Here is a 115343-nt window from a genome sequence, read left to right on the forward strand (position 1 = left end):
CCGGCGTCGTGGATTCGCCGCGCCGCCACTTCGATGGCACGCTGCACGTCCGGATGCAGCGGATTGCCGATGTGGCCCATCGACGCGCTGAGATCGGACGGTCCGACGAAGATGCCGTCGACGCCGTCGACCGCGGCGATCTCCGGGATGCGGTCGATCGCGCCGAGCGTTTCCGCCTGCACGAGAACACAGACCTGCTGGTCCGCTTCCTTCAAATACGAGGTGGCGCGGCCAAAGCGGGCAGCGCGGCCGCCGGTCGTGATGCCGCGGATGCCGGCCGGCGGATAGCGGCAGGCCGCGACCGCGCGCCGCGCCTCCTCGGCGTTCTGCACGAAGGGAATGAGCAGGGTCTGCGCGCCGATGTCGAGCAGCCGCTTGATCAGGACCGCGTCGTTCCAGGCCGGGCGCACCACCACCTGCGCGGTGCCGACCGCGAAGGCCTGGAGCTGGGCCAGCACGTCAGGCGGCTCGTTCGGCGCATGTTCGGTGTCGAGCAGCACCCAGTCGAACCCGGCATCGCCGATGATCTCGGCCGCGATATTGCTGCCGAGGCTGCACCACAGGCCGATCTGCAATTCGCCGGCCAGCAGGCGGCGCTTGAATGTATTCTGCGGGGTCTGCATTCCTCATCCCTTTAGGTGAACTGCACGGCCACGGCGCCCAGCGGCCCGAAGTCGGCGTGCAACGTATCACCTTTATCGGCCCAGACCGGCCTTGTGAATGAGCCGGACAGCATGATGTGGCCCGGTTCGAGCACGGTGCCGAAACGTCCGACCTTGTTGGCAAGCCAGGCGATGCCCATCGCGGGGTGGCCGAGCACACCGGCGGCAAGCCCGGTCTCCTCGATCTCGGAGTTGCGATAAAAGATCGCACCGACCCAGCGCAGGTCGACCTCGGTCGGCTTCACCGGGCGGCCGCCGAGGATGATGCCGGCGGCAGCCCCGTTGTCGGCGACCGTATCCATGATCTTGCGCGGGTTCTGCACCCGCGCGTCGATGATCTCGATCGCGGGCACGACATATTCGGTCGCGCGCAGCACGTCGAGCAGCCCGACGCCGGGCCCCTTCAACGGGCTTCCCAGCACGAAGGCGAGCTCCGGCTCGACGCGCGGCACGCAGTAATTGGCATGCGGCACCTTCGCACCATCAGCCAGCATCATGTCATCGAGCAGATGGCCGTAGTCGGGTTCGTCGATCTGCGAGGACGCCTGCATCGCCTTCGATGTCAGGCCGACCTTGTGACCGATCAGGCGGCGCCCCTGCGCGATCTTGCGCCGGGTCACCTCGCTCTGGATCGCATAGGAATCCTCGACCTCGATATTCGCAAAGGTTTTTGAAAGCTGCAGCGCCGGTTTGCGCGTCCGCTCGGCCTCCATCAGGATATCGGCGGCCTGGGCGCGTTCTTTCTCGGTCAGCATGGGAGTCCTCTTCCTTGATCAGAGCTTGATGCAAACGTTGCGGAGCTCGGTGTAGAACTCCATGGAGTGGACGCCGCCCTCGCGCCCGATGCCGGACTGCTTGGAGCCGCCGAACGGCGTTCTGAGGTCGCGCAGGAACCAGGAATTCACCCAGGTGATGCCGACCTCGATTTGCGCGGCGACGCGGTGCGCCCGCGTCAGATTCTCGGTCCAGATCGAGGTCGCCAGTCCATAGCGGCTGTCGTTGGCGCGCGTGACCGCCTCCTCCTCGCTGTCGAACGGCGCGATATGACAGCAGGGGCCAAAGATCTCGTCGCGGACGACCGACGAGGTTTCCGGCAGTCCGGTCCAGATCGTCGGCTCGATGAAGGAGCCTTCGGCGAACGGCGCATCCAGTTTCGGCGCGCCGCCGCCGATCACGACATTGGCGCCCGCTGCTTTCGCCTTGTCGTAGAACGACAGCACCTTGCGGCGGTGCTCCTGGCTGATCAGCGGCCCCATGGTGGTGGCCTTGTCAAAGGGATCGCCGAGCTTCAGCTTCGCGGCCGCCGCTTTGAGCCTTTCGACAAAGGCATCGAAGATCGGCCGCTCGACATAGACTCGCTCCGTGCCGAGGCAGACCTGGCCGCAATTGGCGAACACCGAGCGCATCGTGCCTTCGATCGCCTTGTCGAGGTTGCAGTCGGCGAACACGACCGCAGCGTTCTTGCCGCCCAATTCGAATGACACCGGGCGCACATGCTCGGCCGCCGCTTTCATGATCGCAGTCCCGGTCGCGGTCTCGCCGGTGAAGGTGATGCCGTCGACGCCGGGATGCCGGGTCAGGAATTCACCGGTGCTGCCGGGCCCAAAACCATGGACGACGTTGTAGACGCCTTGCGGGATGCCGGCCTCGTTCATCACCTCGCCGAGCAGCGTCGCGGTGGTCGGCGTTTCCTCCGACGGCTTCACGACGACGGCGTTGCCGCAGGCGAGCGCCGGCGCAACCTTCCAGGTCATCAGGAGCAGCGGCAGATTCCACGGACAGACCACGGCAATGACGCCGCGCGGCACGCGGATCGCGTAGTTGAGTGCACCCGCGCCATCAGGCGTCGCCATCCGGAACGTCTCGGTCGAGAGCGTCAGGATCTGATCGGCAAAGACGTTGAAATTGGCCGCCCCCCTGGGGATGTCGATATGCGAGGCGAGCGAGGCCGGCTTGCCGGTGTCGCGGACCTCGGCGGCGAGGAATTCGTCGAACCGGCGCATGATGCCGTCGGCGACCTTGCGCAGCAGGACCGCCCGCTCCTGCTCGCTGGTCCGTCCCCACGGTCCTTTCAGCGCGCGGCGCGCGGCAGCCACCGCCGCGTCGACCGCGGACGCATCCGCCTCGCGAACGAGATTGACCAGATCGCCATTGACCGGATTGCGGTTCTCGAAGGTGCGCGTGCCTGCGTCGACAAAGCGCCCGTCGATGAAGTTGGAGAGCAGCGGATGGGCGGTTCCTACCCCGGATATGGCTTGGTTCATGGCTTCCCGGCCTTCAATTCCTGGTGGGATTTCTATAGCCAAATCACGTCATAAAATCTATTGATTTCATAAATCCCATCTGTTTAATAAAGCAAAGATAAGTCGCCGGGCCGGTTTTGCGGCCATGGCCCCCTCGGCCGGCCATGGTCTGTGCATGATCCATCCCGACACCATTCTCCACAACGGCCGCATCCATACCGTCGACGCAAAGGACCGGGTTGCCGAAGCCGTGGCGATCCGCGGCGACACGATTCTGGCCGTCGGCTCATCCAAGGACATGCTCGATCTCGCAGGGCCAGGCACGCGCAAGGTCGATCTCGATGGTCGCGCCGCGGTGCCGGGCTTCTTTGACGGCCATCCGCACATGGATGGCGTCGGCATCCGCTTCCTGAAGCCCTCGTTCGACGGCGCGAAGTCGATCGACGACGTGCTGGCAGTGCTCGAGCGCGAGGTCGCACAGCGCAAGCGCGGGGAATGGATCGTCTGCAATCCGATCGCAAGCGAGCCCGAGGCCTTCGCCTTTCCGGCCGCACTGCGCGAAGGCCGCTGGCCCGATCGCACCGATCTCGACAAGGTCGCGCCGGACAACCCCGTTTATATCGAGCCGCCCGGGCTGATCGCGCCGGGCTTTGCCATCGCCAATTCCGCCGCGATCCGGCTCGCCGGCATCACGGCCGCAACCGAGGTGCCGGCCGGTGTCGAGATCGATCTCGATGACAAGGGCCAGCCGACCGGCATCTTCCGCGACTTCAATTTTCCCAAGGTGATGCCCGACACCTACGGCACCATCCGCGGCAAGCGTGCGCTGTTCCCGATGATCCCCGCGATGGATCAGGCATACATGAACCGCGCCGTCGAAGCCGGCATGCACGCCTTCAACCGCGCCGGCGTCACCGCGATCTATGAAGGCCACGGCATTCCGAAGCCGCAGCAGATCGCCTATGTCGATCTCTGGCAGCGCCGCAAATTGTCAGTGCGCACCTACTTCGTGGTTGCCTTTCCGCAGCCGTTCTTTCTCGATACCGGGAAGGGACAGAGGCTGATCGACGAGACCGCGCTTTATGCCGCGGGCGAAGGTTTCGGCGACGATTTATTGCGCTTCGGCGGGCTCGGCTATTCCTTCGACAGCGCGACCGCGATCGGCGCCTGCCTGATGCGCGAGCCCTATGTCGGCGCCCGCGGCTATGCCTGGACTGGCGTGCAGCATACCCCTGATGAAGCCTTTCTCGACGGCCTGTTCCGCGCGGCGCGCGCCAACCTTCGCGTCCAGGTGCAGTGCGCCGGCGGCGGCGCGATCGACAAGGTGCTGGCGATGTTCGAGACCATCGACCGCGAAATCCCGATTCTCGGCAAGCGCTGGGCGATCGAGCATTGCCAGTTTCCGACCGCCGAGAACATGGCGACCTGCCGCCGCCTCGGCGTGGTCGCAACCACGACCACCAACTTCCTGTGGAACTACGACAGCGTCTATCTGCGCAGCTTCGGCGAGAGGATGGCGGCCGATGCCGTGCCGTTGCGCGACTGGATCGATGGCGGCGTGATGATCTCGCAATCGACCGACGGCCGGCCTTATGACCCGATTTTCACCTTGTGGCAGAGCCTGGCGCGCAAGGGCGGCGTCACCGGCCACACCTTCGGCCTGCCCCGCCAGAAAATCACCCGAAATGAGGCGCTGCGGATGGCAACCTATAACGCCGCCTATGCCGCATTCTGGGAGCACCGCACAGGTTCGATCGAGCCCGGCAAGCTCGCCGACATCGCGATCCTGTCGCAGGACATCATGGTGATCGACGAGGACCGCATCCCCGAGACGAAAGTGCTGACGACCCTGCTCGGCGGCAAGCCTGTCCACGACAGCGGTTTGTTTTGAGGCCGCAACGAGACAAAGCAGATCATGATCGACTGGAGCATCTGGACTTTTCAGTTTGCGGAAGGACGTCTGCCGCTCGACTTCGTGCGCGGCACGCCGGTCGCGAGCAATCAGGGCACCACGGCCGTTCCCATGATCTTCTCGCTGCTGCAATCGTCAGGCGGCGAGCGCATCCTGGTCGACACCGGCTTTGCCTCGGGCGCGTCGATGACCGGCCCTGGCTTCAAGGATTTCGTGCGCAGCGACGAAATCCTTGTCCGTCACGGCCTCGCCGCAAGCGAGATCGACACACTGCTGCTGACGCATCTGCATTTCGACCATGCCGGCAATCTCGACGCCTTTCCCAATGCGCGCATCTTCGTGCAGCGCCATGAATATGAGAGCTGGAAACAGGTGCTGGCCCGTTACGGCTCCGGTGGAGTCACCAAGGACCGCTGGGTCTTCTCCTCGCTCGACGCGGACAACTTTCGCGCGCTGGACGCGGCGATCGCGCAGGGGCGCGTGACCTTCCTCGACGGCGACCATCGGCTTGCCGACGGCATCATTTGCCGCCTCGCGCGCGACACCCATAGTTTCGGCATCCAGTGGCTCGAGGTCGAGACGTCGGCCGGCGCCTTCGCGCTCGCAGGCGACGTCTGCTACTCCTATTTCTGCGCCGAACGGATGTGGCCGCCGGGCTACCTGCAGGGCAACCCCTGGACCATGATCGAGGCCATTGAGCGCATCAAGCAGGTGGCCGGCGACGACCTCGCGCGGCTCCTGCCCGGCCACGACATGGAGATCTTCGCGCGCCATCGCTCCGGCGTCTCGCAGGGCGTGAAGGTCGCCGAGCTGCATCTGGCGTCTGGCCACAGGAGTCTCATCCGATGAGGCAAGGAAACGACGTGCTCACAGCCGATCGGCTGGTCTACGACTACATCCTTCCCGCCAAGACCGGCTGCCTCGCCTTCGTCGCGCCGGGCGAGATCCTGCGCATCACCGACCTCGCGGGACTGCAGGTGGTCGACATGGCCGTGTTCAACCGCGCCAATCCGCGCGACAAGCTCTCGACCTCCTATTCGCGCACGCGCTACAAGCCCGCACCGGGACAAAAGTTCGTGCCACGCGACAAGCTCGTGCCCGGCGACATCCTGTTGTCGACGATCTGCACGCCCTTGATGAAGATCACCGCCGACAGCGCGATGCGCGTCGGCGTGCACGACGTGCACCACCGGATGTGCAACCGCGAGCTTTACGAATACTACGGCCATCCCGGCCGCCGCGGCTGCCACGAGGTGATCGCCGATCTGATGGCCCCGTTCGCCCTGTTGCCCGAAGACATCCCCGACACGATGGACCTGTTCATGAACTACTACCACGACTGCGGGAGAGGTCATTGGGTGATCGAGCCGGGCGTGACGAAGCCCGGCGACTTCATCGAGTTCGAGGCGATCTGCGACTGCATCGTCGCACTGTCGAATTGCCCGATGGACGTGATCGCGCCGGTCAACGGATCGACCTGCAGCCCGGTTCATGTCCAGGTCGCGGAGCGCTGAGCCATGAAGCGGACCGCCTTGAAACATACGGCATCGTTCGTCGGCGCGCCGGTGCTGACGCGCTCCGAACGGGCGAGCGACCGCCTGCTGGTCTGGGTCTGGAGCCCCGGCAACGAAACCGGCGGCGCCGGCCTGATCGATGCCTACGTCTCCGAAGGCTGGAATGTGCTGGAGGCCGGCTGCGGCACCGCGTCGGGCAGCGCGCATGCGGCTGCCGATATCGTCGAGGCGGTCAGGCAGTGCGGATCGGCTTCGCCCGCCGACTGGGGGCCGACGATCTTCATCGCCGATCAGGATACGGCGGCGAGCGTCTGCAAGGCAGTCCTGCTCGCCTGCCGCGAGGGACTAAAGGCTGCGCGCTGTGGCCTCGTGACCGTCGACGCTTTCGCCGACGACGCCGTTCGACCGATCTTGGAACAACTGGCCGCGCTCGATGGTCTCGCCGCGATCTGGGCGGTGCATCGCGAACGCCGCGAGATCAGGCAGCAGGCGCTGGCGCATCATGCGAGCCTGCAGGCGCGCGGACGCGAGACGCATTTTCTGGTGCTGCCGGATACTGCGCGCTCGCCCGTCCAGCGGCTCGCCGACCCCCGCGATCCCCTGGGATGCGAAACGCGCTGGCTGCTCGATCCCGTGCACAGCCGCTCGGTGTGAGCGGCGCGGGAAGGCTCGCTAATCCCTGATCGCCTCCCACTTGCCACCCTTGGCGACCAGCACGGTCGGCAGCAGCTGGGCATCGCCGTCGGCATTGAACGACATCGGGCCGGCAATGCCAGGCACGTTCTTCACCTGCGCAAGGCAATCCTTGATCCGCTCGCGGTCGGCGGCGAGATCGTCCGGCTTGTTGGTCACGCCGGATTTCTCGATGCAGGTTCGCGCCAGCATGATGGTGTCGTACATCAGCGCCGCGGTGTTGCCCGGCGCCACCTTGGCCCGCTTCTCGTATTCGGTCGCCCAGGCGTGCACCTTCGGATCGGGATCGTCGGGCCAGAACGGGTTGACCACCGTGGTGCCGTCGGCCGCCGAGCCCGCGATATCGAGGAAGCGCGGCTCCGACATGCCGAGCGCGCCGACGATCGGCTGCTTCATGCCCTGCTTGCGGATCTCGCGCACGATGTTGCCGCCTTCGTTATAGAGGCCGGCAATCAGCACGCCGTCGGGATTGAGGCCCTTGGCCTTGGTGACCTGCGCCGAATAGTCGATGTCGCCGGTCTGGTAGGAGATGTTGTCGAGCACCTGCACGTTCTTCTGCTTCAGCTCGGCGGGAAACACCACGCTGCCGTCGACTTTGGTGAAGGCGTCCTTGACGTCGGTGAGAACGACGACCGACTTGACCGGGTTGCGTTTGAGCCAGACGTCGAGCAGATAGCCGTTCATCTGGTCCGACGACAGCGCGTTGCGGAACGCCCACGGCCGGTTCTTCGCGGCGATGCCGGGCTTGGCCGACGACGCGGTGATGATCGGCGTCTTGTTCTGTACCGCGATCGGAAACGCGACCTCGCATTCCGCGCTGAAGAACGGGCCGATGATCGCCAGCACCTTGTCGTTGAAGATCAGCTTGCGGGTGAGGTTGATCGCCTCAGCGTTCTCCCCGCGCGTGTCGTAGACGATGGTCTCGATCTTCTCGCCCTTGGCAGCCTTCTGCAAATCCTCCAGCGCCATCTGCATGGCGACTTCCTGGTGCTGGCCGTAGGAGGCGCCCTTGCCGGACAGCGGCATCAGGATGCCGATCTTGTAGTCGGCCCAGGCGGGCAGCGCGGCGACGCACCCGAGCGTTACCGCTGTCGACAGCGCGGCGCCCTGCAACGCGGCGCGCACGAACGATGCTGCGAACGTGCGCATCGAACCTCCTCCATATCAAATGTCCTAAAGTATATTATTCTTCGAATAATTTATTACAACATGATTTTTTGATTACGCGTGCACGGCGACATTCGGGCACACCCGAACGCGCCGGCGGAAACCGCCGGCAGATAATCTCGCGTTCGGGAGGATGAGCTTGCGTCAGGCGACGCGGGCGCGCGTCCGCTTTGCGCCCGACTTCTCCTTGGCGCGCGCGGCGGGCTTTTCCTTCTTCGCCGGCGGCGCGGCCTTGCCGCCTTCCGCCTTTTCCATCATGCCGCCGATCACGCGCGCGGCGTGCTCGAAATGCTGCTTCAGCACCTTGCAGGCATCGAGGTCGCGCGCCAGCGCGAGCTCCTTGATCTGCTTGTGCTCCTCGGCGATCGTCGGATCGATATCGGTATAGACGACGAAGCGGCGGCGATAGCGCTCGAGCTGGTCGTAGAGGATATCGCAGAAGTGCAGCAGCCACGGCGAGCCGCAGCCGGATTCGAGCGCCTGGTGAAAGGCGCGGTTGCGCCGTTCCCATTCGTCGTGGAACGTGTCAGCCTCGCGGTGCGCCTGATTTTCCAGCTTGTTGAGCTGATAGTAGGTCGTGACGACCGCGTTCTCCCACTCGTCGCCGCCGTTGCGGATCGAGCGCTCGAGCGACAGCACAGAAAAATTGATGCGGAGGTCGGCGATGTCGAGCAGCTCCGCGCGGGTCGCCGGGGCGACGAAGAAGCCGCGCTGTCCCTCGGCCACTGCCAGCCCTTCCAGCGCCACCCGCGACAGCGCCTCGCGCACCGGGCTGAGGCCGATATTGTAGCGCTCGCGCAGCGCGTCCGGCTGCAGCTTGTCGTTGGGGGCGAACTCGCCGCGAATGATGTCGTCGTGGATACGCTGATAGGCCTCGTCGGCCAGCGTCTTCGGCGCGTCGATCTGGCGGCGGGGAGCCGGTCCCCAGAGAAGGTGCGTCTTGGTCATCATCTGTTCTCGGCACGAAAGCCTTGGTTCAACTCTAATATAGCAGCCACCGATTCTTGTCGCCTTCAATTTAGCCGGAAGGCCTTGAAATACACCACCTTTTCGGTCCCTCGGCCGACCCTTCTCACGACGCCTTCGCCCGCGCGGCGGCCGACCAGACTGTCGTGATCGCGCGGCGATCGAGCACGTCGCCGAACAGAAACTGGACATTTTTCACGGTGGCCTCGTGCAGCGGCAGGGTGTGGGAGGCGACGCAATCGCTGGCGAGCACCGCGTAGAAGCCGCGGCAGACCGCGTCGCGCAGGCTGCTCTCGACGCAGACATTGGTCTGTACGCCGGCAAAGACCAGCGTGCGGATACCGCGCTCGCGCAGCAGTCGCTCGACCTCGGTACCGACGAAGGCGCTGTAGCAGCTCTTCTCGATCACGGCCTCGCCGGCGGCCGCGATCACGCCATGGAATTCGCTGCCCCAGCTCCCCGTGCCGCAGCAGATTTCCGCGCTCTTCTCGCGCTGCTTGGCGAGCATCCCTTCCGGCAGGCGATCCGGATCGTAATTGGCCTTGATCCAGAACACCGGCACGCTGCTATCGCGCGCGGCGACGACAAGCTCCATGATCGGCGCCACCACCGCGCGGCAGGCCGAGACATCCTTGCCAACGACGCGCTCGACGTAGCCGCCCTCGGCGCAGAAATCGTTCTGCATGTCGATCACCATCACCGCCGTATGGGCCGGATCGAGCCGCTGCTCGACCGTATCGAGTATTGCCTTCGTCATCGTCGCCTCCGCCGCTTTCGGTCTTATCCAAACAATCCGGTATCGTGGACCACGTCGCCGCCGAGCAGCGTGGCCAGCACCCGCGCTTCACGAATACCGTCCTCCGGCATCGTCATGATGTCGTCCGAGAGCACGACGAGATCGGCAAGCTTGCCGGCTCCGAGCGAGCCGATGCGATGCTCCCAGAACGCCGCGCGCGCGGCGTTATACGTGTAGAGCCGCAGCGCCTCGTTGCGGGTCAGCTTCTGCCCGGGCAGGCCGAACGCGTGACCTGTGACGCCGTCGCGCCGCGCCAGCATCTGCCAGAACGAGAAGATCGGATCGTACGGGCGTCCGTCGGTCGATTGCGCCACCAGCACGCCGGCATCGAGCCAGGTGCGGAACGGGATCGCATCCGCCGCCATCTTCTCGCCGAAGCTGCGCAGATAGACCGAGCCGTAATTCCAGAGGAAGTTGGTGGTGCTGGTCGGGATGATTCCAAGCTCGCGGCACAGCGCCATGTTCTCCGCGCTCGGAAACTGGCAATGCTCGATGACGAAGCGCCGATCGCGGATCGGCGTCTCGTGATCGATCTCGCTGAACATGCCGAGCACCTTGTCGATCGCACCACCGCCCGCGCATTGCACCTGCAGCCGCAAGCCTGCGCGCGCGGCGCGAAACAGGATGTCGCGAAAGTTCTCGTCGCTGGTGAGCTGGATGCCGGTCCAGGGATAGCCGCGCGCGCCGAGATAAGGCTGACGCATCAGCGAGGCGCCGATCGCGGTTGCGCTGTCGAAGGAGAAGCCGAGGCCGCCGAATTTCAGGAGATCGTCGCCAAAGCCATCGCCGCCGGCATAGAGCGCGGTCTCAGCGATCAGGCGGTCGCGCGCCGCGGCATCGTTATAGATCGCAACCGGATAGGAGATCACGAAATAGGTGCGAACCGTCAGCTTCCTGCGCGCCCACAGATCAAGATAGACGCGCTGCGGTCCCTTGGGGATGCCGTGGCCTTCATAGATCGCGGTGACGCCGGCACGGTTGAAGGCGGCCATCGCGGTCTCGATGCCGCGATAGACGGTCTCCTCGCTGATCGCCGGGATCATCGGAAAGAAGGCGCGCCCCGGGTGGAAGCCGCCGAATGTGTCGGGCATCACCTTCGGGAAATTGTAGTCGAGGAAGACGCCGGTCAGCTCGCCATCGGCATCCCTGCCGATGACGACGCCTTCGGGCGCGGTCGCACCGCGGTCGAGTCCCGCCGCACGCAGCGCCGCCGAATTGGCGATCGCCGCACCCGGCGCCAGCATCAATTGCGGCTGGATATAGACAGGGTTGTCGGGCGAGACCTTGTCGAGATCGTGCCGCGTCGGCCAGCCGCCCTCGCCGAACACCTTCGGATACGAAAACGCCTCGGGCTCGCCGGCAAGCGGATTGAACACGATCCATTCGCCCGCCTTGCGCCTGGCGACCTCGGCCTTGATGACACCGAGAACCTCATCGATCGATTTCGGGTTGTCGAAGGACGGCAGCACCATGCGCAGGCCGACATCGTCGAGATGCGGATGGGCGTCGACGAAGCCGGGCACCACCGCGCGACCTCGGAGGTCGGTCACGCGGGTGCTTCGCCCGCACATCTCGAGAATATCGCGCGAGCGGCCAACCGCCAGAATTTCGTCGCCGCGGATCGCAAGCGCCTCGGCGACGCTGTCGGCGGCATCAACCGTGTAGATGCGGCCATTGTGAAGCACGAGATTCGGGTCGAGGGCGCTCATGGCGCGGCCCTCACCTTGTCGGCGATCGCAGCCGCCACGAGCGCGGCGTGATCAGCCATGACCTGCTCGCCGAAGCCGCGGTCAGAGGCCGCGGGATCGCCGAGATAGCCTTGCGGCGTCTTGCGCAGCGCATGCTCGCCGCCCTTGCGCCATTCGGCGATGTCATCGAGCACGAAATCGGTCGACTTCAAGCCTGGCAGCAATTCGTCCTTCACCAGACCCGGATAGACGGCCCACATCGAGGAGGTCTCGTATTTGCCCGCGTGCACGTCGAAATATTTTCCGGGACGCTCGACCTCGCCGTCGGTCGGCAGGACGTGGGGATCGCCGGCCTCGATCCCGATCCGCTTGAAGAAGGACGGCGCGCCGACGAAATACGCCTGCACGCCGGACTCCTCCGCACCGCGCTTGATGCCGGCATGGACGGTGCGGTTGTGGAGCGCATCGCCGTGGCCCGAGACGCAGAACAATCTTGCAAAGCTGTCCTTCTTCAGGCTCTTGATCAGATCGACCATCAGCTCGACCATGATCTCGGGCCGGACCACGAAGCTGCCGGGAAACAGGCCGCTGACATGGTTCACGCCCCAGTAGAACGGCGGCATGATCACGCTGTTCACGCCTTTCTCGGCGAGCAGCCTGCGCACGCGCCGCAGCAATTCGCTGGGCATGTAGACGTCGGTCGCGAGCGGCAAATGCGGGCCGTGCTGCTCGATCACGCCCAACCCCCAGAGCACGACAGCACGCCTGGCCGCCGCATCTGCAAGCTCCGGAAACGTCATGTCGGCCATGGTTTCGCGGAAGATCGAATAGCCGGCCGAATGCTTGTCGGTGCTCATCGTTCATACTCCAAGATAAGCCTCGCGGACGCGGGGATCGTTCGCCAGGTCCTTGCCCGCGAGCGCAACGACCCCATTTTCCAGCACGTAGGCGCGATCGGCGAGTTGCAGCGCCTGGTTGGCGTTCTGCTCGACCAGGAGCACCGTCACCTTGTCCACCGATTTCAGCGCGTGAATCAGCTCGAAGATTTTTGCGGTCACGAGCGGCGCGAGCCCCAGCGAAGGCTCGTCCAGCATCAAAAGGCGCGGCCGCGACATCAGGGCGCGCGCGATCACCAGCATCTGCTGCTCGCCGCCCGAGAGCGTGCCGGCGCGCTGCTTCAGCCGATCGCGCAGCACCGGGAAGCGGGTCAGCATCTGGTCAAGATCCTCGGCGATCGCCGCGTGGTCGCCCCTCGCATAGGCGCCAAGAACGAGGTTCTCTCGGACCGTCATGTGCTTGAGCGTCGAGCGCCCCTCAAGCACCAGAGCAAGCCCCCGTCGCATCACCTCGGCCGCCGGGCGACCCGCGAGCTCGGCGCCATCGAAGACGATGCTGCCGCGCCGGACCGGCAACAGGCCGGCGATGGCCTTCAGCAGCGTGCTCTTGCCGGCGCCGTTGGGACCGATCAGCGCAACGATCTCGCCGTGCCCGATCTCGACCGAAACGCCCTTCACGGCATTGATCTTGCCGTAGCTGACATGAATATCGGAAGCGGCCAGCATCATGCGGCGGCCTCCGTGCCGAGATAGGCGGTCAGCACGTCAGGATCACGCCTGACCTCTTCGGGCGACCCCTCGGCGATCTTGCGACCATAGTTCATGACGGTGATGACGTCGGAGATCGCCATGACCAGGCTCATGTGATGCTCGGTGATCAGGATCGTCGTGCCTTCCCGGCAGAGCGACCTGAACAACTCGGCGGCCTCGTGCACCTCGACCGGGTTCATGCCAGCGACCGGCTCATCGAGCAGCAGAAGCTTCGGATCGGCCGCGAGCGCGCGCGCGATTTCGAGCCGCCGCTGGTCGGCGAGCGCGAGCTCGCCGGCGAGCATGTGGCGCTGCTTCGACAGCCCGACACGATCCAAGAGTTCTTCGGCGCGCTTGCGGGTGGCCGTCTCGGTACGCGTCGCGACGCCGGGTATTCGCGCGAGCGCTGCCAAAAAACCGCCATGGGTGCGGCAGAACCGACCGACCTCGACATTTTCGAGCGCGGTCATGGTCGAAAACAGCCGCACGCCCTGGAATGTCCTGATCACGCCGAGTCGTGCGATGCGATCCGGCCGCGACCCCGAGACGTCCGCGCCCTCGATCAGGACCTCGCCCTCGCTCGGCGGCAAGACCCCCGTGATCAGGTTGAACAGCGTGGTCTTGCCGGCACCGTTGGGACCGATCACGGCGTGAATGGTGCCGCGCCTGATCGCAAGGTCGACGTTCGCGACGGCCGCATAGCCGCCGAAGCGCCGGCTCAGGTTGCGCGTTTGCAGCAGGGGGCCGGCCGTCATCGGCGCACCCCGAGCAGGCCCCAGGGCCTGACGATCATGATCGCGATCAGGAGCGCACCGAACACGGTCATGCGCCACTCCTGCGCATTGCCGAGCCGCAGCAGTTCGGGAAGGACGGTCACCACCACCGCGCCCAGGGCCGCGCCGGCGAAATTGCCCATGCCGCCCAGCACCACCATGATGAAGATTTCCGCCGAGCGCTGAAACGCGAACTGGGCCGGATCGATGAACGTGGCGTAGTGGGCGAACAGGCCGCCGCCGATGCCGGCGACGAAGGCGCCGAGCCCAAACACCGCAACCTTGATGCGCGTCAGGTTGATGCCGATCACTTCGGCCGCAAGCTCGTCCTCGCGCACCGCTTCGATGGCGCGGCCGATGCGCGAGCCACGAAGCTGAAAGCACAGCAGCAGGGTGAGTGCCACGACGATCGCGACCACCGGCAGCGTCGTATAGGTCGGGATGCCGCCGAGGCCTGATGCAGCGCCGGTCGGCTCGAAATTCAGGAAGAAGACGCGCACGATCTCGCCAAAACCCAGCGTCATGATGACGAGATAGACGCCCTTGATGCGCAGCGAGGGGATGCCGACAAGAAGCCCGACGATGCCTGCCACGAGACCGCCACTCACCAGCGCGCCGGCGAACGGCCAGTGCAATTCGGTCGTCAGATAGGCCGAGGCATAGGCGCCGATCGCCATGAAGCCGCCCTGCCCCAGCGACAGCAATCCCGCCGAGACCGGCAGATAAAGGCTGAGCGCCAGGATGATGTTGATCCCGGTGAAGATGAGGACCGACTCGATATAGGGGTCGAGCACCATATGGGGGGCCTACGCCTCGACGTGGTCGGTTGAGCCGAAGATGCCGCGCGGACGCAACAGCAGCACGGCGATGATGACGAAGAAAGCGAAGGCGTCGCGATAGGAGGAAGCGAGATAGGCGACGCTGATGACCTCGACGACACCGATCACGAGTCCGCCCAGCATCGCGCCATAGACGTTGCCGAGGCCGCCGAGCAGCATCGCGGCGAGTCCCTTGATGCCCATGTCGACGCCCATATAGGGTGAGATCGAATTGAACGACATGCCGACCAGCACGCCGGCGACGCCAGCGAGCGCCGACGCGATCGCGAAGGTGAGGACGATGATCCGCTCGCTGCGGATGCCGAGCGTGTGCGAGATCGTCATGCTCTCGGCAGTCGCCCGCATCGCCATGCCGACGCGGGACATCGTCACGAACAGGTGGAGCGCCAGCATCAGGCCGAGCGAGACTGCGAGAATCACGAGTTGAACCGAGGTGAGCGTGATGCCGCCGAGATGCCAGATGTGGCTCTCCATCTGCACGGGGAAACCGACCTGCTCGCCGCCGAAGAAGCGCGTGGCCAGTTCCTGCAGCACGATGCCCGCACCGATCGTGCTGATCATGGGCGCGAGGAAATGGCCCTTGCGGGCCTTGATCGGCTTGATCGCAAGGAGATAGACGAGGACGCCGACCAGCGCCGCTGAAACAGCCGCCGCCGCAATCGCCGCCGTGACGCCGCCACCGGCCAACAGCACGACCTGAAGACCGACGAAGGCCCCGATCATGAAGACCTCGCCGTGCGCGAGATGCACCAGGTGCAGAACGCCGAACACCAGCGTGTAACCGATCGCGATCAGGGAATAGGTGCTGCCGAGCATCACCCCGTTCACAATCTGCTGGATCAAGACCATGGACAAGGACCTCGCCGCCGCTTCGCGCCACTTCGTAGGAATTTATGCAATTAAGACGATTGCATAATCTTGGTCAATGTATATAAAACGAACCTGGAAATACCTCAGGAGGCCGCATGGCACAGATCGTTTTCGCCGCGGGTGCGCCCCATGCGCCGGCGATCGTCGGCTTGTTCGACAAGGCGCCGGACGATTCCAGGAAGGTCGTCACCGACACCTACGCCGCGATCACAAAGGAATTGCGCGCGGCGAAGCCGGATGTCCTGATCGTGTTCGCCAACGATCACCTCGCCAACAGCCGCATCACCTTCTATCCCGACTTCCTGATCGGCACGGCGCCCGAGCATAGCGGGCCGCATGAATGGTTCCAGGAATGGATCGGCTGCCGCAACTATACCGCAAAGGGCAATCCCGCCGTCGCCAAAGCGCTGTTCCAGGGCATGACGCGCCGCGGCGTGAAGATGTCGGTGCGCGACGAGAACCTGAAATTCGACGACAACATCTCCGTGCCGGTCACCATGACCAACCTGGACCAGACCGACATCACGCTGGTGCCGGTGCTGCAGAACTGCACGGTGCCGCCTTTTCCGAACGCCGAGCGCTGCTTCGAGGTCGGCCACGCCTTGCGCGATTTCATCGAGAAGGACCTCCCCGCCGAGATGCGGGTCGCCCTGTTCGGATCCGGCGGCTTGAGCCACGAGCCCGGCGGGGTGAAATACTACAAGATCGACGAGGAGTTTGACCGCCGCTTCCTCGAGCTCTGCGCCGCGGGCAACCACAAGGCGCTGTTGAAGGAGATCACCGTCGACCGCATGGAAGAGGCCGGCACCGGCGGCACGGCCGAGGTGCTCTCCTGGTTTCCCGTCATGGCCGCGATCGGCGAGCGGCGCGGCCGCTCATTCGGTTATACCGGCTGGCCGAGCTTCCGCTGCGGCGTCGGCGGCGTGATCTGGGACCTCGACACCAAGCACTGAGGACGCCATGGCCTGGGAAAAATTCAATCCGAACCTCGCCGCGCACGATCTCGTGCAGGACATGAAGTGGGATCCCGAACTGCGCAGGCAGTTCAAGGAGAACGAGGCCGCCGTGCTCGACCGCTACCCGCTGCTGCCCGAAGAACGCAAGGCGATCGAGGAGCGCGACTTCCGCACGCTGTACGATCTCGGCATGCATCCCTATCTCGGCGGACAGTTATCACGCTTCATCTGGGGCAACGACGCCGGCAAGGGCGCGGTCGAAGCCTCGAACAAACTGGTTGCTTCCCTGCAAGGGCACAGCCGCGACATTCCCAAAAGCTGACGTCGCAGCTCGTCCCGGGCCAATGAAAGCCTGCACTGAAATCAGACGATTTCAACTTCCACCTTAAATTTCCGGCCCGGACCATTTCAGCCCATGCATGCGCACCGCATTGACGTTCACCATCATATTCTGCCCCCGGGCTATGTGAGGACGGTCGGCGACGACCGCATCGGGCCGCTGATCGTGGCCGGCAAGACGCCGGACTGGACGCCGCAACGGTCGATCGAAGCGATGGACCGCAACGGCATCGAGAAGTCGATCACCTCGATCTCGGCGCCCGGCCTGTGGTTCGGCGACGTCGAGACCACACGACGCCTGACGCGCGAATGCAACGACTATGCCGCCAAGATGCGGCAGGACCATCCCGGCCGCTTCGGCCTGTTCGCGAGCCTGCCGCTGCCCGACGTCGAGGGCAGCCTGCGCGAGATCGCCTATGCGCTCGACGAGCTGAAGGCCGACGGCATCGGCCTGCTGACCAATTATGATGGAAAATATCCCGGCGACACCTTGTTTGCGCCTGTGTTCGACGAACTCAACCGCCGCAAGGCGGTCGTCTATTTTCACCCGACCGAGGCGCCCTGCTGCGCGATGCACGGCATCGGTGTTCCCGCCGCCACGCTCGAATTTCCGTTCGACACGACCAAGGCTGTCACCAGCCTCTTGTTCGGCGGCACGTTCGCGCGCTGCCGCGACATCCGCTTCATCTTCTCCCATGCCGGCGGCACGATCCCGTTCCTGGCCGAGCGGATCGCACGCCTCGAGGTGCGTCCCGAATTCCGCGCCGCCGTGCCCGATGGCGTCATGTTCGAGCTGAAGCGGCTGTTCTTCGACACGGCCCTGTCAGCCAACGCGCTGGCGTTCAGCGCGCTGCTCAAGCTGGTCGCGCCCGAACAGGTGCTGTTCGGCAGCGACTACCCCTTTGCGCCGGAAACCACCATGACCGCGACGGTCAAGGGCCTGGCCGAGCTCGGCCTGCCCACCGACGTGCTGCGCGCCATCGAACGCACCAACGCGCTGCGGCTGCTCGCGCGATAGCGGCCGATGACGCCGCGATGCCATGCCTTGAGAGGATGACCGACATCTTCGATACTTGAAACCGCCTTAGCTGGAGACGCCTCATGCGACGTTCGGTTCTTGCCTTGCTGTTGTCACTGTCGTCGGTCCTTCCAGCCATGGCGCAGGACAAGCCGGTCAACCTGAAAATCTCGCTGTGGATCCCGGCGTCGCTGCCGCTGGTGCCGGCCTACACGGCATGGGGGCAGTCGATGCAGAAGGCCTCCGGCGGCACCATCACCTCGACGGTGTTTCCCTCCGAGCAGCTCGGCAAGGCGTTCGATCATTACGACATGGCGCGCGACGGCATCGTCGACGTCGCCTATGTCAATCCCGGCTATCAGCCTGGCCGGTTTCCGATCATCGCACTCGGCCAGATCCCCTTCACCTTCCGCGACGGACACAGCGGCACGCAGGCGATCGATGCGTTCTACCGCAAATATGCCGAGAAGGAGATGAAGGACGTGCATTTCTGCTTCGCCTTCATTCACGATCCCGGCACGCTGCATTCGCGCGTCAAGATCACCACGCCGTCCGACCTGAAGGGCGTCAAGGTGCGGCCGGCGCAGAGCACCGTCGGCCAGATGGTCACGCTGCTCGGCGGCACCAACGTGCAGGCCTCCGCGCCGGAATCGCGCGACGCCATCGAGCGCGGCGTGGCGGACGCGATCTTCTTTCCCTGGAATTCGATGTTCAATTTCGGGATCGACAAGGTGGTCAAATATCATCTCGACGTTCCGCTCTATACCAGCGTGTTCGTCACCGTGATGAACAAGGCGAAATATGACGCGATGTCGCCGGCGCAGAAAAAGGTGGTCGACGACCACTGCACCACCGAATGGGCCGAGAAGGTCGCGGGCCCCTGGACCGATTTCGAGGCGGCCGGGCACGAGCGCATGCGCCAGCAGCCGGGTCACGAATTCGTCGAGCTTTCGGAGGCGCAGATTGCGGAATGGCGCGCATCGGTCGCGCCGCTGTTTGATCGATGGGCGGCGTCGGTGAAAGAGGCCGGCGCCGATCCCGCCCAGGTCGCGGCCGAGCTGAAGGTCGCGATCGGAAAATACGAGGCCGCGAAATAGACCGGCCGTTCAGCCGCCCGATCGCGGCGGCACGAACTGTACGCCGAAGGCGCCCGCGGCGTGCGTGATGCGCGCGACATGGGGCGCGGCAAAATGCGTCGGAAACAGCAGCGCGCCGTGCTCGGCGCAGTGCTCGAGCGCCTGCCTGCGCGTCGCACGGGCCTGCTCCGGAATTTCGCAGAAGCGCGTATTCCAGTCGGGCTCATGCACCTGGATCGGATGGTGGCAGACGTCGCCGCAGAACAGCGCCCTGCCCTCGCCGTCAGCCAGATGCAGCACGACATGGCCGGGCGTGTGACCCGGCGCCGGCTCGACCAGCAGACGGTCGTCGATCGCATGCTCGCCGTCGAGCAGCACCGACTGACCGCTTGCGATCACCGGCAGCACGCTGTCGTCATACATTTCAGCGCGGGCCGGATTCTTCGCGCGACGGTCGCCGATTTCAGGGTCCCAATGCTGCTGCTCGATCCGGGAAAACAGATAGCGTGCCCGGGGGAAGGTCGGAACCCAGCGCCCGTTCTCCAGCCGCGTATTCCAGCCGACGTGATCGGCATGCAAATGAGTGCACAGCACGATGTCGATATCCTCGGGCGCGGCCCCGGCTGCGCGCAGCCGCTCGAGAAATGGCACGTTGAGCTGATGAAAGCGCGGCAGCCACGGCCGGTTCTTGTGATTGCCGGCGCAGCTGTCGAGCAGGATGGTGTGGCTGTTGGTGCGGATCAGCCAGGAATGGTTGCTGGTGATCAGCTTGTCGGTCGCGGGATCGTAATGAACCGGCACCAGCCAGGGCAGATGCGGCGCGAACTTCTCGCGCTTCAGGTCCGGCAGGAACGCGCCGGCCGGCAGGTCGTTCGGCCCCACCTGCTCCTCGATGCGGGTCACCGACGTATTGCCGATCATCCAGGTCTGCATGCCCACGCCATCACCCCTGTGAAAGCCGCGCGCGCAGCGCATCGCTTCGATCGAGCAGCCCATAGGCCGTGGACACCAGCGGCAGGAACCAGGCGTTACCCCGATAAAGCGGCAGGCCCGGGAAGATCGGCTGGTCGAACACGCATGTCGGGCCACTGCGTTCGATCATCTTCCGCGCGAGCTGGTAGCCGAGATAGTTCATCATGGCGACGCCGTTGCCGTTGCACCCCATGACGTAGTACAGCCCGTCGCTCTCGCCGAGATGCGGCAGCCCATCGAAGGTGAAACCGACCTTGCAGCCCCAAGCGTGCCGGATGCGGAATCCGTCGAGCTGCGGAAAGCTTGCGACCATCCGCCGGTACAGCACGGCAGCTGCCTGCTCAGGCGAAACATCGAAAGGGGACGCGCGGCTGCCATAGAGAAAGCGATTGCCGTCGGGCGTGCGCCGGAAATAGGCCAGCAGGCGCCGGCCATCGGCGCCGGTGCGGCGGTTCGGCAGCAGCGCGTTCGCGACCTCTTCCGGCAGAGGCTCGGTGACGATGATGTGGCTCGCCACCGGCACGATGCGGCTCGCAAGCCCCGCCGCCGACAGCCGCGCGGCCTGCGCATTCACGGCGACCACGACGGAATCGGCCTGGATCGCGCCGCGCGCGGTGGTCAGCATGAAGCCGCCGGCACGCCGCTCGATGCCTGTCACGAGCGTGTCGCTGAATAATTGCGCGCCGCTCGAGCGGCAAAGCGCGACAAGCGCCTTGAGCAGCTTCGCTGGATTGAGCTGGCCCGAGCGCTTGACCACCATCGCGCCGAAGAAGCGGTCGGAGCCGATTTCGCTCCGCTGCTCCGATCGCGGCACCATGTGGGCGTCGGCGTCGAACAGCCGGTTCAAGGCATCGAGCCGGCGGGAGAGGATTTCATAGTGGCGCGGGCTCGGCGCACAGGAGAGCCGGCCACGGCGATGATAGTCGCAATCGATCGCGTTCTCGGCGATGAATTTTTCCATGTAGGAAACGGATTCGGCCGCGCCGCGCGCAAGCTCGGGCACGGGCGGCGCCTTGCCGCCCGACCAGTGATGCCAGCTTGCCGCCTTGTTGAGATCGAGCCCGAAACTGATGCCGCCGCTGTTGCGCGCGCTGGCGTTGAATCCGAAGCTGTCGGCCTCCAGCACCACGACGCGGCTGCCGCTGCGCGCCAGCTCGCGTGCCGTCGACAGGCCGGCGAAGCCGCCGCCGACAACGACCACATCGCAACGATGCGGCAGGGGACCCTCGCCGGCCGGGAACGGCGGATCATCGTCCCACCACAGCGGCTGGCTCTTGAATTCGTGATCGGGCAGCCGCCCCGTCGGTCGCATCACGGCATCACTCCCCGGCCCCGCGCTCAGTCGTGCTTCGCCGCGATCACCTCGACTTCAAGGCGAAGCGTCGGATGCGCGAGCTGGGCGACGCTAAGCAGCGTCATCGCCGGCCGCGCGTTGCCGAGATAGGGCGCCCGCGCCTTGGCATAGGCCGGCTGCTCCGCCACATCGACGAGATAGCTGATGATCTTCACGACATGGCTCATGTCCATGTCGGCTTCGCGCAACAGGATGTTGATGTTCTCGAAGATGCGCACGGCCTGCGCCGCGATGCCGTCTTCCATCGTTCCGTCCTGCCGCACGCCGACGAGGCCGCAGGTGAAGAGATAGCGCGCGCCGGGACGCACCTCGATCGCGTTGCTCCAGGGTCCGGGCGGCGTTCGCAGCAAAGGCGAGGTGATCGGACGATGCATGATGTCAGGCATGGGGCTGTTCCTGCTCTTTTGTTGGCGATATGCCGCGCTCTCATTTGGCCGCGTCGATCGCCTTGGCCGCCTCTTCCGCGTAGGATGCATCGACGAGCTTTTCGACCGGCACGCTCTGCTTCATGCGGCCGGCCGCAACCCACCATTCGACGTCGGCCTTCATGCCGGCGACGTTCAGCCGGCCGTTGCGATCGAGTCCCGGAAATACCATGTCGCGATACACCTCCGGATTCCTGACGGAGGTGTTCTTGGTCAGGATCGAAACCAGTTCGTCCCGCGACGCCTTGCCTTCGAGCGCATCATTGTAGAAGCGCACCGCCTTCAGGTAGGCGATCATGAACCGCTTGGCGACATCTGGCCGCTTCATGATGCCGGGCCCATACATCAGCGCGCCATACTGCTGGTTGGGATAGACGGTGTCGACGCGCTTCCAGGCGACCGCGATCCCCTTGTTCACCACCTGGCTAACCAGCGGCTCGATCAGGACGCCGATGTCGACCTTGCCGGTGCCGAGGGCTGCGGCAATGTCGGCGAACTGCATGTTGACCTGGTTGATCTCGCTTTCCTTGAGGCCGCCGGATTCCAGCAGCTTGTGGATCGTGACCTCGCTGGGCGCGCCGGCGCCGTAGCCGGTGACGGCAAGCAGATGGCCGCGCATGTCGGCGGGCTGTTTGATCTTGTCGGCGAGTTCCTTGCGCACGACGAAGGCGAAATAGCCGTGGCCGGCAAGCGAAGAACCCTTGTCGGCGACGATCTTGAGCTCGATGCCCTGCCGCACCGCGTTATAGAGCCCCGCGCCCGGCGCGCCGCCGGATGCGTCGAGATCGCCATTGGCGAGCTGCGAGGTCATCTCGGTGCCGGTGTTGACCTGCACGATCTCGACGCTCAAGCCCTGCTCGGCGAAATAGCCCTTGTCCTTTGCGATATAGAGACCGGCGTCGGAGATCGAGGCATAGGCGCCGACGCGCACCTTGTCCTGCGCCTGCGCAGCGGGCGCCGAAAACGCGAACAGCAGCAGCCAGACGCAGGCCGCATATGCGGATTTCACAATATGCGAACGGCAGCTTCTCATATCTTGTCTGGATTTTCGAAATTATCCGTATTTTATGTCATCATGCCTGCCCCCCGCCGGCTTGTCAAACAAGCCGGAGCGACGTTGCGCATCCGCGCGTTCGAAAAAAATGGCGTTGCGGTCGCGCCGCGCGGCCGTTGCTATTCGCCAAGCGCCGCGATGACAGCCTTGGCGGTCTCCCCGCCGGAAAAATTCTGCTGCCCGGTCACCAGATTGCCGTCGCGCACGGCGAAGGCCCGCCACATGCCGGCCTGGACATAGTTGGCGCCGATCGCCTTCATCTCGTTCTCGATGCGCCAGGGCATCACATGCTTGTCCCGCGACAGCATGTTCATGTCCCAGACCGCGGTGTCGGCGAACTCCTCCTCGACATTCGCAAAGCCGGTCACCGTCTTGCCCTTGGCAAGGTACTCGCCGCTGGACAGCCTGACGTAGCGGAGAATGGCGACGCCGTGGCACAGGGCGCAGGTCAGCTTTCCGCTTTCGTAGAATTCAACGAACTTGCGCTGCAAATCCTTGGCGTCCTGGTAGGTGAACATCGGGGCCTGACCGCCGGCCACGATGAGGGCGTCAAAACTGTTGACGTCGATATCGGCAACCTTCCTGGTGTCGTCGACCAGCGCTGCAAGCCGCGGGGTCGCGATAAAGCCCATGCTGATCAGGTCGCTCGCCGAATAGCCCGATGAATCGCGCGGATCGCTCATCGCGTCGGCTTCGCACCTGCCGCCCTGCTCCGAGAATATCTCGATCTCGTAACCCTTCTCGGCAAACATGAAATAGGGATGCGTCAGCTCACTCCACCAGAAGCCCACGGGCCAGCCGCTCGTGCTTGAGGTCGCGGGATTGGAGATGACGATGGCGATACGCTTGGGCCGCCTGGCATTGACGGGATTCGGATCCAGCAGACTCATGTTCGAACTTGCTCCGACCAATTGATTGCGTTGATCGGCGCCCTACTTATAGTTCCGGCGATATCGCAGCTAATGAAATTTATTCAGCTCTCATATGAACAAGATCGATATCAGAAGAATAGACGTCACGCTCCTCCTGGTGTTTCAGGAGCTGATGCGCGCGCGCAAGATGACGGTCGTGGCCGAACGGCTGAAACTGACGCAATCCTCGATCAGTCACGCCTTGAAGCGGCTGCGCGAGATCTTCGACGACGACCTGTTCGTGCGGCTGCCGCACGGGCTGCAGCCGACCGCGCGGGCGGAAGAGCTGGAAGCAACCGTCGGTGCGATCCTGGACGCCCTGCGCGAAGCGGTTTCAGGCGCGAAGGATCTCGACCCGCTGCGCGCACGCGCCACCATCCGCATCGCGATGCCGGACCATCATTGCGCGCTGATCTCCGCCGCCCTGTTTGACGAGATCAGGACGTCCGCCCCCGGGATTCAGGTATCGATCCGGCCGATGGTGCGCCGCGCCGCGCTGGACGCGCTGCTCGGCAACGACATCGACCTGGCGTTCGGCTATTTCTGGCGGATTCCCGAAGGGCTGGAATCGTGCGTCCTGTTCACGGACAGCCACCGCGTGATCTCGCGCAAGGGGCATCCTGTCATCGGAGGACGCAAGCTGACGCTCGAGAGCTACCTCAAGCCGGCGCATATCCTGGTGTCGCTCGGCGGCGGGCTCGAAGGCATCGTGGACCGCGCGCTGGCCCGGCGCGGCCTGGCGCGAAATCTTGTCGCGTCGATCCCTTATTTCCTGCCGGCGATCGCAACGGTTGCGACGACCGACCTGATCTCGACCATTCCCGCACGACATGCCCAGGTATTCTCGAAGCGGTTCGACCTGAATGTCCATGAGGTCCCCGTCGAGATACCGCCCTATCGCGCCGTCCTCGTCTGGCACAAGCGGCACGCTCACAACCAGTTGATCAACTGGTTCATCGAAAAGCTGCAGCACGTGCTCGATCTTCCCGAATGCGGGGGCGACCGGCCGACCAATACGATTGCGAAGCGTTCGGGGCGCTGAAGGTCAGGGCCGAGATGGCCGCGGCTGCCATGGAAGGAGACGGAACGATGAAGATCGCATTTGTCGGTTATGGAAATGTCGGCGCGCCGCTCGCCGATCATCTGCAAAAGCTTGGACATGACGTCACGCTTGCCGTGAACGACGCCGGCTCGGCGTCACTGCGGAAGCTTCTCGCCACCAACCCGCATCTCGGATCGGCCGATCCGAAGCACGCGGTTGAGGGCGCCGACGTGGTTTTCCTCGCCACGCCCTTTCAGGCCAATGAAACCGCGCTGAAGAATGTCGCCGGTGAACTGACGGGCAAGATCCTGGTCGATTGCACCAATCCCGTCGGCCCGGGACTGACGCATGGGCTGAACAATGCGCAATCCGGCACCGAGATGATCCAGAGGCTCGTGCCGGGCGCGAAGGTCGTGAAGGCGTTCACGATCTACGGCTTTGAGAATTTCGAGGACAACAATTACGCCGGCTACAACGTCGAGCCGGTGATGCTGTTTTTGCGGCAATGATGCCGGCGCGAAGTCGACCGTGGCCGGCTTGATCGAGCAGCTCGGCTGGCGTCCGTACGATGTCGGCGGCCTCGAGCAGGCGCTGCATCTGGAGCACATGACCATGCTCTGGGTGCGCATGGTCCGCGTCAACGGCCATTCGCCGGACTTCGTGTGGGCCGTGCTCGAGCGTTGACATCGATGCGCCACTTAGCGAGGCCGAGCCGCGCTGATCTAGAGCAGACCGGTCGATAGCCACGGAAACAGCGCGACGATAATCACCGCGAGCAGCAGGACGCCGAGATAGGGCCAGATGCGGCGGCTCGCATCATCCGCCGCCACCCCGCCGATCGCACAGGCTGAATAGAATCCGATGCCGAATGGTGGCGCAAACAGCCCGAGGCCCATCGACAGGATGGCCACGACGGCATAGTGCACGTCGTGGATTCCGAGCGCGCGCGCTGCCGGAAACAGCAGCGGGCCGAACAGCACCACCGCGGGAATTCCTTCCAGCACAGCGCCCAGAATCGCGAACGCCACGATCGAGACGGCGAGGAAGCCATAGCGCCCGCCGGGAACGGCCGCCATCGCTTCCGCAAGCTGCTGCGAGAAGCCGGATTGCGTCAGCGCCCAGGCCATCGCGGTTGCCATGCCGATAATGAGCAGGATGGCACCAGACAGCGATGCGGTCGCGACCAACATCGGAAATACCCGGCGGACGTCGAAGCTGCGGTAGACGAGATAGCCGACCACGAGTGTGTAGACGACGCCGACCGAGGATACCTCGGTTGCGGTCGCAACGCCCTCGACAACGGTGGCACGGATAATGAAGGGTAGCGCCAGTGCTGGCAGCGCGGCGAAGAACAGCTTGACGATCGCAGCCCGCGGCGCCCGCGCGCCGACCGGCGCCTCGGTGCGTGAGCGGATATAGACCATGATCACCAGGGCGAGCGTGGCTACCGCTGCCGGAAGCAGTCCGCCCGTGAACAAGGCAGCAATGGAAATGCCGGTGACCGACCCCATCGTCAGGAGGACGAAGCTCGGCGGAATGGTCTCCGACATCGCCCCGGTCGCTGACAAGAGCGCAACCAGTTCGCCCGGGCGCGATCCTCGCCGTTTCATCTCCGGAAACAGCACCGGCGCCACCGCCGCCATGTCGGCAGTCTTCGAGCCGGAGATCCCCGACACCAGGAACATGCCGCCGATCAGCACATAGGACAGCCCGCCCCTGATATGGCCCAGAACCGAAACCATGAAATCGATCAGCGCCCGCGCCAGCCCCATCATCTCGGTCAACAGGCCAAGCACCACGAACAGCGGGATCGACAAAAGGATGAGCTCGGACACGCCCTCATCCATCCGGCTGACGATGATGGTCATCGGCGCCGTCGTCGCGATCGACAGATAGGCCAGCGTCGCAAGACCAAAGCTGAATGCGATCGGCGTCCCGATCGCGACGCAGACGGTGACGAGCCCGGCGAAGAACACGATCAGGTTTAAGTTGCCGATCGCAAGCAAAAGCGGGCGCGCCGCAACGAGCGCACCCGCGACAAGGAAGATGACGACTACCGCAGCCAGGACCTGGCGCGCGGACGAGTTCTGAAACAGCCGCAGGACCGCGACCGCCAGCATCAGGACGACACCGACCGCGATCGCCGCGACCCGGAACGTGTCATGAATCCGCAGTGCCGACGTCAGGATCGCCCACTGGTCGGCGAGATACTCGCTGGTCGGCGAGATGATGGCGACCAGGAACACGATGATGTTGATGAATGCGACGGTCTCGAGCCAGCTACGCCAGCGCGGCGACACGAGGCTGAGCACGGTCGTCAGCCGCATGTGCTCGCCGCGCCGCAGCGCGATCACCGCGCCGAACATCGTGAGCCAGATGAAGAGGATGACGGCAAGCTCGTCCGACCATATCAGCGGCCTGTTGAAGACGTAGCGCGCCACGACGCTCGCAAACATCACGACGATTTCGGCCACGACGAGGATGGCCGCCGGGATCTCGGTGATCCATCCCAAGATTCGCTCGGCCCATTGCAGTGAGACGGCCATCCGCGCCGTGCCGCTCGGCGCGGCCATGGCGACATCCGACGACGCCGACCCTGACGCCCGCAGCGGCTGGACCGACATCAGGCGAGTTTCCCGGTGTATTTCTCGAGCACCTGCCAGGCCTCGTCGCCGAACTTCTCCCGCCACTCCTTATAAAAGCCGGAGGCGCGCAGCTTCGCCCGGAACGGCTCGACGTCAGGTCTGTTGAACACCATGCCCTTGCTGCTGAGGATCGCCTGCAGCGACTTGTCGAGCTTCTCGCTGTCCTCGCGCTGCAACAGCGCGGCTTCGTTCCAGTTGCGGCTGATGATCTCCTGCGCCTCCTTCGGCAGGCGGTTCCAGCTCTTGCCGCTCGCCAGCATCCAGAACCCGTCCCACATGTGACCAGTCAGCGAGCAGTATTTCTGCACTTCGTAGAACTTGAAGACCTCGATCAGGACCAGCGCGTTCTCCTGGCCGTCCGCCAGGCGGGTCTGCAGGGCAGAATAGACCTCCTTGATCGGCAGGCTGGTTGGCGCGGCGCCGAGCGAGCGGAACAGCGATACCTGGATAGGACTGACCGGCACGCGGATCTTGAATCCGGTGAGATCGTCCGGCGTGTTGATCGGCTTCGTTCCAGTCGTGATCTGGCGGAAGCCATTGTCCCAGATCCTCTCGAAGCAATGCAGATTGGCCTTGGCAAAGGCCGCCCGGACCAGCGCACCAAGATCGCCGTCCATCGCCTTCCACACCGACGGATAGTCCGGGAAAGCGAAGCCGACCCCGTTGATCGAGCCCGTCGGCACCAGATTCTCCGTCAGCGCGCCGGTTTCCGTCATGAAGTCGATCGCACCGCTACGGAGCTGCGAAATCATGTCGGTGTCGCTGCCGAGCTGGTTGTTCGGAAAGATCTGGATCTCGACGCTGCCGTTGGTCTGTTGCCTGATCTTCTCCACCGCCTCCTTGGCGCGGAGGTTGATCGGGTTCGTCACCGGCTGCTGGTTGGCGTATTTGAGGACGAATTCCGCGCCTCGCGCGCGCGAGCTCAGGATGTTGATCGCAAACAGCGACCCCGCTCCCGTCGCGGCAAGTTTCCTGACAAAGCGGCGGCGCGTCAGAGCTGCCATGAACATCCCTCCCCTTGTGCCGCGCTATTTTTCGGCCTCGCGGCGGCGGCTGCCGCTTCGGCCTCGGTCAAAGCCAGCCGGTGCTCCGCATGCGCGGCGCAACCGATGGCGTCGAACCGAGAACCTACTGATCTATCGATCAGTAGTCAATCCACCCAAGCCATATTGCAGATATGGATTGTTTTGCTATGATTGTTCAATCGAACAATAAGGTTTCACAGAGCCAGAAGCCGTGATGATTTGCATGACGTATGCGCGGCAATGTGGCGCACGCCCAAGGAAAAGAGGCATTCGGTGAGGATATTCGTCACAGGCGCTACGGGGTATATCGGCGGCTCGCTCGCGGCGCGGCTTGTCGCCAGCGGCCATCAGGTTTTCGGTCTCGTCAGACAGGAAGACAAGGCGACGCAACTGCGCGCGCGGGGCATCGAACCGGTTCTGGGCTCGCTCGCCGACCTCACAACGATTACGGACGCCGCGCGACAAGTCGATGCCGTCGTCAACACCGCGAATTCCGACGACTGGTTTGTGGCCAACGCCATCGTCGAGGCCCTGGCGGGCTCCGGCAAGCGGTTCATTCATACCAGCGGCTCCAGCGTGGTCGCCGATCGTGCGGCGGGAGAACGTAGCGATTGCGTCTTCAGTGAGGATACGCCGTTCGAGCCCTTGCCCGAGCGCATGCTTCGCGTCGCGGTCGACCGCACCGTGCTGCTCGCGGCGCAACGCAACGTGGCCAGCGTCGTGATCCGCCCTACGCTGATCTATGGGCGCGGCCACGGCCTCAATCCGCACAGCATGCAGATCCCGCATTTGATCGAGCTCGCGCAAAAATTTCGCATCGCGCACCATGTCGGCCGTGGGCTTAACATCTGGTCTCACGTCCATATCGACGATGTCGTCACGCTGTACATGCTCGCGCTTGCAAAAGCGCCGCCGGGCTCGCTGTTCTACGCCGAGAATGGCGAATCGTCCTGGAAGGACATGGCATCTGCGATCGGCAGGACGCTCGGTTTCGGCGCAACAACAAAGGATTGGCCGGTCGAGGACGCCCTGCGCGCCTGGGGTTCGAGCGCCATCACCAGCTACGGCTCCAACAGCCGCGTCAGCGCCGCGAAAGCGCGCATGATGCTGGGATGGAAACCTGCGGGGCCCGCCTTGACCGAGGAGATCGAGCACGGCTGCTATGCCGGGGATTTTGCCCACGGATGAGCGGACGGCAGCGCCGCCCCACCGACGCGTGCGGCGCGCGTCAATACATCACCATTCCGCCGTCGATCACGATCGTCGCACCGTTGATGAAGCCGGCCCGCGGCGACAACAGCCACGCGACGGCTTCCGCCGCTTCCTCCGGTGTTCCGGCGCGGCCGAGCGGAATCGCGTCTTCGATCTTTTGCCGCCGTTCGGCAAAATGCGGCTGCAGCATCGGCGTGAGCGTCGGTCCCGGCGCGACACAATTGACCCGGATGCCTTGCGGCGCGAGTGCACGCGCCGCCGTCTTGCTCAAAGCCAGCACCGCGCCCTTGGTGGCCGCATAGGCAGCCGTTCCCACCGTGCCTCCGCCGCGCAGGCCAGCGATGCTCGACAGGGTGCAGATCGCGGCGCCGCGCGGCATCGATCTCGTGGCCTCGCGGATAGCGAGAAACGTCCCGACCACGTTGACATCATGCAGGCGGCGAAAGCTGTCCGTTTTCGTTTCGAGGAACGGCGTGGTGTCGAGCAGCGCGGCGCAGGTGGCGAGCGCATCGATCTGGCCGAACTGCGCGGCGATCTCGGCGAACGCGGCAACGACCTCGCTTTCGCTTGATATGTTGGCGCCGACGGCGAGATGCTGCGGCCCGTGAGCCCGGGCGACGCGGCTCGCCGCATCGCGATCGACATCGATAATCGCCACCCGCCAGCCTTCGCGCGCCAGCGCTGCTGCGGTCGCAGCACCAATGCCGCTGCCCCCGCCTGTGACAACCGCCCGAGCCTGTTGCACCACTACACTCGCCCCTTCGCGGACGCGTCGACGGCCAATTCGGTGTGCTCGACGGCAGGCGTTCCCTCCAGGCAATGGCCGACGAGCTGCCGCCATTGCTTGAAATCCTCGGACCCACGGAAATCGACCGTATGATTTTCCAGCGTCTGCCATTTGACGAGCAGCAGGTAGCCGTTTTTGCGCTCGATCGAGCGCTGCAGCTCGATGCCGTGGCAGCCCCTGGCGCGCAGGAACAGCGGCACGGCCTTCCCGACGTTCGATTCGAATTCTCCGGTCATGCCGGCCTTCACGTTGATACGTGCAACTTCGAGGATCATTATCCCAACCTTGCTTCTCTCACGAACGAAATCAGATCACGGGGCGGCCGCCATCCACCATGATCTCTGTACCGGTGATATAGGAGGCCTCGTCCGAGGCAAGCCAGAGAACGGGATAGGCGATTTCCTTTGGATCGGCCCAGCGCCGCATCAGGCAGAACTCGATCGGCTGCGCCTTCAGCTTGGCCTCTGACGTCGCGAACCGGCGCGTGTGAAACGGCGTGACGATGTAGCCCGGGCAAATCGAATTGACCCGGATGCCGTGGGCGACCTCCTCGAAGGCGAGCGTTCGGGTGAAGGAGAGCAGCGCTGCCTTGGTGCAGTCGTACTGGCCCATGCCGGCGCGGCCATTGACGCCGTAGGTCGAAGAGATGTTGACGATGCTGGCCCCGCCGGCCCGTCGCATGTTCGGTAGCGCCGCCTTGGCGAAATAGGCGGCACCGAGCAGGTTCACGCCGATGATGCGCTGCCAGGATTCCGGCGTGGCGGCGTCGAGAGCCAGATATTCGCGGACGCCAGCATTGTTGACCAGCACGTGCAGTGCGCCCCAGGCGCTGACGACCTTTTTGACTGTGGCTATCGCCTCGGCCTCGCTGGAGACATCCGCCGTCAGGGCTAGGAGATCTGCATCCGGCACGTCATCATGTATCGCTCTCGCCGCCGCCTCGCAGGCCTCGCCGTCATGGTCGACAAGCGCGACGCGAGCGCCCTGTTCGGCAAACAGGCGCGCGGTGGCGGAGCCGATCCCGCCTGCCCCGCCAGTGATGATCGCCGATTTTCCGGCCAGCCTCCCGGTCATGTCTCCCCCCTTTTTCGATCGTCGGCGCAGTTCGGCTAAGGCTAAGCGTTGTTGACCGACCGTATCGCAGCCGGCAGCGCGATCGGGAGGTTCTCGCTTTCGAGAAATTCGACGGTCGAGAACACGAGCTCGGTATCGCCGATATTCTCGAGGTCGTGGACCTTGAACTCGCCGGCGGCGTAGTGCGAATGCCGGGTCTCGCCCGGGAAATAGGACACTTCGGCGACCGAGCCGTCGTCGCGGTACGAGCGCGCCTTACCGGCCGTAACGGCGGTCCAGAAATAGTCGAGCACATGGCGGTGGAAGCCGAGCCGCGCCCCCGGCGGCAGGCGAATCTCCCACACCCGCACACGATCAGTCTCGGACAACAGCCGCGTTCCAACGCAGCCGCTCAGTTGTCTGGTCGCGAAATCAGCCGCAATCGCGACCGGCCAGCCAAAAAACTCCTTTTTTATCAATGGATTTTGAGAATTCATGGTATATCCCCGTGTTCGAAAGTTATCACGCAATGCTATTGATCAACTGATCAATGTCAAGAAGCGGGTCGCGCTATGCCGCCGGAAGGTTGCGAAAGCGGGGCATGGCTTCGGATTGGTTGCCCCGCAAAGGTCCATCCTCTATAGAATCGCCTGTCACGGAGGCCGGCCTGCCCAAGAAATCTCCCAAGCGCTCAGCGCCGCTCGTCAAGAAGGGCACCAAACGCACGCAGCGTCCGCGGGCGCGGCGGTACTCGCCCGAAGAACGACGCCAGCAGATCATCGACGGCGCGGTGAGCTTCTTCTCCGAGGTCGGCTTCGACGGCGGCACGCGGTCACTGGCGAAGCGCCTCGGCATTACGCAATCGCTGATCTATTACTTCTTCCCGAAAAAGAGCGATCTGCTGCACGAGGTCTACAAGACCGTGTTCCTCAACCACTGGCGCGACGAGTGGGAAGACCAGATCAGCGACCGCAGCAAGCCGCTGCGCCAGCGCCTAGTCGATTTCTACATGCACTATTCGGAGACGCTGTTCACGCCACAGTGGATCCGCATCTGCCTGTTTGCTGCGCTGCGCGGCTGCGAGATCGATCGCTGGTGGATGAACTTCTTCGAGGAGAAACTCGTCCGCAAGATCTGCATCGAGATCCGGCATGAGGCCGGTCTTGTCCGGCCGGACGAAATCCCGATCACCGCGGCGGAAACCGAGACGTACTGGAACTTCCACGGCGGGATCTTCAACTACGGTGTTCGGCGCGAGGTGCACCAAGTGACGCCGCAGATCGACCTGCAGTCGTTCATCGAGCTTTCGGTCGACAGCCTGCTGAAAGGCTTTCCGATGACCGTGCAATCCGTGCTGTTCGTCCGCGACGGCAACGCATGAACGCACCACTGATCGATCAAACGACGCGTCCGATCAGATCGGGCTCTTCTGGTCGAACTGCGGCTTGCGCTTGTCGAGATGCGCCTGCAGGCCCTCGCGCACCTCATTGCCGGTGAAGCCGAGGAACTCCAGCGCGAGCGACGTATCGAAGATCGGCCCTGCCATGCGCATCCAGTTGTTCATGGCATATTTGGTCCAGCGGATGGCGGTCGGAGCGGCGGTCGCCAGCCTCTCGGCGACTTCGAGCGAGCGCTGCTCCAGCTCGGCATCCTCGACCGACATCGACACCAGGCCAAGCTCGTCGGCCTGCGCGCCCGTCAGCGGCTCGCAGAGCATCAGGAGATATTTCGCCTTGGCCATGCCACACAAAAGCGGCCAGACGATCGCGGCGTGATCGCCGGCGGCGACCCCGAGCCGTGTGTGGCCGTCGACGATCTTCGCCGTCTTGCCTGCGATCGAGATGTCGGCAAGCAGCGCCACCGCCAGGCCCGCGCCGGCCGCAGGTCCGCGGATCGCGCTGACGATCGGCTTTGCGCTGTTGATCATGTTGTAGACGAGATCGCGCGCGCCCTTCCAGTGCTCGGCCCGCTTCTCGAAATCGTTGATGTTCTCCTTGATGATCTCGAAATCGCCGCCGGCGGAGAACGCCTTGCCGACACCCGTGATCAGCGACACCGAGACATCAGGATCGTCGTCGACGTCCTTCCAGACGCGGACCAGTTCGTGATGCATCGCATTGTCGGTCGCGTTGTAGCGATCGGGGCGGTTCATCTCGATCTTGAGCACGCCCGGCGCGGGCCTGGAGAAGAGAAGGCGGGTATAGCCCGCATAGCGATCCGTCACGGTTTGCTCCCTGTTGCCGTTCGAGGCGAAACTAGCTCCTTCGAGCTTCCAGTCAAGATACTTTCCCATCAAGAAAGTTACTTGCAGGGAAATTCAAAAGGTCGGGGGCGTGCAGACCCACAGCACCCTGGTCATGACCTTGCCGGGGTTGCGATAGCCGTGGCTCAAATCCGACTTGAAGAAGAAGCAGTCGCCTTCGGCAACATGGTAGGTTTCGCCGGCGACATGCAGCTCCAGCTCGCCGGTCAGAACGTAGCCGATCTCCTCGCCGTCGTGGATGATCTCGCCGTCGGTATGCCCGCCCGGCGACACGCAGTGGATATTGGCCTCGATCAGCGCCCCCTTGGCGGTCGCGATCAGCCGTTCCAGCGCGATGCCAGGCCCCTGCAGCAGGGGATCGGTCCGGATCACCGGCCTGTTGTCCGATCGCATGATCAGCACCGGCGCATCCGTCAGGGGATCGGCGAAAAGCGCCGCGATGTTGATGTCCAGCGTGCCGACGATCTGGTGCAGCATCGAGAGCGACGGACGCACCTTGTCGTTCTCGAGCTTGGACAGGAAACTCTCGGAGCATCCCAGCCGGTCGGCAAGCTCGCGAAGCTTCAGATGCTTCGCGAGCCGCGCATGCTTCAACCGCAGGCCGATCTTGATCTCGTCCGCGGCACTGCCGCTATCGGCAGCGATCTTTCGCAATTCCTGGCCCTTGCCGGTCCTGCGCCGTGTCTTTGCTACCGCCATCGAGGAATCATCCTTTCATTACGGCAATGCCTTGTCACAACCATTGGTCGAACAGCAACAGATAACGCAAATGGCGACCATCGGCGCAAGCGGGCGATGGACCCGATGTCGGGAGCCCCGTCCTCATACCTTGCGCGCCCTTCCTTCCCAGTACGGATTGCGGAGCTGGGCCTTCAGCACCTTGCCCGACGCATTTCGCGGCAGGTTGTCGACGAAGTCGACCGATTTCGGCACCTTGAAGCCGCCGAGATGGTTCCGGCAATGCTCGAGCAGCTCGTCGGCGGACGGATTCGATCCCGCCCTGCGCACGACGATCGCCTTCACCGCCTCGCCCCAGCGCTCGTCGGGCACGCCGATCACGGCGACATCGAGCACCGACGGATGACCGGACAGCGCGCCCTCGACCTCCGCGGAGGCGATGTTCTCGCCGCCCGAGATGATCATGTCCTTCTTGCGGTCGACGATGTAGAAGCGGCCTTCACCATCCCTGCGCGCCACGTCGCCGGTATGTAGCTGTCCTTCGACGAGCGTCGCGGCGGTGGCGGCTTCCTTCTTCCAGTAGCCCTGCATCAGGCTCGGGCCGCGCACGCACAGCTCGCCGAGCTCGCCGTCCGGCACCGCGCGGCCTGCGTCATCGACGATTCTGATGTCGTAGCCAAGCATCGCGCGGCCGCACGAGCGCAGCAATTGCGGCGCGCCGCTGGCGCCGGCGCGGTGGTCCTGCGCGTCGAGCACGGAGACCAGCACGCCGGCCTCGGTCTGGCCATAGGTCTGCAGGAACGCGGCGTTGGTCAGCTCCAGGGCCTGCGCCAGGCGGTCCTCGGGGATCGAGGAGCCGCCATACATCACCCGCGTCAGCCGGCTGAGGTCGGTCTTGCGGATCGCCGGCGCCTCCAGCATCGCAACCAGCATCGAGGGCACAAGGCCCACCGCGGTTGCGCCCTCGTCGGTCAGCAGGCGCAGCACCAGATCCGGATCGAAGCGGGGGCAGACCACAATGGTCGATCCCATCGCGAGATGACAAAGCTGATAGATCTGTCCGCCGGCATGAAACTGCGGAATGACCTGGAGCTTGACGTCTTCGGGGCGGGCGTTCAGCGCGATCGAGCTCAAGAGCGTTCCGAGCGAGAACGCCTCATGCGAGAGCATCGCGCCTTTCGGCCGGCCGGTCGTGCCGCTCGTATACATGATGGTGAAGAGATCGGCGGACGATGCCATTGTGGACGGAGCGCTGGCTTTGGCGCGCGACAGCATGTCGTCATAGGCGACCGCAGCACCACCCGCCGCCCCGCCGCCGATCCGTATCCACGTCCGCACCGCCGGCAGGCGATCCCTGATCGCGTCCACCGCGGACACCATGTCATGGGTGTAGACGACGGCAGCGGCTTCCGAGTCGGCAATGATGAATTCAAGCTCTTCGGCGGCAAGCCGGAAATTGAGCGGTACCCAGACCGCGCCGGCCGCGGCGATGCCGAACACGACCTCGACATATTCAGCCGTGTTGGTGGCAAGCACCGCGACCCGCTCGCCGCGCTGCACGCCGAGGCCGGCGAGCGCATTGGCAACCTTGCGCGAGCGCTCGGCGAGCTGTGCGAAGCTCAGCCTGACCGCACCGCAGGCGACCGCGAGCTTGTCGGCCCGCGCCCGCGCATTGTGCCAGATGATGTCGTCGATCCTCATGTCGCACCAGGGATATCGCCGCAGTCGTGGACCACGTGCCCACCGACCATGGTCATCAGCGCGCGCGCCTTGCCGATCTCCGCTTCCGGACATGCCGCGAGGTCCCTGTCCACCACGACGACGTCGCCGTAGCAGCCGACCGCGAGCGATCCGATCTCGGGCCATTCCATCACCGACGCAGCTCCGGTCGTCCACATCGACAGCGCCTCGGCGCGGTCGATCTTCTGGTTGGGCCCGAGGTTGCGATGGCCCGAGCAACCGAATTCATGGGTCAGCGCCAGCTCAATCTGCTCGAAGGAGTTTTTCGGGCCCCAGTCGCTGCCGCCCGCGATATCGAAGCCGGAGTCGAAGAACAGCCGCAGCGGCTGCAATTCGTCGAGCTTGACGTGCTTCATGCGCTGTCGGAACAGGTCGCCCTTGCCCCAGCAGAACGACATCGAGGTCGTCAGCGCCATGTTGAGCTTCGCGTAGCGCTTGATCTGCTGCGGTTCGATGAAGACAGCATGGACCAGCACCCAGCGCAGCGAGCGAATATCGAATTCCCGCGCCACGCGCTCCAGCATCGCGAGATTTTCCTCGTTCGCCTGCGCGCCCATGCACATCGTGTTCAGCCGGATCCTGCGCTCGGCGCAGAACCGCATGACGATTTCCGCCTTTTCCGGCGTGATGTGATAGAACCCCTTGGTCTTTTCGCCGTAAGGCCCCTCGTATTCCTCCTTCATCATCATGCCGCCGGGGAAGCAGGTGCCGTCCCACATGATGGTCACGCCGTTGAAGCGGAAGCGATCGTGGCTCAGCTCGATCGACGAGGCGGCGTTTTCCAGCCTGCGCATGAAATCGGGCATCGGCCGTGGCTTGCTCCAGGGCATGCCGTAGGCTTCCGCCTCCTGCGAGGCGAGCACGCGAAGCTCCAGCTCGCCCTTGTCGCGCAGCGACCGGTAGGCGTCGATCAAGCTGCGGTCCATCATGTGATTTTCATAGACCGCGGTGACGCCGACCTTGTGATAGGCCGCGATCGCATCCCTGGTGCCGGGCTCGAGATGCTCGTATTTGAGGAATGGGATCTTGAGCCACAGATCGTTCGCGAAGGTGTCGTTGTTGTAGTAGTTGGTGACGGAGCCGCGCAGCCGGCCGGTCGGCACGCCTTCCGCATCCTTCTCGATCCAGACGTTGGCCACCCGCTCCGGCGTCTCGCGCGTGATGCCGAGCTTTTCAAGCGCGAGCGAATTGAAGGCGATCGCGTTGGGCAGCCGAGGCGCCCAGGCCTGGATCACGACCGGATGGACCGATGTCGCCTGGTCGAGCACCTGACGGGTCGGCAGGTCCCCTTCGGCCAGATCCTTGAAGCTTCGCTTGATGAAGTAGTGCGCATCGCCGACCGGCGTGGTCATGATCCACTCGCCTTCGGGCGTGGTCGCGGCGCGCGCCGCGATCCGGCGGCAAATATCGGCATGATCGACCGCATCGGCGATGTCCACCAGCGGCCGCTGCAGCGAGCCATAATGCAGGAGGTGCGGATGGGTATCGATCAGGCCCGGCATGATGGTCGCATCACCAACATCGATCCGGCGCGTGCCGGTGGGAATGTTGGCCAGCACGTCCTTCTTCCGGCCCAGCGCAGCGACGCGGCCGCCGGAGATGAGCACGGCGTCGGCGCCGTCGCGTCCGTCGAAAGCATGGACGCGGGCGCCGAACAGGACCACCGGCTGGTGCGGATGAGTAGCCATTACGCTTCCCCTACAACATTCTGCGAGAGATGATCGCCCTTGCGACCGAGATAGGAGGCAATCACGGTCGGGTCCGACCTGACCTGGTCATAGGAGCCCTCGGCGATTTTCTTGCCAAAGTTCAGAACCGCGATGCGCGAGGCGAGCGAGGCGACGAACTTCATCTTGTGCTCGATGACGAGGATCGACAGGCCGCGCTCCGCGATCTTGCGGATGTCGTCGCCGATCTCCTCGGTCTCGCGCGGGTTCATGCCGGCGGTAGGCTCGTCCAGCAGGAGCAGATCGGGACCGGACACCAGCGCGCGCGCAAATTCGACACGGCGGCGATCGGCGTAGGACAGTTCACCCGCGAGCCGGTTCGGCGTTGCCGCGAGATCGCGCGCCACGAATTCCAGCGCATCGATGGCGCGCTGGCGCGCACTTTCGTCGTGCCGCTTCACCTGCGGCAGCCCGCACAGCACGCTCCACCAGCCGGTGCGCGCCACCAGATGACAGCCGACCAGCACGTTCTCGAGGATGGACTGGCCGGGCGACAGGCGGATGTTCTGGAAGGTGCGCGCGATGCCGGCCGCGAAGATCTCCCACGGCCTGAGCTTGAGAAGGTCGACATCCCTCTGCTTCCACCGGGCGCTGCCACCGTCGGCGGCGACGATGCCGGTGATCGCGTTGAACAGCGTCGTCTTGCCGGAACCGTTCGGACCGATCACGCCGACGGTCTCGCCGGCGCCGACCTTGAGGTCGACGCCGGCGAGCGCCTGTACCCCGCCGAAGGACTTCGTGAGATTGCTGATCTCCAGCTCGCCTGAGGTCATTGCTCGTCTCACGCCTTGTCGAAAATGCGCCGCGGATCGGGAAACAGCCCCTTCGGCCGATAGATCAAGAGCACCACCAGCATCGCGCCATAGATCATCAACCGGTAGTCGCCGAGGGCCCTCAGCTTCTCCGGCATGATCATGAGGATGGCGCTGCCGACAAGGATGCCGCCGATATTCCCCATGCCGCCGAGGATCACGATCGCGAGCACCTCGATCGACTGCAGCAGCGTGAAATCATCCGGCGATATGAAGCCGATCAGGTGCGCAAACAGGCTGCCGGCTGGACCTGCGAATGCGCTGCCGAACGCGATCGTCAGCACCCGGAAAACGGGCACGTTGACGCCGAAGCACGAGACACCGACGGCATCCTGGCGGACCGCGCCCCAGGTCCGCCCGATCCAGGAATGCCTGAAGCGCAGCGCCACGAACACCAGCACCGCCAGGACTGCGAGGCACAGATAGTAGCCGTTGGCCTGCGGCGGCAGCACGAGGCCGCCGATGTTCAATGGCGACTTGGCGCTGTGGCCGAACACGGTGATCGCCGGGATGTTGGTGATCCCGTCGGATCCGCGGGTGAGGCCGCGCAGGTTGACGACGAGCTGGTAGACGATCAGCCCGAAGCCGAGCGTGACCAGCGCGAAATAGTCGCCGGTGGTCCGCAGCGAACACAGTCCCAGCAGCGCTCCCGTCACCCAGCACAAGGCGGTGGCGCCGAGCATCGCAAGCCAGAACGGCACGCCCTGGATGGTGAGCAGCGTGCTTGCGTAGGCGGCGAGCGCGAACAGGCCGGCAAAGCCGAGATTGACCACGCCGATCTCGCCAAGCTGGATGTTGAGCCCCAGCGCCATCATGGCGAAGATCATCGTCAGCGAGAGGACAAAGAACCAGTAGCCGTCCGAGCCGAGCACGAAGGGCACGAGCGCGGCGCCGAGCAGGGACGCGAGCCAGGGGGACGGGCCCGCCGCGCCCCGTCCGAGCAGGCCGGTGGCGATCCGACGCGTGGCAGGGACAAACAGGAAGATCGCCAGCGCGGCGATGACGAACCCAAGCTCGGTCGCCGAGAGCAGGCGAATGGAAGCGGCCGCAAGCGGGCACGCCACAAGCAGCAGGAGGCTTTTCGCCCATGGCTGCAATCCCGGCACGGCTGGATGGACGATCGCTGGCGTCATCGTCAGACCCTGTCTCCGCTGGCGCGGCCCAGCAGGCCCACCGGCCGGACGATCAGCACGGCGATCAGGACGGCGAAAACCGCGACGTCCTTGTAGGCCGAGCCATCCGGCAGATAGCCGCTCGCCATCGACTCGATCAACCCGATCAGGAGCGCGCCCAGCACGGCGCCATAGATATTACCAAGCCCGCCGACCACGGCGGCGGTGAACCCTTTCACCGTGAGCAGCACGCCCATGTCGGACTGCACGACATTATAGTAGACCGCATTGAGCAATCCGGCGATGCCGGCGAGCGTGGCACCGATCACGAACATCGCCAGCGTGACCTTGAGCACCGGCACCCCCAGCGACAGCGCGACCTCGCGGTTGTTCAGGATGCTCCGCGTCGCCCGCCCGAGCCGCGTCCTTTCGACAATGAACGAGAGCACGACCACGAGGATCGCCGTGGTGACGACCAGCACGATCTGCTTGAGATCGATGAATACGGAGCCGAGATCATAGGAGCGCGGCGGGACGAAGGACGGAAACGGCTGGGGGTTGCGGCCGTTCGGATAGAAGTTGAGGATCGCCTCCCGGATCACGAAGCCAGCGCCGACCGAAGACAGCAGCCCGATGATCGGCGGCGCGCCGGCGACCGGCCGCAGCGCCACGAGATAGAAGACGACTCCGACGATCACGGCGGCGAGCACGCCGGCCGCGATCGCCGCGACCGAGAGCATCAGGCCGGGCGTCTCGGTGCCCGCCGTACCCAGCACGCCCTGGAACACCGCGAGCGCGGCAAACACACCCACGGCGGCGATGTCGCCGTGGGCGAGATTGACGACCCCGATGATGCCGAAGAACAGGCTGATGCCGATGGCGATCAAGGCATAGATCGCCGACAGCGCCAGTGCGTTCACCAGATACTGGAGGAACAGCTCCATCTTACCTTCCCGATGCCATCACTTGCGCAGCGGCACCCAGTCGCGGTTCTTCAGCACCGCCATGTCGACATATTTCGGCTGCAGTTCGCCACTGGCGTCGAACTTGCCCTTGCCGAAGATGGTCTCGAAATCGTGCGGCTCCCGCACGCCCTTCACGATCGCCTTGCGGTCGGCCCCATATCGCTTCAGCAGGTCAACCATCACCTGTCCGGCGGCGTAGCCGAACGGACCATAGGCTTCGGCCGGCTCCTTGAAATTGGCTTCAGCGTAGCGCTTGGCGAAACCTTCGCCGCCGGGGAGATCCTTCAGAAACGGCAGCGAGGTGACGACGATCGCGCCCTCGCCGGCTTCACCCGCCGCTTCGATGAAGGTCGAGGTCTGCCAGCCGGCATGCCCGATCAGCGGCATCTGCATCCCGAGCTGCCGCATCTGGCGCGCGACCAGCGCGGCCTCCGTGGTCAGGCCCGAGAGATAGACGGCATCCGGCCGCAGCGAGCGCACCTTGGTCAGGAGCGCGGTGAAGTCGCGGTCGCCGACATTGTAGCCTTCTTCCGCGACCACCTTGCCGCCGAGCTTCTGATATTCGGGAATGAAGCCGGCCGATCCGGCCTCGCCAAAGGCGTCGCGCGATTTCACGATCGCGATCGTCATGATCTTGAGGTCTGCCGTCAGGCTTTTGGCGAGGTGCGGCAGCAGATACGCAAAGGGCGTATTGACGCGCGCGATCTCGGCCACGCCCTGGCGCGTGAGGTCATCGACGGAAGCGCCGGACACCAGGTTAAGCAGCCCGCATTGCTGGAAATAGGGAATCGTCGCGAGCGCGACCGGGCTGTTCCAGTGTGCGGAGGCGGCCACAACGTCCGGATCGTTGCACAGCTTCTGGACGGCGGCGACGCCGGTCGAAGGCTTGGAATCATCGGTCTCCGAAACCAGCTCGAGCTTGAATGGCAGCGCATTGCTCGCATTGGCCTCGCGGATCGCAAGCTCCAGCGAATTGCGCGTGCCGATCCCCATCGCGGTATTGGGTCCGGTCAGCGGCCCGACATAGGCGATCTTCACGGTCTTCTTTTCCTGCGCGCCGATCATGCCGGCGCCGCCAAGGAGCGTGATCGCCACGAGCGCCACACCAGCCGTCAATCTTCCAGATATTTTCATGTCACCCTCCCAGATAAGCCGTTTCCAAATCCGCTTCGGCGAGGCGCCGCCCGTCATCGGAGACGAGCACGCCGGCATTGATGCTGCCGGTCAACTCCATCCGCCCCTTTCCCAGCACGTAAAACCGCGCGCAGTTCTCGATCGCCATGTGCACGTTCTGCTCGACCAGCAGAAGCGCGATGCCTTGCCGGACGAAACCTGCGACGATCTCGAAAACCTGTTCGACCACGACCGGCGCGAGCCCCATGGAAGGCTCGTCCATCAGCACGATCTTGGGGCGCGCCATCAGCGCGCGGCCGATCGCGACCATCTGCTGTTCGCCGCCCGAAAGCGTGCCGGCAAGCTGGTGCTGCCGTTCGGCAAGGCGCGGGAACTGCGCGAACACCTGCTCGATGTCGTGCGCAAGCTCCGATTGCCTGCGCAGATAACCGCCCATCAGGAGATTCTCGCGGACAGTCATGGCGGACAGCATGCCACGGCCCTCGAACACCACCGCGATACCGGCGTTGGCGCGAAACTCCGGCGGCTTGCTGTCGAGCGGAACGTCCTCGAACGATATGCGCCCGCCGCTTGGCTGCACGAGCCCGGCAAGCGTGCGGATCAGCGTTGTCTTGCCGGCGCCGTTGCTGCCGAGCAGGCAAACCGCCTCGCCCCGGCCCACGGTCAGGCTCACGTCGGAAAGCGCCTCCACGGGACCGTAGCGGACGCTCAGACCATCCACGCGCAACACGTCGTTTCCCCCTCAACGGGCGAAGACTTGACGGTCGCCTGACTTCTTGTCAAGTGACTTGATTTATAGGCATAAAGTTCAAGGACGGGAAACCGGCGCGCCGAGACCCTTTTTCTGAACGGCTTGGCTCAAGCACGCGGCGCGTTGCGCCTGAGAATATAGGTGTCCATGATCCAGCCGTGGCTGGCGCGCGCCTCTTGCCGCGCGGCCACGATCGCTGGCCCCACCTCGGCAAGTGGACCGGCCATGATGAGCTGATCAGGCATCCCGAGACAAGCGCCCCACCAGATGTGCACGCCTTTCGAATCGAGCGACTGGAACGCCGCACCGCCATCCAGCATCACCACGACCGTATCGATGCCGACCGGCCAGCCGGCGTCGCGCAAGCGGCGGCCCGTGGTGACCAGAAACGGCTCGGCAATTTCGTTCAGCGGGATGCGGTGCGCGGCGCAGAGCGCCTGGATCGCCGTGACGCCGGGAACCACCTCGATCGTCGGCGCCGGCTGCAACCGCCGTGCGATCCGCAAGCTCGAATCATAGAGCGAGGGATCGCCCCAGATCAGAAGCGCAACCTTGCCGCGGTCGCCGAGATGCCGCGCGATCTCGCCCGACCAGGCCTGGGCTACCGCATCATGCCAATCGTCGACGCCCTTGCGATAATCCTCGCCTTCCGCATCGCGCACCGGCAGGTCGAACTCGGCGAGACGCGCACGCTGATTGTCGAGAACCTGTTCGCAGATGGTGCGGCGCAAGTCGGCAAGATCGGCCTTCGCCGCGCCCTTGCGCGGAATCAGGATCAGGTCGGCGGCATTGATCGCCCTGACGGCCGCGAGCGTCAGCTGCCCGGGATCGCCGCAGCCGATTCCTATCAAAGAGAGTGTCAGCATCGCGCAGCCTTACGGGGACGGCCGCATGACGCAGCCGTCCCGCGCATCCTAGACGGCATTGTGCAGACGATAGGTGACGAGGCCGCGCGCCGTCACGCTGCGCAGCGACTTCGCGAACGCCAGCACCGCGAGATCGGCGAGCGGCTCGATGACGATGACCAGCGCATAGGAGACCGCAAAGGATGCGATCGCTGCCAGGTTCTGGGCGCCAAAGCCTGCGCCATAAAGCGCCCAGAACGCGACCCAGGCGACGATGCCGGACTGATAGGCCGTCGAGAGCGCCAGCGCCTGGCGGTACTGCAAATCGACATAGGCTGACTTCGCGGGAATGATGCGCGCGGCAAGCGCATTGATCGCAAACAGCGGCACCAGCAGCGTCGTGACGTTCATGCCGTACTGCGGCAGGTCGACCGGCACGAAGAACAATCCCTGCAGCAGAAGGCCGAGCGCAAGCCCGAACGCGGCCGGCGCCGCGCCGAACAGCAGGAACAGCGTTGAGCCGAGGATGAAGTGCACCTCGGAGACGCCGACCCGGAAATGCGGCAGCACCTCGAAGAACGAGAACACCAGCGCGGTGGTGATCACCGTCCGCAGCGCGAACGAGGCGATGCCCTGCTCGCGCACCGCCGTTGCCGCGAGCTTGACCGCATAACCGCCGGCGGCCGCAGCCGTCGCATAGCTCAGCACGATCTTGGTGCCGTCAACGATACCCGGTTCGATATGCATGGTTCATTCTCCTGCTGTGAGACGGGTTCCTGTCATTCGCCGTGAGCCACCGCGCCATAGAGGATCACGGCGGTTGCAGCGACTTCGTCCCTGCCGAGTTGCTCGGCGAGCGCTGCGATCGTGGTACGGACAAGGCGCTGGTCGTGATGGCCGATGGATTCGGCAAGCAGCGCCGGCGTGTCGGGCGCCATGCCGCACGCGGTCAGCCTGGCCGCAAGCGCCGGAAAGGTCCGCTTGCCCATATAGACCACGGTGGTCGCCTCGGGATCCGCAAGCGCGGTCCAGTTGAGATTGGCGGGCAACTCCCCGGTCACATCGGCGCCGGTGACGAACTGGACACGGCGCGAGGTATGACGGCGCGTGAGCGGAATTTTGGAGGCCGCGGCAGCCGCGCAGGCGGTGGTGACACCGGGGATGATCTCGTAAGCAATGCCGGCCGCGCGCAGCGCCTCGAGCTCCTCCTCGAGCCGACCGAAGATCCCGGCATCGCCCGACTTCAGCCGCACCACCTTTGCACCCGCCGCCGCGTAGTCGATCAGGAGCCGGCTGACATGCTCCTGCTTGGGCGAAAGGCGGCCGGCCCGCTTGCCGACCGAAACGAGATTGGCGCCGGCCTTCGCGTGATCGAGGATCGCGCCCGAGGCAAGATCGTCATAGAGCACGACATCGGCAGCACCAAGCCGCGCCGCCGCTTTCAGCGTCAGCAGTTCCGGATCGCCGGGGCCGGCCGAGACAAAGGAGACGAAGCCGCTCATTTGTCCTCCGCGATGATGTGGAAGAAGGTGCCGCTGGCGCGGCCGCGGCGCGAGCCGGTTTCCGTAACGACCGCGCCCGTCGCGTCACGCACGACGGCGAGCGGCTCGTCGGGCTGGGCGAGAATCGTCGCATAGTGAAACTCGTGACCGCGCAGGCGGCTACCCGCGACCTGTCCGGGCATCGGCACGGCCAGTTCGGCCAGCCGATAGCCGAGATGCATGCGCCGCGTGGCAAAGGAGGTTTCGAGACCGAGCAACCCCGTCATTTGATGTCGCGCACCTGTTTGATCGATCAGGCCTTCGCCCAGCACCATATAGCCGCCGCACTCGCCATGCACCGGCCGCGTTTGCGCAAACGCGTTCAATCCCTGTCGGAACCGATGGTTTCCGGCGAGCCGTCCTGCATGCAGTTCCGGGTAGCCGCCGGGCAGCCAGCAGACGTCGGCGTTTTGGGATGGCGCTTCATCTGAAAGCGGCGAGAAGGTCGTGATCTCGGCTCCGGCCGCGCGCCAGCCTTCCAGCATGTGTGGATAGATAAAGGAGAAAGCGGCATCGCGCGCCAGCGCGATCCGCTGCCCGGGCGGCGTGGCGACGGCAGCCGCGGCGCGACGATGCGGCCCGGAGGCGTATTCCGCCGCCTGCAACAATCCGTCGAGATCGATCCGCTCGGCAACCAGCCGCGCCGCCTCGCCAATCAATTCGCTGAGCGCCGTGTGTTCTTCCGCCTGCACCAGGCCAAGGTGTCGCTCCGGCAGCTTGATCGGCGCATGCCGCGGCAGCACGCCGAACACTTCAATGCCGACACTCGCCATCGCGCCGCGCACCAGGTCTTCGTGGCGCGGGCTGGCAACGCGATTGAGCACCACGCCGGCCATGCGCACGCCGGGGCGGAAGTCGCGCAGCCCCGCCGCCACGGCCGCCGCCGTCTGCGCCTGGCCGGACGGATCGAGCACGAGTAGTACCGGCCAGCCCATCATCTCGGCAACGTCGGCGGTGGCGCCGCTGCCCGAGGCTCCTTTCCTGGCGACGCCATCGAACAGACCCATCGAACCTTCGGCCAGAACCAGATCCGCATCCGCGCCGCGCGCGGTCAGTGCCTCGATCGTCGCGCGATCCATCGCCCAGCTATCGAGGTTGACCGACGTCTTGCCCGTCGCCACTGCGTGGAATGCGGGATCGATGTAGTCAGGGCCGCTCTTGAAACACTGCACGGCAAGCCCGCGATCGCTATAGGCGCGCGCCAACGCCAGCATCAGCGTGGTCTTGCCGGTGCCCGACGCGGGTGCCGAGATCAGCAGCGCGCGGCTCATGACGGGGTCTCCGGAAAGCGCGGCGCCGCGCCGACGGGGCGATAGCGGCGGTCATAATCTGCCGCATAGAGGCGGCTCTCACCAAAATCCTCCGAGCCGAGCGTGCGGCCGACGAGAATGAGCGCGGTACGCTCGAGCTCGGGACCAATCGCTGCATCGAGCGTGGCGAGCGTCGCGCGCACGATGCGCTGGTCAGGCCAGCTCGCGCGCCAGACGATCGCGACCGGGCAGTCCGCGCCGTAATGCGGGATCAACTCCGCGACCACCTTGTCGAGCAAGTGGATCGAGAGATGGATCGCAAGCACGGCGCCGGTCGCGGCAAAGGCAGCCAGCCGCTCGCCCTCCGGCATGGCGCTCGCCCGGCCCGGGGTCCGCGTCAGCACGACGGATTGCGCGAGCTCCGGCAGCGTGAGCTCGGCTTCGAGCGCAGCCGCCGCGGCGGAAAAGGCCGGCACGCCCGGAGTGACGGAAAAGGGAATGCGAAGCGCGCGCAAGCGCCGCAACTGCTCGCCCATCGCCGACCAGATCGACAGATCGCCGGAGTGCAGCCGCGCGACGTCCTTGCCGTCCGCATGGGCTGCGACGATTTCGGCGATGATGTCGTCGAGCGAGAGCGGCGCGGTGTTGACGATCCGCGCGCCGGGCGGGCAATGCGCGAGGATTTCCGCCGGCACCAGCGAGCCGGCATAGAGGCAGACCGGGCATGCGGCGATGAGATCGCGGCCGCGCAGGGTGAGAAGATCAGGCGCGCCCGGCCCGGCGCCGATGAAATGCACCGTCATTCGCCCTCTCCTTCCGCGATCGCCGCGGTCGCCATGCCGTCCTTCGAGACCACGCGCGTCGCGACAAGGCGCGCATCGCGGCCAGCAGCTGCCAGCGCGGCAGCTTCGGCAACAGACCCCGTACCGAATTTCTCTTCGACGCGCGCCGATCGCGTCGCTGTCTTCATGCCTGCCAAAGCCTCGGGCCGAACGGACCTGACCGGCAGGCCGAGCTCGCGGGCAAGCGACGCAAGCGCGTCGGCGTCCGCCTTCTCGCTCAGGGTTGCGAGCGCGACGAGGCCCTCCGCGCCGCCGGCGGCCGCGAGCGCGCCGCGAAGCGACTCGATGGTCGCACCTTGCCTGAAGCCAAGACCGAGCACCCTCATTTGACCGTGCTCCATTGTACCACCGGGCGCACCGCCTCCCAGGATCGCTTCCGGCCCAGCGGGCTCGCATGCGCGATCTCGATCCGCATCAGCTCGCCGCCATGCCGGACCTGCAACTCCGCGAGGAGCGCCTCGGTCTCGAGCGTGACGCCATGCGCCACCAGCCGCGTCCCGGCCGGAACAAGCGGCCAGATGGCGTCGAACATCGGCGCATCAAGCCCGCCACCGACGAAGACGGCCTGCGGCGCGTCGAGGCCCGCAAGAGCGGCGGGTGCCCTTCCCTCGACAACGGCGATACGATGCGTGAGCCCGAAGGCCGCCGCGTTGGCGCGGATGTTTGCCGCGCGATCGCTGCGCTCCTCGAGCGCGATCGCCATTCCCCCGCACAGGGCCCATTCGACGGATATCGAGCCGGAGCCGCTGCCGATATCCCACAATCTCTCGCCAGGCCTCGGCGCGAGCGCCGACAGCGCCAGCGCCCGCATCGGTCGCTTGGTGATCTGGCCATCATGCGCGAACAGATTATCGGCAAGACCGGTCGCGCGCGGCAGCCCGCTTGTTCCTTCGGCTTGCAGGGCGACGGCGACCGGACCAGGGTCAGACCCTGCCGCGCAGGTTTCGGCGCGATGCTGCGTGATCTTTTCGCGCTGGCCCCCGAGCGCTGCGAGCGTCCACATTCGCGAGGCGCCCCAGCCGCGCGCCGTTAGCCATCGCGCAAGATCATCGGCCGCGGCGGTGTCGCGGACGAGGCAAATCACGCGCGCACCTTGCGCGAGATGCGGGACCAGGCGTTCGAACGGCGCGGCGTGCAGCCCGAGGCAAGCAACCTGCTCGAGCCGCCATCCGAGCCGCGACGCCGCGAGCGAGAAGGTCGACGGCGACGGAAAAGCAATCCATTCGCTTTCGTCCAGGCGCTCGGCGAGAACGCCGCCGACGCCGTGGCAGAACGGATCACCCGACGCGAGCACCGCGGTGGGCCGGCCACGGCAGGCGAGCACGCAATTCGCATCGAACGGAACCGGCCAGGCACGGCCGCGTGGGCCGACCGCGGCCAGCGCGAGGTGCCGCTCGCCACCGAATACCGTTTCGGCCTTTGCCAGCGCCTTTCGGCTTGCTTCCGAGAGCCCGGCAAGGCCATCTTCGCCGATGCCGATGATGGTCAGCCAGGGATCAGCCACGATGCGCGCCCTCATCCTGGGTGGAACGAGCGATGCCAGCCGCCTTGCGGATGCGCTGGCGCGGGCGCGGATTGACGCGGTCTATTCCTATGGCGGACGCACGCAGGCGCCGAGCGGCCAGCCATTGCCGACGCGGATCGGCGGTTTCGGCGGCGCGGGCGGCCTTGCCGACTATCTCAGGCACGAACGCATCACCCATGTCGTGGACGCCACCCATCCGTTCGCGGCCGAGATGAGCCGCAACGCGGTCGCGGCCTGCGCTGCGACGGCAACGCCGCTGATCGCGCTCGAACGCGCGCCGTGGCGCAAAGCGCCCGGCGACCGCTGGATCGAGGTGCCTGACGCCACCGCCGCGGTCGCGGCGCTGCCGGAGGCGCGTAGCAGCATATTCCTGGCGATCGGACGGCAACATCTCGCGCCATTCGCCGCCAGGCCACAGCATGCCTATACGGTGCGCTTCGTCGATCCACCCGACGGGCCGCTGCCGCTGCCCGATGCGCACGTCATCGTCTCGCGCGGGCCGTTCACGCTCGAAGGGGATGTCGCGCTGATGCGCGCGCGCAGCATCGGTCATGTCGTCGCGCGCAACGCCGGCGGCGACGGCGCCCGCGCCAAGATCGACGCGGCCCGCGAACTCGGCCTGCCCGTCATCATGATCGCGCGGCCGGAATTGCCGGAGCGCCCGCGCGTCGTGCGTATCGAGGAGGTGCTGGCGTGGCTCGGTCATGACGCCCGCCTCGGAGCATAGACCCAGCGGCCGGTCCGCCGGGTCGCCGAATTACAGACGATGACGAGCGTCGCCATGTCGGCCATCTCGGGCCGCGCATCCCTGAGCGCGAGTGTCTCGATCCGCTCCTTTGGCGTGGTGACGCCGTGAGCAAAGATGATGATGCGCTCGCCGCAGCCTGCCTCCTTGAGCACGTCGAGCGCGCGGGCAAAGCCCTCGGGGCGGCTTGCCGAGCGCGGATTATAGAGTGCGATCGAAAAATCGGCTTCAGCGGCGAGACGCAGGCGTTTCTCGATCAGCGGCCAGGGTTTTAGATTGTCGGAAAGATTGATGGCGCAGAAATCATGGCCGAGCGGTGCGCCGGCGCGCGCCGCGGCAGCCAGCATCGCGGTCACGCCGGGCAGCACGCGGATCGAAAGCCCCTGCCACTCGGGCGCCGCCTCCAGCGCCTCGAACACGGCCGACGCCATCGCGAACACGCCGGGATCCCCGGAGGAAACGACAACGACATGGCCGCCTTCCGCCGCAAGGCGCAGTGCCTCGGAGGCGCGCTGCACCTCGACGCGGTTATCGGACGGATGCAGCGTAAGTCCTGCGCGCGGCGGCACGCGCGCGACATAGGGCGCGTAGCCGACGACGTCGGTCGCGGCGGCAAGCGCAGCCGACACCTCCGGCGTGATCAGCGCCTCGTCGCCGGGACCGAGGCCTGCGATGGTCAGCGTCCCCGTCATTCGGCGCGCTCCGCCGGCCTGCCGCGGCCATGGACGAGAACAATCGCGAAATACGGACAGTCGGACGCTTCCGCATTCGCAAGCCGCGCGACGCGCTCGCCCCGCATGGTTCCGCGCTCGACCAGCCACGCGGCGTCGAGCCGGCCCGCGGCTTCGAGCGCGCGGCGGATCTTGTCCAGGTTGCGTCCGGTCTTCATGATCACGAGCGCGTCGGACGAACGCGCGCGCCGCTCCAGTTCCTCCTCAGGCAGCGTGCCCATCAGCACGGTGGTGACGTCGTCGCCGAGCGCAATCGGCTGCCCCACCGCATTCCAGCAGCCGACCATGCCGGGAATCCCGGCGATCACCTCGATCGCGGCGCGGTTCTGCAGGCGCGCGTGGAGATGCATGAAGGAGCCGTAGAAATAAGGATCGCCCTCACAAAGCACGACGACATCCGCCTCGCGCGCGAGCCGCGCCAGGCGTTCGGCCCATTGATCGTAGAAGGCGGCGAGCACCCGCGCATATTCCGGGTCGTCGAACGGCATCTCCGTGGTGAGCGGATATTCCATCGGATATTCGCTGACATCGGTGGCCAGCATTCCCTCGACGATAGTTCGAGCCTGGCCGGGATGCCCCTTCTTGCGGAAATAGGCCACATGCTTCGCCGCGCGGATCTCGCGATCGGCCCGCACGCTGATCAGGTCGGGATCGCCGGGACCGAGCCCGCAGCAGACGATGCGCCCCATCTACTCGCTCCTCGACGCCAGCGCGTTGACGGCGGCGACCGTGATGGCCGAGCCGCCAAGGCGGCCTTCGACGGTGAGCGCTGGCGCCGGAGGATTGCCGATCAGCGCGGCCTTGGACTCGGCGGCGCCGACGAAGCCGACCGGACAGCCGATGATCGCGGCCGGCCGTGGACAATCGCAATGCTCCAGCATGTTGAGCAGATGGAACAGCGCGGTCGGCGCGTTGCCGATCGCCACCACCGCGCCATCGAGATGAGGCCGCCACAATTCCAGCGCCGCGGCCGAGCGCGTGTTACGCATGGATTTCGCAAGCGACGGCACCGCCGGATCAGCGAGCGTGCAGATAACGGCATTCGCCGCCGGCAGACGCGCGCGTGTGACGCCTTCCGAGACCATGCGCGCGTCGCACAGGATCGGCGCGCCATTTTGCAAGGCGCGGCGTGCCGCGCCGGCCATCCCCGGCGTGAAACGAATGTGTTGTTCGAGGCCGACCAGGCCGGCGGCGTGGATCATGCGCACCACCACGGGCTCCTCATCGGCATCAAAGCGGTCGAGCGCCGCTTCGCTCCGGATGGTGGCAAAGGACTGGCGATAGATCGCAGCACCATCGGTCTCGTAGACATGGGGCATCAGCGCGCTCCCATCAGCAGCGAGGGTTCGTGCAGCATTCGCTCGATGCTCAATCCGCGCAAGACAGGGGCCGCCTGCGGTGACCCGTCGCGAATGAGATCAAATCCCTGGCTCGTCGCGACCAGCGTGACCGACTGCGCCCCGCGATGCGCGCAGCCCTTGGCGCAGCCGGAAACATGAAGCCGCGCGCCGGGAGCCAGTTGCGGCGCAAGCCGCGCCGCGAGCGACCGCGTGTCGGCATGCGCCGACTGGCAGGCCGGCGCGCCGCTGCAGGCGACGACACGCAGGATCGGATCGCGCGCGTCCGTCACGAGCCCTGCATGGTGCGGCATCTCCGTCATCGCCTCCGCCAGGATCATCCGCCACGGCGTGACCCGCAAGCCATTCGCGGATTCAGCGAGACATCTCAGCGCCGCATGGTCGAGCTGCCCAAACGCCGCGCCGACAATCGCGCCAGCCTCGCAAAGTGCCGGACCGGGCAATGGCGCCACGCCGGCAGGCTTGATCGCGCCGGCAAGGCCTCCCGGCAACTTCGCGCCACTGCCGAGATGGGCCGCCATCCGCCCTCGCCCGCCTGCGGCGCCGCCGTCCGCGGCGAACCACTCCGCCAGTTTCAGCGCACCCTCGACCGCCTCCTGCCGCGCCACCGGCAACCCAAGCGGCGCGCCGTCGGCGCGCACGATCAGCCCGCCCGTCGCGGCGCGTTCGATGCGGATGTCGGCGGAGCTACCCGCCAGCAGGCGTTGCGCCCCGCAATCGACCGCGAAGCCGAATTTGGCCGGCAGGTCAAATGATGCTGCTGTCAGCGCCTGCTCAAGCTCGCAAGCGAGCGGATAGATGCCGTCGCCTGCGCGCCAGAACGGCGTCACCAGCACGTTGCGTCGCGCTTCCGACTCCGGATCCGGATCAAGCAAGCCAAGCTCGGCCAGTCCCTCGATCAACGCTGGATGGCTTTGCTCGCTCACGCCCCTGACCTGCAAATTGGCCCGGATCGTGACATCGATCAGCCCGTTGCCGTGACGCGCGGCCAGCTCGGCAAGCCCTGCGGCCTGTCGCGGATCGAGCCTGCCGCCACGCGGCCGGATGCGCACCAGCAGGCCATCGCCCGATTGCATCGGCCGCCACGCGCCGGGACACCAGCCCTTGACCAAAGCGGCCGTCATGAGGCCTCCTTCAGCGCGACTGCGATCGAGTTGCGCCGCGTCGTCCAGAGTTGTGCCTCGCAAAGCCGTTGGAAGCAGCTTTCCAGCGCGGCGAGTGCCGCCGGATTCTCGCGCTGCATGAAAGCGCGGACGTCGTCATGGCCGAGCGTCGCGTCGAAATAAAGATCAAAGAGATGCGCCGGCACCGCACCGGCGAGATGCGCGAAGGCCGCCATGTGCTCGAGCGTTGCCGTGATTTCGGCAGCGCCACGAAAGCCGTGCCGCATCATCCCGGCGATCCAGGCGGGGTTGGCGGCGCGCGACCGCACGACGCGCGCGATTTCTTCGGTCAGCGACCGCGCCTGCGGCGCATCCGCGCGCGTGGCATCGACGTGATAGAGCGATAGCGCACCCGCGCCGAGTTTCCGCGCCGCCGCCGCGATCCCCGCTTCATGCGCGGCATAATCGGCGGCCAGCAGCAAATCCGTCTCTGGCAGGTCCTGCACATGAATGAAAGCATCGGCCGCAGTAAGCCGTGCCTCGATGCCGGCGCGGTCGGGCGCGATCCCGCCGTCGGCCGTGAGCGCCCAGGACGAAGCCGCAAGCCAGGCCTCGCCGGCCGCCTCGCGCGATTCCGGAGTGAACACATCGAGCATGCCGGCCATGCCAACGCCATAGTGACCAGGCTCGGGACCGAATACGCGCGCGATGCGGCAGGAATAGGGATTGTCCCCGCCTTCCCAGTCGCGCTCGGACAGCGCTTCGGCGGCCGCCTCGAAGAGTTGGGCAAGGCCGATGAAGACATCGCGGAACAGGCCGGAGACGCGCAACGTCACGTCGATGCGGGGCCGTCCGAGCTCGGCGAGCGGAATGATCTCGAACCCGGTCGAGCGGCCGGACGCCTCGTCCCAGCGTGGGGTGACGCCGGCGAGCTGCAAGGCCATCGCAAAATCCTCGCCGGCGGTGCGCATCGTCGCGGAGCCCCAGAGATCGACGACAAGGCCCTTCGGCCAGTCGCCATGATCCTGCAGATGGCGGCGCAGCAGTTCCTCGGCGAGCTTGATGCCCTGCCCGTGCGCCGAGCGCGTCGGCACTGCGCGCGGATCGACCGCGAAGAGATTGCGTCCGGTCGGCAGCACGTCGCGCCGCCCACGATGCGGCGAGCCGGCGGGGCCCGGCGCCACGCGCCTGCCAGCCAGCGCCGCAAGCAGCGCATCCCGCTCCGCCTCACCGCACTCGCCGCGACCGAAAATATGTAGGCCGTCGCCGAACTGGCTTTCCTTGAGATCGCAGACGAAGCGGTCGATGCGCGGGATGGCTTCGGCGGGCGCCGCCGCGGCGGCAAGGCCAAGATCATGGTCGAGACCCGCGGCGCGCGCTTCATCACGGATCGCGTCGATCAAGCGCGTGCGCCGCGCCGGGTCGAGACCATCAGCCGTGGAATATTCATCGAGCAGCCGCTCGAGCCGGTGCAGGCCCTCCGGCAGCACTGCCTTGACCAGCGGCGGCGGCAGGTGGCCGATCGTGACCGCGCCGATGCGCCGCTTGGCCTGCGCCGCCTCGCCGGGATCGTTGACGATGAAGGGATAGATCACCGGCAGATCGCCGATCAGCGCGTCCGGCCAGCATGAGGCCGACAGCGCCACCGACTTACCCGGCAGCCATTCGAGCGTGCCATGCGCGCCCATATGGACGACGGCATCAACACCCTGCTGCCGGAGCCACAGATAGAACGCGACATAGGCGTGGCGCGGCGTGCGCGACAGATCATGATACTCAGCGGTGCGATCGCCGATCGCGCCGCGTTCCGGTTGCAGCGCGATGATGATCCGGCCGCTGCGGATCGCGGCGAAATGAAACTGGCCGCCGCGGCAGTCAGGATCATCCCCGGGCGCGCCCCAAGCGGCGGCAAGTTCGTCCTGCAGCGATTGCGGCAGCGTCGCCAGCGCCGACTGATAGTCGGCAAGACGCCACGTCAGCGTCTCCTTCTGCAAGGCTTCATCCAACTGCGCGCGCAGCCCGACATCGAAACCGGCGGCGTCGAGATCGGAGATCAGGGCTTCGACGGAAGCCAGCGCGTCGAGCCCGACCGCGTGCGCGATCTGATGCGGCCGTCCCGGATAGGTCGACAGCACGATCGCGACGGTCTTGTCGCACGCGGGCTTGTCCGCCAACCGATGCCACGTCGCGATCCGTTCGACGGCGGCCTGGACACGTTCCTCGTCAGGCTGATGCGCCAGCCGGGCGAATTGCAGGTCCGCGTCACGCGCTTCGGCCGATTTGAAGCTGACGACACCGGCGAGCAGCCGCCCATCGACTTCAGGCAACACCACATGCATAGCGAGGTCGGCCGGCGAGAGCCCGCGCAGAGACTCTTCCCAATCCGTGCGCCGGGCCGTCGACAGCGCCACCTGGAACACCGGACAGGCGGTGAAGTCGAAGGGCGTCGTCCCATCGTCGCCGGTCGCTGAAAATGCCGTGGCATTGACAATCAGTGCAGGCGGACGATGTGCGAGATGGTCCTCAAGCCATGCCGGGACGCCGGGCGCCTTGAGTGACGGCACGAAGGCGCCATGGCTGGCAAAGCCCCTTTGCCGCAAGGCCCTGATCAGCGCGTCGACCGGACCGGTGTCGGCGGCGGCGAGATACGACCTGTAGAAGGTGACGAGCGCGAACGGGCGTTCGCCGCAATCGGGTAATGCGGCGAGCACGCCCCGCTGCGGATCGTAGAAACCCGTTTGGGGAATATCGATTTCGCCGATCACCGGTCCCGCATAAAGGCCCGCCGCCAGCGCGAGCTGCGCGATCGCGGCCTGCGCGGCCGTGGCACCGCCCTTGTCGCACAGCGCTTTCAGCCGGCGCAGCGTCGAGACCGGAAGCGTCGAGAGTGCGTCGAGGCGAAAATCGTCGCGGCCGTCGGCAGGGAGCACGGCCAGCGCGATGTTGCGTTGTTTCGCGAGCTCATGCAGCGCGGCCAGACCATACTGCCAGTAGGACTCGCCGCCGATCAGGCGCACCAGCACGCCGCGCGCATGCGACAACGTCCGCTCGATATAGGTGTCGACCGACAGCGGATGGCGGAGGTCCGCGAGGTTGGCGAGCCGCAGCGAGGGCAGACTGGCTCGGCCGCGCCGCCAGCCGGCGGCAAAGACGGCGAGATCGCTGTCGGAAAACGAGAGCGCCACGAGCTCGGCCGGGTCCTGGCCGAGATCCCTTGGCGTCGCGGTCTCCTCAAGCCCGCGGCTCTCGCGAAAGACGACATGCATCAGGTGGCAAATCCCGCAATCGCAAATCCAGACGTCTCGAGCGCCCTCCTGATTTCCGGCGCATCGATATCGGCACGCTCGCCGATCAGAACCAGCCTTGAGCGCCGCGACCGCGCGCCCCAGGGCTTGTCGAACTGATGCCGCACGCGCTCGCCGACCGCCTGCACCAGCAGCCGCATCGGCTTGCCCGCGATAGCGATATAGCCTTTGGCGCGCAGCACGTTCTGCTCGCGCGCCAGGCGCTGAATGGCACCGACCAACGCATCGACATCGCCGACCTCGCCAAGCTCGACGACCACGGAATTGAAATCGTCGTGCTCATGCTCCTCCTCGCCGTCGTGATGCGAGGGGCGTGCGGCGAGATCATCCTCCGCCGCGGCTTCAAGGCCGAGGATCACCCGCGTGTCGATCGCGCCGTCGACGATGGGCAGCATCGGAACCGCGCGCGGCATCTCCGCTGAGATCGCCGCTCTCGCCGCTTCGAGCCCGGCTTCGTCCGTCAGATCGGTCTTGGTGAGCAGCACGATATCAGCGCATGCGATCTGATCCTCGAACACTTCGGACAGCGGCGTCTCGTGATCGAGATTGTCGTCGGCCGCGCGCTGCGCTTCGACCGCATCGGGATCGGGCGCAAAGCGTCCCGCCGCCACGGCCTCCGCGTCGGCCAGCGCGATCACGCCGTCGACCGTGATGCGTGAGCGGATGTCCGGCCAGTCGAACGCCTTCAACAACGGCTTGGGCAGCGCAAGGCCCGAGGTCTCGATCAGGATGTGATCGGGCTTCACGCGGCGCGAGAGGAGCTGCTCGATCGCCGGAATGAAATCGTCGGCCACCGTGCAGCAGATGCAGCCATTGGCGAGCTCGATGATGTTCTCGGCCGGGCAATCGGCATCGGCGCAGGATTTCAGAATCTCGCCGTCGACGCCGACGCTGCCGAACTCGTTGACGAGCACCGCGAGCTTGCGGCCGTTGGCATTGGCGATCAGATGACGGATCAGCGTGGTCTTGCCCGACCCGAGAAAGCCGGTGATGACGGTCACTGGAACCTTGGCAAGGGAATTCACTCGGCGGCCTCCGGCAGGGCAGGTATGGGCGGGATGCGGGCAAGCGATTGCTTGCGGAAGATTTCGGGGCGCGTGCGCCAGGGCACGATGCCGTCGGGCGCGGCCGCATAGGCCGCCGCACCCGCGACGACGTCAGGCGCGTTGACGGCAGACAAGCGGCCATAGACATAGGACCAGCGGCCCGGCGCGCTGAGCGCGACCGAGCAGCCCTGGCTGCAGGCGGACAGGCATTCGACCGGCACCAGGTGAACGCCGGATGGCACGCCGGCCTCGACAATGGCGTCGCGCAGGCGCGCGCCCGGCGTGGGCTGTCCTTCGGGAATCGTTTCGCCGGCGCGGCAAGTGATGCAGACGTGAAGCGTGACGGTCATCGCCCTTCCTTTGACAACAGGCGGAGGCGATGAGGCACGCGGACCCAAAGGAATCCGCTTCCCCGTCGCGGAACACCCCGTCCGCCGGTCTCGATCGTTGCGCTGGCAGGTCTCCCGGCTTGCGGAGCAGGGTTTCCCCTTCGACACCCGCCTTCCCGACCCCATGGGGTCAGTGGCTTCAAGGGCATCTCTCCGGTCACGGTCGCGGGGGCGGCTGCTTTTCGGGCTTGAGATTGAAGGACTCAACCCCTATCGCATTCCCTCTTCGCCTGTCGTAGGACAGGAACCAACGTCGGCCCACCATTTGCCCTGGGCCGGAACTTGTCAAGCCAAAGGAGCGTCAATGGTCTCCGAATCGGATACCGCCGGGAACGAAGGAACGCTCGTCTCCGACACGTCGCTCGACGCGCATCACGCCGAACGGATGGCGAAGAAAAAGGCCGCCCGCGACCGCATGATGGCGACCAAGAGCGGCGAAAAGGGACTGATCATCGTTCACACCGGCGCGGGAAAGGGAAAATCCTCCTCAGCCTTCGGCATGATCCTGCGCTGCGTGGCGCACGGCTTCCCGTGCGCGGTCGTGCAGTTCATCAAGGGAGCATGGGATACCGGCGAGCGGCGCCTCTTGACCGGACATTTCGCCGACCTGTGTCAGTTCCACGCCATGGGCGAAGGTTTTACCTGGGAAACGCAGGACCGCGCCCGCGACATCGCGGCCGCCCGAGCCGGTTGGGAAAAGGCCAAGCAATTGATCGCCGATCCCACCTTGCGCATGGTCGTGCTCGACGAGATCAACATTGCGCTCCGCTACGATTACCTCGATGTCAGCGAAGTGGTTGAATTCCTGAAGAACGAAAAGCCGGCGATGACGCATGTCGTCCTCACCGGCCGCAACGCCAAGCAGGAACTGATCGACGCGGCCGATCTCGTCACCGAGATGACGCTGGTGAAGCATCCGTTCCGCTCCGGCATCAAGGCGCAGCCCGGCGTCGAATTCTGAACAGGAAGGCGACGCTCGCGATGGCGCGCGCATTGATGATCCAGGGCGCAGGCTCCGATGTCGGCAAGTCGCTGGTCGTCGCCGGCCTTGCCCGCGCCGCGACGCGCCGGGGCAAAAGCGTGCTTCCGTTCAAGCCGCAGAACATGTCGAACAACGCGGCGGTCACGGTCGACGGCGGCGAGATCGGGCGCGCCCAGGCGCTGCAGGCGCTCGCCGCAGGCGCCGAGCCGCACACCGACATGAATCCGGTGCTGCTGAAGCCCGAAACCGATGTCGGCTCGCAGGTCATCGTGCAGGGACGCCGCGTCGCGACACTGCGCGCGCGCGACTATGCGGCCATGAAGCCGTCGCTGATGGCGCCTGTCCTGGAAAGCTTCCAGCGCCTGAAGGATCGCGCCGACCTGGTGCTCGTCGAAGGCGCCGGCAGCGCCGCGGAAATCAACCTGCGCAAGGCCGATATCGCCAATATGGGCTTTGCGCGCAAGGCGGATGTGCCTGTCATCCTGGTCGGCGACATCGATCGCGGCGGCGTCATCGCGCAGCTCGTCGGCATCAAGGCTGTGATCGACCCCGATGACGCCGCGATGATCGAAGGCTTCATCATCAACAAGTTCCGCGGCGATCCGGCGCTGTTCGACGACGGCTATCGGGCGATCGAAGCGCGCACCGGCTGGCGCGGATTTGGCGTGCTGCCGTATTTCGCCCGTGCCGCCGAGCTGCCGGCCGAGGACGCGCTGGGGCTGTCAGGCGCGACCAAGCCCGGCAAATGCAGGATTGCTTTTCTGGCGCTGTCGCGGATCGCGAATTTCGACGACCTCGATCCGCTCAAGCTCGAACCCGAGGTCGACCTCGTGATGGTGCGGCCGGGCGAAGCGATCCCGGGTGATGCGAAACTGGTCATCCTGCCGGGCACGAAGTCGACGCGCGGCGATCTCGCCTTCCTGCGCAAACAAGGCTGGGACATCGATCTCATTGCCCATCATCGCCGCGGCGGCCATGTGCTCGGCCTGTGCGGCGGCTACCAGATGCTGGGACACAGCGTCGCCGATCCCGAAGGGATCGAAGGGCCGGCGGGCGAAACGCAAGGCCTCGGCCTGCTCGATGTGACGACTGTCATGACGCCGCAGAAGACGCTGACCCGTGTTGCGGCCGTTCACGCCCCGACCCGGCTGCCAATCGAAGCCTATGAAATCCATATCGGACGCACCGACGGGGCGGATCGCGCCCGGCCCTTTGCCATTCTCGACGGCACGCCGGAAGGCGCGATGTCGGGCGATAGCCGCGTGCATGGCAGCTACCTGCACGGGCTGTTTGGTTCGGATGCGTTCCGCAAGGCCTTTCTGGCGCAGCTCGGGATTCCTGCATCCGACCTGCACTTTCGCGACAAGGTCGAAGGCGCGCTCGATGCGCTCGCCGATCACGTCGAGGCGCATCTCGACGTCGAAGGCCTCCTGGCCCTCGCCCGCTAACCCATCAGGCTGCGAGCGCCGCGGCAACGCGCTCCCACTCGGTCTCGTTGCCCGGCAAGCCAAGCCGCAGCCAGGCCGGATTTTTCTCGAAGATCCGCGACCAGATATGTGCGCGTGCAAGCTGAGCCTGCGCGGCGGCCGCATCACCGGTGTGATAGAGGCGGAACAGCGACGTGCCGCCGACCAGCGCCCACCCTCGCGACAGCGCGATCGTATCGAGCCTGACGCATTCGCGTTGCAGGCGAGCGGTCGTTGCCGCGGCCCAGCCGCGATCAAGCAGCGCGCGACAGCCGACCTCGATCGCCGGCCCCGACACCGGCCACGGGCCGGCCATGGCCGAGAGCGACGCGATATCGGCTGCGCTGCCGAGCACGAAGCCAAGCCGCAAACCAGCGAGCCCATAGAACTTGCCGAACGAACGCAGGACGAGGAGGCCGGGCCGTCCGGCTTCGCGCGCCAGCGACAAGTCCGGCGTCGGGTCCGCAAAGCTCTCATCGACCACGAGCCGGCCGACGCGTGAAGCCAGCGCCAGCAATTCATCCGGCGCATGGCGCCGCCCATCGGGATTGTTGGGATTGACGACAACGGCAAGATCGGCGCCCGCGAGCGCGGCGAGATCGGAAACCTCGTCTACGTCCCAGCCGGCGACCGAGAACGCGTGCGAGAACTCGCCATAGGTCGGCGACAGCACCCGCGCGCGGCCGCGCGGCGCGATCCCCGGCAGCAACTGGATCGCGCTCTGTGCGCCGCTCACCGCCAGAACCGGCGCCTGCGTTCCATAGGCTTCTCGCGCAGCGCGATGCAGCCGCGCGATGTCGGATCGCAAGGGCAGCGCGGTCCAGGCGTGCGTGCTCAAGCCCGGCAGCGGATAAGCCCGCCGGTTGATGCCGGTCGACAGATCGATCCAGTCGTCGGCGTGGCCGCCGAAGCGCTGCAAGGCCAGATCGAGATTTCCACCATGCCCGGGCATGGCCTTGTTTTTCACGCGAGAGCGAAAACCGCAAGGGCGGCGGCCAGCGCGATCATGGCGCGGACATAGAGCTTCAGCCCCTGCTCGATATCGCCGGCCACCGGATCGCGGGCCGCCGCGTTGAGCCAGGGCTCATCGGCAATGCGGCCTTGGTAGATCCGCGGCCCGCTGAGGCGGATGCCGAGCGCGCCGGCCATCGCCGCTTCGGGCCAGCCGGCATTCGGCGAGCGGTGATGCCGCGCGTCCCGCACCATGCAGGCCATCGCGACGGACGGATTTGACCCCAGCAGCGCGAACAGCGCGCCGGTCAGGCGCGCCGGGACGAAATTCGCGACGTCGTCGATTCCAGCCGCGGCCCAGCCGAAGGCCTCGTGACGCGGCGAGCGGTGGCCGATCATGGAATCGAGCGTGTTGATGGCCTTATAGCCGATGATCCCCGGCAAGCCGAACAGCGCGCCCCAGAACAGCGGCGCGACGATGCCATCCGACGCATTCTCGGCCAGGCTCTCGATCGCGGCCCGCGCGATGCCGGCTTCATCGAGCATCGCCGGGTCGCGCCCGACGATCCGCCCGACCGCCGCACGCGCAGCCGCCAGATCGCCCATTCGCAACGGCTCCGCAACGGCGGCGACATGATCGTAAAGCGAGCGCAGTGCGACGAACGGCCACGCGAGAATGCCGAGCGCGATCATCCCGCTCCATTCCGGAACAAGCATGGTCTGGATGATCCATCCGAGGCCGGCTGCTGCGACGATGACAAACAGGGCCACTGCTGCGCCCGCGATCCGCCGCATGGCCGGCGTGTCGGCGGGCCGGTTGCAACTTTCGTCGAGAAGGCCGATCAGCCGCCCGAGCCAGGTGACGGGATGGCCGATGCGCGCAAACAGGGGCGCGGGCCAGCCCATGAGGGCATCCACCGCCATTGCCACCAGCATCGCGCCCGCAAAGCCCACGCCATCGCCTCCCACATGTCCTGATGCGCGAGAACGCCCCCCGCGCGCAAGCCCCCGTCGCTTCGATTTGGGCTTTGTCTTCGCCGCATTTGATGGTTAGTGCTGGCGGACGTGGAGAGCAGCATGGCCGTCATCCTCATCACTGGTGGCGCCCGATCGGGCAAGAGCCTGCGCGCGGAGATGCGCGCGCGCGGCTTTCCCGGCAAGCCCATCTATATCGCGACCGCCGAGGCGCTCGATGCGGAGATGAGTGCGCGCATTGCCGCCCATCGCGAGCGGCGCGGCCACGACTGGATCGAACGCGAAGCGCCCCTCGATCTCGTCGAGGCGATCAGCGACAGCGACGGCGGCGGCGCGCGGCTGGTCGATTGCCTGACGCTGTGGCTGTCCAACCTGCTGCATGCGGAGCGCGACTGGAAAGCCGAAGCCGGACATTTGGCGGATGCACTGGCGCGGCAGCGCAGCCCGGTCATCCTGGTCAGCAACGAGGTCGGCCTCGGTATCGTGCCCGACAACGCGCTGGCGCGGGTCTTTCGCGACGCCGCCGGCATTGTGAACCAGAAGATCGCCGGCGTCGCGGACGAAGTCGAATTCATGGTGGCCGGACTGCCCATGAAGGTGAAATAGTGTCGCGAACCGAATGGCGGTCCCGATGACAACCTTCGATGAGACGTTTCGCCGGCAATTGCACGACCTGTTCGTGTGGCGCCGCGATGTCCGGCGGTTTCGCGCCGATCCACTGCCGTCTGGCGCGCTGGAGCGCCTGATCGACATCGCCTGCCTGTCGCCTTCGGTGGGGCTGAGCCAGCCCTGGCGCTTCGTCATCGTCGAGCAGGCAGCGAAACGCCAGGCCGTGCTGGATGATTTCAAGGCGTGCAACGCGGATGCGCTTGCCAACTATTCCGGCGAGAGGGCCGCGCGCTACGCATCGCTCAAACTCGCTGGCCTCACGGAGGCGCCGGCCCACCTGGCCGTGTTCGCGGAGAAGGCGGGCGACATCGGCCACGGGCTGGGGCGCGCGACGATGCCGGAGATGGTCGAGTATTCCGTGGCGGGCGCGATCTGTTCGATGTGGCTCGCGGCACGCGCCGAAGGAATCGGGCTCGGCTGGGTATCGATCCTGAGCCCCTTGCGCATTCACGAAATCCTGGAGGTGCCGGCCTCCTGGAAGTTCATCGGCTATCTCTGCATCGGCTATCCCGAAGCCGAATTCGACCGGCCTGAGCTCGAACGCTGCGACTGGGAGCACCGGCGCGCGCCGGACGCGTTCATCGTGCGGCGCTAGCGCCGTCGTGCGCGGCGAGCGTCTCGAGATCGTCAGGCGTGTCGATATCGAGGCCGATCCCCTCGAGCCGCAGCACGCAAGGCTCGATCCCGAGCGCTCGCGCCGCCGCGACATGCCGGACAAAGCTGTCGGCCCCGAACGCGGGGTTCAGAAGCTCCGGCGGACGGATCAGCATCAGATTGGTGCCGCCGTCGCGCGACGCCGGCACCAGCACGAGCGGGCAATCGCGCCCGCGCGCCAACACCTCGCCAAGCTCGGCGGGCGTCATCAGCGGAATATCGCCGGGCACCACGACGGCCGCCGACCGCCGCTGCGCCACCAGCGCGTTCAGCCCTTGCATCACCGCGGTATTGGTGCCGCTGCCAAAACGATCCCGGATCACCTCCGCGCCGAACTGGCGCGCCACGTCCGCGGCGACGGCATCTTCGGTGACGGCAACAATGCCTGAGATGCCGGGCGTCGCGACGAGCGTTTGCAGCACGCGCCGCAGCATGACTTCGGCAAGATCTGCGCGCTCGGCGTCGGACAACATCGCGGCCAGCCGCCGCTTCGCGTCACGAAATCCCTTGACCGGAACCACGGCCCAGGGGCCCAGTTCGGCGCACGATCGTCCCTCGCCCGCATCCGACGGCTGCGCCATGATCGAACCGGCACTGCGCGGATCCAATGCGATCGGCGTCTTCATCGAGCCCTGTCCTGCTGTCCCGCCGCCTGGAACGGCGCGTCACCACCACACGAGCTTGCGGCCGATCCAGTTGACGACGGCATAGATGGCCAGGCTGACGATGACCGAGGCCCCGACCGCGACCCAAGCCTCGACAAAATACATCATCTGCGTGGACTTGTAGACGCTCCAGCCCAGGCCCGCGCGCGCGCCCAGCATCTCGAGCACGACGGCAAGGATCATGGCATGGACGACGGCAACCCGCAGCCCGAACATGATCGCGGGCATCGCGCCGGGCAGGCGCAGCTTCAGCAGGATCGTCCGGTTATTCGCTCCGAAGGTGCGCAGCAAGGCGATCGAGCCGGGGTCGCAGCTTCGCAAGCCCGCCAGCGCATTGATCAGCACCTGATAGCTCACCGCAACCGTGATCAGCAGGATCTTGGACGACGATCCGATCCCGAGCAGGATGATCGCGAGCGGGCCATAAGCCACCATCGGAACCGAGTTGATCGTGACATAGATCGGCAGCAGAAAGCGCTCGATCCGGGCAAAGGTGACGAACAGGATCGCCAGCGCAAGCCCAACCAGCGACCCCGCGACATAGCCGACCAGCGCTTCCGCGACCGTGGTGCCTGTGTCGACCAGCACGCGATGCGGGTCCTGGACGGCGGTTGCGACGATTTCGCCGGGCGCCGGCAAGACGAAATTGGGCAGCTTGAACCACCAGACGGCGAACTCCCAGGCGCCCAGGAAGATGATTGCCGCAAGCAGCGGCGGCCAGACGACAGCGTACCATCGGCGCCAAACCGTATCAGTGCCGCGAGGCAACGACGCGCTGACCATTTCGCCCGCCACGCTCAAACCTCCGTCTGCCACCAGGCGATCTTTTTCTGCAGGCCGACCACGACCCAGAACAGCACCGTTCCCGTCAGGCCGGTGAGCAGGATCGCCGCCCAGAGCTGCTGGACCTGGTTGTCGAACATCGCGGTCAGCAGCACGACGCCAAGACCGCGGCTTGCGCCGAACCATTCGCCGACGATCGCGCCGACCAACGCCAGTCCCACGCCGATGCGGATCGCGGTAAAGATCGGCGGCAGCGCGGTCGGCAGCAGCAGCTTCCAGAGGATGGTCAGGCGGCTCGCGCCGAACGTGCGCAGGAGACCGATTTCATCCGGACTGACGCGGCGGATGCCGCCGAGCGTGTTCACCGCGACGGGAAAGAAACTCAGATAGAAGGCGATCACCGCCTTCGACACGATGCCATTGCCGAACCAGATGATGATGATGGCGCCGAACGCGATGATCGGCACTGCCTGGGAGGCGATGAAATACGGCAACAGCATGCGCTCGAGCAGGCGGAAGGACGAGAACGCGATCCCGCTTGCGATGCCGAAAGCGATACCGGCAACCAGCCCCAGCAGGGCTTCGAGCACGGTGGTCCACACGGCATCGGCCAGTGCGACGCGGCCCGACCACGCCGTCGAGAGCACGGAAGACAGCGAAGGCAGCTTGTCCGGCGAGATCTGGAACAGATGCGTCGCCGCCTCCCAGGCGAGGAGGAGCGCAAGCAGCGCAATGAGCTGCGTTGCAACCTTGTCCAGGGCTTTCATCGCCATCATCGCGAGCAGCTCACGTCGGGTCGGCCTGGAGCTGCTGCGCGTTGATCGCGGCAAAGGCCTTGCGGCTCTCGTCCTCGACCGCGGCGAGCAACGTCCGCTTCAGGTCGACAAAGACCGGGCTCGTCACCACGTCCGGCAGCCGCGGACGCGGCAGCGGCACCTGCAGCTCGGTCTTGATGTGACCCGGCCGCGCCGACATCACCAGCACGCGGTCGCCGAGGTAGATCGCCTCGTCGATATCGTGCGTGATGAACAGAACCGTCCGCTTGGCGCCTTCCCAGACCTCGAGCAGCCAGCGCTGCATCAAGGCCCGCGTCAGCGCGTCGAGCGCGCCGAACGGCTCGTCGAGCAGCATGATGTCGCGGTCGAACATGAAGGTGCGCATCAGCGCCACGCGCTGGCGCATGCCGCCCGAAAGCTGGCTCGGATAGTGGTTTTCGAAGCCGCGGAGCCCGAACCGGTCGAGCGAGGCGAAGGCGCGCTTGCGCGCTTCGGCGCGCGGCACACCGTCGATCTCGGCGGCAAGGATCGCGTTGTCGAGCACCGTGCGCCACGGCATCAGCATGTCGCGCTGCGGCATGAACGCGACGCGACCGAGCAGATGATCGGCCGGCTGCAGCTCGCCGTCGATGAAGAGCTCCCCGCCCGGATCGGGCGCCGTGAGCCCGACCAGGATGTTGAACAGGGTGCTCTTGCCGCAGCCGCTCGGACCGACCAGCGTGACGAAGTCTCCGCTGTTCAGGCTGAGATTGACCTTGTCGAGCGTCTGGATCGCACGCGATCCCACAGCGAAGCTCTTCGAGACGTTATGAAGACGGATCTTCGGCGTCATGGTGTTCCGGCTGTGATCCTCACTGGGGCGCGATGACGGCGCGGACAGCGTTACTGTTGCTTTCAAGACGGTACTCGCCTAGCGGGGGATGACCTTGTCGCTCGCCGGGACCTTGTCCCAGAAAGTGGTGTTGATCGAACTGTCGAGATCGACGGCCTTCTTCAGCGCGCCGTTGTCGAGCAGGAACTTCTGCGCGAACGCGAGATTGTCGCGGTCGATATAGCCGATGCCCTTGCTGCCGCCGGCGCCGTAGGTCAACAGCGGCTGCAACGCTTCCAGCGTTTCCATCTGCTCGGTGCGGTTGAGCGTCGGCACCTCCTTGAGCAGGATATCCAGCGCCTCGTCCTTGTGCGTCATGGCATAGACCCATCCCTTCAGGCTCGCGCGCAGGAAGCCCTGCACCAGCTTGGGATTGTCCTTGATCGTGCTTTCGTTGACGATGATCGCCTCATTGGCGAGGTTGATGCCCATGTCGGCCGGATTGAACATCACCGCGGGCGTCACGTTGCGCCGCTTCAGGATCAAGAGCTCGTTGTAGACGGTCACGGTCGCGACATCGACCTTGCCGTCGATGAACGGCACCATGCTGTTGGCCTGCGCCTCGAGATTGACGTCACGATCGATGCCGTTGGCCTTCAGCATGGCCTGCACCATGAACTGCGGGCCGGTGAACCAGGTCGAGACCGTCTTGCCTTTCAGGTCGGTGAACTTCTTGATCCCGGCCTTCTCGAGCGCCACCAGTCTGTAGGGCGTCTCCTGGAACAGCATGCCGATGCCGACGATCGGCAACCCCTTCTCGCGCGCCTGCAGCAGCGAGGCCATGCCGCCGCCGTGGCCGAAGGTATCGGTGTTGGAGCCCACCATGTTCTCGGCGATGATGTTGGGACCGCCCGGATTGATGGTCAGCGCGATGCCCTCATCCGAATAGAAGCCCTTGGCCTTGGCGACGTAGTAACCGGCGAACTGCGCCTGCGGCAGCCACTTCAGCCGCAACGACGCGGGCGTGAGGTCGGCCGCGTCAGCATTGCCGGCAAGGCCGGAAAACATCAGCGCCGTTGTCAATGCGAAACCGGAAGCGAAAAGGGACCGTCGGGCAGTTCTGTACATGATGTTTTCCTTCAACGTGTGCAGTGAAGTGAAATGGAGCACGAATCGTGCCAACACCTAAGCCGTGGCCTGGCGCGCAGCGAACGGGGCAAGCTTCGCGCGGATCGAGGCCGCCGTGCCGCCGTCGAGCTCAATGGTCACGACATCGGGCATCGGCGTCTTCAGTTCGCGGAACGCCGCCTCGAACGCGTTCAGCCAGACGCCGCCCTGGGCGAGCCCCGCGGCAGCGAGAATGACGACCGCGTGGTTATAGCGCAGGTAGTCTGCGGCATCGCCCGCCAAGGTGGCGACAGCCGAACGCGCGACGCTCTCGTTCAGCACATGCGGCGGTGCCTTCATCAACCCCCAGCCGTCCTCGACCAGCACGTCGAGCACAGGGCCGGGCCGCGTCTTGATCGACTGGTAGAAGGCGGCGTCCGGGTTGATCAGGAAGTCCGCCACGATGGCGACGCGCCGGCTGCGATTGTCGTCGCGTCTCATCGGGCTTTCTCCTCGCCGGCGAGGAATTCGTCCATCTCCGCCATGGCCGCGGCCATGTCGAAATCCTGCGCGTCCATCGCGATGCCGGTCGCGCGCGGCCATGCGAGGCCACGCGACTCGAACTCCTCCTTGAGCTCGGTCATCCAGACGCCCATGCCGGCGATGCGGTCGCTGCCGCCCGCCACCGCGCCTTCGGGGCGTCCGCCCCAGGAGGTCTTCGTGCTGGTGAGCCGCACGCCGCTGGAGGGGCTGCCGTCGAGCCCGATGATCACGACGTCATAGCCGTGCTCGGTATGCAGGCTGACGGTATCCACGACCGTGCGCGCAAGCGCGCGGCAGTGCCGGCGATAGCCCGGCGTGTCGTATTGCTCGCGGGACTGCCACCAGCGTGCGACCCCGAGGAAGCTCATCTCGGGGCACGGCAGCTGCTGGATTTCATAGCCGTTCGCGCGCAGCCGGTCGACCAGCGGCGTCACCATGCCGGGGCATTTGGCGAACTCGCTCACCTTCGCGTTCTGGTTCGCGAGGCAATGGGCGACGTAAGCAACCTTTCGCTTGTTCCCCGACACCACGGGCCTCCTCCCTCGTTGCCGCCAATCAATGGCGTTTCGGTCCACGACAGGGCGCGCCGCTGACTGCCGTTTGAACCAGCACTACGATGCGCTTCCTTGCAATCGTCATCGCCGCGCCTTTCCGTCGCACCGCCTGATCAGGCAAAGATCTCGCCAAGCGAGGAGATCGTGCGCAGCACCTTGGCATGCTCCAGGCCGGGCCACTGCACCCGCATCAGGAAGTGGTTGACGCCGAGCAGCTCGTTGTAGCGCTGCACCTCCTCCTTCACATACGCCTTGTCGCCGATGATGAAGCGGTCCTTCACGAAATCCTCGAACGGCTGGTTGAACGATTCCGCGCCTTCCGACTGCTTGTCCAGCCCCCAGGACGAATAGGCGCCGTATTTATATTCCAGCGCCGCCTTGCACTCCTCCAGCGCCTTGGCGCGCGTCGGCCCGACATAGCATTCGCGGGTGATCGGCACCTCCGCCGGGAACGACTTGTTCACGCTCTTGAGCGTCTCGCGGTAGAGCTTCATCTGCGGCACGAGCTCCCGCAGATGCGCGAAATTCGTGATCAGCCAGGCATCGCCGATCTTGGCCGCGCGCTTCACCGCCGCGTCCACCACGCCGCCGATCCAGATCGGAGGGCCGCCGGGCCGTACCGGCTTCAGGCCGATGCCGAGATTCTCGAGCTTGAATATCTTGCCGTTATAGGTGACCCGATCTTCGGTCCAGAGACGGCGCATGATCTCCACGCTCTCGGTCAGGCGCTGCGCGCGCTCCGACAGCGGAACCTGGAACGTGTTGAACTCGGCCTCGCGATAGCCGACGCCCATGCCGAGCACGTAATTGCCGCCGGTCAAAAGGTCGAGCGTCACGGCATCTTCCGCGACATGCGCCGGATTGAGCAGGGGCATGACGAGGATGTTCGGCCCCATCAGCATGCCTTCCGCCTCGCGCGCCAGGTAGGCCATCATCGGAATCGGCGCTAGCATCTGCATCGGCTGCGTCAGATAATGATGCGGCACCCAGAGCGAGCCGAAGCCGCTCTTGCGGGCGAGCCGCACCTGCTCGATCATCTCGCTTCGCGCGTTCAGCACATTGGTCTCGGGCGTGAACTGCGTCGTGAGATAAAGTCCGACTTTCATCTGTGTTGTCTCCCTTGATCGATTACGCCGGCGCCTGTTGCAGCGAAGGCGGTGGTAGAGCTGAGGATTCGCCGGCTATGCCGTCGATCGCCGCAACGGCGCCTCGGCCCGCTTGTCCCTTGCGAACAGCGCCGCGAGGTTGTCCAGATTGCGCGCCTCCGCCAGGCCGCCGACGGCGGCCTTCAGCGGCTCCACGCGGTCCGAGAAGCCGGTCTCGCCGAGCAGCGCGGTGACCTTGCGCTCGACCTCCTCGTCGAGCAGGCTCGGCCGGTCGCGATAGCGCGCCGCTGCCGGGTCGCCGCTCGGACAATCGCTGAACAGGGTGCGCCGTTCGCCATTCTTCAGCCGAAGCTCGAGCTCGATGCAATATTCCTCCGGATAGCGCCGGCTGAAATCCGGATCTTCCTTCACATGCACCCGGTCGCAAAGCGCCAGCACCTCGCGATCCTGGATCGCCTGATCGGTGAAATCAGAAAGCTCAAGCCGCCCGCGCAGAAGCGCAATCGCGATCGCGTAGGGCACGTTGAATTGCGCATCCACCGCGCTCTTCGGCCGGTGGTGATAGGTGAGGACGCCGGTCGCGTAGATGCGGATGTGGACGGCTTCGACATCGCCGGCCGCGATCCCGCTGTCATGCGCCTCGATCGCGAGATCGATCGCGCCGTGCTCGAAGCGGCAGCAGGGATAGGGCTTGATTGCCGTTCCCAGCGCGTGGTGATCCTTGCCGAGGCCGCGCGTCATGCAGGCGGGATCGATCGGCTCGCCAAACGAGAATGCGTTGAAGAAGCCGCCCGCTCCCTCAAAGATCGTGGCGGGCCCGGTGAAGCCTTCCCGCGCCAGCCGCGCAGCCAGCACGCCGCTATGCGCGGCGCGCCCCGGATGCAGCCGCTTGATCCAGGAGCCATCGGCTCGCCACTCGGTGAGGCCCGAGGCCTGGGTGCCGGCGATGCCGAGCGCGCGCACGAAAGCATCGCGATCGAGGTCCATCGTCACGGCGGCGGCCGCCGCCGCGCCGAACACGCCGCACAGCGCGGTCGGATGCACGCCGTGGTGAAACTGGCTGCCGCGAAACACCTCGCCGAGCCGACACATCACCTCGTAGCCGACATAGAGCGCGCGCAGGAAGGTCTCACCCGAGCACCCCTCCGCTTCGGCCGCGGCGAACGCGGCCGGCACCACGACGGCGCCGGGATGCAGCACCGCGACGCGGTGATCGTCATCCAGCTCGAGCGCATGCGCGAAGGCGCCATTGGCGAGTGCCGCGTCCCATGCCGAGGTCGCCCGGCCCACCCCCATCACGGTGGCCTCGGCCTTGCCGCTCGCCGCGAGGATCGCGCGCGTCACCGGCCCGCTCGACGGCGCAACAGTGCCGGCAAGCGTGACGGCCAGCGTATCCAGCGCATAGATGCGCATGGCGCTTGCCAGAGCCTTGTCGCCCTTCAGGGCGCTGCCGACGGAATATTCCGCAAGACTCTCTGCGATCGTCGCCACTCTGCTCACTCCTGACCTTCGCCGCCTGCCCTGATACCGTAATCTCTTGCAACCGCCGCGGCGGACTAGCGCCGCGCGCCGGGCGCCTGCGCGATCAATTCGCCGCGGCCGCCGTTTGCGGTGAATTGGCCATCGTCCCAGACCACCTCGCCGCGGGAAATCGTCGTCTTCGGCCATCCGGCAAGCGAAGCGCCCGCCAGCGGATTGGGACAGACGCCCGGCCAGATCTTCTCCGCATCGACCGCCTGCCGCGCCGCGGGATCGACCAGGATGATGTCGGCATCCATGCCGGGAGCCAGCGAGCCCTTGCGCGCAGCGAGCCCGAACAGGCGCGCCGGGGTCTCCGCCATCGCGCGCACGAGCGTCGGCAGCGCGACATCGTTTTCGAGCGCCCAGGTGAACATCGACGGGAAATGCGTCGGCGCTCCCGGCATGCCGAACGGCGCCTCGAAGATGTTGTCGCGGCCCTTCGCCTTGGCGGCCGGGCTATAGCTCGCGTGATCGCTGCCGACAGTGTTGATGGCGCCGGTCGCAAGCGCGGTGCCGAGCGCGCGCCGATCGCGCGTGTTGCGCAAGGGCGGCGCGATCCGTGCCGGCGCGCCGTGGCGGCGCATCGCATCGTCGCCCATCAGGATGTATTGCGGACAGGTCTCCGCCCACAGCGGAACGCCGCGCCGCCGCGCCCGTTCGACCGCGGCGAGCCCTTCTTCGGACGAGACATGAACGATATAGGCCGGGCATCCCGTCGCCTGCGCGGCAAGTCCGACCATGTCGATCGCGGCGGCCTCGGCCTCGGGAGGCCGGGTCGGCGCGTAGTCCTCGGGCGCCGTGCGTCCGGCCGCGATCGCCGCCTGCTCCAGGCGGTCGACCAATTCGCCGTCCTCGGAATGCACCAGAACGATGCCGCCGTGGCGGCGCGCCTCCTCCATGGCAGCGAACAGGAACGGCTCGCTGACCATCATGCCGCGGCGCTTGTAGGCCAGGAACATCTTGTAGGAGCGGAAGCCGCGCGCGGCGATTTCGGCAAGCTGGGCAATCGTGTCCGCGCGATCGTAGAGCACGACATGGAAGGAGAAATCGACGAGCGAGTTCGCGACGCCGTCGACGCGATGGCGTTCGACGAGATGGGGAAGCGGCTCCTCCGGCTCGCCGCGGATCATGCCGATATAGGTCGTGACGCCGCCCATCGCCGCGAGCCTGGAATAGTCGCCCATGCCTTCGCCGTAGAAATGCACATGGGGATCGACGATGCCGGGCATCACCAGAAGCGAGTCCGCATCGATGATCCGTCGCGCCGCCGGCAATTCCGCGCCTTCAGCGTAGCGAGCAACGAGACGGGATCCGGCAACGCCGACAGTGCCGCGCGATTGGCCCTGGCCATCGACGAGCGTGCCGTTTCGGATCAGGAGGTCGAGCATTCAGTGGCCCGCGCTAGCAAGACAATTGGATTGTCCGCATTAGAATGTCGTCCTAAATGAGTGTCAACGGCGAATCGAGTGAGGCTGAACGGACGCCAACCAGTTCAGCCGGCCAGTAAACCGTTCGGCGTGGCGCGTCGATATCAGGCAGGCAACCTGTTGTAGAAATTAACCTATTTTCGCGAGCGCAGGTTGGCCGGACTCCCTGTTCCCTTGCATCGGGACCACGCTCCATTGTTTAGAAAAAATTGTAGCAATACATTATTGTCACGTTCGCTGGTTCTTGTTAGTAGCAAGGGTGATCAACGCGTGAGCACGCTGCAACGGACCATGACAATTGACGCGCGCGCACACATGATGTGCAATATTGTAGTGGTCCGCTCACACCCATGGCTTTCGGGAAACAACAAAACAACTGATACGGGCACGAAGGAATGTGGGAACCGACGCTACCGAAGACGCGACCGCTCTACAGGGCCATTGTCGCAGCGCTGCAGCGGGACATCAGCAGGGGCGACCTGACGAGCGGCGAGCGGCTACCGACACATCGGCAGCTCGCCCAGCAGCTCAACGTCACGGTCGGGACGGTGACCAAGGCCTTCACCGAAGCCGAGCGGATCGGCCTGATCGTGAGCCGCGTCGGCCGCGGCTCCTACGTCATGCAGTTTCCGGAAAGCGCGGTCGCCGCCGACAGCGAACCGAAAGGCCTGATCGATCTGTCCGTCAACACAGTCACGATCGAGCCGTTCAACAACGCGCTCAACAAGGTGCTCGGCGCCCTGTCGCGGCGCAAGTCGCTTTACGGCCTGCTCGAATATCATCCGGTGCCCGGACTGCTGCGTCACCGCGCCGCCGGCGTGAAGTGGCTGCGGCTGCGCGGCATCGAAACGCACCCCGACAATGTGATCCTGTGCAACGGCTCGCAGGAAGGCTTGATGGCAGCGCTCGCCACCGTGACCAAGCCGGGCGATGCCGTTCTGACCGAAAGCCTGAACTACGCCGGGATCAAGCGGCTCGCCGACCTGTTCCGGCTGGACATTCGCGGCGTGCCGACCGACGAATTCGGCCTGCGGCCCGACCTGTTGCAGCAGGCGGCAAAAGGCATCCGGGTCGGCGCCATCCTGTGCTCGCCGACCCTGCACAACCCGACCAACGCCACGATGCCCGTCGAGCGGCGGCGCGAGATCCTGACCATCGCGGCCAAGCTCGACACCTATGTGATCGAGGACGACTCGAGCGGCCATCTTTCCGGCGACGAACGGCCGACCATGGCCACGATCAATCCGGACCGCTGCATCTATCTCTGCGGCACGTCAAAGAGCATGGCCCCGGGCCTTCGCATCGGCTACATGATCGCGCCGACCAGCATCCTGCCGCGCCTGAGCGACGGCGTGCACGCCACCTCCTGGACCTCGCCGAGCCTGATGGGCGAGATCACCTCGGTCCTGATCGAGGAGCGCATCGCCGAAAGCTTCGTCGCCTGGCACCGCAGGGAAGCGCTCGAGCGGATGAAGATGGCCGAGGACCTTTTGGGGCTCTCGAACATCTTCCCGAAATGCCCTACCTATCATCTGTGGCTGCAGCTGCCGCCGCCCTGGCGCGCCAACGAGTTCGCCGCCCATCTTCGCCTCGGCAACACGCTGGTTTCGCCGGCCGACGCGTTTGCGGTCGACCGCAGCCCGACCCCTCATGCGATCCGGGTCAGCCTCGGCGGCGTCGCCGAGCGGTCGCGCCTTGCGGAAGGGCTGCGCGTCATCGCCGAGGCGCTCACCGCGCGGCCAACCTCGTTCTCCGTGGCAGTCTGAGGGTGAAATGTTTTTCCATGATTGTACCAGAACATCATTCACATTGCGAACATTGATTGTGTTTGATTGATTGCTCTGCGACGCCGCCTCGAATGGAGAATTTGATGTTTCTGAGCAATCCGACGTTGGGAACCAAGGAAGCCTATGTTCCGGGCCTGACCCAGGAATATGTCGCGAAGACCTACGGAATTCCGGTGGGGGATGTCGCCAAGCTTGGTTCCGCCGAAAACCCGTTCGGCCCCTCGCCCAAGGCGCTCGCCGCGGTGAAGGAAGCGCTGAAGGTCGAGTCCTATCCGGAATGGACCGCGCGCGCGCTGCGCGAAAAGATCGCGGCGAAATACGGCTATAAGCCCGAGCAGGTGATCTGCGGCGCCGGCGAGACCGAGATCATGTCGTGGATCATCCGGACCTTCGCAGCGCCCGGCGACAAGGTGCTGATGTTCGTCCCCGCCTTCCCGATCTATCACATGGCGGCCGAGAACGAGGGCCGCGTGCCGGTCTTCATCAAGATGACCGACGATCTCGATTTCAACTGGGACGCCTATCTCGCTGCGATCAAGGACGTGCGGATCGTCTTCCTCACCAATCCGCACAGCCCGACCGGCCGCCTCCTCAAGCTTTCCGACATTCGCCGCGTCTGCGAGGCCGCCAAGGACCAGCTCGTCGTGCTCGACGAAGCCTATATCCATTTCTCCAACACCAATGGCGGCATGGACCTGGTCAAGGAGTACAAGAACCTGATCGTGCTGCGTACCTTCTCCAAGGTGTTTGGCCTGGCAGGCCTGCGCGTCGGCTTCGGCATCGCCGACGAGAGCGTCATCACCCCGATGATGCACCTCAAGCCGACCTGGAACATGGGCGCACTGCAGGTGGCGGGCGCTTGCGCGGCTCTCGATGACGACGAATACATCAAGATGACGATCGAGACGATCGCGAAGATGCGCAAATACATCCTGGACAAGATCGCCTCGCTCAACCGCTTCTCCGTGGTCGGCGAACCCTGCTCGAACTTCTTCCTGCTGCGGATCGAGGATCCGGCGCTGGACTCGACCATGATGTTCAACGAGCTGCTCAAGCGCGGCGTGATCGTGAAGGACGGCTCGATCTCGTTCATCAACCTCGGCAAGCGCTACCTGCGCATCGACGTCAGCCTGCAAAAGCAGATGGACCGCCTCGCCTGGGCGCTGACCGACATCAGCAACGCGGCCTGATGGCCGCGTTGCGCACGGAGCCGGCAACGGGAAGCTCAGCAACATGACCGGGGCTCCTTATCGATGACGGACACGGCGGGCGTCGCACGGCACGTCAATGGCGAGCGCCTGTGGCGCCGCCTGATGGAGCTTGCGCGCTTCGGCGCCACGGCGAAAGGCGGCGTCAGCCGCCTTGCGCTGACCGAGGAAGAAGTCGCCGCGCGCGCCCAGCTTGTGAGCTGGGGCGCGGCGATCGGCCTCGAGCCATCGGTCGACCCGGCCAGCAACCTGTTCCTGCGGCTCACGGGAACCGATCCCGGCCTGCCGCCGCTCTTGATCGGGTCCCACACCGACAGCCAGCCGACCGGCGGAAAGTTCGACGGCGCCTATGGCGTTGTCGCAGCGCTGGAAGCGCTCGAAGCCATCAAGGCGTCGGGGCAAAAGCATCGCCGCGCAATCGAGCTGGTGGCATGGATGAACGAGGAAGGTTCTCGTTTCGCGCCGGGCATGATGGGCTCCGCCGTCTTCACCGGCGTTCGCCGGCTCGACGAGATCAGGCCGCTCAAGGACAAGGCCGGCATCAGCGTTGGCGATGCGCTCGATCAGCTTCTCGCCCGCGAAGCCCATCTGCCGCGCCGCGCGCTCGGCTTCAAGGCGGCAGGTTTCGTCGAAGCCCATATCGAGCAGGGCATTACGCTGCAGAACGAACGTCTCACCATCGGCGTGGTGACCGGCATCCAGGGCAAGCGAACCTTCCGCATCGAGGTCGAGGGCGAGGAAAGCCACGCCGGCACCTCGGCGCGCGCCGATCGCAAGGACGCGCTGGTCAGCGCGGTCGCGATCGTCGATGCCCTGCAAAAAGCGATGTGGGACAAGGAAGACACGGTTCGCTTCACGATCGGCATGTTCACGGTCACGCCGAACGCGCCATCGGTCGTGCCCGGCCGCGTCGTCTTCTCGGTCGACCTGCGGCACGGCGATCCCGACACCGTTAAACGGCTGGGCGATGCCATTCCCGGCATCTGCGAGGCCGCGCGCGGCGCCTGCGCGGTGCAGGTCCGCGAGCTGCTCTACGACGTCCCGCTCCAATTTCCGAAGTCGATGCGGGATTTGATCAGCGAAACCGCGCAGCGCCTCAAGCTGTCTCACCGCGAGCTGCCCTCGCCCGCGGGCCACGATTCACGCTACCTGCACTATGTCTGCCCGACCGGAATGATCTTCATTCCCTGCAAGGACGGCATCAGCCACAACGAGGCCGAGGACATCACGCCAAGCGACGCCACCGCCGGTGCGCGCGTGCTCGCAGACGTCGCCCTTGCGCTGGCCAACGCCGATTCCCCGAACGATTGATGCCGGCGGCCCAATCGCGCCTTCCCGTGCGATCGAGCGTGGAGGATTCTCTCCGCGACAGGCGTCACGACAACGGGGCCGGCGCCAGCCAGAGACGATGACATTGATCGAGTTTGATCAGACCACGATGGCCAGAATGACGGCCGCACTCGAATATGCGTGCAGGAAGATCCCGACGGAGAGGGATTGCCAGGAAACCCGCAAGCGCATAGCCGAACGGATCGTTTCCTGCGTGAGAACCGGCAAGCGCTCACAGGAAGATCTTCAGGAGGCCGGTCTCGATGCCTTGGCAGCGATCGTCCAGCCGGCCCGGCTCGGCTGGTTTGACCTGATCAGGTGGAAGCGATAGCGCCGCGCGTCTGCGATGCCGGTCACTTCCTGACCGGCGCGTAGAACGTCCCTTCGACCTCGCAGATATCGTCGCCGTTGAGCCGATGCACCTCGATGATGGTGCGCGGCGGATAGGGACCGGCGCCCCACAGTTCCTCCTGCACCTTGTTGACGATGGGGCGGAAGCGATACATGTCCGTGACGTAGACGACGAGACGGGCCGCGTCGCGCAGCGACGCCCCTTCGGATTCCGCGATCAGCTTCATGTTCAGAAAGGCCTGCCGGATCCGGTTCTCATCGCCCTGAACCTGCAGATTGGTCTTGGGATCGATGCCGCGCATGCCTGCGACGAAGACGAAGTCTCCGGCGCGCGTGCCCAGGTTCCACGGTCCCGTCGGCTTGATTGCGCCGTCCGGCGCGAGCGTCTTCACGCCGGCGGGCGAAAGCGGAAGCTGCTGTGCCACAACTGCCGTCGGCAACAACAATGCGGCGGCCAGCAACGTGATCTTCCTCAAGGTGCACCTCCCGTTTTGTTCGACGTTATTGTCTTGATTCCCGCGTTATCCCGCTTGCTTCGAAGGCGGCCTCAGGAAACGAAAATCGCAGCCTTCGTCGGCACCAAGAATCTGCTCGGCATAGAGCTTGCCGTAGCCGCGGTCCGGCACGGGTGGCGCAAAGGGCTTCGCCTGCCGGCGGCGTTGCTCGAGCTCGGCCTCACTCACCAGGAGGTCGATCCGGCGTTCTTTCACCGAAAGCCTGATCCGGTCGCCATTGCGCACCAGTGCCAGCGGGCCGCCCGATGCGGCGTCCGGCGTGATGTGGAGGATCACGGTGCCGAACGCGGTGCCGCTCATGCGAGCGTCGGACAGCCGGACCATGTCCTTTACGCCTCGCGCGGCGAGCTTCTTCGGAATCGGCAGGTAGCCCGCTTCCGGCATGCAGGATGCCGAGAAAGGTCCGGCGTTCTGCAGCACCAGATAGTCGTTCTCGGTGACGTCGAGAGCGGGATCATCGATCCGCGCGGCGAGATCTTCCAGCGACGTGAAGACGACCGCCCGGCCCTCGCCTTCGAACAGCCGCTCGTCCGCCGCCGACCGTTTCAGGATGGCGCCCTTCGGCGCGAGCGAGCCGAACAACGCGACCAACCCGCCGACCGGCTCGATCGGCGCGTCGCGCCGCGCGACGATGTCATGGTCGACAAATTCCTCGGAAGCCTGCAGCCGCTCGCCCAGCGTCTCGCCGGTCACCGTCAGGCAGTCGAGATGAAGATCCTGCTTCAGCTCACGCAGCACGGCTCCGACGCCGCCGCCAGCGAAGAAATCCTCCATGTAGTTCTCGCCGGTCGGCTTGAGGTTGACCAGCACCGGCGTCGCATCGGAAAGCCTGTTGAGGAAGTCGAGCGACACCGGAATGCCGGCACGACCCGCGATCGCCGTCAGGTGGATGATCGCATTGGTCGAACCGCCGATCGCGAGCAGCACCCGCAAGGCGTTCTCCACCGATTTCGGCGTGATGATCTTGTCCGGCGTGCGGCCGCTGCCGATCATGTGAACGGCCGCCGCGCCCGAGGCCTCCGCGGCGCGCAGCCGGTCGGCATGCACGGCCGGGATCGCCGCCGTGCCCGGCAGCATCATGCCGAGCGCTTCGGCGACGCAGGCCATGGTCGAGGCCGTTCCCATCACGGCGCAGGTGCCGCTGGTGGTCGACAGCCGTCCTTCGACGGAATCGATCTCGGCGCGGTCGATCTGGCCGGCGCGATATTTTGCCCAGAAGCGGCGGCAATCGGTGCAGGCGCCCAGCCGCTCGCCGCGATAGCGGCCCGTCATCATCGGCCCGCCGACGAGCTGGATCGCCGGCCGTCCCGCCGACACCGCCCCCATCAGTTGCGCGGGCACCGTCTTGTCGCAGCCGCCCATCAGCACCACCGCGTCCATCGGCTGCGCCCGGATCATTTCCTCGGTATCCATCGCCATCAGGTTGCGAAACCGCAGGCTGGTGGGACTGAGAAACGCCTCGCCGAGCGAGACCGTGGGAAATTCCAGCGGCAACCCGCCGGCGGCGATCACCCCGCGCTTCACCGCCTCCAACAGTTCAGGAAAATGACGATGGCAGTTGTTGAAGCCGGATGACGTATAGGCGATGCCGACCGTCGGCCGCGCCAGCATCTCATTGGAATAGCCCATCGAGCGGGCGAAGGAGCGCCGCAGGTATAGCGCGAAATCCTTGTCGCCATAATTGGTCAGCCCGTGGGTCAGGCCACGCGGATCGGAATCGGTCATTCTGCTGTCCACTGCGCGATCAGATGAGCCGGGTCTTGATGAACTTGGGCTCGAGATAGTCGCGGATGCCGAGGCTGCCGCCTTCCCGTCCCATGCCGCTCTCCTTGACCCCGCCGAAGGGCGCCTCAGCGGAAGCGATGATTACCTCGTTGACGCCGACCATGCCGACCTCGATCGCCTCGGCCGCCAGCGTCGCGGTCCGCAGGTTGCGGGAGAAGACATAACCGGTCAGGCCGAAGGGCGTCGCGTTGGCACGCTCGACGACTTCATCGAGATTATCGAAGCGCGCGATCGGGGCGATCGGCGCAAACGGCTCCTCGCGCATGATGGCAGCGTCGTCACCGACGTTCTTCAGCACGGTGGGCTCGAAGAAATAGCCGCGGCTGAGATGCGCGGGCGGTTTCCCGCCGGACAATACGCTCGCGCCATGCTCGACCGCATCTGCAACGAGCCGCTTGGCATGGTCGAGGCCGCGGGCATTGGCCATCGGGCCAAAGTCGACGCCTGGCTGGTCGAAACGGCCGATCGTGAGCTGGCGCGCCACTTCCGCGAACTTCGCCGCGAAAGCGTCATAGGCCCCACCCTGCACATAGAAACGGCTCGGCGAAGCGCAGACCTGGCCGCAGTTGCGGAATTTTGCCCTCGCACAGGCTTCCGCAGCACTGTCAATGTCGGCGTCCTCGAACACCACGACCGGCGCGTGACCGCCGAGCTCCATGGTCGCCTTCTTGACGCCGTCCGCGCACAGATGCAGCAATTGCTTGCCGACCGGCGTCGAGCCGGTGAGCGAAACCTTGCGCACGATCGGCGCGCGGATCAACTGCTCGGCGATGCGCGACGAATTGCCGGTCACCATGTTGACGGCGCCGGCGGGCAGACCCGCCTCATGACAGGCGGCGATGATCGCCGCCGCGGAGGCCGGCGCCTCGCTCGCGGGCTTGAGAATGACCGAGCACCCGGCGGCGAGCGCCGCCGCAATCTTGCGCGCCGGCAGCAGGGCCGGAAAATTCCAGGCCGAGAACGCCGCGACCACGCCGACCGGCTGGTAGATCACTGCCATCCGCGTCGCCGCATCCCGCCCTTCATAGGACTGGCCGTAGATCCGCCGCGCCTCCTCCGCATACCATTCGAACTGTTCGGCGCATGCCATCCACTCGCCCCTGGACTCCGCCAGCGGCTTGCCGGACTCGGTCGACATCACGACCGCGAGCTGGTCGATGCGCGCTTTCAGCAGGTCCGAAATCCGTCGCAGCTTCGCGCCGCGTTCCCATGCCGGCACCTTGCGCCAGGCCTTGAATCCTGCCGCGGCCGAGGCCAGCGCGCGCTCGATATCTTCAGGTGTAGCGTCCGGAATATGGCCGATGACGTCCTCGGTCGCGGGATCGAGCACGGGCTTCTTGCCGCCGCCCGCGCTCCAGCTCCATTCGCCGCCGATATACAAGCCGAAATTGCGATCGTGATACATCCGCTGTCCTGACTTCAGAGATCCTGATTGAGCCATTCGTCCTGCACGGCCGCGCACCAGTTGCCGACGTTCCATTCACCCCAGGCGCCGAGGCCGCCGAGCGGATCGTTCCCCGCATAAACCGGCACATGCACGACGCTGAGGCCATCATGCGCGTGAGCCTGGTCAAGCGCGCGCTTCAGTTCATCGGCCGACCAGCCGCCGTGCACGGCCTTCACGCCGGACACGGCTGAGGTGAGCGCGACATAGTCGACCGCGACACGGTCATTGGTCCTGAACTCCGCGCCATATTGCGCGACCTGCAGACCGGTGATCGCGGCCATCCGCCGGTTATCGAAGATCACGATCATGCCGCGCACGCCATGCTCGACCGCGTCGATCAGAACCTGTGGGTTCATCATGAACGAGCCGTCGCCGCAAAAGGCGATCGCATAGCGCGGCTGCTGCGCGGCCGCTCCAGCCAGCAATGCGCTGGCGGCGAAGCCCATATAGGAGGCGCCCGTCTCGGTGAAGGTATCGCCGGTGCGATCGTCCGCCACGACCTGGAAGCCATTGGCCTGGACGTCGCCGGCATCGAAATATTTCACGGCAGCGATGCGGTGGGCGAAATCGGCCACCACCTTGATCGCGGCGGGCTGGCCGAGGGCGGGACGGCGCCACACCTCATCCGATATCGGCGGCGCTGCGAAGCGCGCATCGCAATAGGCGCGCCATTCCTTCTTCCTGGCAAGGCAGTTACGCAACCACTCCTGCCGCGCGGTGCTTACCGCCGCGTTGCCGTGCTCCTGTTCAATCCGCTTGGCAAGCAGATTGACCACTTCGGGGATGTCACCGATCAGCGTGGTCGTATGGTTGTAGTGCAGCGCATCGGCGATATCGCCGTTAATGTTGATGACGTGTTTTGCCGACTTGTAGCCGATGCCCGAGCAGTCGGCCTGACAGACGCCGCGCGAGCCGACCACGATCAGAAGCTCGGCATGGGCCATCGCATAGTTGCCGCTGATCGTGCCCTTGGAGCCGCCGACATGCATGTTGCGCGGGTCATCATCGGCCAGCACGCCGAGCGCGCCCGGCGACAGCACGACCACCGCATCGGCCGCTTCCGCCAGCCTTCGGATCGCGGCGTCATGACCGCGAGTGCCACCGCCTGCCCGGATCGCGATGCGGCGGCTGGCCGCGATCAGCCTGGCGGCCTCCGCGAACGGCGCGTCGCTCGCGGGCACGAGCGCAGGCAGCGCGGGACGCTCCGGCAAGGCCGCGAGATTGACCTTGAATACGACAGGCTGGGTGTTGATCGGCAGCATCAGGTAGAACGGCCCGGCCTTGTAGGGATGGAACACGCGACAAGAGCCGCGGCGCAGCGCCTCGCGCAATGCCTGCGGCGTGTGCAGCGTGTAGGACTCGCCGAGCTCGGCAGTCATCCTGCCGTAGATGCCCTGCTCCGGCTTCGGCACCTGCTGCATGTTGTAGCCTTCGCCGAAGGTCGTCTCATCGCCATAGATGTGATAGACGCCGACCCCGTTCGACACCGCCGCGAGCGAGCCGGCCATCGCCTGCAAGGCGCCGGGACCGATCGAGGTGATGACCGCCGGCGTCTCGCCATAGGTCCAGCGCAGCGCCGTCGCCGCATGCGCCATCTCGACCTCGTTGCGGCAGTTGATCGTTCGCGTCGCGCCCTCCTCGTCGTAGATGCGCAGGACTTCCGCGATGTCGGTCGAGCCATGGCCGAAGATGGCAAAGTACGTCCTCACTCCCTGTTTCAGGAGGCCGAGGATCAAGGCTTCCGACAGCGAGATTTCCGCCGATCGCGGCAATGCGCCACTCTCGAGCGCGGAGGCGAACCCGCCGGCGCGACCGATCGCCCGAGCGCGTTGACGCATCGAGTCGGGCCCGGCCTTCACTTCGGTCAGGCTTTCCGGCTTCAACGCCTCGGGGGCCACTGCTGCAGCAACAGGGTTCATTGTTTTAGCCTCTCCTATTCCGCCGCCTGCATGGCGCGGTTCGCCGGCTGATCCCATGCCCGGGTCTCGGCGGTCTCGATGAAGCCGGCCTTCAATTCCGCGCGCGCCTTCTCCATGTCGATGGCACCGACCCAGCGGCCGACGACCAGCGTCGCGACGATGTTCGAGGTCAAATTGGTGGCGGCGCGGATTTCGGCCATGAAGCGATCGACGCCGAGCAACAGCGCCAGCCCGGCCACGGGAACCGAGTCGAGCACCGGTAGCGTCGCCGCCAGCGCGATGAAGCCGCCGCCGGTCACGCCCGCGGCGCCCTTCGACGTGAACAGCATCACGAACAGCACCGTGAGCTGATGCCAGATCGTGAGCTCGACATTGAACGCGTGCGCAAGGAACAGCACGGCCATGGTCATGTAGATCGCGGTGCCATCCATGTTGAAGGAGAAGCCGCCCGGCATCACCAGGCCGACCACCTCCTTGGCGACGCCGACCTTCTCGAGCTTCTGCATCGAGCGCGGCATCATGGTCTCGGCGGAGGTCGCCGCGAACACGAACAGGATCTCGTCCTTGAAGTAGTTGAGGACGCGGAACACGCTGAAACCGCACAGCCGCAGGAAGCCGCCGAGAACGATGAGAACGAACAGCACGCTGACGAGATAAATCGAAGCGACGAGCTGACCGAGATCGGCAAGCGTCTTCACGCCGTATTTTCCGACGGTGAAGGCCATGGCGCAGAAGGCCGCGAGCGGCGCCACATACATGATGATCCGCACCATGCCGAACAGGCCGACTGAAGCCGCCTCCAGGAACGAGACGATCGGGCGGCCGCGCTCGCCGGCCATGCTCAGCGCAGCGCCGAGCAACAGCGCAATGAACAGCACCGGCATGATGTCGCCCTTGACGAACGGCTCGGCAAAGGACGTCGGGATCATCGACATGAAGAAGTCGGTCAGGTTCATGGTCTTGGCGACCTTGGCGTAGGCCTCGACCGCCTTGGTGTCGAAGGCCGCCGGGTCGGCATTGATGCCGACGCCGATCTTCCAGACATTGCCGACCGCCATGCCGATGATCAGCGCCAGCGTGGAAGCAACCTCGAAATACAGCAGCGCCTTGATGCCGACATCGGCAACGCGACGAATATTCTCCATCTTGGCGATGCCGACGACGATGGTCGTGAAGATGATCGGCGCCACCACCACCTTGATCGCCTTCACGAAGGCGTCGCCATAGGGCTTCAGATAAAGCGCGGCGTCGGGATAGACATAGCCAAGCACGGCGCCCAGCACGACCGCGACGATCACCTGAACATAAAGCTTGCGGTACAGCGGCTTCTTCACCTGCCGCGGGGCTAGAACATCGGCGGTCGCCATGCCGCCTGACGCGGCGTGCTTGCCCTCGCTGGTAGCCATCATACTCATTTCCTCCTGAACCACCGCTTGGATACGGTTTGTCATGCCATGGACTCGCGGCGCTTCTTCACGAGCGCTTCGCGTATGCGCTCCGGCGTTGCCGGCAGCGACGTGATGCGGACGCCGATCGCGTCATAGATTGCGTTCATGACGGCCGGGATGGTCGGCACCATCGCCGGCTCACCGATGCCCTTGACGCCGAGCGGACCGATCGGATCCCGATCCTCGACGATGATGGAAGTGACATGCGGCACGTCGAGCGAGGTCGGCAGAATGTATTTGGCAAACCCTGGCGTCGTGGTGTGGCCCTGCTCGAGCCGGTAGTCTTCCATCAGGCCCTGGCCGAGCGCCTGGACCACGCCGCCCTCGATCTGCCCTTCGACCCCGCGTGGATTGACGGCGCGTCCGACATCATGCGCGGCCCAGATGCCGAGCACCTGCACCTCACCGGTCAGCGTATCGACCTCGACCTCGGCGACCTGGCAGCCGAACACATAGGCCTGCCAAGGCGTGCCGCTGCCATCGACCGGATCGAGACCCGTGTGTTGGGCCGTGAAGCTGGCGGAACCGACCGGAACGACGCCGCGCTTTTTGACGTGCTCCACGGCCTCAGCCATGGTCTCGCGCCAATTGGTGTCCCGCGCCCAGACCTCGCCATTACCCGTCTCGATCGAGGCTGGATCGACATCCCACATTTCGGCGACGGCCTGCACGAAGCGCGCCTTGGCCTCACGGCAAGCGATCGCGACCGAATTGCCGATCATGTAGGTCTGCCGTGTCGCGCCGGCATGTGCCGCTTCCGGCGCGCGCGCGGTGTCGTTGTCGCCGATCACGACATCCTGCGGCCTGACGCCGATCTCCTCCGCCGCGATCTGGGCCAGCACCGTGAGAATGCCCTCGCCGATCTCCGTGACGCCGGTGACAACCTTCACGGTGCCGCCGTCGTCAATCTCGACCCAGGTCCCGGCCCGATCGACGGCTGCGGTTCGGGCAATGCCGTACCAGCCCCCAGCCATGCCGCGTCCACGTTTCCTTGCCATCAGGCTGCTCCCCGGCGCGCTGTCGGTGCCTCCGCATTCTCCGATGAGAGGCGCGGCGTCAGCGTGCACGGCTGTCGCGCGCCTTCGCCGCCAAGATCGGTACGGACGGCGCCACGAACATTCGGCACACCGCTTTCCCAGCGCGAGACCTTGCGCGCCGCCTCCAGCACTTCTGACATGCTTGACGAACGCAGCGGCTGCTTGGTGTGCGTCAGATCGCCCGTGTGCATCGCGTTCTTCAGCCGCAGCTCGAACGGGTCCAGGCCGAGCCGTTCGGCGCAGATGTCGAGATGGGATTCGGTTGCGAACTGCGACTGCAGCGAGCCGAATGAGCGGAATGCCCCCGACGGCGTGTTGTTGGTGTAGATGCCGTAAGTGTCGATCTGGATGTTCGGGATATTGTACGGCCCGCCGCCGAGGATCGCGCCCTTGCGCACCACGCCTTCGGTCGACAACCCATAGGCGCCGCCGTCATAGATGATGCTGATCTGCGAGGCCAGGATCCTGCCCGAGCGCGTCAGTCCCATCCTGTAGGTTGTGCGCGACGGGTGGCGCTTGGCGGTGCTTGCGATCGACTCCTCGCGGGTGAAGACCAGCCGAACCGGCCGGCGCGATTTCATCGCGAGCAGCGCCAGCATGCCCTGGTAGATCATGTCCTCCTTGCCGCCGAACCCGCCGCCGACCGGACTCATGATCATGCGCACCTTGTTGATCGGCAGGTTGAGGATGCGCGCCATCATGTGGCGGTGATGGGTGATGTTCTGGCTCGGCGAGTGCACCGTCACCACGCCGTCATGATCGACATAGGCAAGGCCCGCCTCGGTCTCGAGGTAGGCGTGCTCGACCGGTTGCGTCTCATAGGTCTGCTCGACGATGAGCTCGGCGTCGCGAAGTCCCTGTTCGACGTCTCCTTTGCGGATCGGGATGTGCTTGACGAGGTTGTCGGGCGCATAATCGTGCAACACCGGCGCGCCCGCCGCCATCGCGGCCTCGGGGTCGAACACCGCCGGAAGCGGCGCGTATTCGACCCGGATCGCGGCAAGTGCGCGCCGCGCATCCGCGAGGCTCTCGGCCGCCACCGCCGCCACGGCCTCGCCGACATAGCGCACCTTGCCGCGCGCCATCACCGGCTGGTCGTGCACGAAGACGCCAAAGCCATCCTGGCCCGGCACATCGGCGCTGGTGATGACCGCTTCGACGCCGGGCATCCGCTCGGCCGCGGTCACATCGAGGGCAACGATGCGGGCGTGCGGATGCGGGCTGCGCAGCACCTGGACGTGCAGCATGTCCGCCATCGTCATGTCGCCCGCATAGCGCAGCGCACCCGTGACCTTGGATGGCGCATCGATGCGGCGGACGTTGACGCCGATATATTTGCCATCGGTGGCGTCGACCTCATCGAAGATCGAGGCCGACAGCTTGCCGTTCAGCACATCGCGGGCCATCTCGACCGCATCGAAAATCTTCTGGTAACCGGTGCAGCGGCAGATATTGCCGCCGAGGCGCTCCTTGATCTCCTCGCGGTCTGCATCCGGATTGGCGCGCAGCGCGGCCGTCGCCGCCATCACCATGCCGGGAATGCAATAGCCGCACTGGCTAGCGCCGGCCTTGTGAAACGCCTTCTGCACTGCCGTCATCTCGCCGGACCTGGCGAGGCCTTCGACGGTGTCGACCTGCCTGCCCGCGATCTTGGCGACCGGGACCAGGCATGATTTGACCAGCACGCCGTCGACGAAGATCGAGCAGCTACCGCATTCGCCGGCACCGCAGCCCTCCTTGGTGCCGGTGAGGTTCAGCTCGTCGCGCAGGAAATCCAGCGCCCGCTGGAAGGGCTCAGCCGGCCGGCGCTGGCGCCTGCCGTTGACGGTCGCTTCAACAATCATGTCAGTCATCGGCCACCTCTTCCGCGATCGCGCCCATCGCCGCGGACGCTCCCGCCCTGCGCATCGCCTTGACCAGTCCGCGCCGGAGAAACCCCGGCACGACCGACTTCCGATAGTCCTGCCGCGAGCGCGAGCGCACGAAGCCGTCGCACAAGCCCGCAACCTCGCGCAGGCCATCGGACGTCAGCGGATGGCCGGTCAGCGCACGCTCGATCTCCGTCATGCGCTTCGGCACCGGACCGACGCCGCCAACCGCAAGGCGCACGTCCTCAAGCGCCTCTTCCGCCCCGATCCGGACGACGACCGAAAGGCAGACGGTCGAGATGACCAGCGAGCGGCGATGGCCGACCTTCTCGAAGGCGCCGCCATAGCCGTTAAGCGCATCGCAGGCGATGCCGACCACGATCTCGTCGCGTTCGGCCACGGTGCGGCCGGGGCCGGTGATGAAGTCGGCAAGCGGCATGCGTCGCCGGCGCACCGCGCCCGCGCGAAGTGCGGCAAGCTCCACGACGGCGTTCGCCGTCAGCAGCGGCGGAATGCCGTCCGCGGCTGGCGACGCATTGACGATGTTGCCGCCGATGGTCGCCGATTCCCGGATCTGGCTGTCGGCGAACCAGATCGCGCAATCCGGCATGCCGGGCATGGCGCCGATCAGATCCACATGATCGAGGAAGCGCTGCAATGGCGTGGCCGCGCCGAGCCACACGCGTCCCTCGGCTACGCGAACCTCCTTCAGCTCCGGAATGTTCGCGACATCGATCATGACCGGGACATGCACATCGCCGGCGCGCCCTTCACGCGCCCATGGCAGGAGGTCGGTCGCTCCTGCCACGAACCGGAAGTCCGGCGCAGCCGCCGCCGCCGCGAGCGCGTCGGCGAGCGACGCGGGGCTCAGATAGTGATCGCAGGTCAGCATGGCGTCGCCAAAACCCTACTCGGCCGCGATGCCCTTGAGCGCGGCGTGGCCGTGGGTCTTGACCACGACCTTGATCGCGTCCTCGATTCGCTCGCGCGCATAGCGCAGCGCCGTCGGCAGGTCCTCGAGCGCGAAAGTGTGGGTATGCACCTTGGTGGCATCGAAGCGCTTCTGCGACATGAACGCCTCCGCTCGATGGGTCGCGCTCTTGCCCTCGCCGCGAATGCCGTAGACGTAGATGTTGTTGCGCACGAGATGCGCGACATCGACTTCGGCCGGCTTGCCCGGGAATGCCGCGAGGCAGATGCGGCCGCCGCGATTGACCATACGCGCGGCCTCGTTGATCGCGTTCGGCGCGCCGGAGCATTCGATTACGTAGTCGACGCCCTTGCCGCCGTTCAGCCGCCGCACCGCCTCGACGGGATCCTCGTTCTTGGCGTTGATGACATGATCGGCACCGAGCTCGCGGCCGATCTGCAGGCGATTGTCGCGGGTGCCGGTCAGGATGACCGGCTGCGCGCCGAGCGCTTTTGCCACGGCAACGCCGAGCAGGCCGATCGGGCCGGGCCCGGTCACCACCACGCTCTCGCCGGCAACGAGGCCACCGAGCTCGGTCAGGCCATACATCGCGGTGCCCGCGGTGACGACGAGGGTTGCCTCCTCATCCGACATCGCGTCCGCGACGCGAACCAGCGTGTTGATGTTGTTGACGGCATATTCGGCAAAGCCGCCGTCGGTGGTGAAGCCGTTGGCGCGATGGCCCTTGTCGACGTCCCCATAGTTGAGGCCGTAGTTGTGGCAGGAGGTGTACATGCCTTCGCGGCAGCGCTTGCACTGGCCGCAGCCGGCATGGATTTCGACCGTGACACGCTCGCCGATCCTGTATTCGTCGACGCCGGGTCCGAGCGCGACCACGGTGCCCATATATTCATGGCCGGGCGTGAAATTCTTGTTGAAGGGCAGACCGCCCTGGATCATCGCCGGCGGGCCGTGATGGATGATCTCGAGATCGGTCGCGCAAATCGCAACCGCATCGATCCGCACCAGAACCTCCGCGCGCTTCGGCACCGGGACCGGCTTCTTGCTCAGCGTGAGCTGGTCGGGATCGCCGAGCACCCAGGCGCGCATCGTGTCCGGGATCGGAAAGTCGGGCGAAGTCTTGACGTGGTCGTGCTGGTACATCGGTTTTCTCCCTGAAAGAACGGCCTTCTATTCAGCCGCGGCGCTCTTGCCGGCCTGGCTCACGATCGCACCCGGCGCACCGAGCTCGATCGAAAGCTCGTTGGTGGCCGCGAGCAGATGGATGCGGATCTGGTCGAGATGGTCGTCCGTGGCGCGGAACACCGGCGACGACACGCTGATCGAGCCGACCACGGCGCCGGCGTGATCGCGGATAGCGGCACCGAGACAGATCACGCCCGGCTGGAATTCCTCGCGATCAACTGCATAGCCGTTGCGCCGCGCCAGCCTCAGCTCTTCCCTCAAGCGATCGAGATCGACGATCGTGTTCGGCGTGAATGCCGTCATGCCCTTGTCGGCGATGATCCGCTCGAGTTCGGTCGGCGGCAGCCAGGCCAGGATCGCCTTGCCGGTTGCGGTTGCATGCGCGGCATTCATCTTGCCGCCGAGCCCGGCATCGACGCGAACGGCGTGGCGCGCCTCGCGGCGCAGAATGTTGACGAGGCTGGTGTCCTGCATGATCGCAAGCTGCACCGCCTCGCGGGTCTGGTCGTTGAGCCGATCGACATAGGCTTGTGCGCGACGCGGCAGGTCGACCTGGCGCAGACACGCCGCGCTCAGGTGAAGGATGCGCGGGCCGAGCACATAGGATCGGCCCGTGGAGCCGCGTCCGACATAACCCCAATTGTGCAGCGTCGAGATCAGGTGATGGCAGGTGGAGACGTTCAACCCCGCCGTTGCCGCGATCTCGGTGAGCTTCGCCTCGCCGCCGGCGTCTGCGATGATGTCGAGGATCAGGAAGGCACGATCGAGCGCCTGGATGCCGCCGCGATCCCGGCCGATCGGGGGTCGAGCCGGCATGATGCTGGGCGGCTGCTCTGCACTATCGACCAAAACCCTCTCCTCCACTGCGTGTTTTCGGCAGAAGAGCGCAAGCAGGCGCCGTTGGTCAAACCAATTTTCACATTACAGATCATGTTTTTATTAGGTGAAAATCTGGCGTCCCTGCCGATCTCCGCAGAATCCCACCAGGTCGGTCGCAAACCGACCATCACCCTGAATTGATCAGCCCTGTCGGCGCCTGAAGTAACGTCGATCGCGTGCGGGCCGTATTGGCTTTCGGGGCGGCCCGATATTGACCACCACCGGCTCCAGCCAAGAAGAGAAATCGCGATGATGAGCAGACGCGCATTCACGGCGACACTTGCGGCCGGTGCGGCCGCTTCACTGCTTTCGACGCGCGGCATGGCTGCAACGCAGGCTCCGACGAAGGCGCGCAACGTCGTGCTCGTGCACGGGCTGTTTGCCGACGGATCGTGCTGGTCGGAGGTGATCGCACGGCTGCAGGCGGCGGGACTCAATGCGACCGCCGTGCAAAACCCGCTGACGACGCTGCCCGAAGCGGTCGCCTCTGCCGAGCGCGTCCTGGCGCGGCAGGATGGCCCGACCGTCCTGGTCGGCCATTCTTTTTCCGGGATGATCGTCACGGACGCCGGCATGCATCCGAACGTCTCGGCGCTGGTCTATGTGGCGGCGCGGGCGCCGGATGCGGACGAGGATTACACGGCACTGGCCAAGACCTATCCGACGCCGCCGGCGAGCGCTGGCATCGTCTTCGATGGCGATGAAGGACGGCTTTCCGAGCAAGCTTTCCTGCGCGATTTCGCCGGCGACCTGCCGGAGGCGAAGGCAAAGGTGCTTTATGCGGTCCAGCAGCCGTTCCACAAGGCGCTGCTCGCGGGCAAGACCACGCATGCGGCCTGGCGCTCGAAGCCGAGCTACTACGCCGTTTCAACCGAAGACCGCACCATCAATCCCGACCTCGAGCGCTTCATGGCCAAGCGGATGGGCGCGAAGACCATCGAGGTAAAGGCGAGCCATCTTGCGCTGATCTCCCATCCCGATGAAATCACGCAGCTGATCCTGGAAGCGGCCGGCCAGCGGTCCTGAAAAGGCGCAAACGAGCGGGAGCGCGGTTACGCGTGTTTCATCGGGCGTGGATCGAAACGAAGTCTCCTCTCATTCCCAGAACGGTGGAATGCGAGGATGCGCGGAAAACAGCGCATCGCCGCGAGGTCACGTGCTTCAACCAGCGACAAAGACGGGCGAGCTGACAGGTATCGGATTTACATGCCGCGCAAAATCTGCTTTGGCGCTGCGTAGCGATCGTTGACGACTCGGATCGGCGCGCCAATACTTCGACAAGGGACTTCGGGCAGGCATGAGGACGATGCGGTCATCCCAGCGTTCCGGTGACCGGTCCCGCAATGGAGCGACCGCGCGCCGGTCAGGACCAACGACAGGCAAGCGCGGGAAGACCGCGGAGCAGGACAAGAAACTGGCCAGCGGCACGTCGAAATCGGAGCGGTCGCGGGATCTCATCCTTCACGCTGCCGCTCAGCTGTTTCGCCGCCAGGGATTTTCGGCAACGACGCTGCGCCAGATCGCTGACCTCGCCAAGACCAAGGCCGGCAGCATCTACTACCATTTCGACTCCAAGGAAGAGATCCTCGACGAAGTGCTGGACCGCGGCCTTCGCCACGTCTTCGAGACCGTCAGGAACGCGGTCGATCGGGCAGGCAAGGCATCACACCGGCGCAAGATCGGCCTTGCGATCGAGGCCCATCTCGTCGCCCTGCTCGAAACCAGCGACTTCACCTCGGCGAACATCCGCATGTACGGGCAGTTGCCGGAACATTTGAAGAAGCCGCACCGGCCGTTGCGCCGCGCCTACGCCGAATATTGGGACCAGCTCTTCCTCAACGCCCGGCGCGCCGGCGAGATCCGCGCGGACATCGAGATCGTGCCGTTGCGCATGTTCGTCATCGGCGCACTGAACTGGACGATCGAATGGTTCAGGCTCGAAGATCGCGATGCCGTCCTTGAACTGGCCCGTCGCACCGAGGCGCTGATCTTCGAGGGCGTCCGCAAGCCGTGAGGTCGCCTACCTGCCCTGCCAGACCGGCTTGCGCTTTTCCGCAAACGCCTTCGGCCCCTCGATGGCGTCAAGGCTGGCATAGGTCTCGACGTGCAGCCGCCCGGCCTCGACCAGTCCCTGCGCATAGCCGAGATCCATCGCGGCAAGCACGCTGGCCTTGGCTGCCTTGACCGACAGGGGCGCGGCCTCAACGATCTTGCGCGCCAGTTCGCCGGCGCGTTCGCGCACCGCCTGCGGATTGTCCTCGAGGTAGTTGACGAAGCCATACGCGGCGAGCCGCTCGATCGGCATGGTCTCGCCAGTCAGCACCATCTCCATCAGAAGCGGCTGCGGCAGCATCCAGAGCAGCGGCACCGCCCACGGGCTGCCCCGCCCCATTTTCACCTCGGTTATTCCCGCGCGCGTGCCGCGCAGGCCGACCCTCAGGTCGCATTTGATCGCAAGCATCATGCCGCCCGCCATCAAGGAGCCTGTCATGGCGGCGATGATCGGCTTTGATACGTTCCGCATACCGTTCTGCATGGGATCGCGCATCAGCGTCAGGATATCCACCCCGTCGCGCGCCCTGATCTCGGCCGCCTGCTTCAGATCGAGCCCGGCGCAGAACACACCGCAATCGGCCGAGGTCAGGATGATCACGCGTACCGACTTGTCGGCTTCGGCACGGCTCCAGGCCTCCGTCAGGCCGTTCATCGCCTCGACGGAAAGCGCGTTCTTGCGTTCGGGCCGGTCGATGCTGACGGTTGCGATACCGCCCTCGACCGAATAGCGGACCTGATCGTCGTGGGTCACGATATTGGCTTCCTCAAATTCTAACATCTGTTAGAATACACCGCGGCGTGCTGAAGACAAGGTTGAGATCACGCCCTTGAGGTCAGGAGGAATGAGATGGCGTATCTCTGGACGCCGCCCGCCGCGCTGGTGGAACAGAGCAATCTGAGCGCGTTCCTGCGCGCTACCGGACAGCCGCACTACGATGCGCTGGCGGCCCGGGCGAACGCCGATCCGGCGTGGCTGATGGAGGAGGTGTTCCGCTTCTGCGACGTTCGCTTCTACCGCAAGTATGACAGGATGCTCGATCTTGCGCGGGGACAGCCGTGGGCGCGCTGGTGCGTCGGAGGAACCACCAACATCGTGCTCAACTGCCTCGACAAGCACCGCGACACGGCGGTCTGGGATCAGACTTTCCTGGTCTGGGAGGGCGAAGACAAACACGAGCAGCGGCGGCTGAGCTATGCCGAGTTCGCCGCCGAGGTCGGACGGCTGGCGAGCGGCTTGCGCCAACTCGGCATCGGCAAGGGCGATGTCGTCGCCATCTACATGCCGAATCTGGCGGAAACCTTCGTCGCCTTCTTCGCGATCCTGAAGATCGGCGCGATCGTGATGCCGCTGTTCTCGGGATTTGGCCCTGCCCCGATCCTGTCGCGACTCAATCACGGCGAAGCCAAGGCGGTGATTACCGCGAACGGAACCTGGCGCCGCGGCGTGGGGGCGCCGCTAAAGTCCGTGCTCGACGAGGCGCTTGCGAGCGCGCCCAGTGTCCGGCACGTGATCGTGTTCGACCGCGGCGGCCTCAACATCGACACGCCGATGCAGGCCGGACGGGACCATTGGTGGCGCGAGATCGCGCAAGAAGGCGCTGACCTTTCGACGGCCGAGATGAACGCCGAGGATCCGGCCATCCTGCTCTACACGTCGGGCACGACAGGCGAACCCAAGGGCTGCGTGTGGACGCATATCAGCTTCATCGGCTCGATGGTTACGCGCGACATGATCATCTGCGGCGACTTCAAGCCGTCGGACCTGTTCTTCTTCTTCAGCGACATGGGATGGATGGTCGGCGCCATGTGCGCCTGCATTCCGAGCTTTGCCGGCGGCCGGCTGCTGGTCGCGGAGGGCACGCCCGATTTTCCCGACACGGGCCGGTTCTGGCGCCTGATTGCCGAGCATCAAGTTACCTATCTCGGCGTCTCGCCGACCATCGTGCGCGGCATGATGCGCTACGGCCTCGAGGTCGAGAACTACGATCTTTCGAGCCTGCGGATGACGGCATCGGGCGGCGAGGCCTGGACCGAGACGCCATGGCGATGGTTCTTCGAGCATGTCTGCAAGTCGAAGCTGCCGGTCATCAATATCTCAGGCGGCACGGAAGTCGGCGGCTGCATCTTCACCGGCACGCCGAACCATCCGATGAACCCCTGCGCGTTCTCCCGGCCTGCACTCGGGGTCGGCGCCGATATCGTCGACCTCTCCGGCAACCCGGTGGCTGACGGAGAAGTCGGCGAGCTCGTGCTGCGGCATGCGTCGATCGGCTTGACAAAAAGCCTCTGGAAATCCGACCAGCGTTATCTCGACAGCTATTGGAATACGATACCCGGGATTTGGGTGCACGGCGATTTCGCCATGCGCGGGCGCGACGGCCTCTACTACATCCTTGGCCGATCGGACGACACCATCAAGATCTCGGGAAAGCGCACGGGCCCTGCGGAGCTCGAAGGCGTGCTGACCGCGACCGGCAAGGTCGCGGAAGCCGCGGTCTTCAGCATCCCGCACCCGGTCAAGGGCTCGGCGATCGTGTGCGCCTGCGTGCCGATGGCGGGCGCGGCGACTTCCGCCGCGCTTTCGGAGGAGCTGGCCCAGGCGCTGGTGCGCGGCATGGGCGCCTCATACCGTCCGGAAAAGGTCCTGCTGGTCGAAGACCTGCCGCGGACGCGCAATATGAAGATCATGCGGCGCGTGCTGCGTGCCGTGTTCGAGGACAAGGACCCCGGCGACCTTTCGGCGCTCGCCAACCCCGAGGCGATCGAACACGTCCGTCGCAGCCTCAAGGCATCCTAGTGGCCCGATTCTAACATTCGCATCCATCGCTGCAGGCACTTTTGCGAATGTTAGAATCAAAGGACCACTAGCAAATTGTCTGTTCTAGTGGAGCTTTGGCTTTGACGTTCGCATGAAGAAATCGCGGCAGACAGGTAGCGAACGTCAAATCCGCTCCACTAGATCGGACAATCGTTCGGGAACGAAGGCTTGCGCTTCTCGAGATGCGAAGCCAGCCCTTCCCTCGCCTCGTTGCCGGCAAAACCGAGGATTTCCAGCGCAGTCGAGGTATCAAACAGCGGCCCGTTGACGCGGAGCCAATTGTTCAGGGAATATTTGGTCCAGCGGATCGCGCTCTGCGCGCCGGTCGCGAGATCCTGCGCGGTTTCGAGCGCAATCTTCTGCAGCTCCGCATCCTCGACGCAAAGCGAGACCAGCCCGATACGCTCGGCCTCCTCGCCCGACAACGGCTTGCAGGTCAGGAGATAGTACTTGGCCTTCGCCAGGCCGCACAGCAGCGGCCAGATGATGCAGGCGACATCGCCCGCCGCGACCCCGAGCCGGGTATGGCCGTCGACGATCCGCGCGGACTTGCCGCAGATCGAGACGTCGGCAAGGATGCCGACGACAAGGCCGGCGCCCACCGCAACGCCATTGATGGCGGAGATGATCGGCTTGTTGCAGTTGATGATGTTGTAGACGAGGTCCTTGGCCTCCTTCCATGTCGCCATCCGCGCCGCCGGATTGTCGAGCAAGGCCTTGATCAACTCGAAGTCACCGCCGGCCGAGAACGCCTTCCCCGCGCCGGTCACAATCACGGCGTTGATGTCGGGATCGTCGTTGATGTCGCGCCAAATGTTGGTGAGTTGCGTGTGGGTTTCAGCATCCACGGAATTATATGTCTCGGGACGGTCGAAGGTGACGCGCAAGATCCGCTCCGAGGGATAGTCGAGCTTCAGTCTGGTGTAGGCGGCGTATCGATCGGCCATGTGGATGTTCCCGTTGCTGGCGTCCCCGGAGGACGCTATCAATTGTTTCTAACAGATGTTAGAATTTGCCAGCCAGCGGCGCAAGCGCCGCGTTCAGGACCATGATGTCGAAAGATCGTGCGTGAGGGAATGGCCATGGCGACCGCGTTGAAAGCCCAACTTGGCGCGGCATGCGGAATTGGAACGGTCGGCGCCCTGTTCGGCGCCTGTGCCGAGCTCCATGCCGGGAAGGTTGCGATCGAACATGGCGAGCGGCGCATTTCCTATGGCGAGTTGCTCGATCGCGTTCGGCGGCTGACCGCGCTGCTCGCGGCACGGGGTCTCAGACGAGGCGACCGTATCGGCCTGTTGTCCCGGAACCGCCCGGAATATCTCGAGGTCGAGCTCGCTGCGGCCAACCTCGGCGTCATCACAGCGTGCCTGAACTGGCGGCTGTCGACCCGCGAGCTCGCCTATTGCATCGAGCTGGTCTCGCCGAAGCTGCTGATCGTGGAAGCCGAGCTGGCGGCCGGCCTTCCGTCCTCGGGCACGCCCGCGCTGGAGCTCGGGCCGCCCTATGAAAACGAGCTTGCGCGGCACGGCACGCGCACGCCGCTGCCCCTGGCAGAGCCCGAAGACGGGCTTGTCATTCTCTATACCAGCGGCACCACCGGCCTGCCGAAAGGAGCCGTCATCTCCCATCGCGCCATGGTGATGCGCGCACTGGTGTTTGCATCCGAGCTTGCGATTGCGCCGCACGCCACTTTCGTCGCATGGGCGCCGCTCTTCCACATGGCCTCGACCGATCACGCGCTCGCCACGCTGCTGCGCGGCGGCACGGTGATCGTCGTCGACGGGTTCCAGCTGGACGTGCTGCTCGCGGCCGTGTCCCGACACTCTATCGGCTGGCTTGTCCTGATCCCCGGCATGGTCGAGGCCTTTGTCGAGGGCCTGAAAGCACAACGCACGAAGGTGAAGGGCGTGCAGGTTTGCGGCGCAATGGCCGACCTGGTGCCGCCGCATGCCATCGCGGAAGTGACCGCGCTGCTCAATGCGCCCTATCTGAACAGCTTCGGATCGACCGAGACCGGCCTGCCGCCTGCGACGCGGTCGTTGATCATGCCCGGCGAGGCGCCGACACGGCTGTCGAAACGGCAGAACGCGTTTTGCGAGATCCGGCTGGTCGATCCGGCCGACAACGAGGTCGCCGCTGGCGAGCCCGGAGAGCTTGCGATACGCGGCCCGACCCTGTTCTCAGGCTACTGGCAGGCCGAAGAGACCAACGCGCGCGACTTCCGCGGCGGCTGGTTCCACATGGGTGACGTGTTCCGGCGTAACGAGGACGGCTCGCTCGATTTCGTCGACCGCGCCAAATATTTGATCAAGTCGGGCGGCGAGAATATCTATCCCGCCGAGATCGAACGCGTGCTCCTGACCGACAAGCGCGTGACCGAGGTCGCCGTGGTGCGCGCCGCTGATCCGAAATGGGGCGAGGTGCCGGTCGCCTTCGTCGCCTGCCGCGACGATGCGCCGCTCACCGAGATCGAGCTTGCCGATCTGTGCCGTCGCGAGCTCGCCGGGTACAAGCGACCGCGCGAATTCCGCTTCATCGGATTTACCGAGTTTCCGCGCTCGACCAGCGGCAAGGTGCAGCGCCATGAACTCGAGCGCCGGCTGAAGGGCTCCGCATGACCGACACGACGCTTCGGGGCAAGGTCGCCCTCATCGGAATCGGGATGTCGCGGGTCGGCAAGGTGCTGGGCCGCAGCCCGCTCTCGCTTGCGGCAGAAGCTGCGAGAAACGCGCTTGCCGATGCCGGCCTTGCCAAGGGCGACGTGGACGGCGTGCTGTCGAGCCACGCCTTTGCCTCGCCGTTTCACCGCTTCAGCGTCGCCTTCAGCGAATATTTCGGCATTCGCCCGACCTTTTCCAACACGCTGCAGGTGTCCGGCGCCACCGCAGCCACGATGTTCGCCATCGGCGCCGCCGCCATTCATGGCGGGCTCGCGAAAGTGGTGCTGCTGGTCGCGGCCGACAGCCTGTTGACCGGCCTGACGCCTGACCTCGCGCTGCGCTCGCTGACCGAGAGCCGGGACCAGCAATACGAGATGCCGTTCGGCATTCCCGTCGCCAACACTTTCGCCATGACCGCACACCGGCACATGAAGGAATTCGGCACCACGCCCGAGCAGCTGGCCGAGGTCGCGGTCGTCCACCGCCGCCATGCGTCGCGGACGCCGGGCGCGCAGCAGACGACGCCGATCGGCGTGGCAGACGTGCTGAACTCACCGATGGTCACCACGCCCTATCACAAGCTCGACTGCTCGCTGATATCGGACGGCGGCGCGGCGTTCGTCCTGACCTCGGCCGAACACGCCGAGGCGCTTGGCATCGACAGGCCGGTCTACATTCTCGGGTCCGGAGAATGCTACACGCATGAGCACATCTTCCTGATGCCGTCGCTCACCACGACCGGCGCCGTCGAATCGGCCCGCAGGGCCTATGCCATGGCGGGCCACGGGCCGTCCGACATGGATGTCGCCGGCATCTATGACTGCTTCACCGGCACTGTCATCATGATGCTCGAGGACCTCGGCTTTTGCCGCAAGGGAGAAGGCGGCCCCTTTGTTGCCGACGGCCAGATCACCTATGGCGGCCGCATTCCCAGCAACACCCATGGCGGGCTGTTGTCGTTCGCGCATTCGGGAATGCCGGGATCGTTGTTCCACTTCCACGAGGTGATCGCGCAGTTGCGCGGGCGCTGCGGCGAGCGTCAGGTCGCGCGCGCCCATCTCGGCCTGGTGCACAGCCTTGGCGCAGGCTTTGCGACCAACGCCACGATTGTTCTCGGGACACGGGACGCCTTGTGATGTCGCCCGACGATGCGCTTCAAAAGCCCCTCCCCGCACCGGACGCGGACACGGCCGCGTTCTGGCGCGGCTTGCGCGAGGGCAAGCTGCTGCTGCAGCACTGCCGCGCTTGCGGGCATGTGCAATACTATCAGCAGGCCATGTGCCGGGCGTGCGGCAGTGAAGAACTTGAGCATCGCGCCGCAAGCGGACGCGGCAAGGTGCATTCCTTCAGCGTGGTCCACCGCGCGCCGGGGCCAGCCTTCAAGGCCGATACTCCCTACGCGGTGCTGCTGGTCGAGCTCGCGGAAGGACCGCGCATGATCAGCACTTTTACCGGCGGCAAACCGGAAGACGTGACGTTCGACATGGATGTCGAACTCACCTTCGACAGGGTCGCGGAAGAGATCACGCTGCCGCGGTTCAGAAGAGCCTGAGAAAATCACATGAATCTGCCCTTGCATTGCCACGCGCCAAATTCTAACGTTTGTTAGATTTTACCAACAACAGGCGGCAGGCCCATGACGGGCGTGCCGGACAACTGACAGGGCCGGTCGCCATGGCGATCATGAAATCGGAAGTCTTGACCGCGAGCGAGGAATTCGCGCGCAACCGCCAGGCCTATGCCGAGCGGATCGCAGACTTGCGCGAGCGCCGCGCGGCCGCTGCGATCGGCGGACCCGACCGGGCGCGCCGGCTCCACAAGGAACGCAAGCAATTGCTGCCGCGGGAACGGGTCGCCGCACTGACCGATCCCGGCTCGCCGTTCCTGGAGTTCTGCCAGCTCGCCGGCGAGGGCCTGTATGAAGGTGTGCCGCCGGGCGGCTCCATCATCACCGGCGTCGGCATGATCTCCGGCCGGCCCTGCATGATCATCGCGAACGAGCCGACCGTGAAAGGCGGGACCTATTACGGCATCACCTGCAAGAAGCACGTGCGTGCCCAGCGCTTCGCCTGGCAGCACCGCCTGCCCTGCGTGACCATGGTCCAGTCCGGCGGCGCCAACCTGCCCGACCAGCCCAGCATCTTCCCGGACGAGGGCCAGTTCGGCTCGATCTTCTACAATCAGGTCAGGATGTCGGCCGAGGGCATCCCGCAGATTGCGGTCGTGCATGGTCCGTCCACCGCCGGCGGCGCCTACATTCCCGCCCTCTGCGACGAGACCGTCATCATCAGGAACCAGGGCGCAATGTTCCTCGGCGGGCCGCAGCTCGTCTATGCGGCGACGCGCGAGGAAGTCGGCATCGAGGCGCTCGGCGGCGGTGAGATGCACAGCCGCGTCAGCGGCGTCACCGACCATCTTGCCGAAAACGACGCGCATGCCATCGCCATCACCCGCGAGATCGTGGCCAATCTCGGCGAGATCCCGCCGCAGACATGGACGGTCGCGCCGGTTCGCGAACCCCTGTTCGCCGGCAGCGAAATCTATGGCCTGATCAGCGCTGATGCGCGCGTCCCCACCAACAACCGCGAGATCCTCGCGCGTCTGGTCGACGGCAGCGAATTCCACGAATTCAAGCCGCTCTACGGCGATACCCTGCTGACCGGGTTCGCGCGCATCATGGGCTTCGAGATCGGCATCCTCTGCAACAACGGCGTGCTGTTCTCGGAAAGCGCGCTCAAGGCCACGCATTTCATCGAGCTCTGCTGCAAGCGCAACATCCCGCTGCTGTTCATGGCCGACGTCACAGGCTTCATGGTCGGCCGCGAGGCCGAGGAAGGCGGCATCACGAAGGACGGGGCGAAGATGATCACGGCGATGGCGAGCGCCAACGTGCCGAAATACACGCTGATCATGGGCAATGCCTATGGTGCGGGATATCTCGCGATGTGCGGACGCGCGTTCCGACCCAACGCCATGATGATGTGGCCGAACGCGCGCTCGGCGATCATGGGCCCCGAACAGGCCGCAACCACGCTCGCGATGGTCCGGGACGAAGTTCACAAGCGCGAGGGCACGAGCTGGACCGACGCGGAGCGCGAGGCCTACATGGCCCCGACACGGCGGACGTTCGAGGAATTTGCCAATGCCTACAACTTCGCCCGCAACACCTGGTGCGACATGGTGATCGATCCCCTGGAGACGCGCAGCGTCCTTGGCCTGCTGCTCGACCTTGCCGGGCGGCTGCCGCGCCAGAACACCGATTTCGGCGTGTTCCGGATGTAGGCGGGAGGGCAGCCGGTGTTCAAGAAAATCCTGATCGCGAACCGCGGCGAGATCGCCTGCCGGATCGCCCGCACGTGCCGCCGCCACGGCATTGCGGTCGCCGGCGTTCATTCTAGCGCGGATGCGGATGCGCTGCATGTCAAGGTGATCGGCGACTCCATCGAGATCGGGGGCGCTGCCGCCTCCGAAAGCTATCTGCGCATCGATGCCGTCATCGCTGCGGCAAAGACGACCGGCGCCGACGCCATCCACCCGGGCTTCGGCTTCCTCGCCGAGAACGCGGCCTTCGCACGAGCGGTGGAAGCGGCGGGCCTGGTCTTCATCGGGCCGACGCCGGAGACGATCGAGCGGCTCGGCGACAAGGCGGCCGCCAAGCGCGAGGCGGTCGCGGCCGGGGTTCCCACGATCCCCGGCAGCACGGCGCCGAGCGAAGAACCCGGAGAAATCGAGCGGACCGTCCGACAACTCGGCCTTCCCGTCATGCTGAAGGCAGCGGCCGGTGGCGGCGGCAAGGGCATGCGGGCCATCGCGTCCCTTGAAGGACTGCGTGGTGAAATCGAGTCCGCGATGCGGGAGGCCAGGAATGCGTTCGGCAACGCCGGCCTGATCGTCGAAAAGCTGGTGCAGCGCGGCCGGCACATCGAGGTGCAGATCGCGGGCGACGGCAGCGGCAATGCCGTGCATCTGTTCGAGCGCGAATGTTCGCTGCAGCGCCGCCATCAGAAGCTTATCGAGGAAGCGCCTGCCGCCAATCTTCCGCCAAAGCTCCGCGAGCGGATGCTTGACGATGCGGTCCGGCTCGGCCGCCGCCTTAACTATCGCGGCGTCGGCACCGTCGAATTCATTGTCAGCGGCGGCGACTATTACTTCCTCGAGGTCAATCCCCGGCTGCAGGTCGAGCATCCCGTGACCGAAATGGTCACCGGCATCGACATCGTCGCGCTCATGCTGCGCATCGCCGCCGGCGAAGGCCTGCCGTTTGCACAGGACAGCGTCGCCTGCCGCGGCCACGCGGTCGAAGCCCGCATCTGCGCCGAGGATCCGGACGACGACTTCATGCCATGCACCGGCGAGATAGCCTATGCGCGCTTTCCTGCAAGCGACATCCGCGTCGAGACCGGGATCGAGAGCGGCTCGACGGTCACACCCTATTACGACTCGATGCTGGCGAAGCTGATTGCTTGCGCCGACACGCGCGCCCAGGCGTTCGACCGGCTTCAGCAAGCGCTCGATGAAACCTCAATCTTTGGTATCACGACCAATCGCGCCTTCCTCGGCCGCCTGCTCGCTTTGCCTGCGACGCGCAACGCCACGTTCCACACCCGTCTCATCGACGAAGAAATCGAGCAGCTGGTCGATCGCGTTGATGACATCGACCATGAAGCGCTGGCGCTGGGAGCCTGTTTCTGGATGATGCGGCAACGCCACGCCGGGTCCGGCAATCCGTGGCAATCAAGCGCAATGACCGGCTGGCACATGACAACTGGAGATAACGGGTTGTCGCCGATCCCGGTCCTGCACCTGGAAAGCGCAGGCGTCAGCGCCGAAATCCGTTTCGCTCCGCTCCGGCCCGACGGCTCGATGCTGATCGGCGTGAACGATGTCACGCTTGCGGTGAAGCTCTCGCCTCTCGACGACGGGCAATACCTTGCCGCCGTCGGATCGCGCCGCGAGACAGTACGCATCCATCAGAAGGATCAAGCCATCTTCGTGCACGATCCGCGTCGCGCACATGCGATGCAGGCCATTTCCTACCTCGGCTACATCAGCGCGGCCGCCGAGATCAGTGGTGAATTGCGCGCACCGATGACGGGCATCGTGTTGAAGGTCAACGTCGCCGCCGGCAGCCGGCTGAAGGCGGGCGACACCGCCGTCGTCATGGAATCCATGAAGATGGAACTCCGGCTCGCCAGCAAGATCGACGGCATCGTCACGGCGGTGCATTTCAAGCCCGGCGAGACGGTCGAGCGGAACGCGGTTGTCGTGGTTGTCGAGCCGGACCCGCAGTAGCCGGTCTCCGGCCACGCACAACCACCGTCCGCAATCATCAAACGCCGCAATGTTGCGGTAAAAATGGGAGAGAAACTTGAAAAGACACGTCCTGGCCCTGGCCTTTCTTGTCGCCGCGACACCATCGGCCTTCGCACAGGTCTCCGACGACGCGGTGCGCATCGGCGTGTTGACCGACCTGTCGAGCTGGGGGCGTGACAACAGCGGGCCCGGCTCGGTCGAGGCGGCGAAGATGGCGGTCGAGGAATTCGGGCCGACCGTGCTCGGCAAGCCGATCCAGATCATCAGCGCCGATCACCAGATGAAGAACGATGTCGGCACCCAGATCGTGCGCGACTGGTTCGACAACGGCAAGGTCGACGCCGTCGTCGACATCCCGAACTCCGGCATCGCGATCGCCGTGCACAACATGGTGAAGGAGCGCAACAAGATCGCGCTGCTGTCGGGTCCCGGCGCGAGTTCCCTGACGGACGAATTGTGCAGTCCCAACACCGTGCACTTCGCCTATGACACCTATGCGCTGTCGAAGGTGACGGCATCCGCCGTGATCGCCGAGGGCGGCAAATCCTGGTTCTTCATCACCGCCGACTACGCCTTCGGCCAGCAGCTCGAGAAGGATGCCACGCGCTTCATCAAGGAGCTCGGCGGCACCGTGCTCGGCGGCGTGCGCCACCCGACCAACACCGCCGACTTCTCCTCCTTCGCGCTGCAGGCGCAGAGCTCGAAGGCCGACGTCGTCGCCTTCGCCAATGCCGGGCAGGACACCGACAACGCGATCAAGCAGTCCGGCGAGTTCGGGCTCGTCAAGGGCGGCCAGAAGCTCGTCGGGTTGTTGATGTTCGACACCGACGTGCACGCGATCGGGCTCGAGGCCGCCCAAGGCACCTACATGACCACGGCGTCCTACTGGAACATGGATGACAAGACCCGCGCCTGGTCGAAGAAGTTCTTCGCCCGGACCGGCGTGATGCCGACCATGATCCACACCGGCGTCTACGGCTCGGTGCTGCATTATCTGAAAGCGATCCAGGCCGCCGGCAGCGACGATCCGAAAGCGGTGATGGCGAGGATGCGCGAGCTGCCGATCGAGGACGCCTTCGTGCATGGCGGCAAGTTGCGCGAGGACGGCCGCGTCATCCGCGACATGTATCTCGCCAAGGTGAAGAAGCCCTCGGAGTCGAAGGAGCCGTGGGACTATCTCACCATCGTCAAGACTGTGAAGGGCGAGGACGCCTACCGTCCGGTCTCCGAATCCAAGTGCCCGCTGCTCAAGAAGTAGGACGTTCGGTCAACTGACCAGCAGCGTCGAAAGGAGGGTCAGCCGCGCGGCTGACCCCGTTGCGGCGCTCAAACCTTTGACTTTCCGTCGCCGCGTTTTTCGCTGGCGCGGCGCAACGCCTCCGCCAACGCCCCACCGCCGGATTGCTCCTGCGGGTTACGCCGCGGCGAAGCCTTGCTTGGGGCACGGAAATTGTCCCTCGACGACCCCTTCTCCTTCTTGGCGCCGGCCTCATCATCGAGACGGAGCGTCAGCGCGATGCGCTTGCGGGCCACCTCAACCTCTAGCACCTTCACCTTGACGATGTCGCCCGGTTTCACGACCTCGCGCGGGTCCTTGATGAAGGTCCTGGACATTGCCGAGATATGCACGAGCCCGTCCTGGTGCACGCCGATGTCGACAAAGGCGCCGAACGCCGCGACGTTGGTGACGGTGCCTTCCAGGACCATGCCGGGCTTGAGATGCTTGATTTCCTCAACCCCCTCCTTGAACACCGCTGCCTTGAAGGCCGGACGCGGATCGCGGCCCGGCTTTTCCAGTTCGCGCAGGATGTCCGTCACCGTGGGGACGCCGAACGTCGCGTCAACGAAGGCCTGCGGCTTCAGTTGACGGACAATCTCGGCATTGCCGATCAGCGCCTTGATGTCGCTCTTGGTCGCCGCAAGGATTCGCCGGACAACCGGATACGCCTCTGGATGCACACCCGATGCATCGAGCGGGTCATCGCCGCTGTTGATACGCAGGAAGCCGGCGGATTGCTCGAAGGCTTTCGGTCCAAGCCGGGGCACCTCCTTGAGCGCCTTGCGCGACTTGAATGGACCGTTCACATCTCGATGCTCGACGATGCTTTGCGCGAGCGAAGGGCCAACGCCTGATACGCGCGCGAGCAGCGGGACGGAAGCCGTGTTGACGTCGACGCCGACCGCGTTAACGCAGTCCTCGACCACGGCATCGAGCGAGCGGGCCAATTTTGATTCGCCGATGTCGTGCTGGTACTGGCCGACGCCGATCGCCTTGGGATCGATCTTCACCAGTTCGGCCAGCGGATCCTGCAGGCGGCGCGCAATGGAGACGGCGCCTCGCAGTGTCACATCGAGACCGGGCAGTTCCTCCGAGGCGAAGGCCGACGCCGAATAGACGGAAGCCCCGGCCTCGGAGACCACGATCTTGGTCATCTTGAGCTCGGGCAGCCGCTTCACCAGTTCGGTCGCGAGCTTGTCCGTCTCGCGCGACGCGGTACCGTTGCCAATGGCGATGAGATCGACGCGGTGCGCAATCGCGAGCTTGCCGAGCGTGGCCAGGGCCTGATCCCATTGCCGTTGCGGCTCATGCGGAAAAATGGCGGTGGTGGCCACCACCTTGCCGGTCGCCTCGACGACGGCGACCTTCACGCCGGTGCGATAGCCGGGATCGAGGCCCATGGTCACCCGCGCCCCGGCAGGCGCCGCCAGCAGCAGGTCGCGCAGATTCGAGGCGAACACGCGCACGGCTTCGGTTTCAGCCGCCGTCCATAGCCGCATGCGCTGATCGATATTCAGGTGCACCTGAATCTTGGTGCGCCATGCCCAGCGCACGGTCTCCATCAGCCAGCGATCGCCCGGACGGCCCTGATTTGAAATGCCGAAGCGCTTCATGATCTTCAGCTCGTAGGCGCCGGGCTCGCCAGCGGCCGGCGCTTGCGCGTCAGGCTGGATCTGCAGGTCGAGAATGCCTTCCTTCTCGCCGCGAAACAGCGCCAGGATGCGGTGCGACGGCAGTTTGGCCAGCGGCTCACTGAAATCGAAATAGTCCTTGAACTTCTCGCCTTCGGCCTTCTTGTCCTCGCGCACGGCGGACATCATGCGGCCGTTCGACCACACTTCTTCGCGCAAGGCGCCGATGAGATCGGCATCTTCGCCAAAGCGTTCCACCAGAATTGCGCGCGCCCCCTCGAGCGCCGCAGCAACATCGGCGACGCCACGCTCGCCATCGACGAAAGCCGCCGCCACAGCCTGCGGATCATTGTGCGGCTCCGCCAGCAGCATCTCCGACAAGGGTTCGAGGCCCGCCTCCCTGGCAATCTCTGCCTTGGTACGGCGCTTCGGCTTGTAGGGAAGATAGATGTCCTCCAGCCGCCCCTTGCTGTCGGCCGCGAGGATCTTGGCCTCGAGCGTCGCGTCGAGCTTGCCCTGCTCGCGTATGGAGTTGAGGATGGCGGCTCGACGCTCTTCGAGTTCGCGCAAATAGCCCAGCCGCTCTTCCAGGGTCCGCAACTGCGCGTCATCGAGCGCGCCGGTCAGTTCCTTGCGGTAACGGGCAATGAACGGGACGGTGGCGCCGCCGTCGAGCAAGGTAATGGCGGCTGTGACCTGCTGCTCGCGGACGCCGAGTTCCTGCGCGATCCTCTGATGAATGTCCGCCATGCAAAACCCTCCGACGCACGCGAGCAACCGGCGGGCCACCGGTCGCGAGGACGCCGCTTATGGACCATCCTCGAATGATTCAGCAAGCACGGAGTGTGAAACGATCGACCGGGTTTGCAACCAGGGCGCAAGGGCGCAAATCGGCTACAGGCCATTTTGCGCGCGAGCCGTGGTCGTGGGTGGAACCAGACCTTTTCGAGCAGGATCGCGCGGACAAGGACCGCACGAATCGGCCGGTGCAGAGAGGCTCGCCGCCTGACTTCCGCCGCGTGCGGCGCCTATTCCGCGGCCCTCAGATCGGCAATGTTCGACTTCTGCTTTGGCGAAGCCGCCGGCCGGGAATAGCCGTAACGTTCATCCCGGTCGATAAGGCCGGGCGGCCGCTCGGACGGTGGACCGTATCCGCCGCCTCCGGGGGTCTGCACGCGGATCACGTCGCCACCGCGAAGCTCGATGTCCTGATCCTTTGAGAGATGAACGGGCACGAACTTTCTGCCGTTCTGCTGGATTTCGATCTGATTCGGCTGTCCGGACTCGCCGCCCAGCACGCCGGGCGGACCGACGCGGCCATGGTCCATGACGAAGGACGCGCGCGCCTCGCCGCGGCGCAGCGAAACGGCGTAGCGGACACCAAAGCCGCCGCGATGGCGACCGGCCCCGGCCGAACCTTCCGCGATCGCAAACTCCTCGAACAGGACCGGAAAGCGCTGTTCGAGAATCTCGATCGGCGGCGTCTTCGCAATGCCGATCGTCGAGCAACCGTTGGAGATGCCGTCGAACTTCGTCGAACCGCCATAGCCGCCGCCGGTCACGATGTACATGACGAAGTTCTGCCCGGTCTGCGGGTCGGTGCCGCCGATCGCGAGGTTGCCGCTGGTGCCCGCCGGCGCGGCAAACAGGCGTTCCGGCAGCGCGTCCGCAAGCGCCAGGAATACCGCTTCGGCGATGCGCTGGCTCACTTCGGCCGCGCAGCCCGATACCGGACGCGGATAGTGCGCATCGAGGAAGGTGCCGGCCGGGACCGGTATGTCGAGCGGCTCGAACGTGCCGGCATTGATCGGCACCTCCGGAAAGATGTGCTTGATCGCGAGATAGATCGCCGATTTCGTCGTCGCGATCACGCTGTTCATCGGCCCGCGGCACGGCGGGCTGGATCCGGACAGGTCGAACTCCAGCTTCTCGCCGCGCTTGCGGATCACGAGGTTGATCTCCAGCGGCTCGTCGACCACGCCGTCGGAATCGACGATTGCGATGCTTCGATAGTCGCCGTCCGGTATCGTCGCGATCTTGGCCCGCATCTGCTGGCTGGCTCCGGCCCGAAGCAGCTCGATCGCATGCTCGACCGTATCAGCGCCGTAGCGGTCGAGCAGCGCCGTCAGGCGCCGCTCGCCGATCTCGAGTGCCGCGGCCTGGGCGCGGATGTCGCCGATGCGCTGATCGGCAACGCGGATGTTCGAAAGGATGATGGAAAGGATCTCCTCGTCGATCACGCCGCGCTTGTACAGCTTGACCGGCGGCAGCCTGAGCCCCTCCTGCTCCACTTCCGTAGCCTTGGCGGAAAATCCGCCGGGCACCATGCCGCCGGTATCCGGCCAGTGACCGGTGTTGGCGAGCCAGGCGAAAAGATGCCCCTTGTAGAAGAACGGCTTGACGAACTTGACGTCCATCAGATGGGTGCCACCCATATAGGGGTCGTTGACGATGAAAATGTCGCCGTCCTCGACCTGCCTGGCGCGATCGATCACCGCGCGGGTCGAGAACTGCATGGTGCCGACGAAGATCGGCAACCCCAGCTCGCCTTGCGCGATCAGATCACCCGTCGTGCGATGGTAGATGCCGTCAGACCGGTCGAGACCTTCCGCGATGACCGGGCTAAAGGCGGCGCGGACGAAGGCCGTATCCATTTCATTACAGACCTGCTGCAGGCCGTTCTGGATGACCGCGAGCGTTACTGGATCGATGGTCGTCAAGTTAGTGTCCTTCAACATGGATGATGACATTTCCAAATCCGTCGACCTCAACACGGTCCCCCGGATGGACCACGGTCGTGGCGTCGAGCTGCTCCAGGATGGCAGGTCCCAGAAATGCGCTCCGCAGCGGCAGCCGATCGCGGTCGAACACGGGCGTTGCGAGCCAGCCATCCTCGAACCAGACCTGGCGCACCTCGATCCGTGCCATATCCACGCTCGCCGCGGGCTCTTTCGAGCGCAGCGCATCGATGGGAAAAGGCTTGCGCCGGCCGATGACCGCCGTGTGCAGATTGGCCAGCACCGGCTTGATTTCCGGCAAGGCGACACGGAAGCGGTTCCAGTAGGCTTCGGCGAACGCCTGATGCAGATCCTCGATCTTCGGGGCGCCGCCGGTGATGGCGACATTGAGGATGTGGGTTTGTCCCTGAAACTGCATGTCGGCGGTATGGAACACCTTGACGGTGTCGATCTCGATATTCTCCCGCTCGAGGATTTCCCGCCCTTCCCTGACATGCGCCTCGAGAACCGCATGGAGATCCGCCTGATCGACCAGCGGCAGCGGCTTGTTGATGGTGCGGACAAAATCATGGCGCAGGTCGGCGACAAGACAGCCGAGCGCATTGGTCAGCCCGGGACGGGCCGGTATCAGCACTTTCGGAATACCGAGCTCGCGGGCGAGCGCAGCGGCATGAAGCGGGCCCGCTCCGCCGAACGCCAGCAGCACGAAATCGCGCGGATCGTGCCCGCGCGATAGCGAAACGAGCCGGATCGCGCCGGCCATTTTGTCGTTGGCGACGCGGATCACCGCCTCGGCGGCCTGCGCGCCGCTCAGCTCGAGCGCATTGCCGACATGGCGCTGCAATGCCTGCTCGACCGTTTCCAGGGTCGTCGTGTTCTCGACCCCGAGCAGACGATTGGGATTGAGCCGGCCAAGCACAAGATTGGCGTCGGTGATGGTCGGCTCGGTGCCGCCGCGTCCGAAGCAGATCGGTCCGGGTATGGCCCCGGCGCTCTTCGGCCCGATCTGCAGCAGCCCGGCCTCGTTGACATGGGCAATCGAGCCACCGCCGGCGCCGACGGTATGGACGTCCACCATCGGCACATGGATGGGCATCGCATATTCGATCTCGAGCTCGGACGAGACCAGCGGCACGCCATCCTGGATCAGGGCGACATCGGTGGATGTGCCGCCCATGTCATAGGTGATGACATTCGGGAAACCGGCGGCGGATGCGGTGTTGGCGGCGGCGATCACGCCCGACGCCGGTCCCGACATCACCGTATGCACCGCTGCATGCGTCACGATCGATGAGGAGGCCGTTCCGCCGTTGCCCTGCATCACCAGAAGCTCTTGCTTTAGCCCGCGCGCCTTCAGCTCGGTTTCCAGCTTGTTGAGATAGCGATGCAGGATCGGCTGCACCGACCCGTTGACAGCAGCGGTGACGCCCCGCTCATACTCGCGACATTCGCCGATGATCTGGTGGCCGGCAGAGACATATTCGTTCGGCCAGATTTCCCTGACGAGTTCGGCCGCGCGCAGCTCGTGGGCGGGATTGACGTAGGAATGCAGGAAATGAATCACGACCGCCTCGGCGCCGCGGTCAAGCAGGTCGCGTGCCGCCTGCCGGACCTCGTCCTCCGATATCGGCTGGACCACGGCGCCCTCGGCATCCATGCGTTCGGTCACCTCGAGGCGAAGATCGCGCGGGATGACCGGCAGGAACGTGCCGATCAGACCATATGGATTCGGCCGCGTTCGGCGGCCGAGCTCGAGCACGTCGCGAAATCCCCGCGTCGTGATCAAGCCGCATTTGGCGAGCTTGCGCTCGAGCAGCGCATTCGTCGTGGCGGTGGTGCCGTGGATGAAGAGATCGATGCCGTTCGCGCTCTTGCCGGTCTTCTCCAGTGCGGCGAGCACGCCGTGCGCCTGATTGGCTGTAGTCGTCGGCACCTTCGCCAGCTTCAGGCCGCCATTGGCCGGATCATGCAGAATGAGGTCCGTAAAGGTGCCTCCGACATCACATCCAACAATCACCGACCCCATGCCACCGCTCTCCGCTCAAAATTCGATTGTTCAAGTTCACGAAGTTCTTCGCCGCCGCATCCTCAAATGCACACGCATCCTCAAATGCATATTCCGTGCCTGATGGCACGACCAACGGTTCCGGCTCGCTATCGCCCCGGTCGGTTACAGCAAGAGAAAGGTCCGGCCTCGTCAGGCGAAGCCGGACCTGATCTGCGCTCAGCGTTCGAGATCGGCCGTGGTGTACGTCTTCACTTCATCGGCCTTGAGATTCATGCGGCCGGCATAGATCGGCCTGGCGCCGGTGGTCGGCCCCGGATATTGCAGGAAGACGATCTTGCCGCCGGTCTCCGTCTTCATCTCATATTCGAAGTGCGGATCCTGCATGAAGGCAAACGTGCCCGGCTTGTAGACCTTGTCGCCGAACTGAAACTCGCCTTCGAGGATGTACCAGACCTGCGCGAAGTCGTGCTTGTGCAGCGGGAAGCTCGCGCCGGGCTCGTAGTTCAGGATGCCGGCATTGGGCTCCGTCGGGCGCTCCGGGGTCGGGTGGAACAGGAACTTGGTTTTGTTCTTGAACCGACCCATTTCCCATTCCATTTCGCTGACATGCTTGAATTCAGGGGCATGGTGGGTCGTGGTTACCTTGCTCATATCCTTGGCTCCCGGCAGCTTGTTACATCCAATATCTTTATTTTTGTATCCAAAAATGGCAAAGTCAAGCGCATAAATGGTGGAAATGCATCTCGAAAAGGCAATGCTGCCTTTCATTTTGTGCAAAAAGCGGGGCATCGATGAGCGGAATGCCTTGCGCATTTTTTCTTCACCCACTAGGCGGGAGACGGCCGATCCGATGAAGGCAGCGACGACCTTGAGAAATCCCAGCTCTCCCAAGCTGATCGAAGAGCTCGCCAACAAGATTCAGGCAAAGATCTTCGCCGGCGAATTCCCGCCCGGCACACGCCTGAAGCAAGAACTGCTGGCGCAGGAGTTCGATGTCAGCCGCACGCCCATTCGCGAGGCGCTTTCGCGGCTGGAGGCGAAAGGCATCGTCAGCCAGGCCCAGCACCGGAGCGCGGTGGTGCGCGCGCCATCGAGCCGCGAGATCAGCGAGATGTACCAGGTGCGCGCCGAGCTCGAAGGGCTCGCGGCGCAACTTTGCGCGCGCTGGATCACCGATCAGCAGCTCGCGGAGCTGCGGATCTCGCACGACGAGTTCGTGCAGGCGGTCAAGGACCTGCGCGAGCGCGATGCCGAGCAGCGCGCTAAAGCCTCCCGTGCCGATCCCAAATGGTTCGAGCATGCCGCCGAACGCTGGATCGAGATGAACGCCAGGTTTCACAAGACGATCAACGACGCCTCCAACAACCGCTTCCTGGCGCGGACCATTCTCGACGTCACATCCGGCTATGCCCGCAGCGTCATGCTGTCGTCGGCGCTTGGCATGAACAGCTTCCGCATCGAGTCCAATATCACCCATCATGAGCGCATCCTGAAGGCGCTCGAGGACCGGGAGCCCGCCCGCGCCCGGCGTGCGATGGTCGATCACATCCTGGAATCGGGCGAATTCGTCATTGCGTCATTTGCCAATCTGACGCCAGAGGAGTGACGCTGGCCCCTTCCTCCGGGCCGCTTGCCCTCGCGATCGGCTCGAGCCGGACGCGCGTTTCGCCATAGGCGGCCATCTCGCCGAAATTGGACATGACGTCCTCGGTGAGCACATTGGCGCCGCCGCCGCGCTTCATCCAGGTGCCGACCGGCATGATCACCATGTCCGCTCCGACCCGGGGATCGACCAGCACCTCGACGCGCAATTCACCAACCGCCGAGCGCAACAGCGCGATCTCCCCATTGGCAATACCGGCCTTGCGGGCGGCCTCCTCGCCGACGCGGATCGATGCGGTCTTCGGGTGCTCGGTTTCCAGCATCTGCGACAACAGCCACTTCTTGCTGAAATTGGTGACGAAGGTGAGCGGAAAATCCGCATCGACGCGCGGCACGATGTCGACATCGGTCACGAATTCGAACCGGCCCGAAGGCGTCGGAAACCTGCGGTCCGAAAACGGCACGAGCGGTGCGACCGGACAGCGTACCGGCCCCTTCATGAGTTCGTCGACGCTGACGCCCTTTTTCGTCAGCGGCGCCAGGATGCGTTCGAGCCACTGCCGCGGCGTGCCCGCCATTTCCTCAGCCAGGCCAAGACGCGCAGCGAGATCCTGATAGATCCGCAAGTCCGAACGTGATTCCCCGAGCGGCGGAATCGCGGCATTGACGCCGCCCAGAATGTTGTGCCCCCAAGAAACGAGGGCGTCTTCCTCTTCCAGGAAGGTCGTCGTCGGCAGGAAAAGATGGGCATAGTCCGTCGTGTCGGTCAGAAAGCTGTCGACCACGACGACGCATTCGAGCTGCCGCAGCGCGCGCGCGACGAGATTGGAGTTCGGCGACTGGTTGACGGGATTGCCGCCGTTGACGAACAGCATGCGAATTGGCGGGTCCTTCGCCTCCAGCAATCCCCGGCCGAGCAGCGGCTCTGGAATCGCGCGATGATGGCTGGCGCGATCGGAAGCATCGAGCGACTTGTCGAACAGCCGCTGCGTATCAAAGCCGTGCGAGACGCCGCCGCCGGCGACGCCGATCTGGCCGCAGATCGCCGCCAGCGCGTCGACGCAGCGAAAGATCTCGGCGCTGTTCTTGTACTTGTTGAGACCCCAGCCGAGCAGGATCGAGGCTGGCCGCGTGGTGGCATATTCCCGCGCGACGCATTGCAGATCAGGAATCGCGATGCCGCATGCCGCGCTCAGTCCTTCCAGCGAATGCCGTTCGATCAGTTTGCAATAGCCGGCAAAGCCGTGCGTGTGATGCGCGATGAATGCCTTGTCCTCCAGGCCTTCGGCAAGGATGATCTTGGCGAGCGCGAGCGCGAGCGCGGCATCGCTCGCAACGCGCGGCTGGATGTGCTGGTCGCACAGCGTCGCCGATTCGCTTCGCACGGGATCGACGAGGATGACCCGCCCGCCCTGCTCGCGGACCGATTTCAGAAGCGGCACCACATGCAGATTGGTGGCGAGCGGGTTACGGCCCCACAGCACCACCAGGCGGCTGTTCAGCATGTCCGACGGATCGTGGCCGAGCCTTGTCCCGAAATCGAGCTTCTGGCCGGCACGCGCGGCGCCGCTGCACAGCGAGCCGCTGGTGGTCGTCACTCCACCCAGCAGATTCCAGAACCGATGACTGAGTTTCTTGGTCGCGCCCCATGAGCCGGTGCGCTGATAGTGCATGATCGAGAGCGGGCCGTCGCTTTGCTTCAGCGCCTCGATCCCGGCGGCGATGCGGTCGAGCGCGTCATCCCATTCGATCCTTACCCAGGGTGAGTGGATGGTGCCGTCGGCGCGTGCCAGCGGATACAGCTGGCGCTCCGCACTATAGAGCCTGCGCGGGAAGCGGTAGGTCTTCGCGCAAAGATAGCCGCGGGTGAATTCGTGATCGGGATGGCCCTCGAGCCTGATGACCCGGCCATCCTCGACATGCGCAACGATCCCGCATCCATCCGGACAGTCCAGCGTGCAGGACGTGTAGATCTTTTCGGCCATCGGTCAGCTCCCGTCGCAAATCGGCCGATCGCCCGGGCAGGCCACCGGCTCTGCTTGAAATTTATTGTATCCAATATCTTTTGTCTTGCATTCAAAATTATCACTCTGGTAATCTTTTGAGCACGCCTTGGACGGAAATCCGAGGCGGCGCAAAGGGCGGCGAAGCGACTGCCCATTGAAACAAATGGATAAATTCCCGTCTGACCTGCCTGGGAGGGGTCGCACGGGGTTTGGCACAGGTCTTGCGAACCTGGTCTCGTCATTCCCTGAAGGAGAGCACAATGAGTGAAACGTCACAGACGGCGGTCACGCGACAGCCGGTTCGTGCCGCGGCCGCGGCCTTCGCTGGCACGACCATCGAGTGGTACGACTTCTTCGTCTACAGCACGGCATCGGCGCTGGTCTTTCCGCAGCTGTTCTTTCCCGGCAGCGATCCGACAGTTGGACTGCTCGCCTCCTTCGCGACATTTGCGGTCGGCTTCTTCGCGCGCCCGTTCGGCGGCTTTCTGTTCGGCCATCTCGGTGATCGCTTCGGCCGCAAGCGCGCGCTGATCGCAACGCTTCTGCTGATGGGCACCGCGACCACCGCGATCGGCTTCCTGCCGACTTACGGCCAGATTGGAATCTGGGCGCCGACGCTCCTGATCCTCTGCCGCGTGCTGCAGGGCGTCTCGGTCGGCGGCGAATGGGGCGGCGCCGTGCTGATGGCGGGCGAACATGCGCCCAAGGCGCGGCGTACCTGGTACGCCTCCTTCGCCCAGCTCGGCAGCCCCGCGGCCGTGCTGTTGTCGATGGGCATCTTCGCGTTGGTGACACGGGCATCAGGCGATGCCTTCGCGAGCTGGGGCTGGCGCATCCCCTTCCTGCTCAGCTTCGTGCTCCTGATCATCGGGTTGATGATCCGCCTCGGCGTCGAGGAGTCGCCGGAATTCGCCGCAGCGCAAGACCGCAAGGCGCTGTCGCGGATGCCGATCGTCGATGCGTTCCGCGTCGCCACCAAGCCGATCGTCTTCACGCTGCTGGCCTTCACCATTGGGACGGCCGGCTTCTATTTCACCAACACCTTCCTGATCGCCTATTCGACACGAACGCTCGGCCTTGATCGCGGACTGATCCTCGAATGCCTCGCGATGGT

General features: G+C 65.3%; 108 protein-coding genes and 1 riboswitch (2 of these 109 cut by a window edge). Of the genes, 33 read left to right on the forward strand and 75 right to left on the reverse strand.

Annotated elements, in window-relative coordinates; all coding sequences use genetic code 11:
- The 3 genes in view from QOU61_RS28085 to QOU61_RS28095 are tightly spaced (at most 18 nt apart) and all read right to left on the reverse strand, a layout consistent with a single transcriptional unit that may run on beyond the window.
- On the reverse strand, nt 1–623 hold the 5' portion of the coding sequence (locus tag QOU61_RS28085) for an HpcH/HpaI aldolase family protein (RefSeq protein WP_289654461.1). The gene continues 145 nt to the left of window position 1, outside the view; the window shows 623 of its 768 coding nt (coding positions 1–623); the start codon lies at nt 621–623; its stop codon lies beyond the left edge, outside the window.
- Nucleotides 624–634: 11 nt separating this feature from the next.
- On the reverse strand, nt 635–1417 hold the full coding sequence (hpaH, locus tag QOU61_RS28090; protein WP_289654462.1) for a 2-oxo-hept-4-ene-1,7-dioate hydratase: 783 nt from the start codon (nt 1415–1417) through the stop codon (nt 635–637).
- Nucleotides 1418–1435: 18 nt separating this feature from the next.
- Nucleotides 1436–2926 (reverse strand): 2-hydroxymuconic semialdehyde dehydrogenase, encoded by a 1491-nt coding sequence (locus QOU61_RS28095; RefSeq protein ID WP_289654463.1) that lies wholly within the window; start codon nt 2924–2926, stop codon nt 1436–1438.
- 124 nt (nt 2927–3050) lie between these two features.
- On the opposite strand from QOU61_RS28095, the gene QOU61_RS28100 reads away from it, so the two are divergent.
- The 4 genes from QOU61_RS28100 to QOU61_RS28115 are packed head-to-tail and all read left to right on the forward strand — an operon-like array spanning nt 3051 to nt 6985.
- The gene (locus tag QOU61_RS28100) at nt 3051–4796 is read left to right on the forward strand and encodes an amidohydrolase (RefSeq protein ID WP_289654464.1); all 1746 of its coding nucleotides are present in this window, start codon (nt 3051–3053) and stop codon (nt 4794–4796) included.
- Nucleotides 4797–4820: 24 nt separating this feature from the next.
- Nucleotides 4821–5666: an N-acyl homoserine lactonase family protein gene (locus QOU61_RS28105; protein WP_289654465.1), complete on the forward strand. Its 846-nt coding sequence runs from the start codon at nt 4821–4823 to the stop codon at nt 5664–5666.
- Nucleotides 5663–6331 carry a DUF1989 domain-containing protein gene (locus QOU61_RS28110; protein ID WP_289654466.1) on the forward strand — a complete coding sequence of 223 codons (669 nt, stop codon included), beginning with the start codon at nt 5663–5665 and terminating at the stop codon, nt 6329–6331. Before QOU61_RS28105 ends, QOU61_RS28110 begins: the two co-directional genes overlap by 4 nt.
- Before the next feature lie 3 nt (nt 6332–6334).
- Complete coding sequence (locus QOU61_RS28115) at nt 6335–6985, forward strand: hypothetical protein (RefSeq protein ID WP_289654467.1); 651 nt, start codon at nt 6335–6337, stop codon at nt 6983–6985.
- A gap of 18 nt (nt 6986–7003) precedes the next feature.
- Here the strand turns inward: QOU61_RS28115 and QOU61_RS28120 are convergent, their stop codons facing one another.
- The 9 genes from QOU61_RS28120 to QOU61_RS28160 form a co-directional block, all read right to left on the reverse strand.
- Nucleotides 7004–8173: an ABC transporter substrate-binding protein gene (locus tag QOU61_RS28120; protein ID WP_289654468.1), complete on the reverse strand. Its 1170-nt coding sequence runs from the start codon at nt 8171–8173 to the stop codon at nt 7004–7006.
- 162 nt (nt 8174–8335) lie between these two features.
- Nucleotides 8336–9139 carry a GntR family transcriptional regulator gene (locus tag QOU61_RS28125; protein ID WP_289654469.1) on the reverse strand — a complete coding sequence of 268 codons (804 nt, stop codon included), beginning with the start codon at nt 9137–9139 and terminating at the stop codon, nt 8336–8338.
- 124 nt (nt 9140–9263) lie between these two features.
- Complete coding sequence (locus QOU61_RS28130; RefSeq protein WP_289654470.1) at nt 9264–9914, reverse strand: cysteine hydrolase family protein; 651 nt, start codon at nt 9912–9914, stop codon at nt 9264–9266.
- A 23-nt stretch (nt 9915–9937) separates the two neighbouring features.
- Nucleotides 9938–11662, reverse strand: coding sequence for an amidohydrolase (locus QOU61_RS28135; RefSeq protein WP_289654471.1), 1725 nt, complete (start codon nt 11660–11662; stop codon nt 9938–9940).
- Nucleotides 11659–12498, reverse strand: coding sequence for a creatininase family protein (locus QOU61_RS28140; protein ID WP_289654472.1), 840 nt, complete (start codon nt 12496–12498; stop codon nt 11659–11661). Before QOU61_RS28140 ends, QOU61_RS28135 begins: the two co-directional genes overlap by 4 nt.
- Nucleotides 12499–12501: 3 nt before the next feature.
- On the reverse strand, nt 12502–13206 hold the full coding sequence (locus QOU61_RS28145; RefSeq protein WP_502876831.1) for an ABC transporter ATP-binding protein: 705 nt from the start codon (nt 13204–13206) through the stop codon (nt 12502–12504).
- Nucleotides 13203–13982, reverse strand: coding sequence for an ABC transporter ATP-binding protein (locus QOU61_RS28150; protein ID WP_289654473.1), 780 nt, complete (start codon nt 13980–13982; stop codon nt 13203–13205). Before QOU61_RS28150 ends, QOU61_RS28145 begins: the two co-directional genes overlap by 4 nt.
- Entirely contained in the window at nt 13979–14797 is an 819-nt protein-coding gene (locus QOU61_RS28155) for a branched-chain amino acid ABC transporter permease (protein ID WP_289654474.1), read from the reverse strand. The genes QOU61_RS28150 and QOU61_RS28155 overlap by 4 nt, the downstream gene beginning before the upstream one ends.
- 9 nt (nt 14798–14806) lie before the next feature.
- Complete coding sequence (locus tag QOU61_RS28160) at nt 14807–15688, reverse strand: branched-chain amino acid ABC transporter permease (RefSeq protein WP_289661815.1); 882 nt, start codon at nt 15686–15688, stop codon at nt 14807–14809.
- A 116-nt stretch (nt 15689–15804) separates the two neighbouring features.
- Here QOU61_RS28160 and QOU61_RS28165 point away from each other — a divergent pair, with 116 nt between their 5' ends.
- From QOU61_RS28165 to QOU61_RS28180, 4 genes are all read left to right on the forward strand, one after another.
- Nucleotides 15805–16662, forward strand: coding sequence for a DODA-type extradiol aromatic ring-opening family dioxygenase (locus QOU61_RS28165; RefSeq protein WP_289654475.1), 858 nt, complete (start codon nt 15805–15807; stop codon nt 16660–16662).
- Between the two features lie 7 nt (nt 16663–16669).
- A complete protein-coding gene (locus tag QOU61_RS28170) occupies nt 16670–16987 on the forward strand; it encodes a hypothetical protein (RefSeq protein ID WP_289654476.1) in 318 nt (105 codons plus the stop codon).
- A gap of 93 nt (nt 16988–17080) precedes the next feature.
- Entirely contained in the window at nt 17081–18022 is a 942-nt protein-coding gene (locus tag QOU61_RS28175) for an amidohydrolase family protein (RefSeq protein WP_289654477.1), read from the forward strand.
- Nucleotides 18023–18105: 83 nt separating this feature from the next.
- On the forward strand, nt 18106–19119 hold the full coding sequence (locus tag QOU61_RS28180; protein WP_289654478.1) for a TRAP transporter substrate-binding protein: 1014 nt from the start codon (nt 18106–18108) through the stop codon (nt 19117–19119).
- Nucleotides 19120–19128: 9 nt separating this feature from the next.
- Here QOU61_RS28180 and QOU61_RS28185 read toward each other — a convergent pair whose 3' ends face one another.
- The 5 genes from QOU61_RS28185 to QOU61_RS28205 form a co-directional block, all read right to left on the reverse strand.
- Nucleotides 19129–20031: an MBL fold metallo-hydrolase gene (locus tag QOU61_RS28185; RefSeq protein WP_289661818.1), complete on the reverse strand. Its 903-nt coding sequence runs from the start codon at nt 20029–20031 to the stop codon at nt 19129–19131.
- A gap of 10 nt (nt 20032–20041) precedes the next feature.
- Nucleotides 20042–21382, reverse strand: a complete 1341-nt coding sequence (locus QOU61_RS28190) for an NAD(P)/FAD-dependent oxidoreductase (protein ID WP_289661821.1) — start codon at nt 21380–21382, stop codon at nt 20042–20044.
- 26 nt (nt 21383–21408) lie between these two features.
- A complete protein-coding gene (locus QOU61_RS28195) occupies nt 21409–21810 on the reverse strand; it encodes a RidA family protein (RefSeq protein ID WP_289654479.1) in 402 nt (133 codons plus the stop codon).
- 40 nt (nt 21811–21850) lie between these two features.
- Entirely contained in the window at nt 21851–22858 is a 1008-nt protein-coding gene (locus tag QOU61_RS28200) for an ABC transporter substrate-binding protein (RefSeq protein WP_289654480.1), read from the reverse strand.
- Between the two features lie 164 nt (nt 22859–23022).
- Nucleotides 23023–23793 (reverse strand): type 1 glutamine amidotransferase domain-containing protein, encoded by a 771-nt coding sequence (locus tag QOU61_RS28205; RefSeq protein ID WP_289654481.1) that lies wholly within the window; start codon nt 23791–23793, stop codon nt 23023–23025.
- Between the two features lie 94 nt (nt 23794–23887).
- Between QOU61_RS28205 and QOU61_RS28210 the strand changes: the two genes are divergently transcribed.
- Genes QOU61_RS28210 through QOU61_RS28220 form a run of 3 tightly spaced genes read left to right on the forward strand, consistent with a single transcriptional unit; the run spans nt 23888 to nt 25540 of the window.
- On the forward strand, nt 23888–24856 hold the full coding sequence (locus tag QOU61_RS28210) for a LysR family transcriptional regulator (RefSeq protein ID WP_289654482.1): 969 nt from the start codon (nt 23888–23890) through the stop codon (nt 24854–24856).
- 47 nt (nt 24857–24903) lie between these two features.
- Nucleotides 24904–25365, forward strand: coding sequence for an NADPH-dependent F420 reductase (locus tag QOU61_RS28215; RefSeq protein ID WP_289654483.1), 462 nt, complete (start codon nt 24904–24906; stop codon nt 25363–25365).
- A gap of 19 nt (nt 25366–25384) precedes the next feature.
- Nucleotides 25385–25540, forward strand: a complete 156-nt coding sequence (locus QOU61_RS28220; protein ID WP_289654484.1) for a hypothetical protein — start codon at nt 25385–25387, stop codon at nt 25538–25540.
- Between the two features lie 38 nt (nt 25541–25578).
- On the opposite strand, the gene QOU61_RS28225 is transcribed toward QOU61_RS28220, so the two are convergent.
- The gene (locus QOU61_RS28225) at nt 25579–27429 is read right to left on the reverse strand and encodes a TRAP transporter large permease (protein ID WP_289661824.1); all 1851 of its coding nucleotides are present in this window, start codon (nt 27427–27429) and stop codon (nt 25579–25581) included.
- Between the two features lie 50 nt (nt 27430–27479).
- A complete protein-coding gene (locus QOU61_RS28230) occupies nt 27480–28505 on the reverse strand; it encodes a TRAP transporter substrate-binding protein (protein ID WP_289654485.1) in 1026 nt (341 codons plus the stop codon).
- Between the two features lie 294 nt (nt 28506–28799).
- Here QOU61_RS28230 and QOU61_RS28235 point away from each other — a divergent pair, with 294 nt between their 5' ends.
- The gene (locus QOU61_RS28235; RefSeq protein ID WP_289654486.1) at nt 28800–29714 is read left to right on the forward strand and encodes an NAD-dependent epimerase/dehydratase family protein; all 915 of its coding nucleotides are present in this window, start codon (nt 28800–28802) and stop codon (nt 29712–29714) included.
- A 40-nt stretch (nt 29715–29754) separates the two neighbouring features.
- Here the strand turns inward: QOU61_RS28235 and QOU61_RS28240 are convergent, their stop codons facing one another.
- The 4 genes from QOU61_RS28240 to QOU61_RS28255 are packed head-to-tail and all read right to left on the reverse strand — an operon-like array spanning nt 29755 to nt 32075.
- Nucleotides 29755–30483 carry an SDR family NAD(P)-dependent oxidoreductase gene (locus QOU61_RS28240; protein WP_289654487.1) on the reverse strand — a complete coding sequence of 243 codons (729 nt, stop codon included), beginning with the start codon at nt 30481–30483 and terminating at the stop codon, nt 29755–29757.
- A 2-nt stretch (nt 30484–30485) separates the two neighbouring features.
- Nucleotides 30486–30800, reverse strand: a complete 315-nt coding sequence (locus tag QOU61_RS28245) for an antibiotic biosynthesis monooxygenase family protein (protein ID WP_289654488.1) — start codon at nt 30798–30800, stop codon at nt 30486–30488.
- A 31-nt stretch (nt 30801–30831) separates the two neighbouring features.
- The gene (locus tag QOU61_RS28250; protein ID WP_289654489.1) at nt 30832–31599 is read right to left on the reverse strand and encodes an SDR family NAD(P)-dependent oxidoreductase; all 768 of its coding nucleotides are present in this window, start codon (nt 31597–31599) and stop codon (nt 30832–30834) included.
- Between the two features lie 41 nt (nt 31600–31640).
- A complete protein-coding gene (locus tag QOU61_RS28255) occupies nt 31641–32075 on the reverse strand; it encodes a cupin domain-containing protein (RefSeq protein WP_289654490.1) in 435 nt (144 codons plus the stop codon).
- Between the two features lie 104 nt (nt 32076–32179).
- Here QOU61_RS28255 and QOU61_RS28260 point away from each other — a divergent pair, with 104 nt between their 5' ends.
- Nucleotides 32180–32959: a TetR/AcrR family transcriptional regulator gene (locus QOU61_RS28260; protein ID WP_289654491.1), complete on the forward strand. Its 780-nt coding sequence runs from the start codon at nt 32180–32182 to the stop codon at nt 32957–32959.
- 33 nt (nt 32960–32992) lie between these two features.
- On the opposite strand, the gene QOU61_RS28265 is transcribed toward QOU61_RS28260, so the two are convergent.
- The 16 genes from QOU61_RS28265 to cbiE all read right to left on the reverse strand — a co-directional run bounded on the left by QOU61_RS28265 (nt 32993) and on the right by cbiE (nt 48742).
- A complete protein-coding gene (locus QOU61_RS28265) occupies nt 32993–33802 on the reverse strand; it encodes an enoyl-CoA hydratase/isomerase family protein (RefSeq protein WP_289654492.1) in 810 nt (269 codons plus the stop codon).
- Between the two features lie 93 nt (nt 33803–33895).
- Nucleotides 33896–34540, reverse strand: coding sequence for a cupin domain-containing protein (locus tag QOU61_RS28270; protein WP_289654493.1), 645 nt, complete (start codon nt 34538–34540; stop codon nt 33896–33898).
- A gap of 123 nt (nt 34541–34663) precedes the next feature.
- Nucleotides 34664–36220: a long-chain-fatty-acid--CoA ligase gene (locus QOU61_RS28275; RefSeq protein WP_289654494.1), complete on the reverse strand. Its 1557-nt coding sequence runs from the start codon at nt 36218–36220 to the stop codon at nt 34664–34666.
- Nucleotides 36217–37947 carry an amidohydrolase gene (locus tag QOU61_RS28280; RefSeq protein WP_289654495.1) on the reverse strand — a complete coding sequence of 577 codons (1731 nt, stop codon included), beginning with the start codon at nt 37945–37947 and terminating at the stop codon, nt 36217–36219. Before QOU61_RS28280 ends, QOU61_RS28275 begins: the two co-directional genes overlap by 4 nt.
- Nucleotides 37947–38759 carry an ABC transporter ATP-binding protein gene (locus tag QOU61_RS28285; protein ID WP_289654496.1) on the reverse strand — a complete coding sequence of 271 codons (813 nt, stop codon included), beginning with the start codon at nt 38757–38759 and terminating at the stop codon, nt 37947–37949. The genes QOU61_RS28280 and QOU61_RS28285 overlap by 1 nt, the downstream gene beginning before the upstream one ends.
- A gap of 8 nt (nt 38760–38767) precedes the next feature.
- A complete protein-coding gene (locus QOU61_RS28290; RefSeq protein ID WP_289654497.1) occupies nt 38768–39931 on the reverse strand; it encodes a branched-chain amino acid ABC transporter permease in 1164 nt (387 codons plus the stop codon).
- 2 nt (nt 39932–39933) lie between these two features.
- Nucleotides 39934–40854 carry a branched-chain amino acid ABC transporter permease gene (locus tag QOU61_RS28295; protein WP_289654498.1) on the reverse strand — a complete coding sequence of 307 codons (921 nt, stop codon included), beginning with the start codon at nt 40852–40854 and terminating at the stop codon, nt 39934–39936.
- An 18-nt stretch (nt 40855–40872) separates the two neighbouring features.
- Nucleotides 40873–42009: a branched-chain amino acid ABC transporter substrate-binding protein gene (locus QOU61_RS28300; RefSeq protein ID WP_289654499.1), complete on the reverse strand. Its 1137-nt coding sequence runs from the start codon at nt 42007–42009 to the stop codon at nt 40873–40875.
- Between the two features lies 1 nt (nt 42010).
- Nucleotides 42011–42739 (reverse strand): ABC transporter ATP-binding protein, encoded by a 729-nt coding sequence (locus tag QOU61_RS28305; RefSeq protein WP_289654500.1) that lies wholly within the window; start codon nt 42737–42739, stop codon nt 42011–42013.
- 128 nt (nt 42740–42867) lie between these two features.
- The gene (cobF, locus tag QOU61_RS28310; protein WP_289654501.1) at nt 42868–43626 is read right to left on the reverse strand and encodes a precorrin-6A synthase (deacetylating); all 759 of its coding nucleotides are present in this window, start codon (nt 43624–43626) and stop codon (nt 42868–42870) included.
- Nucleotides 43627–43674: 48 nt separating this feature from the next.
- A complete protein-coding gene (locus tag QOU61_RS28315; protein ID WP_289654502.1) occupies nt 43675–44352 on the reverse strand; it encodes an energy-coupling factor ABC transporter permease in 678 nt (225 codons plus the stop codon).
- Between the two features lie 32 nt (nt 44353–44384).
- The gene (gene cobA / locus QOU61_RS28320) at nt 44385–45107 is read right to left on the reverse strand and encodes a uroporphyrinogen-III C-methyltransferase (RefSeq protein WP_289654503.1); all 723 of its coding nucleotides are present in this window, start codon (nt 45105–45107) and stop codon (nt 44385–44387) included.
- Nucleotides 45104–46417 (reverse strand): cobyrinic acid a,c-diamide synthase CobB, encoded by a 1314-nt coding sequence (locus QOU61_RS28325; RefSeq protein WP_289654504.1) that lies wholly within the window; start codon nt 46415–46417, stop codon nt 45104–45106. Before QOU61_RS28325 ends, cobA begins: the two co-directional genes overlap by 4 nt.
- A complete protein-coding gene (gene cobM, locus QOU61_RS28330) occupies nt 46414–47199 on the reverse strand; it encodes a precorrin-4 C(11)-methyltransferase (RefSeq protein WP_289654505.1) in 786 nt (261 codons plus the stop codon). Before cobM ends, QOU61_RS28325 begins: the two co-directional genes overlap by 4 nt.
- Complete coding sequence (locus QOU61_RS28335) at nt 47196–47564, reverse strand: cobalamin biosynthesis protein (RefSeq protein WP_289654506.1); 369 nt, start codon at nt 47562–47564, stop codon at nt 47196–47198. The genes cobM and QOU61_RS28335 overlap by 4 nt, the downstream gene beginning before the upstream one ends.
- Nucleotides 47561–48742, reverse strand: a complete 1182-nt coding sequence (gene cbiE, locus QOU61_RS28340) for a precorrin-6y C5,15-methyltransferase (decarboxylating) subunit CbiE (protein ID WP_289654507.1) — start codon at nt 48740–48742, stop codon at nt 47561–47563. The genes QOU61_RS28335 and cbiE overlap by 4 nt, the downstream gene beginning before the upstream one ends.
- Nucleotide 48743: 1 nt before the next feature.
- On the opposite strand from cbiE, the gene QOU61_RS28345 reads away from it, so the two are divergent.
- The gene (locus QOU61_RS28345; protein ID WP_289654508.1) at nt 48744–49490 is read left to right on the forward strand and encodes a cobalt-precorrin-6A reductase; all 747 of its coding nucleotides are present in this window, start codon (nt 48744–48746) and stop codon (nt 49488–49490) included.
- Here the strand turns inward: QOU61_RS28345 and cobJ are convergent.
- From cobJ to QOU61_RS28380, 7 genes are read right to left on the reverse strand one after another with little or no spacing between them, the layout of a single operon-like run.
- A complete protein-coding gene (gene cobJ, locus QOU61_RS28350; RefSeq protein ID WP_289654509.1) occupies nt 49466–50200 on the reverse strand; it encodes a precorrin-3B C(17)-methyltransferase in 735 nt (244 codons plus the stop codon). The genes QOU61_RS28345 and cobJ overlap by 25 nt on opposite strands.
- Nucleotides 50197–50928, reverse strand: a complete 732-nt coding sequence (locus tag QOU61_RS28355) for a precorrin-2 C(20)-methyltransferase (protein WP_289654510.1) — start codon at nt 50926–50928, stop codon at nt 50197–50199. Before QOU61_RS28355 ends, cobJ begins: the two co-directional genes overlap by 4 nt.
- Nucleotides 50929–51558: a precorrin-8X methylmutase gene (locus QOU61_RS28360; protein ID WP_289654511.1), complete on the reverse strand. Its 630-nt coding sequence runs from the start codon at nt 51556–51558 to the stop codon at nt 50929–50931.
- Entirely contained in the window at nt 51558–52721 is a 1164-nt protein-coding gene (gene cobG / locus QOU61_RS28365; RefSeq protein WP_289654512.1) for a precorrin-3B synthase, read from the reverse strand. Before cobG ends, QOU61_RS28360 begins: the two co-directional genes overlap by 1 nt.
- Entirely contained in the window at nt 52718–55966 is a 3249-nt protein-coding gene (cobN, locus tag QOU61_RS28370; protein WP_289654513.1) for a cobaltochelatase subunit CobN, read from the reverse strand. The genes cobG and cobN overlap by 4 nt, the downstream gene beginning before the upstream one ends.
- Complete coding sequence (gene cobW / locus QOU61_RS28375; protein WP_289654514.1) at nt 55966–57030, reverse strand: cobalamin biosynthesis protein CobW; 1065 nt, start codon at nt 57028–57030, stop codon at nt 55966–55968. The genes cobN and cobW overlap by 1 nt, the downstream gene beginning before the upstream one ends.
- Nucleotides 57027–57401 carry a DUF1636 family protein gene (locus QOU61_RS28380; RefSeq protein WP_289654515.1) on the reverse strand — a complete coding sequence of 125 codons (375 nt, stop codon included), beginning with the start codon at nt 57399–57401 and terminating at the stop codon, nt 57027–57029. The genes cobW and QOU61_RS28380 overlap by 4 nt, the downstream gene beginning before the upstream one ends.
- A gap of 87 nt (nt 57402–57488) precedes the next feature.
- Nucleotides 57489–57707, reverse strand: a riboswitch (cobalamin riboswitch).
- 37 nt (nt 57708–57744) lie between these two features.
- Here QOU61_RS28380 and cobO point away from each other — a divergent pair.
- Entirely contained in the window at nt 57745–58401 is a 657-nt protein-coding gene (gene cobO / locus QOU61_RS28385) for a cob(I)yrinic acid a,c-diamide adenosyltransferase (RefSeq protein WP_289654516.1), read from the forward strand.
- 20 nt (nt 58402–58421) lie between these two features.
- A complete protein-coding gene (locus tag QOU61_RS28390; RefSeq protein ID WP_289654517.1) occupies nt 58422–59870 on the forward strand; it encodes a cobyric acid synthase in 1449 nt (482 codons plus the stop codon).
- A 4-nt stretch (nt 59871–59874) separates the two neighbouring features.
- Here the strand turns inward: QOU61_RS28390 and cobD are convergent, their stop codons facing one another.
- Together cobD and cbiB are read right to left on the reverse strand one after the other, a co-directional pair.
- Nucleotides 59875–60840, reverse strand: coding sequence for a threonine-phosphate decarboxylase CobD (cobD, locus tag QOU61_RS28395; protein WP_289654518.1), 966 nt, complete (start codon nt 60838–60840; stop codon nt 59875–59877).
- 11 nt (nt 60841–60851) lie between these two features.
- On the reverse strand, nt 60852–61793 hold the full coding sequence (gene cbiB, locus QOU61_RS28400) for an adenosylcobinamide-phosphate synthase CbiB (protein WP_289654519.1): 942 nt from the start codon (nt 61791–61793) through the stop codon (nt 60852–60854).
- A gap of 123 nt (nt 61794–61916) precedes the next feature.
- On the opposite strand from cbiB, the gene cobU reads away from it, so the two are divergent.
- Complete coding sequence (gene cobU / locus QOU61_RS28405; protein WP_289654520.1) at nt 61917–62420, forward strand: bifunctional adenosylcobinamide kinase/adenosylcobinamide-phosphate guanylyltransferase; 504 nt, start codon at nt 61917–61919, stop codon at nt 62418–62420.
- Nucleotides 62421–62445: 25 nt separating this feature from the next.
- The gene (bluB, locus tag QOU61_RS28410; protein ID WP_289654521.1) at nt 62446–63078 is read left to right on the forward strand and encodes a 5,6-dimethylbenzimidazole synthase; all 633 of its coding nucleotides are present in this window, start codon (nt 62446–62448) and stop codon (nt 63076–63078) included.
- Here the strand turns inward: bluB and cofC are convergent.
- The 10 genes from cofC to QOU61_RS28460 form a co-directional block, all read right to left on the reverse strand.
- Nucleotides 63062–63763: a 2-phospho-L-lactate guanylyltransferase gene (gene cofC / locus QOU61_RS28415; protein ID WP_289654522.1), complete on the reverse strand. Its 702-nt coding sequence runs from the start codon at nt 63761–63763 to the stop codon at nt 63062–63064. The two genes, bluB and cofC, sit on opposite strands and share 17 nt — an antisense overlap.
- 39 nt (nt 63764–63802) lie before the next feature.
- Nucleotides 63803–64597, reverse strand: coding sequence for an ABC transporter permease (locus QOU61_RS28420; RefSeq protein WP_289654523.1), 795 nt, complete (start codon nt 64595–64597; stop codon nt 63803–63805).
- Nucleotides 64598–64599: 2 nt separating this feature from the next.
- The gene (locus tag QOU61_RS28425; RefSeq protein ID WP_289654524.1) at nt 64600–65352 is read right to left on the reverse strand and encodes an ABC transporter permease; all 753 of its coding nucleotides are present in this window, start codon (nt 65350–65352) and stop codon (nt 64600–64602) included.
- Between the two features lie 19 nt (nt 65353–65371).
- Nucleotides 65372–66193 carry an ABC transporter ATP-binding protein gene (locus QOU61_RS28430; RefSeq protein ID WP_289654525.1) on the reverse strand — a complete coding sequence of 274 codons (822 nt, stop codon included), beginning with the start codon at nt 66191–66193 and terminating at the stop codon, nt 65372–65374.
- Between the two features lie 78 nt (nt 66194–66271).
- Nucleotides 66272–67300, reverse strand: coding sequence for an ABC transporter substrate-binding protein (locus tag QOU61_RS28435; RefSeq protein ID WP_289654526.1), 1029 nt, complete (start codon nt 67298–67300; stop codon nt 66272–66274).
- A 57-nt stretch (nt 67301–67357) separates the two neighbouring features.
- Nucleotides 67358–67780, reverse strand: coding sequence for a hypothetical protein (locus QOU61_RS28440; protein WP_289654527.1), 423 nt, complete (start codon nt 67778–67780; stop codon nt 67358–67360).
- Nucleotides 67777–68349 (reverse strand): hypothetical protein, encoded by a 573-nt coding sequence (locus QOU61_RS28445; RefSeq protein ID WP_289654528.1) that lies wholly within the window; start codon nt 68347–68349, stop codon nt 67777–67779. Before QOU61_RS28445 ends, QOU61_RS28440 begins: the two co-directional genes overlap by 4 nt.
- Nucleotides 68350–68489: 140 nt before the next feature.
- Complete coding sequence (locus QOU61_RS28450; RefSeq protein WP_289654529.1) at nt 68490–69482, reverse strand: LLM class flavin-dependent oxidoreductase; 993 nt, start codon at nt 69480–69482, stop codon at nt 68490–68492.
- A 75-nt stretch (nt 69483–69557) separates the two neighbouring features.
- Nucleotides 69558–70973: an MmgE/PrpD family protein gene (locus QOU61_RS28455; RefSeq protein WP_289654530.1), complete on the reverse strand. Its 1416-nt coding sequence runs from the start codon at nt 70971–70973 to the stop codon at nt 69558–69560.
- A 65-nt stretch (nt 70974–71038) separates the two neighbouring features.
- Nucleotides 71039–72391 (reverse strand): dihydroorotase, encoded by a 1353-nt coding sequence (locus QOU61_RS28460; RefSeq protein WP_289654531.1) that lies wholly within the window; start codon nt 72389–72391, stop codon nt 71039–71041.
- A gap of 434 nt (nt 72392–72825) precedes the next feature.
- Between QOU61_RS28460 and QOU61_RS28465 the strand changes: the two genes are divergently transcribed.
- The 4 genes from QOU61_RS28465 to QOU61_RS28480 all read left to right on the forward strand — a co-directional run bounded on the left by QOU61_RS28465 (nt 72826) and on the right by QOU61_RS28480 (nt 77085).
- On the forward strand, nt 72826–74196 hold the full coding sequence (locus tag QOU61_RS28465; protein WP_289654532.1) for an aminotransferase-like domain-containing protein: 1371 nt from the start codon (nt 72826–72828) through the stop codon (nt 74194–74196).
- Between the two features lie 104 nt (nt 74197–74300).
- On the forward strand, nt 74301–75407 hold the full coding sequence (hisC, locus tag QOU61_RS28470; protein WP_289654533.1) for a histidinol-phosphate transaminase: 1107 nt from the start codon (nt 74301–74303) through the stop codon (nt 75405–75407).
- 63 nt (nt 75408–75470) lie between these two features.
- Nucleotides 75471–76736 carry a Zn-dependent hydrolase gene (locus QOU61_RS28475; protein WP_289654534.1) on the forward strand — a complete coding sequence of 422 codons (1266 nt, stop codon included), beginning with the start codon at nt 75471–75473 and terminating at the stop codon, nt 76734–76736.
- 97 nt (nt 76737–76833) lie between these two features.
- A complete protein-coding gene (locus QOU61_RS28480; protein WP_289654535.1) occupies nt 76834–77085 on the forward strand; it encodes a hypothetical protein in 252 nt (83 codons plus the stop codon).
- A gap of 22 nt (nt 77086–77107) precedes the next feature.
- Here the strand turns inward: QOU61_RS28480 and QOU61_RS28485 are convergent, their stop codons facing one another.
- From QOU61_RS28485 to QOU61_RS28530, 10 genes are read right to left on the reverse strand one after another with little or no spacing between them, the layout of a single operon-like run.
- On the reverse strand, nt 77108–77581 hold the full coding sequence (locus QOU61_RS28485; protein WP_289654536.1) for a RidA family protein: 474 nt from the start codon (nt 77579–77581) through the stop codon (nt 77108–77110).
- A gap of 45 nt (nt 77582–77626) precedes the next feature.
- A complete protein-coding gene (locus QOU61_RS28490) occupies nt 77627–79345 on the reverse strand; it encodes a dihydroxy-acid dehydratase (RefSeq protein ID WP_289654537.1) in 1719 nt (572 codons plus the stop codon).
- Nucleotides 79346–79364: 19 nt separating this feature from the next.
- Nucleotides 79365–80810: an NAD-dependent succinate-semialdehyde dehydrogenase gene (locus QOU61_RS28495; RefSeq protein WP_289654538.1), complete on the reverse strand. Its 1446-nt coding sequence runs from the start codon at nt 80808–80810 to the stop codon at nt 79365–79367.
- Nucleotides 80811–80824: 14 nt separating this feature from the next.
- Entirely contained in the window at nt 80825–82771 is a 1947-nt protein-coding gene (locus QOU61_RS28500) for a thiamine pyrophosphate-dependent enzyme (RefSeq protein WP_289654539.1), read from the reverse strand.
- 14 nt (nt 82772–82785) lie between these two features.
- Complete coding sequence (gene dctA, locus QOU61_RS28505) at nt 82786–84180, reverse strand: C4-dicarboxylate transporter DctA (RefSeq protein WP_289654540.1); 1395 nt, start codon at nt 84178–84180, stop codon at nt 82786–82788.
- Between the two features lie 38 nt (nt 84181–84218).
- A complete protein-coding gene (locus QOU61_RS28510) occupies nt 84219–85217 on the reverse strand; it encodes a xanthine dehydrogenase family protein molybdopterin-binding subunit (RefSeq protein WP_289654541.1) in 999 nt (332 codons plus the stop codon).
- The gene (locus QOU61_RS28515; protein ID WP_289654542.1) at nt 85217–87109 is read right to left on the reverse strand and encodes a molybdopterin-dependent oxidoreductase; all 1893 of its coding nucleotides are present in this window, start codon (nt 87107–87109) and stop codon (nt 85217–85219) included. Before QOU61_RS28515 ends, QOU61_RS28510 begins: the two co-directional genes overlap by 1 nt.
- Nucleotides 87102–88016, reverse strand: coding sequence for an FAD binding domain-containing protein (locus QOU61_RS28520; RefSeq protein WP_289654543.1), 915 nt, complete (start codon nt 88014–88016; stop codon nt 87102–87104). The genes QOU61_RS28515 and QOU61_RS28520 overlap by 8 nt, the downstream gene beginning before the upstream one ends.
- A 15-nt stretch (nt 88017–88031) precedes the next feature.
- Nucleotides 88032–89198 (reverse strand): zinc-dependent alcohol dehydrogenase, encoded by a 1167-nt coding sequence (locus QOU61_RS28525; protein ID WP_289654544.1) that lies wholly within the window; start codon nt 89196–89198, stop codon nt 88032–88034.
- Between the two features lie 27 nt (nt 89199–89225).
- The gene (locus QOU61_RS28530) at nt 89226–90089 is read right to left on the reverse strand and encodes an IclR family transcriptional regulator (protein WP_289654545.1); all 864 of its coding nucleotides are present in this window, start codon (nt 90087–90089) and stop codon (nt 89226–89228) included.
- 279 nt (nt 90090–90368) lie between these two features.
- On the opposite strand from QOU61_RS28530, the gene QOU61_RS28535 reads away from it, so the two are divergent.
- The gene (locus tag QOU61_RS28535) at nt 90369–91145 is read left to right on the forward strand and encodes an alpha/beta fold hydrolase (protein WP_289654546.1); all 777 of its coding nucleotides are present in this window, start codon (nt 90369–90371) and stop codon (nt 91143–91145) included.
- Nucleotides 91146–91425: 280 nt separating this feature from the next.
- Nucleotides 91426–92133 carry a TetR/AcrR family transcriptional regulator gene (locus QOU61_RS28540; protein ID WP_289654547.1) on the forward strand — a complete coding sequence of 236 codons (708 nt, stop codon included), beginning with the start codon at nt 91426–91428 and terminating at the stop codon, nt 92131–92133.
- 6 nt (nt 92134–92139) lie between these two features.
- Here QOU61_RS28540 and QOU61_RS28545 read toward each other — a convergent pair whose 3' ends face one another.
- On the reverse strand, nt 92140–92925 hold the full coding sequence (locus QOU61_RS28545) for an enoyl-CoA hydratase/isomerase family protein (RefSeq protein WP_289654548.1): 786 nt from the start codon (nt 92923–92925) through the stop codon (nt 92140–92142).
- A gap of 96 nt (nt 92926–93021) precedes the next feature.
- Between QOU61_RS28545 and QOU61_RS28550 the strand changes: the two genes are divergently transcribed.
- A complete protein-coding gene (locus tag QOU61_RS28550; RefSeq protein WP_289654549.1) occupies nt 93022–94971 on the forward strand; it encodes an AMP-binding protein in 1950 nt (649 codons plus the stop codon).
- Nucleotides 94972–95129: 158 nt separating this feature from the next.
- On the opposite strand, the gene QOU61_RS28555 is transcribed toward QOU61_RS28550, so the two are convergent.
- The gene (locus tag QOU61_RS28555; RefSeq protein WP_289654550.1) at nt 95130–95939 is read right to left on the reverse strand and encodes an enoyl-CoA hydratase/isomerase family protein; all 810 of its coding nucleotides are present in this window, start codon (nt 95937–95939) and stop codon (nt 95130–95132) included.
- Between the two features lie 135 nt (nt 95940–96074).
- On the opposite strand from QOU61_RS28555, the gene QOU61_RS28560 reads away from it, so the two are divergent.
- From QOU61_RS28560 to QOU61_RS28585, 6 genes are all read left to right on the forward strand, one after another.
- Nucleotides 96075–97610: a class I adenylate-forming enzyme family protein gene (locus tag QOU61_RS28560; protein ID WP_289654551.1), complete on the forward strand. Its 1536-nt coding sequence runs from the start codon at nt 96075–96077 to the stop codon at nt 97608–97610.
- A complete protein-coding gene (locus tag QOU61_RS28565; RefSeq protein WP_289654552.1) occupies nt 97607–98788 on the forward strand; it encodes a thiolase C-terminal domain-containing protein in 1182 nt (393 codons plus the stop codon). Before QOU61_RS28560 ends, QOU61_RS28565 begins: the two co-directional genes overlap by 4 nt.
- On the forward strand, nt 98788–99204 hold the full coding sequence (locus QOU61_RS28570) for a Zn-ribbon domain-containing OB-fold protein (protein ID WP_289654553.1): 417 nt from the start codon (nt 98788–98790) through the stop codon (nt 99202–99204). Before QOU61_RS28565 ends, QOU61_RS28570 begins: the two co-directional genes overlap by 1 nt.
- A gap of 122 nt (nt 99205–99326) precedes the next feature.
- Complete coding sequence (locus QOU61_RS28575) at nt 99327–100934, forward strand: carboxyl transferase domain-containing protein (protein WP_289654554.1); 1608 nt, start codon at nt 99327–99329, stop codon at nt 100932–100934.
- Between the two features lie 15 nt (nt 100935–100949).
- Complete coding sequence (locus QOU61_RS28580; protein ID WP_289654555.1) at nt 100950–102944, forward strand: acetyl/propionyl/methylcrotonyl-CoA carboxylase subunit alpha; 1995 nt, start codon at nt 100950–100952, stop codon at nt 102942–102944.
- Between the two features lie 76 nt (nt 102945–103020).
- Nucleotides 103021–104223 carry an ABC transporter substrate-binding protein gene (locus tag QOU61_RS28585; RefSeq protein ID WP_289654556.1) on the forward strand — a complete coding sequence of 401 codons (1203 nt, stop codon included), beginning with the start codon at nt 103021–103023 and terminating at the stop codon, nt 104221–104223.
- Nucleotides 104224–104291: 68 nt separating this feature from the next.
- On the opposite strand, the gene QOU61_RS28590 is transcribed toward QOU61_RS28585, so the two are convergent.
- From QOU61_RS28590 to QOU61_RS28605, 4 genes are all read right to left on the reverse strand, one after another.
- On the reverse strand, nt 104292–106625 hold the full coding sequence (locus QOU61_RS28590) for a Tex family protein (RefSeq protein WP_289654557.1): 2334 nt from the start codon (nt 106623–106625) through the stop codon (nt 104292–104294).
- A gap of 278 nt (nt 106626–106903) precedes the next feature.
- Nucleotides 106904–108595, reverse strand: coding sequence for a hydantoinase B/oxoprolinase family protein (locus QOU61_RS28595; RefSeq protein WP_289654558.1), 1692 nt, complete (start codon nt 108593–108595; stop codon nt 106904–106906).
- A gap of 1 nt (nt 108596) precedes the next feature.
- On the reverse strand, nt 108597–110639 hold the full coding sequence (locus QOU61_RS28600) for a hydantoinase/oxoprolinase family protein (RefSeq protein ID WP_289654559.1): 2043 nt from the start codon (nt 110637–110639) through the stop codon (nt 108597–108599).
- Between the two features lie 198 nt (nt 110640–110837).
- Nucleotides 110838–111434 carry a cupin domain-containing protein gene (locus tag QOU61_RS28605; RefSeq protein ID WP_289654560.1) on the reverse strand — a complete coding sequence of 199 codons (597 nt, stop codon included), beginning with the start codon at nt 111432–111434 and terminating at the stop codon, nt 110838–110840.
- A gap of 37 nt (nt 111435–111471) precedes the next feature.
- On the opposite strand from QOU61_RS28605, the gene QOU61_RS28610 reads away from it, so the two are divergent.
- A complete protein-coding gene (locus QOU61_RS28610) occupies nt 111472–112227 on the forward strand; it encodes a GntR family transcriptional regulator (RefSeq protein ID WP_289654561.1) in 756 nt (251 codons plus the stop codon).
- Here the strand turns inward: QOU61_RS28610 and QOU61_RS28615 are convergent.
- On the reverse strand, nt 112190–114208 hold the full coding sequence (locus QOU61_RS28615) for a molybdopterin-dependent oxidoreductase (protein WP_289654562.1): 2019 nt from the start codon (nt 114206–114208) through the stop codon (nt 112190–112192). The genes QOU61_RS28610 and QOU61_RS28615 overlap by 38 nt on opposite strands.
- 281 nt (nt 114209–114489) lie before the next feature.
- On the opposite strand from QOU61_RS28615, the gene QOU61_RS28620 reads away from it, so the two are divergent.
- Nucleotides 114490–115343, forward strand: partial view of an MFS transporter gene (locus QOU61_RS28620; RefSeq protein ID WP_289654563.1) — the 5' portion only. 490 nt of this gene lie beyond the right edge of the window; only the first 854 of its 1344 coding nucleotides appear in the window; its start codon is at nt 114490–114492; its stop codon lies off the right edge, out of view.

This window comes from Bradyrhizobium sp. NP1, assembly GCF_030378205.1.
GTDB lineage: Bacteria > Pseudomonadota > Alphaproteobacteria > Rhizobiales > Xanthobacteraceae > Bradyrhizobium.

Bases quoted from the DNA above. Each gene is read 5' to 3' on its own strand.
- hpaH (WP_289654462.1), bottom strand. From the start codon at position 1,417: ATGCTGACCGAGAAAGAACGCGCCCAGGCCGCCGATATCCTGATGGAG.
- QOU61_RS28095 (WP_289654463.1), bottom strand. From the start codon at position 2,926: ATGAACCAAGCCATATCCGGGGTAGGAACCGCCCATCCGCTGCTCTCC.
- QOU61_RS28100 (WP_289654464.1), top strand. From the start codon at position 3,051: ATGGCCCCCTCGGCCGGCCATGGTCTGTGCATGATCCATCCCGACACC.
- QOU61_RS28105 (WP_289654465.1), top strand. From the start codon at position 4,821: ATGATCGACTGGAGCATCTGGACTTTTCAGTTTGCGGAAGGACGTCTG.
- QOU61_RS28110 (WP_289654466.1), top strand. From the start codon at position 5,663: ATGAGGCAAGGAAACGACGTGCTCACAGCCGATCGGCTGGTCTACGAC.
- QOU61_RS28115 (WP_289654467.1), top strand. From the start codon at position 6,335: ATGAAGCGGACCGCCTTGAAACATACGGCATCGTTCGTCGGCGCGCCG.
- QOU61_RS28120 (WP_289654468.1), bottom strand. From the start codon at position 8,173: ATGCGCACGTTCGCAGCATCGTTCGTGCGCGCCGCGTTGCAGGGCGCC.
- QOU61_RS28125 (WP_289654469.1), bottom strand. From the start codon at position 9,139: ATGACCAAGACGCACCTTCTCTGGGGACCGGCTCCCCGCCGCCAGATC.
- QOU61_RS28130 (WP_289654470.1), bottom strand. From the start codon at position 9,914: ATGACGAAGGCAATACTCGATACGGTCGAGCAGCGGCTCGATCCGGCC.
- QOU61_RS28135 (WP_289654471.1), bottom strand. From the start codon at position 11,662: ATGAGCGCCCTCGACCCGAATCTCGTGCTTCACAATGGCCGCATCTAC.
- QOU61_RS28140 (WP_289654472.1), bottom strand. From the start codon at position 12,498: ATGAGCACCGACAAGCATTCGGCCGGCTATTCGATCTTCCGCGAAACC.
- QOU61_RS28145 (WP_502876831.1), bottom strand. From the start codon at position 13,206: ATGATGCTGGCCGCTTCCGATATTCATGTCAGCTACGGCAAGATCAAT.
- QOU61_RS28150 (WP_289654473.1), bottom strand. From the start codon at position 13,982: ATGACGGCCGGCCCCCTGCTGCAAACGCGCAACCTGAGCCGGCGCTTC.
- QOU61_RS28155 (WP_289654474.1), bottom strand. From the start codon at position 14,797: ATGGTGCTCGACCCCTATATCGAGTCGGTCCTCATCTTCACCGGGATC.
- QOU61_RS28160 (WP_289661815.1), bottom strand. From the start codon at position 15,688: ATGGTCTTGATCCAGCAGATTGTGAACGGGGTGATGCTCGGCAGCACC.
- QOU61_RS28165 (WP_289654475.1), top strand. From the start codon at position 15,805: ATGGCACAGATCGTTTTCGCCGCGGGTGCGCCCCATGCGCCGGCGATC.
- QOU61_RS28170 (WP_289654476.1), top strand. From the start codon at position 16,670: ATGGCCTGGGAAAAATTCAATCCGAACCTCGCCGCGCACGATCTCGTG.
- QOU61_RS28175 (WP_289654477.1), top strand. From the start codon at position 17,081: ATGCATGCGCACCGCATTGACGTTCACCATCATATTCTGCCCCCGGGC.
- QOU61_RS28180 (WP_289654478.1), top strand. From the start codon at position 18,106: ATGCGACGTTCGGTTCTTGCCTTGCTGTTGTCACTGTCGTCGGTCCTT.
- QOU61_RS28185 (WP_289661818.1), bottom strand. From the start codon at position 20,031: ATGCAGACCTGGATGATCGGCAATACGTCGGTGACCCGCATCGAGGAG.
- QOU61_RS28190 (WP_289661821.1), bottom strand. From the start codon at position 21,382: ATGCGACCGACGGGGCGGCTGCCCGATCACGAATTCAAGAGCCAGCCG.
- QOU61_RS28195 (WP_289654479.1), bottom strand. From the start codon at position 21,810: ATGCCTGACATCATGCATCGTCCGATCACCTCGCCTTTGCTGCGAACG.
- QOU61_RS28205 (WP_289654481.1), bottom strand. From the start codon at position 23,793: ATGAGTCTGCTGGATCCGAATCCCGTCAATGCCAGGCGGCCCAAGCGT.
- QOU61_RS28210 (WP_289654482.1), top strand. From the start codon at position 23,888: ATGAACAAGATCGATATCAGAAGAATAGACGTCACGCTCCTCCTGGTG.
- QOU61_RS28215 (WP_289654483.1), top strand. From the start codon at position 24,904: ATGAAGATCGCATTTGTCGGTTATGGAAATGTCGGCGCGCCGCTCGCC.
- QOU61_RS28225 (WP_289661824.1), bottom strand. From the start codon at position 27,429: ATGGCCGCGCCGAGCGGCACGGCGCGGATGGCCGTCTCACTGCAATGG.
- QOU61_RS28230 (WP_289654485.1), bottom strand. From the start codon at position 28,505: ATGGCAGCTCTGACGCGCCGCCGCTTTGTCAGGAAACTTGCCGCGACG.
- QOU61_RS28245 (WP_289654488.1), bottom strand. From the start codon at position 30,800: ATGATCCTCGAAGTTGCACGTATCAACGTGAAGGCCGGCATGACCGGA.
- QOU61_RS28250 (WP_289654489.1), bottom strand. From the start codon at position 31,599: ATGACCGGGAGGCTGGCCGGAAAATCGGCGATCATCACTGGCGGGGCA.
- QOU61_RS28255 (WP_289654490.1), bottom strand. From the start codon at position 32,075: ATGAATTCTCAAAATCCATTGATAAAAAAGGAGTTTTTTGGCTGGCCG.
- QOU61_RS28260 (WP_289654491.1), top strand. From the start codon at position 32,180: ATGGCTTCGGATTGGTTGCCCCGCAAAGGTCCATCCTCTATAGAATCG.
- QOU61_RS28270 (WP_289654493.1), bottom strand. From the start codon at position 34,540: ATGGCGGTAGCAAAGACACGGCGCAGGACCGGCAAGGGCCAGGAATTG.
- QOU61_RS28275 (WP_289654494.1), bottom strand. From the start codon at position 36,220: ATGAGGATCGACGACATCATCTGGCACAATGCGCGGGCGCGGGCCGAC.
- QOU61_RS28280 (WP_289654495.1), bottom strand. From the start codon at position 37,947: ATGGCTACTCATCCGCACCAGCCGGTGGTCCTGTTCGGCGCCCGCGTC.
- QOU61_RS28285 (WP_289654496.1), bottom strand. From the start codon at position 38,759: ATGACCTCAGGCGAGCTGGAGATCAGCAATCTCACGAAGTCCTTCGGC.
- QOU61_RS28290 (WP_289654497.1), bottom strand. From the start codon at position 39,931: ATGACGCCAGCGATCGTCCATCCAGCCGTGCCGGGATTGCAGCCATGG.
- QOU61_RS28295 (WP_289654498.1), bottom strand. From the start codon at position 40,854: ATGGAGCTGTTCCTCCAGTATCTGGTGAACGCACTGGCGCTGTCGGCG.
- QOU61_RS28300 (WP_289654499.1), bottom strand. From the start codon at position 42,009: ATGAAAATATCTGGAAGATTGACGGCTGGTGTGGCGCTCGTGGCGATC.
- cobF (WP_289654501.1), bottom strand. From the start codon at position 43,626: ATGCTGACACTCTCTTTGATAGGAATCGGCTGCGGCGATCCCGGGCAG.
- QOU61_RS28315 (WP_289654502.1), bottom strand. From the start codon at position 44,352: ATGCATATCGAACCGGGTATCGTTGACGGCACCAAGATCGTGCTGAGC.
- cobA (WP_289654503.1), bottom strand. From the start codon at position 45,107: ATGAGCGGCTTCGTCTCCTTTGTCTCGGCCGGCCCCGGCGATCCGGAA.
- QOU61_RS28325 (WP_289654504.1), bottom strand. From the start codon at position 46,417: ATGAGCCGCGCGCTGCTGATCTCGGCACCCGCGTCGGGCACCGGCAAG.
- cobM (WP_289654505.1), bottom strand. From the start codon at position 47,199: ATGACGGTGCATTTCATCGGCGCCGGGCCGGGCGCGCCTGATCTTCTC.
- QOU61_RS28335 (WP_289654506.1), bottom strand. From the start codon at position 47,564: ATGAGGGTGCTCGGTCTTGGCTTCAGGCAAGGTGCGACCATCGAGTCG.
- QOU61_RS28345 (WP_289654508.1), top strand. From the start codon at position 48,744: ATGCGCGCCCTCATCCTGGGTGGAACGAGCGATGCCAGCCGCCTTGCG.
- cobJ (WP_289654509.1), bottom strand. From the start codon at position 50,200: ATGACGGGGACGCTGACCATCGCAGGCCTCGGTCCCGGCGACGAGGCG.
- QOU61_RS28355 (WP_289654510.1), bottom strand. From the start codon at position 50,928: ATGGGGCGCATCGTCTGCTGCGGGCTCGGTCCCGGCGATCCCGACCTG.
- QOU61_RS28360 (WP_289654511.1), bottom strand. From the start codon at position 51,558: ATGCCCCATGTCTACGAGACCGATGGTGCTGCGATCTATCGCCAGTCC.
- cobG (WP_289654512.1), bottom strand. From the start codon at position 52,721: ATGACGGCCGCTTTGGTCAAGGGCTGGTGTCCCGGCGCGTGGCGGCCG.
- cobN (WP_289654513.1), bottom strand. From the start codon at position 55,966: ATGCATGTCGTCTTTCGCGAGAGCCGCGGGCTTGAGGAGACCGCGACG.
- QOU61_RS28380 (WP_289654515.1), bottom strand. From the start codon at position 57,401: ATGACCGTCACGCTTCACGTCTGCATCACTTGCCGCGCCGGCGAAACG.
- cobO (WP_289654516.1), top strand. From the start codon at position 57,745: ATGGTCTCCGAATCGGATACCGCCGGGAACGAAGGAACGCTCGTCTCC.
- QOU61_RS28390 (WP_289654517.1), top strand. From the start codon at position 58,422: ATGGCGCGCGCATTGATGATCCAGGGCGCAGGCTCCGATGTCGGCAAG.
- cobD (WP_289654518.1), bottom strand. From the start codon at position 60,840: ATGCCCGGGCATGGTGGAAATCTCGATCTGGCCTTGCAGCGCTTCGGC.
- cobU (WP_289654520.1), top strand. From the start codon at position 61,917: ATGGCCGTCATCCTCATCACTGGTGGCGCCCGATCGGGCAAGAGCCTG.
- bluB (WP_289654521.1), top strand. From the start codon at position 62,446: ATGACAACCTTCGATGAGACGTTTCGCCGGCAATTGCACGACCTGTTC.
- cofC (WP_289654522.1), bottom strand. From the start codon at position 63,763: ATGAAGACGCCGATCGCATTGGATCCGCGCAGTGCCGGTTCGATCATG.
- QOU61_RS28425 (WP_289654524.1), bottom strand. From the start codon at position 65,352: ATGAAAGCCCTGGACAAGGTTGCAACGCAGCTCATTGCGCTGCTTGCG.
- QOU61_RS28430 (WP_289654525.1), bottom strand. From the start codon at position 66,193: ATGACGCCGAAGATCCGTCTTCATAACGTCTCGAAGAGCTTCGCTGTG.
- QOU61_RS28435 (WP_289654526.1), bottom strand. From the start codon at position 67,300: ATGTACAGAACTGCCCGACGGTCCCTTTTCGCTTCCGGTTTCGCATTG.
- QOU61_RS28440 (WP_289654527.1), bottom strand. From the start codon at position 67,780: ATGAGACGCGACGACAATCGCAGCCGGCGCGTCGCCATCGTGGCGGAC.
- QOU61_RS28450 (WP_289654529.1), bottom strand. From the start codon at position 69,482: ATGAAAGTCGGACTTTATCTCACGACGCAGTTCACGCCCGAGACCAAT.
- QOU61_RS28460 (WP_289654531.1), bottom strand. From the start codon at position 72,391: ATGCTCGACCTCCTGATCCGAAACGGCACGCTCGTCGATGGCCAGGGC.
- QOU61_RS28465 (WP_289654532.1), top strand. From the start codon at position 72,826: ATGTGGGAACCGACGCTACCGAAGACGCGACCGCTCTACAGGGCCATT.
- hisC (WP_289654533.1), top strand. From the start codon at position 74,301: ATGTTTCTGAGCAATCCGACGTTGGGAACCAAGGAAGCCTATGTTCCG.
- QOU61_RS28475 (WP_289654534.1), top strand. From the start codon at position 75,471: ATGACGGACACGGCGGGCGTCGCACGGCACGTCAATGGCGAGCGCCTG.
- QOU61_RS28480 (WP_289654535.1), top strand. From the start codon at position 76,834: ATGACATTGATCGAGTTTGATCAGACCACGATGGCCAGAATGACGGCC.
- QOU61_RS28490 (WP_289654537.1), bottom strand. From the start codon at position 79,345: ATGACCGATTCCGATCCGCGTGGCCTGACCCACGGGCTGACCAATTAT.
- QOU61_RS28495 (WP_289654538.1), bottom strand. From the start codon at position 80,810: ATGTATCACGATCGCAATTTCGGCTTGTATATCGGCGGCGAATGGAGC.
- QOU61_RS28500 (WP_289654539.1), bottom strand. From the start codon at position 82,771: ATGAACCCTGTTGCTGCAGCAGTGGCCCCCGAGGCGTTGAAGCCGGAA.
- dctA (WP_289654540.1), bottom strand. From the start codon at position 84,180: ATGATGGCTACCAGCGAGGGCAAGCACGCCGCGTCAGGCGGCATGGCG.
- QOU61_RS28510 (WP_289654541.1), bottom strand. From the start codon at position 85,217: ATGGCAAGGAAACGTGGACGCGGCATGGCTGGGGGCTGGTACGGCATT.
- QOU61_RS28515 (WP_289654542.1), bottom strand. From the start codon at position 87,109: ATGACTGACATGATTGTTGAAGCGACCGTCAACGGCAGGCGCCAGCGC.
- QOU61_RS28520 (WP_289654543.1), bottom strand. From the start codon at position 88,016: ATGCTGACCTGCGATCACTATCTGAGCCCCGCGTCGCTCGCCGACGCG.
- QOU61_RS28525 (WP_289654544.1), bottom strand. From the start codon at position 89,198: ATGTACCAGCACGACCACGTCAAGACTTCGCCCGACTTTCCGATCCCG.
- QOU61_RS28535 (WP_289654546.1), top strand. From the start codon at position 90,369: ATGATGAGCAGACGCGCATTCACGGCGACACTTGCGGCCGGTGCGGCC.
- QOU61_RS28540 (WP_289654547.1), top strand. From the start codon at position 91,426: ATGCGGTCATCCCAGCGTTCCGGTGACCGGTCCCGCAATGGAGCGACC.
- QOU61_RS28550 (WP_289654549.1), top strand. From the start codon at position 93,022: ATGGCGTATCTCTGGACGCCGCCCGCCGCGCTGGTGGAACAGAGCAAT.
- QOU61_RS28555 (WP_289654550.1), bottom strand. From the start codon at position 95,939: ATGGCCGATCGATACGCCGCCTACACCAGACTGAAGCTCGACTATCCC.
- QOU61_RS28560 (WP_289654551.1), top strand. From the start codon at position 96,075: ATGGCGACCGCGTTGAAAGCCCAACTTGGCGCGGCATGCGGAATTGGA.
- QOU61_RS28565 (WP_289654552.1), top strand. From the start codon at position 97,607: ATGACCGACACGACGCTTCGGGGCAAGGTCGCCCTCATCGGAATCGGG.
- QOU61_RS28570 (WP_289654553.1), top strand. From the start codon at position 98,788: ATGTCGCCCGACGATGCGCTTCAAAAGCCCCTCCCCGCACCGGACGCG.
- QOU61_RS28575 (WP_289654554.1), top strand. From the start codon at position 99,327: ATGGCGATCATGAAATCGGAAGTCTTGACCGCGAGCGAGGAATTCGCG.
- QOU61_RS28590 (WP_289654557.1), bottom strand. From the start codon at position 106,625: ATGGCGGACATTCATCAGAGGATCGCGCAGGAACTCGGCGTCCGCGAG.
- QOU61_RS28600 (WP_289654559.1), bottom strand. From the start codon at position 110,639: ATGGGGTCGGTGATTGTTGGATGTGATGTCGGAGGCACCTTTACGGAC.
- QOU61_RS28605 (WP_289654560.1), bottom strand. From the start codon at position 111,434: ATGCGCAAGGCATTCCGCTCATCGATGCCCCGCTTTTTGCACAAAATG.
- QOU61_RS28610 (WP_289654561.1), top strand. From the start codon at position 111,472: ATGAAGGCAGCGACGACCTTGAGAAATCCCAGCTCTCCCAAGCTGATC.
- QOU61_RS28615 (WP_289654562.1), bottom strand. From the start codon at position 114,208: ATGGCCGAAAAGATCTACACGTCCTGCACGCTGGACTGTCCGGATGGA.